Genomic DNA, 115,343 nt, shown 5'->3' with positions numbered 1-115,343 from the left:
ACTCTAGATGGTGTAAAAATTACTTGCACCCCCTACTTATGGCGTTAGTGTGCAATAACCTAATTTGGCTGAAACATTTTGACCATCTCAGCAAATCGATCTGAAGCAAAAGCAAATTCCTCAACAAGGGCAACTTCTAACGTTGATTTTCCATTAACAGCCCCTGCGGCAAATCCTGTTTTTTATAGAACTTACAGCAGAAAAACAACATCAGGCAGGGAAAGTTGGAGTGAGGTCAGCAAAAGAAACTTAGAAGGATTGTCATTGCTAGGTGGTCTTAGTGATGAAGAGCTCAAATTAATGGCAAAAATGCAAGAAGAGAAGAAGGCTCTTCCCTCAGGAAGATGGCTTTGGATTGGGGGAACTGAATGGATAAGCAAGCAAGAAAATTTCTCTGGCGCTTATAACTGCACTTCTACAAATTTGATTGACTGGGAAGCATTTGCTTTAATGATGGATCTTGCCATGATGGGCTGTGGAACTGGAGCGATAATTGAAGAACATCTTATTAATCAACTACCTTCAATCAAGAATAAAATCCACATTAAAGAGGTCTCTGAAATTGGATTAACTCCCTCAAATCTTAGAAGTGAACTTACAACTATTTCAAAAAATCTTGATAAAAATGAGGTTACTATTAAGGTGGGAGATAGTCGACAAGGCTGGGTAGAGAGCTATAAGAAATTACTGGAGCTTTGCAGTGACAACAGTTTTACCAATTCAAGCATAGACGTTTTTATTGATCTTAAAGATGTTAGACCTGCCGGAGAATCTCTTAAAGGGTTCGGTGGCATGGCTAATCCAGTAAAACTCAAAGATCTCTATGGGCGTGTATCAAAGCTACTTAACAAGGCTAATGGAAGAAAATTGACGTCTATAGAATGTTGCTTATTAATTGATGAAGCCGCTGTAACCATAGTCGCAGGGAATATTAGAAGGAGTGCAGGGATGCGTCAATTTTCCTCTGAAGACAATAATGCAGTAGGAGCTAAAGAAAATTTATGGCAACAAGACTCCAGTGGTAATTGGCGAATTGATCCTGAAAAAGACGCCTTAAGAATGGCTAATCATACTCTTGTTTACCATAAGAAACCAACTTTAGAGATAATACAAACAGCTGTTAAGAAACAATTTCAATCTGGAGAAGGTGCTATTCAATTCGCTCCAGAAGCAATAGCAAGATCAAATGCAGACCTCCTAACAACATTCGATCTGAAAAAAGAATTTCTAGATATTTACTGCAATCAAGGAAAGAAAGAAGCAGGAGTTTGGTTAAGTAATCGTTTTGGACCAATAAATCCCGATGAACTCAATCATCGACTTGGCAGATATGGATTAAACCCATGTGGTGAAATTCTTGGGGCCGATTTCCATTGCAATCTTGCTGAGGTTCACCTTAATCAAATTGACCCCTCGAACAAGGTCGAACAGGAACTAGCATTTAAAGCTGCTGCATTATCTGTAGCATGTCTACTTAATCATAGATTTGAAGTTGATCGCTATCGACAAAGTCGGGAATGGGACCCAATTGTTGGAGTTAGTTTTACAGGGCTATTTGACTTTTTTGTACATGCGTTTGGTACGAGCTGGTTAAAATGGTGGGAAAATGGAAGACCAAACACTGATGAAGGTAAAGAATTTAAGAAAAAAGAAGCAGAATACCTCAACAGCTGGAGGGTAATTGTTAATCAAACAGTTTGGGAATATTGCGATAAACATGATTTACGAAGACCTAGTCGTTGCACTACCGTTCAGCCTGCAGGTACAAAGAGCCTCTTAACAGGTGCTTCTCCTGGTTGGCATCCCCCAAAAGCGCAGCGTTTCATAAGACGGATTACTTTTAGAAAGGATGATCCAGTCGCTATGGCGTGCATGGATTATGGTTACACGGTTGTACCATCACAATCTGATAAAGATGAAAATGGTTGTCTTCTCGAGAATCCCTTTGATCCAAGATGCACTGAATGGCTAGTGGAAATTCCTACTGAAGTTAGTTGGGCTAATATCCCAGGGGCTGATCAAATTGACATAAATAATTTCTCTGCACTAGCTCAATTCGATTTTTATATGCAAGTACAGTCTCATTACACTGACCATAACACCTCAGCAACAATTGAGTTTCGTGAGCATGAGATTGCCCCCCTCTCAGAGGCTATCCACAAATCAATAGTCAATTATCAAGGTTATATTTCTGCTGCTTTATTAGCGAGATTTGATGCAAACGCTACCTTTCCTCGATTACCTTTTGAACCTATTAATGCAGTTGAATACGAAAGGCTCCAATCTGAAGTTTTAAACAGAAGGGTTAGTGATAATTTCTTTCATGCATTAACTAGATATGACCAGGGGGAGCTCACAGAGGCTGGACCTGCTGGGTGCGACTCAGACAAATGTTTACTTCCTCTCTCTGAACCAATTGAAAAAAAATAGCTTGAGGGATAGTTTAATTCCAAAAGATAAATTATAAAATTCATTAAATTGTCAATAGACATAAATAGCTTTAACAAAATATTGCCGAAGGGAAGTTCTTTTGGCTAATTGTAGAGGTAGGTTGAGGTTTATGTTTCTATGACCAGCATAAATGAGTCTCCAAAAATGTTCAATGAAATTGATAGGGATCACCTAATTGATCAACTCAGGGCTTGTAAATCGGTAAAGGAAATTCTTGATTTTGAAATCCTATTCAATTCTGAAGCTTCTGAAGGGCCTCTTTACAAGCTTATTTGCCAACTTCTAAGAAACAAATCCATATCAAGAAGCCTTGCAGCAAAATGGCTGTTTACCCTGTTAAAAGATAAAGAAACAAAAATACAAAATCTTAACTAATAAATTCAACAGATATGAGTTACTGAATATCTAAAAACTTCTAATTTAGTTTAGCCAAGGGGAAATGGCCCCCCTGAGCCTGAAGCTGCATTAAAACCTGAAAGCGCCCATACTCCAAAAGAAAGCAACCCACATCCCCCAAAAAACATTAGATGGGAAATGTAACGGATCCTTTCCTTTTCGGAGATATCTCCTTGCATAGGCAAGTCACCAAGAAACCTTGATTGTTCACTCTTAGAGGCGCTCATAGAAATAGCTCTCAATTGGTTCGTACTATGTCAAAAATTTACCATAAAATTTTTCATTGGTGCTTTTTCAATCTCTAATCTGGAAATTTCGTAAAACACTGAAAGGCATTGCTAGTATTGGTAACGGCAATTGATCTCATAAGAAGGTCATCTTAATGATTAGAGGTAACGGTTTAGATGGGTATAAACGCTTGTCCTAAGTGCAAAAAGAACTTCTTTGTAGAAGATGAAATTTGTAATGAATGTAAAGCTGAAATCCCCAGTTTAAAAAAAGGGTGCCTGAATCTTATAGAAGTAAGTTCATTTGTATTTGTCTTTCTTCTAGTACTGGTTTTTGTAACGTTCTGCCAAAGACAAGAGGAAACAACTCAAACTACTTTGAACACCTCACATAATTTTGTGATGGTTAAAACACTATTACAAAAATGATCCATTACTGATGCACAAATAAAATTTGACTTTTTACTTTGACCTTGCCTTACTCCACTGCGCCAAAGTTTGCCACTTATGGTTTTATGTGACTCAAAAAATTAGTCACGATTATAATAAAAATCACTGAGAATAAGAAAAAACTTTTGAAGTGAAACTCATTGAGGATTTTTCAAAACTTCTTCATAAGACAAAACTCCCCTCAGTTGAGAAGTGTTTTGTACTCGAAAAAGGAGATGAAGAATTCATCTCTGAATGGATTGAAGATGGCGAACTCAAGTGTGATATTGAATTTTTAATGAGTTGGTTAGAAAAGAAATTCGATCTTAAAAGTAAAAATCTCTCTATGGATGAAAAAAGAAGGAGCTTAGAAATAAGAAAAAGATTCCCTTTAGATCACTGGAGAATCATAAAATTATTCTGTGAGCATCAAAGAAAGTATCGTTATTACAAAAAAGCTGTTGAAGATGTCCAGATGAGAACTACACCAAATATGAGCAGCTCAACGATAAAGACGATATTTAGCCCAGGATGGGGTGTTAAAAATTAGCATCATTGTAGATATAGATATTTCCACTCATATGAAATACGCCCGCTGAGTGCTAGACCTGAATTACTCACTTCCAGGTGTTCGAATGGATAGTTCTGAATACTTTTGCGAAACAATCAATGAATCTAAACTCGAAGATGAAATCTCAAGCAAATGTGATGAATATGCGCAAGAAGGATGGAAATTAGTGTCTCATACAATCGCGGATGAAGATAATCATTTTTTAACCTTTGCCCGGCAACCTAATATCTGACAAAGCAAAGGACAATAATATGTATTCAATAAATTTCTCAGAGATTTAAATAAGTCCTAGTGAACCGGCTGTAAAGCCAACAATGCAAAAAAAAGCAAATTCTAATAAATCTCTGCTTGAAGGAGGAATTTGATTCAATACAACGGATAAACGTTGAGCCATTTGGACCTTGTACTCACAGGTTTGAAGACCCTAAAAAGAAAAAAACTTAAGTGTGAGTTCCCAACAGCTATTTACTTTTTTTCTTTATTTTTTAAACCACAAAGATTTTTTTCTGCTTCTGTATTAACGGATGTGCAAATAGACTACCTAAAATTTAAAATTTACTATGCAGATTACCCCTAGCTATCTCTGAGTGTTGTTCCTAGTCTAAGAGCTAAAACTCCAGCAAAAACAGCTAAAAGAAGAGATATGCCAGCAAGGTCAGGTCCTGATACCAGAAATCCTGAGGAAAAATCCACCTTAGAAAGATCAAAAGGCATTCTTTCAGCAAAAATTATTAGCATTTCCATGTGGAATAAAAGTCTTCAGAAATTCTACAGTCATATGACTGAACAATGAGAAAAAACTACGATTTGAAATGGTTTAGAGAAAAGTGACGATCCCAAAAAAGAAAATATACATGTCGCCATATAAATTTGACATAAGAGATTGAAAATAATTATCATATTAAAAACAATAAACAATTTAATCCAAGACAGTTATTTGTTGATTATAAAGCTCATATTTATCTCTAATTTTTTTAAGATATTTAGTAATATAATAACAAACAAATTTATATATTAAATAGAGTATTAAAAGTGAAAAAAGGTTTAAATATTCCCCTACAAACAAAATAAAATTATATATTGCAAGGGATATCGCGCTAATAAGCATATATACATATTAAAAATAATGCCAAATTCTTCCTATATTGGTTGAACCTGAAAACCTATCTTCCAATGTTGAGCAGAATATTCAAAAGAACATTGGCTCTTATCTGCCTAATTCCCTCCTTATTAATTGGTTGGACTAGCTTGTACGCTGAAAATGTTGGGGAAAATAGCGAGAATCCACTAAATATTATTATTGAACCTTCCATCGATAACCAAAATCCGGAAATAGAAAAAAAACTATCTACTTCTAAAAACCCCGAAAAAAACAACTACCCAGATCTAGGCGACGATCAGGTTTTTCCCTTCATAGCGGGGTTGGGTTCTAATTCTCATTTATGAACCAATAGATAATCAACGAAGGATACTAGAGAATTTCTGGATAAGATAATTTATTCAGAATTAAATTTAGCTTAAAATCTTATGATTAGAGCGGAACGATTAAAGACAAGCAGATTATTTTTTTTCATCAGAGAAGGGTGAAATCAGTAAAATCAAGACAATCGCAAAATATCATGTAGCAAAAATGGTATTGTTGGTAAAGTCGAGAATCAGATTTCTCGCATCAATAGCAGCAATACTATTGGTAAATATGGAGAGGTGGTCGAGTGGTTTAAGGCGTTGGTCTTGAAAACCAAAGAGGTGTCAAAGCCTCCGTGGGTTCGAATCCCACCCTCTCCGTTTAACTGCTCTCCTGCAAGGGATCTAAGCTATAGCTAAAGTTTTTGACGTGCTTGGTACAAAACCAGGTACATTTTTTTGACTATCATCAGTGCAAATTATCGATTGCGTCGATTGGCTTTGTATCAACGGGCAGGGACTTATGGCGTAAGGATTGTTGTTCCTAAATCTTTGAGGCCGGTTATTGGAAAGACAGAGCTAAAAAAATCTCTTGGAACGAAAGATTTGAATAGAGCGAAACTTCTGGGCCCCCAATAGAAGACAAATTCAGAGCAATAATTAATGCCGCAAAAGAGGGTGTAAAACTATCAACCCAAATTTCATCAGCTGAGGTAACACCTAACCAACTCAATTTAATAACAGGGAAGTTTTATAGAAGGCTTTTGCAGGAGTTTGAAGACTCTTATGACGGGAGGTATTTCAATGCTGGAGATGTTCTAGAAGCATATGGACTGCCTTGTAGTGACAATGGGAATGGAGTGCGACCTTACATAGAAGAAAGGTTTGATGCTATCGCCGAAGAAGAGACAAAATTGCATAAAGAAAAGATAGATATCTCTGAGCTTTCTTATCGGTTTGAGAAAGCTTTTGGAAGAGCAATCAAAACCCTTGAATCCAGGGCTCAAGGTCTTAAAGATCCAGAAGATCCTTACCCAATAGAAGAAGTATCTGACTTTGATTTGGTCAAAGCCTGGGAGTATTGGTCAAATGACCAGAAGAACTTAAAAACTCAGGACACTTTTAAGAGCACCGCTAAAGAGTGGTTAGCAGATACAGGCCTCTCAAGCTTGAGAAGCATTAGTAGAAAAGATGTCAAAGAATGGATTAGACAAAAATCTAATCAAGGACTGAAACCACGAACAATTAATAACAAGATTATCCATCTTCAGTCGATAGCTAATAGTGCTAGAAATGATGGTTTAATTGAGAACTGGGATAACCCTTTTAATAACCAAAATCTCACTATTAAAAGAAGCAAAGCAACTGATAGACGTCCATTTACCTCAAAAGAAGTAAAACAAATAGTGCTCAATTGCCTAGAAGAAGGGAAAAACCCTGCAGATAAATGGATCCCTTTGCTCATGATTTCTACTGGAGTAAGGAATGAGGAGGCGGCTTCTTTATTGGGAGGTGACTTCAAGAAAGATCAAAACGGTAAGTTGTATTTGCAAATTAATGACATCAATAAAGCTGCACCTAAAACAGAAAGTAGTCTTAGAGATGTACCTATCCCTAATTGTTTAATTGAACTTGGGTTAGAGGATTTTGTAAGAGAGGCTCAACTAGAAGAGAGGATTTTCAAAGATCTTAGAGAGGATAAATATGGAAAAGTAAGCTCCAAGTGGTCTGAACGATGGAGCAAAACAGTTCTTAGGGGAGAATTGCATATTGAAGATTTAACTGCAGTTCTATACTCATCAAGGCACTATCACGCAGATATTTTACGTGATCACTTTGGAAAGATTCCTGGATTAGATCAGACAGTTATGGATGCGATTCGAGGTCATAGAAGCCAAGAGGTTAGTAATACATATGGGAAAGGTTTTCGAATAGAGAAGTTAAATGAGATTGTTGCTTCAATAGATTTTCTATTAATTAATAAATAGGTTGTGGCCTTGGGCTTGTGTATAAATAAAATGACTACATAGAAGTACAGAGAAACGATTCAAAAGCAAATCTATATCTGATTTATAAAAGAGTTTTATCTAAAAAGTTGTAGTTCTTGTAGTCACCTTCTGGTGCATCGAAAGTCGAGTAGTCGAGATGTAGTTATTTGAATTAAATACTGTTTTTGTAGTCTCCTGTAGAAGGCTGCGCCTAATTTTAACCTCTATTTAATTAATCTTTCTATGTGGATTAAGTCATCTTATCCAATCTATTTTTTGCATATCTTCGTGCATCATCAATACCTTTTTTGGCTAGAAATGGAGCCGCAATAAACCCTGCTATATTTGCCAAGCCACCTAAAGCATCCTCATCCATCTCTGGATCTGCAATAGCAGCGATAATTCCAATTGAAAAACCGAGTATAAGTGAACCTAATAAGACGTTAAGAAAAGGAGTAATTGTCCGACGCGAGATTGAGTAATAGAGACCTACAAAAGGGATTGGATGTGCAAAAGCATATCCCCAACTTGTATCTCTCTGCCTTCGCTCAAAGGCTTTAATTAAGCCACTATCTCTAGAGTGAGATCTAGAGTTTGATTTATTACTATTGTTTCTTCTACTACGTTCTAAACCTGGATCATATACTCTTTTATTTGAATCTTTTTCCCATGATTTAATGATGGCTTCATCCCATTGATTGCTAATATTGTTGTACTCTTTAATTATTTGTAAAACCCTACTTATAGGTACCCTTGAAATAACTTTACCTTCTATATTGCAAAGAAGAATATTATTATTATTTTCGCCAGAGTTTCGCCTATCTATAATTTCAGGAGTTGTAATATCACCTCTTATTAATGCAGCTTTAACAGCTCCACAGAAAATCTCTTTCTTAGTTGGCGATGAAGGAGGTGGAGATTGAACGTTTTTTGCATAGGGGGTGGAAGGAGGCTTTTCATCTCTCTCTCTTCCTTCCTCAATTGAGCTGTCTGTAACACTCCTCTCTAGAGACGGGGGATCTGGCTCAGATTGACTCTCTTGCTCTGAAATGTTTTCTTCAGTCTCTACAGGCTCTGCAAGAGAGGTACCACATTTTCCACAAAATTTTGCAGACGCTTTGACTTCTACTCCGCATTCAGTACAAAACATCGGCTAAATCTTGATAATTTTCTTTCTGATTGAATTATATTCATCCTTTGAGATTAAATTTCTTTCAAACATATGTTTTAATTTTCCCAGCTTAGCTTCGATTACATCCATTTGATTCTCAAGGATCATAGAGGCTTTTGTCTTATTCTCTAATGATTCTTTAATTGCTTTAACTCTCATCTGCTTATATTCATCTTCTGGAAGCAAATCTTTTTGAAATATTGATTCTAATTTTTCTAGCTTTACCTCCATTATATCAATTTCATTTTCTAGAATTTTAGCTATTGACTCCTTTGTCTTTGTAGAAGCTTTTTTAAATAGAGCTTGAGCATCTTTCTTCCTTTCTTTAAGTGCTTCTATTAAATCTTTCTTCTGATAGCTAAATTTGTCTTTTAATTCATCTTGATTCCTAATTATACTTGGAAGGAAATGATTTTCTTCTTGAACTATATTATCTTCGTCTAAATAATTCTCATCAGACTCAAAAGTGATAATAGGTTCTTGGTCTTCATTTGATATTGGTTCTACTTCTTCAATAACTTCATTCGTTTCATCTTCTGTTGTTATTACATCATTACCAATTTGCTCTTCAATTTTTGCACCACATTGTGTGCAGAAGGTATTTCCTGATTCTAATTTAACTCCGCAATTAGTACAAAACATCTGCATAATGAAGAATTAATTGGTTAAGCTGAAATGCATCATTAGGAAAAAATATCCAAATAAAACTAGTCTTCAAAGAGTTTTCCTGGATCATGATAACAAGACATAGTAATTATCCAAAAACCAATTATATCTCTAATCCTTAAAGCCCAGCCGATAAATGGAGGGAGACCTATTCCGCTAGAAACTGATGATCTGTAGCGCACACTAATTACAGTTTGAGCTGGATCAGTATTGGCAAGCATAAGGATAATTATTATAGTGCCTAAAGAGGCATTCAAAAATACATTTCCCTGAGGCTTTATACGGAAAATCTTACGAAATAAATTGAATATGCAAACGTTAATAAAAGCAGTCGCCATGGCTCCGACTGGAAAAATAAAGAACATACCCCAGCTAAAAATTACGAAGTTAAATGATGAAGATAAACTCTGAATAATTATTCCAGTAAGTATTGTCGATCCAATCCAGAGAAAAGAAACTGGAAGTTGTGAGGACTTCTCACTGGCCTGATTGACCTTAATATCACTCTCAGAAAGACGTTTTTGAGGTGGTTGTGATTGTTGATCACGTCGTTTACGCTCTAATCTAGGGTCATAGCCTTTAGTAACTGCTTCTTTGGTATTTATTCCTCTGCTTCGAGCTAATCCAGGATAATATTGTTCATTATTCCTAACCGTAATAGAAGCACCGCATTTTCCGCAAAACCTTGCCCCTGAATTGAGTTTTGCCCCACATTCAGTGCAATGCATTCAAATATTATCTAGTAGATATAGATTAGCTATCTCAACTTAATTCTTGCTTAGTAGGAATATTCTTTTAACTCTTTAGTCAAAATTAGATTCAACTCTTTGTTTTGCTTGATAAAAGTTCCCGATTTCAAAGTAGTCAATATTCTTGCTATCAGCCCTTATCCAAGGCCTTACAGATTTTTGCCCTCCATGCCATCGGATCGTCCTAGGAGAAGGAATAGCTTTGAAACCCACTGCTCTCATGGCTTTCTTGATTTCCTTCTCCATTCGTTTATCGATATAGCCAAGAGTGAGATCAATGCATTCACGTATCTCGTCCATACAAACAGCGGTACGACCTTCTAGCAGTTCTGCTAAAGGCTCTTCGTACTGAGAGACCTCTAAATAATTAGCGTTTAGATCTTCCGATTGATTGCGTTCATCTTGAGTGAGCTCCAGTGAATAAGAACTTTCTTTGTGTCTCCTGTAAAGCCTTATTGCTCCTGCAATGATTGCTTCCCTTTCTTTCTTGAGTTGTTCTAGGTCTATTGCCTGACCTCTCTTTGAGTCGACTTCAACTGGTATGACGTGGAACCTTGTATTGCCAGTTAGATCAGTAAGGAATTCCTGCTTATTACAAGACCCCCAATAGCTACAACGGCGGGGATAGTCCTCTGCGTGACTCTTGTACTTCATCACGTAACTATCACTGGTCTCTGAGAGGAAAGATTTCAGAGCCCCTTCGACCACCCTTCCAGTGGTTTGCTCTAGCTCTTCAAAAAGGAGAACACTCTTGCTGTTGAAGGTCGTCAACAGATCTTTGTCTTTGAAGTTGGCAGTGCAACCAACTGAAGTGCTGTTGTTGTCTCCCGCCAGGATCTTGACGAACTGATCCTTGCCGATGTTTTGAGGACCTTGAACCACAAGCATTGTGCGGTTGTAGCAACCAGGCTCTAATTGACGTTTGACCCAATTAACAAGCCAAAGTTCAAGGTACTTGTCATAGATAGGCTTTTTAGTTTTGAAGTAACGAGTACTGAGGTTATTGATAGGGATCGGTTCAACTAAGCGTTCTGTTTCCAGAAGCTTCTCTTGAAAGGAATCAAAGCTGTTCTTCAGGGCCATTGCCTCAATGGCTAATCGTGTTTGCTTAGGAGGAAAGTTAATTCCGTGTTCTTTAGAAAGTCGCAAATGAAGTACTTCCATATCAGCCTCTGTTAGAAAATGATCTCCCCAAAGAACTCTCCTTTTAGCTTTGTCCCATCGAAAGGTTTCAGATGCTTGAAGTGCTTCAAGAACGTATATGAGATCTGTACTTCTAATGTTTGAGATCTTGGCATAGCCTAGATCTAAGACACGTTGATCATCAATATTTAGGACAAGAGAACCTGTGCTAGATACACGAAAATGACTCTCTTGCAATAAGAGATTAGTAGTCATAGAATTATAAAAATAGTAACAACAAACCTTGGCTAAATAGTCAGGGTTTTTGTTTTATTAATGGACAGCTTTTTCTTTCAATGCATAGCGTTCTAGAAGTTCATCAGGCAGTTGACTAAATAGATTCTCAGCAAGTTCTTGTAGTTGAATCTTGTGCTTGAAGGTGAAGTCTTCAATGCGATTAAACGTTTTATAAGAAACAGCAGAGTTCCAACGTCTTTTTGCAAGAGGTATAGTCTTCATAGATATCTAAGCTGATAAGAATTAACATTCCAATGATATTAATTATCGCATATATGTACGTATAAATCAATAAATAATCTAAGTAATTTTATTGTAAAATAAAAATTGTATCTATTATTTCTCGCAAATATCTAGATAGTAAAATTAATCAGGTTTTTATCTATTAAAGCAGAGTCCATAAGGCCAAGGGGGTATTTCTTTTTGTTACCTATACGAAGCAGGGCTTGAAAATCTGAGGTAAAAATTATCAAAAATACATTCATGGAATAATGAAGAGTATAAAAGGTCCTGCAATTGCAGAGATGATGAATATACTTTTCAAAAAATTACTTGTGGGGATGCCAAATGTTTTTTGAATTAATAGAGATATTTTATTTCGATTGGTTCCTATCAAAACAGCATTTAACATACTAATAACTGCCAAAAAATAACATAATAAATATATTTTGTCCATATAAGTTATATATGAAATCTGAGGGATCTCTGCTTGGAAGCCACTCTGCATGAAAATAAAAGTTAGGAGTATTGTGGGAGGAGTAGCAATACGTAGCTCATTATATTTAGGACTTAAATAATTATTCACAGTCAATATCAGAACTCCAAATAAAAGTGGAGAAATATATCTAAAAAAACTTGAGGAAATAGAGCGAGAAATTTTTCCTCTTATTACAATTGACGGACCAAAATCAAGCTTTTCATAAGCTTTCATGAACTCGTCGCTTAATTCCATACCCTCTTTGAATGAATCTCCCCATGTAAATAAAGGCTCTATTTCGTCATAAGCACAACTGAAAAGTTTTGGATTATCTTTAAGCTTTCCATTTTCATCTTTCTCATCCTCATAACATTCTTCTTCAATATAGTTGTAAGAATTTATCCGATATTGTGGATCTCTCATAATGCTATCCTTATCAATGTAAAGATAAATATCTGGTGCTGTTAAATTATGACTAAGACGTATTCTCAAGTAAGCTGAATCGAATGGAAATTTTCTCATATCTCTATCAATTCTGAATCGACCTTTAAATTTATATTTGGAATAATTACCATAAGATCCTTCAGGTGGATTTGGATCATTCGTAAGATTTACACGCTGAAAATATTGATCTTCAGCATTATAAAAATCAAGCTCTGCTTCTGATAGGACATCTAGCTTGGAGTTCTCATGAACTTTATTGCCACCATCATCTATATCGAACCTTTGGATTGCAGAGTTATTCCAAAAAGCTTCAATAGTTCCTGAAGCCAAGAATGAAGAAGTTAATTCATCAATATCATAAATTCTATTAACCCTGATTTTAATGCCAACTGGATCGGGAGTTTTGTATTCATCAAAATCTTCAAGTTTGATATAATCATATTCCTTTACGTATAATTTTCTATAATCTTCAACTTTTGCTTCTAGTTCTTCCTCATAAAAATTATAAGCATTTTCATAATGCTCTGCATAAATGGGGAGTTTTTTTATAGTATGTATATCGTGAATACCGAAAGCTATAATTAAAAGTACGAAAAAAGATATTAGAAATGAAAATCCAAATGATACCTTAAATATTTTCTTTTTTCTTAGGAGAGCATCGAAGAAAGAGAATCTTCTATTTGATTTATACTTTGTCATTAAAAATATTGTATATTTGAATTGTTTTCAATGATTAACTGGCAAGCTTTATCTATCAACATCTCTTTGGAAGTAGAAGAATGATCTTTAACTCTACTTAATTTGGAAAAAGCCAAGGCATATTTGGAGAATTCTTGATATTGCATACGACTGTAAAGAGCTCTCCTTCCAAGAGATGAAACTCTCCAGCTCCAGGGATAACGAGCAAGGAGTTGGTATATCGGATTGCTTAACTGCTTTATACTTGATAGATGGTTTTTTAATGAGGAAACTCTATTATCTTCTAATAAACGGAAGCTAAATCTAAATAAATAAGAAATGTCCTTGATCACAGCTAGACCAATTAATGAAATAAACAAAGCAATCGTTATAGATCTAGTTATTTCATATAAGAAGCCACCAAAATAATTTGGTATTACAGCTGCAAGATTATTTGCAAGATGTAGAAATATAGCCAGTGAAATAAATCCTAATAATTGAATAAACCTTGGTAAAAACTTCTTCTCTCCATGAACAAATAACCACAGTCCAACTCCAGACCATGAAGTCCAGAATAAGTGCATAAATCCGCTATATATGACCCTATATCTCAACTGATCATTCCAAGCCTCAATTGCATTATCAGTTGAATCAAGGGCAAAGGACATATAGCCTAGATTTTCTAAAAACTGAAAACCTATAGCAACAAAACAAGCGTATATAACAAAATCAGTTAAAGAGTCAAATTCTTTTCGGAAGCATCTATAGACAATTAATAAGCCTATTGCCTTTAATAGCTCTTCGTTTAATGGTGCATCAATAACAGTAGATAATGCTTCTTGCATTTCTTCTCCACCATTCAAAATCAACGCAAGTTGGTAGCCAATATCAAGGAAATATCCATAGCCACAGATAAATGCCACTCCTGTTCCAATAATTAGAGATATGAGAATGGGTTTGATTGGTTCTTTCTCAATAGCATCGATAAACCTTATTGAATATATGATTGAGTATGAGGCTAAACCTGCAATAAAAGGGCTTAAGACTATTAAGAAGCTTTCCATAAAGAACCTTGAATCAATAAATTTTAATCAATACCAATATCAAGTATTAGATTTGCAATAAAAGCGTTGCAATAGCTGTAGCTTGTAATTCTTTTATTTATTAAAAGAAAAAACTATTTCTCTTTACAACCACAATTAAAAAGAAACATATACAAATCTCTGAAACACTTTTAATTTGTGGTACAAAAGGTGGTACAAACAAGGCATCAAGAACCTAGTTATTACTAGCTTTTTTCGGCTTTAGGGAGTTTCCCACCCTCTCCGTTTATTTTTTGCGAAGCATACAGCAATAAAAATATAGTTTAAAATTATTCATTTAATTTTAAATTTTTAGTTTGGAATAATTTAAAGAAATACCGATTATCTAAAGTTATTACTTTGTTAAGATACACAATTATTAATTCAATCAATTTGTAGATGAATTGTCTTTAAAAGTACTAAGCTTAAGGTTAATCAGTTCAATATTATATTCAGCCATAGAAATAAATTCTTCGGCACCATGTTTTCCATCAACTGTAGTTGAGCCCTTTTCTAAAAAAGACTTATAAGCATTTATTTTCTCTATCCATTGTTGCTTTTTGGCGATCAATTGACTTTGATAATTTTTTCTCATGCCACGAATAGAAAATTTATTAGGAATGTAAGTCGGGAAAATTTAAATTTAATACATATGAAAGTATAAATAGAAATAGTTTAGCAAATGTTGTTTCTGAGTAAATATAAGCAGGTAACAAGTAAAAGTCAAATATTATAATTTCCTTAAAACTAGTTTATAATAAATGAACTTGAAAAAAATTACTCTACATATTAGTTAAATTTAGTTATAAATTAATAATCTTTAATATAATATTAAGTATAATCTGTCTAATAATATCAATTATTTTATAGAATCTTAAATTAAATTAAAGTAACGATCTCAAGAAAATTGATTATTTGACTGTATGAAATTTAGTTATATAAATTAAAGCGGTTGGATCAAAAAAAACTTTGTAGATTATCTACGGAAAACATTGTTCGCTTATTAATAGAGATTTACTATACTAAAATAACTAAAACCTATTAAAACCTAATTCCCAAGAAATGGCCAAAGACGATATTAGCTACAAAGATTTATCTAAAAATCAACTGGATGATCTTAAGGACCTATACATAGATGAGCGTGTAAAAACAATGACTCCTGAAGATCTCACAAAATTTGTAAGGACTATAATAACTGATCAAATTAAAGGAACTGTAGGGAATCAGGAAGAAAGAGAAGCCTGGCGAGAAATAAAAGATTTTTACAAGGATGACTTTGAAAGCAAAATAAAAGAAGTATTAAAAAACAGATCCTCGCGAGATGATACATTGCCACCTGAAAAAGAAGAACTTGAAAAAAGACTAGAATTACTCGAAAAAAGGAAGAAAGAAAAAAGCAATTCTAACGAGGATATGTGGTGAAAAATAACTATTTTTGAATCTTTGTAATTTTGATTAGTTATCACAAAATATTTTATTTAATAATTTTTCCTACTAAAAACCCCAATTGAGGTTATCTTTCACTTAATTGAAGAATTAATAAAAATGACCTTTTTCTTGATTGCATTTTCAGACATGGGTTTGACACCATCGATGATTACCTTAATTATTATTTTCGGTGGCTTCTTCCTTGTAAGTTTTGCAATTACAAGTCCAAACATGGATACGAAAGGACTATTAAGAGTTTTATATTCAAAACCAATAAGAAAAGAAGATGGCACAGTTGAGTACCCTGACAAAAATCAGTAGGTTTAATAAGATTTCATTATAAAAAAACAGATAATCAACGAATTAAATCAATTAAGTCAAGAGAAAGGACATTAGCAATTGTTCTTAAGGTTGATATTATTTCTAAAGTATCATTATCAGTAGTATTTAATTCTGCCTTTTTTAAGTATTCCTTAGCAATTTTTGGTTTAAATCTGTATAAATCAACAAATGCTTTTGCCAAATAAGCATATTGATTATTTTTATCTAATATGCATATTTCATAAAAGGTATCTGAGGCTTTATTAACTTTTCTTTGTAAAGTATAGGATAAAGCTAGAGTATATAAATTGATAATATCTTCTTGATTTTTATCAATTCTATATTCCATTATCTCTTGAGTATTTTTTAGATAAACTTGGTTTGGATCACTTTGATTTATTTGACCAACTGTAGAGAATAATTCTTCTAATTTACCTTCTTTAAGCATTTTCCCCATTTGTGACATCTTTTGTACTCGATTAGCCATAATATCTAAATTTTCTCCATATTCAACAACTGGGATATTGTGAGTTTTTTGTGTAATCTCTCTTTTTAAATTATCTAAAAGTTTAATTTTAAAGATAACATCCTCTTGTGTTTTTGATTTAGGGTAAAAGGAGTTTAATCGTTGAGTTATTTGATAACAATCATTTTCATTTATTGAGGGTAGTCTTAGCATTCCTTGACCAACAGATTGATCAATCTGAAATTCACCTAACTTACTTTTTGCATCAATAACTAAAAGTGAATTATTTAGTTGATTTACTTTACCCTCCAATATTAACTCAAAACCATTTGATATGTTTTTTATATTAATTATTGGTATATCTGATGAACATGAAATCTTCTTTGAATCAATACTTTTCGGATTCCTCTTGAATAAAAAAGCCTCACTTTTATCTGGAAGCTTCCAAGACTTCTCCTTTAGAAAAGATTTTGACTTGATAATCTCACGAGATAAAGTTTGTTCTCTATCTCCACTCATTACGCCTTGATTACCGGTTTTTAAAAGGAACCAATCATAATAATCTAGATCATTTGATAGTTCTGAAGATTGATAATAAGTTTGACGTGATGCAACCAAATTAGCCTGTCTAATACCCTCCGCATCTAAATTAAATGCATTTAAATACTTTGAATCTGTTAGTACTCCTAAAGTTGATTTTTGAGAGGGACTATTCACTCTTATGGTATTAATTATTTCTTCAATTGGCCAATTATCAATCCTATTAGGAACTCTTGGAATAGTACCATTAACGTTTATTCCTATGCCAAATTGACTCCATATAATACCTAATATCGACGTGATTATAATAAAAATTTTCCAAATATATGACCATTTTGAGGTAACAGAAGATATTATAAAAGCAAGTAAAATAAAAAGCTGTGGGGCAATAGGCAGAATAAATCTTATATCTTTAGTGCTCATTAAAATACAAATAAGCAAACCGCCGAGAGGAAAACTATTAAACCAAAGTGCTCTTTGAATATGTTTTTTCTGTTCAGATAAACTAAATTTATTCTTATTTTGAATAATAAAAAGTAAAGCGCCACTAAGAATTAGTCCCAAAACTAATGGGCCCGTAATTGAAGGAGTTTTTAATGGATAATAAAACCAGCTATCTAAGGAGCTTAGTTCATATCCATCTTGATATAAAATTCCCCAATTTCTAGCTTTATTGATCGAGGTTAATATTGTAAGCCAATTTAAGCTGATCCAATTCCAGGATATTAATATAGGCGTTATTAGAATTATTCCAATTTGAAAAGTGGTTTCAAATTTCCTATAAATAAAAGACTTTATAAATAAATAAAATAGAAAGAGAAAAGGTGCCCAAAAAAATACAATCCCAGTTGGCTTTGTCAGAAAAATTAATCCGAGAGTAATTCCGGATAAAATTGCCATAAACCATTGATTAAGACCTAAATTAAATTTCCATAAACTCAAAATCAGCCAGAATAATGTAATTGAAGAAGTTAGGCTAAGATCAATAAGATAATCTGTTCTTTGTAAAATAAAAATAGGGGATATTGCAAATAAAAATGATGCCCATAAACCAACGCTTCGAGACTTAATCAATCTTCCTAAAAAGAATATGCTTAAGATTAGTGATAAGTTAAAAATTTGATTAGATAAAATTGCTGATTTAAAGGAAGTACCAAAAATTTTAAAAAAAGGAATTGCTACTAAGTAAGTTGCTGGTCCCCTATAATCTGGTGCTTGCAACCAAAAATTATCCCACCAATTTAAACTTAAAAAATTCGTCTTTTCAAACAAATAATTAAACCCGTATGCTCTTGCTAGATGACTTGCCTGATCCCATGAAGGGGGTAATCCATTCGTTGAAACCCAATATAAATCTACTAAAAAAACCAGGCCGCTTAGAGCAAATAGGAGTAATAAATCTTGGTACCTAGTTAAAAAAGTCTGAAATCGTTGAAGCATTCAGAAATAATAAATCTAAACAAATTTATTATTAGCTGAAAAATTGCTTCTTATCAAAGGTAAATTTATTTGCTTGGCGCCAAATGAATGCCAGCAATAAGGATAGAGCTATCAATGGTAAGAGATTCTCTATAAGTGCCACGGAAATAAAAATCCCAATAATTGTGAGAACTAAGAACAAAGATCTATATGGATTATTCGCAACCTGGATTTTGATTTTAAAAGGCTGAAAATTTCTTTTTGGAAGAATTGCCATTGATATTCGATCTCACGATTTAAAGCTAGTTAATTTTTGCAAATTTGGATACAAGCTGGTAACGGAATGAACAATCATCAGTAACACTACCGGCATAAATTTGAAATTTTCTCCATTTACATCTCTTCAAAGACAAACTAACAGTCACTAATAAGACTCCCGTCTTCCCCTCAAAATCATGTGCCTATCACCAAGGAAAACAAAAGGAATCCAGGGGGCCACAAATATCTTTATACAATCTTCACTCAATCTATAGACAATCTTTACAGAACTCATATAATGAAAATACAAAGGGCATCTTATGGCCAAAAGTTGGGACAATATAAAAGAGTCCTGGTTAAGCCAGGCAGCCCTGAGCAAAGCTGTATCAAAATGGGTAGCAGAATCCTTTGATGAAGTTGCTGGTGTCATTAAAGAAATAGATATTCACAATGATTCAGATAAATCCAATCCAAAAAATATCCTTAAATTAGAGACTTCATTAAGGGAAACAAAAAACAATCTCAAAAGAGTTTTCTTAAAAAGAGAGAAAAATCTTGATGACATATCTCTAAACACTCCAAATTCATCAAAGTTACAGCTGTCCGTTCCATCAAATTTGAATTATCTCTTAAAAGCTTGGGCAGCTGCGGAGGGGAGGGATTTATCAAGTGTAGCTCTGCAGTGTTTAGAAAATGGATTAAGGTCTTTTAAAGGGATGGGAGCAATTCCCAGCGCAGCAATAAAAAGATATGACGTTGCTTGTGAAAAGCGAATAGCTCTGGCCGAAATAAATAATGCTTGGGAAGAATACGAAAATTCAATACTTGAAAAGGAATAAGGATCGATGAATAAAAAAAAGTCTGAAATTAGTAAAGATTACAAAGTTTCAAAAGTTATAAATATTGAAAAATATTTTTTTAACTCTACTAAAAAAGGATATTTATATACAGTCTATAGAGAAATAGATGAAAAAATTATAATTGGTTTTTCAGAGAACTACTCAATATCAAAAATATATAATAACCCAAATGGTTATAAAATACTTGCTCAAAAGCCAGGAACATTTAATGATTTAAAAAAATTAAAACAGGTACTTTTTGAATTAGGTTTTACGGCAAATATATCTAATGAAATGTTTAAATATTCACTCAACTTGATTAAGTTATTAGACTTGTTAGGTTGGCCTACAAATTCTAAAGCAACAATGAGAAATAAGGTTTATAAAAATCTTTGTTAATCACTACAACCCAATGATTCACGAGTACTTACCGAGGTTATTGGATTTATTCCCTCAGCTGTCTTACATAATTCATCAATTTCATTCTTACGAAATGGAACATTTGTAAAATCTGCCCCATTTATTTTTACATTATTAAATCTTGCATTAAAGGCAAATGCATCTACTAAAACAGCGTTGGTAAGGTCTGTACCTTCAAGAACAGCTGAATCCAGGGTTACGTCTCTAAGGTTTGCATTACTTAAATTAGCATTCTCTAATTTTGCCCCAAATAAACTTGCGCCTTCTAAATCACTCTCAGATAAATCAGCATTTTGAAGATCTGTAAGGTAAAAGGTTGCACCTCTAAGATCATTTTTTGAAAAATCAGCTCCTATTAATGATTGTTTACCATAATCTAGTGCAGCAAAAAGTGGACCTGGATGTAAAAAGAACAAAAACGTACTTATTAAAACTAAGATTTTTTTGATCATAATAAAACTAAAAATTCTGGAATAGGTGTTTTTAAAAGAAAAGTAGTTTTTTAATTTTGACCCAAAGCATGAGATACAAAAAAATTTTAACGAACTGCAAATCTTTTGTAGCACAAGATTTACCAACTAAAAAACTTTAGCTAAAAATAAAAATATAGGAAGATGAAACTATGGCATCAATTTCTTCAAGGCAAGAGATAGAGAAAATATTAAGAAAAATATCCAATGATCATCACGTTTCATTGGATGAAAGAATTTTAATAAATAGATGCGCCGAGGAAGATACACAGGTTTCGTGCCAATTAAAAAAAGCCAAATTTGCACAAAATAAACTAAAAACTAATCATCCTGTAGATAACTTGATAAATGACCTTGAGCTAGGCTCCCCTGATCCAGATACGGTATTTAATCCTGCCCAGCAAGATTTGGGTGATTGGTTCTTAGGGGCGCCTTCTTGGTTAAGTAGAAGTTAGTGAAATAAAATACCCTTTTCCTACACCAGGAACGTTCTAATGAAAATTTTATAGTGGACTTAAAACCTTTTGATGCAATCATTGTCGGCTCGGGAGCTAATGGTGGCGTCGCCGCACTGACACTTGCAAAAGCGGGAGTAAGGGTACTAATAATTGAGGCCGGACCAACTAGGAGTATTGATGAAACCTATGGTTCAGAGCCAGTAAACACTTTTAACAGATTTTTTGGAATAGTTGATGGAAAGCACAAAAAGCAATCACAACACCCTGGTTTTTGGAAAGCAAATCCTCTTTTGTATGCAGATGAAAGAGAGAACAATTATGAATATCCATCAAAAAAACCTTTTTTGTGGACACAGGGGAGGCAATTAGGAGGAAAAAGTCTTACTTGGGGCGGCATAACTCTGAGATTATCCGACCTTGATATGAAAGCACCCTTATATGACGGAATTGGTCCCTCTTGGCCAATTGAATATTCAGATCTATCAGATCATTACTCATCACTTGAAAATTTTTTGAGAGTTTATGGTCATAAAGACAATCTTGAGCATCTTCCAGATGGTGAATTTGTTGGATATCTGCCTTTTACTAAAAGTGAACAAATCTTCGCTGAAAAAGTTAAATTGAATTTTGGATACTCTGTAATACACTCAAGAGGATTTGAATCAAATTTCGAGCAAAAAGATAAATCCTACCCAAGATCTAGCAGCCTTGGCAGCACTTTAAAGATTGCTTTATCTACTGGAAATGTACAAATTTTAGATAATCATATTGCAGAAAGAATAATAATGAAACCAACAGAGGAAATTGCGAAAGGTCTTTTAGTTTTAAATAAAAAAGAAAACAAACGATTCATTCTTGAAAGTAATCTTATAGTTTTGAGCGCTTCGACAATTCAAACACTAAAATTACTACTAAACTCAGAGAAAAGTAATCAGGAGAATGGCTTTATAGATGAATCAAATACTCTTGGAAAGTATTTAATGGACCATATCTCTATTTGTCGTTTTTTTAATTATCCAAAATATAAAGAAATTAATAATCCTGTTAAGGATAAAAATCACAAATTACTCTCAGGAGCAGGAAGCTTCTTTATACCTTTCGGGAATAATTCAAGAAATTATAATCAAAAAAAATTTAAAAGAGGATATGGAATTTGGGGTGCAATCGATAGATTTGATCCGCCAAGCATTTTAAAAACCAATCCTCAAAAAACAATCGGTTTCTTAATTGCTCATGGAGAAGTATTGCCTAATGTAAACAATAAAGTCTCTTTATCAAATAAAAAAGATAAATGGGGGATAAATATTCCAAAAATAGAATTTGAATGGGGGAAAAATGAAAAAGAAATGGTTAAACATATGACTAAAACCATGGAGAATATAATAACCAGTACTGGCGGTGAAATTAAATCCCTCGATGAAATAATTAGATTGCCTTTTATCAAACAAATATTAAAAAATTCATTTGCAACTCAAGATTCTCCTCCACCGCCTGGTTATTACATTCATGAAGTGGGAGGAGCAGCTATGGGACTAAAAAAAGAAACTAGTGTGCTTGATAAGTGGAACAGATTATGGCGCTGCAAAAACGTTTTAGTAGTTGATGGATCTGCCTGGCCCACATCTTCTTGGCAAAGTCCTACCCTTACCATGATGGCATTATGCAGAAGAGCCTGCTTAAAAGCTATTGAACGGAGGTAACTGAAAACAAATCGCTTAAATATTTTTCGGTTACTGCTCTGTCAGAACAGCCATTTTGATATAGGAAATTGGCTAAGGCGGAGCTCATTACGCCATACTGATCAATGTGAGGATTGGAACCGATAAACTCCTTCATTCCCGTATATAAGGCTTCAGGTATTTCTGTCTCAAGGCTAACGGCACAAGATTCTTTAAAATTTATAGTTTTTGCAGATGGACCCATCTTTAAATTATTTTGACCTTGACCACTGTCATTGTTCATTGGGATATTCTTAACTAGTGAATAGCATCCTAAAAATCTTTAAAAGAGTCAAAGATAAAAAAAATATATATAGATTTTCCGAGACTGCTCAAGACTCACCTTTTAATAACTGTTTTGGGCTTTTTCTAATTAGGTTTAATTAAATTGTGAAACCTAAAGGAACTTTCACTTCAGGAATATATTCCAGTTCATAAACCACAACGAGCAGGACCAATTCGAGAAATTAAAAAAAAACAAGTGGAAAATTAAGAATAATCTGTGGAAACAGACTGTGGAAAATCATAAAAGTTTGATTGATAAGGCTTGCTTATGTGTAATGAGTCTTTTAAGTCGCAAGTAGAAAGAGACAGTTGATTCTAGTATTTATTACTATTTTCTTTATATTCTGAGGATAAATTACTGGCGAAGCGTGACAGGACCTAAAGGGTGGTCGCAATGCGGATATTTGTTGCGATGATTATGCTCATGTTTTTCCTCGATGAAGAATTTATCCTCGTTGGAAATTTTTTGGCAGGTACATTGATTATTGCTTCCACAAATTGTGCACTCTGAGAGTATGCCCTCTACATGATGATGATGACTCTGTTGCACAGTTCCTACCTCACTCTCAAATCCCAACAAATCAGATCTGTATTTACATAAAGAACAATTCATAGAATTATCTCCATTGAGAACCTCATCAATTCTCTCTTTAAAAGTTTCAACTACCAATTCATGACTAGCCATATAAGAAGCATTTATAAACTCAATTTCGGGAAATTCATCAGCAACTATTTTAGTAGAAGTTAAAATCCGACTAACTAGAATACCTGAGAATAGGAAGTAAGGAAAAATAATTATTCTCTTATAGCCAAGCCTTACAAAATGTCTTAATCCAGGCTCTACTAAGGGAAAAGTTACTCCAGTAAAAACTGTTTCCCCCCATCCCATTCCGAGTCCCTCAACAAGCATCCTTGTTATTTTGCAAACATTAGAGTTTGCATCAGGATCTGAGGAGCCTCGTCCAACAACAACAAGTAACGTTTCAGATGCTGGGTATTGCTTATTCGAGGTTATGGCTTCTTTAATCCTCGCTCCAGCTGCCCCGATCATAAAGCTGTTTATTCCAAGTTCTCTTCCGTATTCAATTGGGAGACCTGTTTCCTCAGTATAAGCCTTGAGTAGAGCGGGAATATCATTTTTCGCATGCCCCGCTGCGAATAACATCGCAGGAATTGCAATTACTTTTTTTACCGAGCGTTTTCTTAAACGCTCCAAACCATCTTTAATTATCGGTTGAGCAAACTCTAAAAAGCCATATTCAACGGGTATACCCTTTAGAGATTTTCTGATTTTTTCTATAAGTTCTCTAAATTCAATTATTGCAGAAGAATTACGACTACCATGGCCGCAAATAATTATTCCTAATTGCGACGACTCAACACACTTAAAATCCAAGGCCAAAACGATAATTCTCTCTATGCCTTATAAATATAAGGCTAATTTAAGAAAGTCCGCGCTAAAATTCCTTAAGAAAGCACCATGAAAAAAATCAATAATTATTTAAACGTTCAAAACAAGCTTGCTGCCGATAGCAAACCGATTGGCGTTATTAAGGAAATAGATCGAAGTTTTTTAAAACTAATGTCAGACAATAAAATTGTTCCTAAACCTTTACTGATATGTAGTGGTGGAACTTCTAGCAGATGCGTCGCTGAAAATCATTGGACTTTAGATTTGAGAGAAAAATATAAAAACATAAGATTCAATTCCTCTAATAATGAAATTGAGATTGGGGGAGGAGTTAATATGGGTATGTTGATAAATGAACTATCAAAATTCAAAAGAACATTTCCTGTAGGATTATCTACAAGTACAGGTTTAGGTTATATTCTTTCTGGTGGAGTAAGTCCAATAAGCAGAAGTAAAGGATTAGCAATTGATCAAATAAAAAAAATTAGTGGTGTATTTGGTAATGGAGAGCAATTCTGTTTAGATAAGCCAAGAATTCATTCAACTGCTAATGAAAAAAAATTATGGAGAGCTTTGTGCGGTTCTTCAGCTTTTTTAGCAATAATAACTGGTTTAACACTGAAGACATATGAAAGAACAATTCTCATGGTTTATGAAGGTGAAATAACTATTAAGGAGCTTGATGAAAGCATAATGTCTGCAGAATTATGGCCCAAAGAAATCTGTTTAAATTGGATTTGGAGAGATAAAATTAATGCATATATAGTAGTTTCTATTGATGAACTTAAGCAGCAAGATTTTTTTATAGATATAATTAAACGTTTATCATTTTTTAGTAAGCTAAAGTTAACAATATCAAATAATTTTAACGATGTGCCAATTTTTGGACTAACAAAAACAGTTAAAGAATCTCAGACAAGAACTCATAGTGAAGTTGTCGGATTGCTTGGACCAGCATGGGGAGAATACGCTAAAGAAAACCTTGAAAAAATTGAACGCCTCTTAAAAAAAAGACCTCATGAAGGTTGCTATGTCGCTGCACAGCAACTTGGAGAAGTGAGCAGCCAAGTCAACAAAAGTGAAAGTTCATTTATCCACCGCAATTCTGTTTGGAAACCGTGGATAAACGGTGAATGGAATGCAGGTGAATTGAAAATGAGAGAAAAAAGTCTTAGCTGGGTCGAAGAAGTATGGCAAAATCTTGAATCAACATGTCCAGGAGTTCATCTTGCTCAATTACACCCCCATCTCTCATGGCATCAAAAAGAATTAAAAAAAGCTTTTAATGGTTTTCTACCAGAATTGCAAAATTTGAAATTAAAATATGACCCATTGAGAATACTGCCTCCTCTTTGAGATACGGTCAACTAAAAGAAACGCACAAAAAATGCCCATACGATCGAATCAAAGCCTTGTAAAGCAATGGGTAGGTAACCCTAGCAAGGATGTTTTATCTGGATTAGTAGTAGCTTTTGCAATGATTCCTGAGGCAATCGCTTTCTCTGGCATAGCAGGAGTTGACCCTCAAGTTGGTTTATTTGGAGCGTTCTGTTTATCAATAACAATTGCCCTTGTGGGAGGCCGAATGGGAATGATTACCTCGGCTACTGGTTCAACTGCTCTACTAATGACAGGAATAGTTGCTACTGGAGTAGCAGCAGGCCAAGGACAAGGACTTGATCAAATAACATCACAAGCATTGGGGCTTTCATATCTACTTGCTGCGGGTCTGTTAACTGGTTTTTTTCAAATTCTCTGGGGATATCTAAGATTGGCCTATCAAATGCGTTTTGTGCCGCAAGGCGTTTTAAGTGGATTTGTCAATGCATTAGCTCTTTTGATTTTCCAAGCTCAATTTGAGCAATTAGGTTTTGATGATTTTTATGGCAAGTTTTTAGGTCCAACCAAAGAGCAAGCAACGATTGTTTGGATATTAGTTTTAATTGGCGTTGGTATTATTTATGGACTTCCAAGAATTACCAAATCAATTCCTTCACAGTTAATAGCGATTGTCATTCTTACAACCATAACAATAAGTTTTAATCTTGATATTCCAACAGTAAGCGATCTAGGAAAACTTCCTGATGGTTTACCAACAATTTCTATTCCATTTGGATCTTTTGAGAGTGGAAAAGTACCTTTTAATCTTGAAACTTTTAGTCTTGTTTTACCAACAGCATTGGCCATATCGCTAGTTGGTTTGATGGAAACATTTTTAACACAAGATATTCTTGACGATAAAACAGATACTAATTCAAACAAGAATAAAGAGGCTAGGGGTCAGGGAATAGCAAACATAGTCTCATCATTATTTGGTGGTATGGCTGGCTGTGCTCTTGTTGGCCAATCTGTAATGAATACAGATAATGGAGGAAGGACAAGATTATCCACATTTTCATCAGGAATTTGCTTATTGGGGATGATCTTGCTTTGCAAGCCTTGGTTAGAGCAAATACCAATGGCTGCTCTTGTTGCCGTGATGATAACAATTGCCATTAGCACCGCCGATACTAATGGCTTAAGGAATATAAGAAAAATCCCCCGAAGTGATACTGCTGTAATGCTTATGACTTTTTCGGTAACTATGCTTACAAAACCACATAATCTTGCTCTTGGGGTTATAGCTGGTGTTGCACTTGCAGGTATACTTTTTAGCAGGAAGGTAGCAAAGGTCATACAGGTAAATATTATTGAATCTTCTAATGAGAAAATTGTATATGAAGTTATTGGTCAGTTATTTTTTGTCAGTAAAATATACTTTAGTCAAGGATTTGATATGCACGAGCATCCCAAAAAGGTAATAATTAATATGTCAAAAGCCCATATTTGGGATCAAAGTGGCGTGGGTGCTCTTGATCAGGTAATAAGAAAAATAAGCTCACATGGTACTGAAGTTGAGATCATTGGTTTAAATGAAGAAAGTCTCAATCTATTTGAGCGATTAGGTGGTCAAGAGCAATCACATTAGGCAATAATTTTTTTAAAATTAAGTTTCTAATATAAAAAACTTCTGAATGTTAAATTAATTCGATAATTTGATTTCTTAATTCTTTTTGGTAACGAGTGCTTCCATTCTTTCTGACATAGAGGATGCATTATTAACAAATCACCATTAGCCAAATCATATCTATGAATTTCTTTTGTTGAAGAATTCTTTAGTAGAAATTCTCTAGTTTCACCAAGAGATAATGAAGCTATTGATGTTTTGCTATTAATAATATTTTCATTATCTGAGTGCCAAGAAATATAATCACTACCATTACGATAAAGATTTAGTAAGCAACCATTAAAATCCTGCTCGCAAGTATTAGAAACACTTGATAGGATTGGCAAAAACCAATCGGGCCAGCCGACAGCTACATTATTTATTCCAGAATATGAATAAATAATTCCCTCTGATCCAAGAAAACATGTTTTTCTTGGGATCCGATTTTTTTTACCAAAAATATTTATTTCAGGCTGATTCCATTCTATTTTCTGATAAATAATTTTTTTCCAATTAGTTGCTTGCTTTGAGGAAATCCACTGATTTTTATATTCCCAATAAATATTATCCACAAATTAATTTTTTTAATTCATATTGTTATTATCAAGTAAAAATTACGAATTAAAACTCACACGCTGATAACAAAACCAAAGCCATTGCTGAAAAAGAAGATTTCTATGTGATCTCCAGGAAGTCAATGCTTTAATTGGATCAAAATTCTCAGGGGGTGGGACATCACCTCTGGCTTTATCTCTTTCCATCTCTGATAAAAGGCGAGCAACGCTATACTCCGGATGTCCTAGATGCATTAATTGTCTCTGATCTGTAGTTTCAAAGATCGTATAACCAACTTTTTCTCCATAAGAAAGTAATCTAATTTTACCTTTACTCTCCGCTTCTTTCATTGCTGAATCTGGCAAACCTGCATAGCGACTTTGGGGACACAAAAACTCATCATCTTGATTACCCATTAATGGATGTCCAGGAACCAAACTCCTCATAGGGAATACACCAAAAAGCTTTTTTGAGAAATTTTCTTTTTCAACACCAGCTAGGTAGGCCAAAGCGAATCCAGCCCAACATAATCCAAGAGTACTTGCGCACTTTTGTCTTGCCTCATCAATCAAATTGATTAATTCTGGCCAATAACTCACACTCTCAAATGGCAAATGTTCGACTGGTGCGCCTGTAATTATCAAGCCATCAAGCGGATTTGGACTCATAGCCTCTTCCCAATTTATATATAAATTGTCTAGATGTGCCATATCCCATGTTTTGTAGGCATGAGATTTAAGTTTTATCCAAATTGGCTCAATTTGAAGCGGGGATAAACCTAGAGGATGCAAAAGATTAAATTCATATTGTTTCCCTAATGGCATTATGTTGAGAATACCAATCCTTAATGGTCGAATATCTTGTCTTTCAGCTAATTCAGGCTCGATCCATGAAATATGATTCTTCTCCACTGCAGAAATCTTGTGATAACTTCGTGGGAGAATTAATGCCATCTATAAATTTCTAATTAATTTAAAACATTTAATGCCTGTTCAAAATCAGACAAAATATCGTCAATATGTTCAATTCCAACAGATACTCTTACCATCGTAGGAGTTACTCCTGCAGACTTTTGTTCATCAGAAGTTAACTGTTGATGTGTTGTAGAGGCTGGATGAATAACCAATGTTTTGGCATCCCCAACATTTGCAAGATGACTAGATAATTTCAAAGCATCTATAAATGAAACAGCATCTTCATAACCGCCTTTGAGCGAGAACATAACCATACAACCAGATCCTCTATGAGTTGTGTATTTTTCTGCTTGCTGAAAATATGGGTCATTTTTTAAACCTGGGTAACTAACATTTTCAACTTTTGAATGAGAATTTAGCCAATTAGCCAAAGCCAGTGCATTTGAACAATGTCTTTCTATTCGGAGACTTAAGGTTTCCAAGCCTTGAAGAAGAAGGAAAGAGTTAGTAGGACTTATGGCAGGTCCCCAATCTCTTAAACACTCAACTCTTGCCCTGAGTGCAAAAGCTATGTTTTTGTCAATTGGCAAGCCAAGCATTCCACAAATATCACTACCAAATCCAAAGGCATCCCAATGTACTAAACCATGATAAGCATCACTTGGTTCTGTCATCAAAGGGAATTTTCCATTTCCCCAATTAAATGTTCCTGCATCAACAATTACACCGCCAAGACTTGTGCCGTGGCCACCAATCCACTTTGTTGCGCTCTGTACGACAACATCTGCACCATGCTCAATAGGCCTTATTAGTGCACCTGCAGCGCCAAGTGTATTGTCAACTATTAAAGGTATTCCATTATCTCTTGCGAGGGAAGATAAGCCATCAAAATCCGGAATATTAAACCTGGGATTCCCCATTGACTCTATATAAATAGCTTTAGTATTCGAATCAATTTGAGAGGAAAAACTAGTTATGTCATCACCATCGGCAAACTTAACGTTAATACCTAATCTTGGGAATTGAACTTTAAATTGGTTATAAGTTCCTCCGTACAAGAATGATGTTGATACAAAATTATCCCCCGCTTGCATGCAATTGGTAATTGCCAAAAATTGAGCGGCCTGTCCTGATGCAGTAGCAAGTGCTGCAACACCTCCCTCCAATGCTGCAACACGTTTTTCAAAAACATCAGTTGTGGGATTTTGAAGTCGCGTATAAATATTTCCAAATTCCTTCAATCCAAAGAGATTGGCTCCATGTTCAGCATTGTTAAATACGTAAGAGCTGGTTTGATAGACAGGAACAGCTCTAGAATTTGTTGATGGGTCAATAGTTTGCCCAGCATGCAATTGAAGAGTCTCGAAACGCTGTGAACTCAAAGGTCTTATATTAACTATCTTCCTTTTTAGCCACGGAATTGATTTTTGTACTCCATTCATCAGGAGGAGAAGGTTTATCTGTACTTTTCAGTGAGGGAAAATTCTCTCTGATAGCTGGCAAAATCTTAGATCTTGCATCTTTGCGAAATTTTTCGATGTATTCTGAAGAAATTAAAGGATATTGACTATCCTCATCAAGACTACCTTCACGAAGAGTTTTCCAACTTTTAGGACAATCATCCTGAGAGTTATTTATTATTGAATTGATTTTAAAATTTTCCATAGTCAAACTCGATTGATATTTTTCAAGAGAATCTTTTATCAATTTCTCTCTAACTGAATAAAGTAGCCTTGCTTTGAGAGTATCAGGCAAGCCGAGAACAGGTTCGTAGTAATCAAGAGTTCGTAACTCTTCTTCTATGAGAATGGGCCATAAGCCCCTCACTGTTTGGCTATTTTGAGCTAGTTCCTTTTCAAAATTATTCATTTGATTTAAGTTGAAAACCAACCATCTGTAGTAAGACTTTTCAACAATTGATTTCTTAACGGAATTCTTAGTTTTGGTTATTTCTGGCAGTGCTGCTTCGGCCTTTCTTAAAAATTGTCGGTCTTCTCTTTCAAGATTTATAGCTCCCCATCTTTGCCTGTAATCCCAAAGTTCCTCATATCTGTTTACATCGTCAGCAGACCACCCAAGACTTTTCAGTTCATCGGCCCTATGAGTCAATTCTTTAGTCACTCTTAAAAATATCGATTTAACAAAATCGTAGTCGCGACTGACAGCTATGGGAAGTTAATTAAGGGTGCAAACACGAAAATCAACGTAAATAAGTTTTTTCTCCTTTAGACAACACTAATTGAGTTCTAAAAAAAGAGTTGAATAATTAAGCTTGAAAATGAATATAGAATAATATATTTTTACAATAAGGATTCAATAATAGATATAGCCTGTTTATATTTAGAGTTATTTAAATTATTATTAAAATTGGTATATATTTCTTTTTTTGCATCTGATATATTATTAGTTATTGTTCTTACAATAAATGATATAGCCTCATCATCAGATAGATTATTGATGGCATTAAAATAGTTTCTACTTGTAGTTGGTCTTGGCGATTCTTGGCAAAAGCATGATAGTTCTCTTGAATCTGTAAGAACATTAAAAACAATTGACTTAATAGTTTCTTCTCCAAATACAGAGAAATAAAGTAAATTTATCATAGAACTTTCATGAAATTCAATAGAATAATTGTTCTTTATTTCTGGCCAAAAGGATAGAGATTTAAGGCCCTCAAGATCCCCTTTCCTTAATCCAAAGAGTTCACACCAATCAATAAATTCATCAATATTGTAAGGGCACCGACTATATTTTTTCATATTCTCAGCAAGTACCTGCCCAGCCTGAAAGTTTCTAGTAGGTTTTCCAGAAATAGGAGCCATCATACTACCTCGAACATCTGCAACCATGGCAGTCAATTGAGAAAATGTATGATCTCTTAGAATTGTTTTTTCATCATTAATTTTCACTGATGCTTCAATTTTTTCAACCCCATAACCCAATTCTGTTAAAGATAAAGATTGGGTTGATAAAGATTCTATTTTTTCTTTTCTAGAGATAGAAACTTTTGCGGCTTGAGATAAACATTGATCAAGCAATAAAGTTAGAATTGATGGCAGCAGTCCAGGATTTTCAATGTGATAGGTATGAGCAAATCCAGCGAAAATGGATGAAATATTCTTAGCAGCTTTAATATATTGTCCCTCTAAATTATGAATACCCGAAGAAACTTGAATATTTGGAGATAAAGAGTTCAAGATTTTTGCACCTATCATGGATATCAAGCTATCTGGATGGCAAAAATTCGCAGTAAAGCTATCAGTTGGATTTAATAAAGCTCCATGTCGATGAAAACCGGAAAAAAATGCAAGATTAGATTCTTTTTCACAAAGAACATAAGAACTATCTGTAATAGGATCATGGCAAAAAGAACCCACAAGACAAGCTATTAAAACCTGTTCTCTATTTAACTTAGTTCTAAGTGCAATAGTCTCATTTAAATCATTTTCTATATGATTACTATTCGAACTTAGGATTACAATATCACAATTAGATATTAAATACTCCAATGAATTTACATGTTCTTCTCCATTCTCATAATGAAAAGAAATGGCTTTTATTTTTGACAAGTATTTTTCTTCCATCTTATTCAAAGAAGATTTGCTAAACGCTCCAAAAAGTTCTCTCCCAGGTCTAGGAGCAAGAAGAAGATTTGTTAATTCTGTATGCAGAGCACAATTGTATGCAAGTGATACTGGGTACAGGCCAACGCTGTAGAAACCCACCTTGGAATGATCAAGTTCTTTAAGCCTTAAATTAAGATATTTTTCATCTGTAATTGAAGAGAAAAAACTATTATTCATGAGAACATATAAAAAATTGAAACCAAGTCAACCGTTTCTATCTAAATATTAATCGTACTTTAGTAAAAAAATCAAATCGGTAAAATATTAATATCAGCATAAAATCTTTACATGCTTGAATCAATATAAAAATAGGCACATATTAAAAAATGATAGTAATGTAATTTTATTAATTTTAAATACCTTTAAATCAGATGGGATTGATATGAAGAAAGAAAGTAACAGCTTTAATTATGGAGAAGATTTTAAAGATATTGTTAACTCTGAGCAATTGCTTATAATCCAAGATTTAGATGGAGTTTGCATTCCGCTTGTAAAAGATCCCCTCCAAAGAAAGATAGATTCAAATTACGTACAAGCTGTATCAAAGCTCAAGGAAGAATTTTATGTTCTTACATGTGGAGAGCATGAGGGAAGAAGAGGCGTTAATAGATTAATTGAAAAATCTCTTGGTTCAATTGGAGAAAAATTAGTTAAAGGAAAGTACTTACCAGGCTTAGCTGCTTGCGGAATAGAATATCAAGATAGATTTGGAAATATTTCTATCCTTGGTTTAAAAAATAGCGAAAAGAAATTTCTTCGAGATATTCCTGAGAAGATGAAAGACTTATTACTTGAGGAAATGAAAATTAAGTTTCCAAGAGAAAATATAAATTATCTTATGGACTTAGTAGAAGTAGCAGTTTGTGACACTAGATTTACTCCAACTCTAAACCTTAATGAGATCCTAAATCTAGCCAATGGCAAACTTGATCTCCAAAGAGATCTTCAATCAATGATGATGAAGATAATGAAAAACCTATTAGATCTTACGAAAAATACCGAGCTAGAAGATTCATTCTATTTACATATGATGCCAAATATTGGAATAAAAAATAACCAGGAAATAATGAAAATATCCCAAATTGATGATTATGGCACAACAGACATTCAATTCATTATCAAAGGGGCAATTAAAGAAGCTGGACTTCTTGTACTTATAAATAAGTATATTAAAAATAAGCATGGAATAGCTCCTTTTGGTAGCGACTTTAACGTCAGGAATGCTCCTAAAACGCAAGCAGATTTAATTGATCTTTGTAAAGAAAGAATACCAAAAAATATTATGCCCTTAATTGTTGGGGTTGGAGACACAGTAACTTCAGACTGGTCAAAAACAGAGCAAAAATGGCTTAGAGGAGGAAGTGATAGGGGCTTCCTATCTTTGATACAAATTTTGGGAGAAACTTTTGAGAAAAGAAATAAAATAGTTTTTGTTAATAGCAGCAATGATGAGGTGAAAAGACCTGTTATTTCTGATGAAAGTATGATAGGAATAAGCGACAAGGAAGATACTCTTAAATTTGATTTTCTAATGAAAAAGGGTCCAACAGAGTACATTGACTGGTTCATTAAACTAGCTAATATGCGTTCATTAAAAATGCATGATTCATAATTAGTTTAAAAATTATTAATTGGATAGTTAATATAACCTTAAATAATTGGCCTAGTATGAAAAACAAATTAAATTAAAAATAGTATTATCAAGGAACAATTAAAAACTCCTTTCCGGATATAAGTAGGGAGAATCTTAGGATTCTTCAAGTAAATATTGGTTATAAATGTAATCAAACATGTCAGCATTGCCATGTTAACGCTGGGCCTAATCGAACTGAAATGATGGATGAAAAAACAATTTCATTAATCCCAAAGGTAATAAAATCATTCAGAATTAAAACACTTGATATCACAGGGGGAGCACCAGAACTTCACCCTCAATTTAAAGAACTTGTTTCTCAAGTCAGTAAATTGAATATAGAAATAATTGATCGTTGTAATTTAACTATCCTCACAGAGCCTGGTTATGAATATCTTGCTGAATTCCTTGCTAAACATAAAGTACAAATAACGGCCTCTTTGCCATGTTATCTTGAAGAGAATGTTGATAAGCAACGAGGTGCTGGTGTTTTTAATAGGAGCATAAAAGGACTTAAATTATTAAATTCGATGGGGTATGGAATGAAAAATAGTGATTTAACCTTAAATCTTGTATTCAATCCAATAGGACCAAAGCTACCTCCTGACCAAAAAACTCTAGAAAAAGAATATAAAAGAGAATTATCAAAAAGATACCAAATTCAATTTTCAAACTTACTAGCCTTGGCAAATATGCCGATTAATAGATTCGCAAATTATCTAAAAGCAACTGGAGATTATGAAGATTATGAGAAACTTCTCATAGCTAATCACAACCCTGAGAATCTTAACTCTGTTATGTGCAAATCATCGATTAGTGTCGACTGGACAGGGGAATTATACGATTGCGATTTCAATCAACAACTTAAATTAAAAAGCAATGTTGGCCCAAAAAATTTACAGGAACTTTTAGAAACCAATTCGTCAATTAGTGGTAATAAAATATCTATCGGTTCTCATTGCTTTGGATGCACAGCTGGAAGTGGTTCCAGTTGCGGAGGTGCATTAACTTAAGAATCACTAAAAACAGCTAGGGCAAATCGCTCTTACATTTAATGTCGATTCGATTAACTTAAATCCAAATTTTTCTGATGCTATTCGACCAGCCTGGATAACCTGATTACTCTCAAACTCCTCAGTCCTTCCACACCTCACACAAATAAGGTGATGATGATCAGGGTGATCATGACTTTGTAATTCAAACCTATGACCACCTTCACTTAATTCCAATTCATTCAAAAAACCCATTTCTACAAGTAATCTCAAGGTTCTATATATCGTCGCAAGCGATACTTTTTTATTAGATTGCATTAATTCACCATGAACATCCTCAGCACTCAAGTGAATACCTGAACCAATTTTTTCGAACAAATCTAAAACAATTCTTCTTTGTGGGGTTAATCTTCTCCCGTCTTGATGCAAACCATTTGCTAATGGAGTAGATATGGATTGGTAAGTATTGTTTACGGTCAAATTAATCAACCATCTTAATTAAGGATACCCTTAAATTAGTAATAAGAAAACAGCTTTAGAAAAAGATTAAATTCCAATTTCTACTTTTGAAATAAATTTTTAACATTAGCCAGCATTTAATAAAAAAAGTTGAATTATCTATTTATCAATTCAACCTATCGCGGTTATGCTGAATAAAAGTTGAGGGAGCAAAGGCGTGGATTGGAATCTTATGAACGAATCCGATACAGTCTTGATAATATCAGACGTTCAGGAAAAATTAATCGCCGGAATTAAAAATAAAAATCAAATTTTATCTAATATAAAGAAATTGGTAGCTGCTAGTTCAATCCTAAATATACAGGTATTAGTGACTCAACAGAATCCTCAAAAATTAGGTTCAACCTTAAAAGAGATACTACCTGAGCAAGAACATTCATTTGATATTTTCGATAAATTAAGCTTTAGTAGTAGAAGATGTGAAAAAATTTCAAGTTTTTTAAAAAATTATCGACCTAAAAATGTTCTAATCTGTGGGGTTGAGACACATATCTGCGTTCAGCAAACTTGTTTGGATTTAACTGACGAAGGATACAAAACATTTATAGCGGTTGATGCAATAGGTAGTAGAAATTTAATTGATCATGATACCGCAATCAATAGACTTAGAGATCAAAAAACCATAATAACAACCACTGAGGCTGCAATATTTGAATGGTGTAAAACATCTGATAGAAAAGAATTTAAATCGATTAGCACTATAATAAAATCTTAAATAACTCCAAATTCAGCTGATTTATTATTTTAATATACTTTCAGATATTAATAATTGTTTGCTAAAAAAAATATCCTAGGCAAAGTGGGATTATGTTTTTAATAAAGCAATGAATTTTTACTACCCAGATCTTATTACTGCTGTTTGTATATTTTTCTTGGGTAGCCTTCTTACGCTTATATCATCTACTCTTGCAAAAAAAATATTGACCAAAATTGTACGCAAAACAAATAATAAAATTGATGATTTTATAGTTAATAATATAGTCGATAGTATTAAGCCCCTGGGTTTTTTAACAAGTGCATCAATTGGTTGGAGTATTCTAGAAATAAATAAAGATATTGATTATCTAGTACTTGGTCTTTTTAAACTCATATCTTTGATAATAATAGTAAGAGTAATAAATAAAATATTTCTAAAAATAATTCATCAATGGTCATTACAAGTAAATGATAAATCAATAAGTAGTATGCTCTTCTCATTAAGCCCAATGATTAGGGCAATTGCTTGGTGTATTGGAATAATTTTTTATCTTCAAAATATTGGTGTTCAAATGACTGCAATATGGGCCTTGTTGAGCGCAGGTGGAATTGGAGCTGGTCTTGCGCTTAAGGAGCCAGTACAAGAATTTTTTGAATACATAACTATTCTTCTAGATAAACCTTTTCAAAATGGACAATTCATTCAGATTGATAATATTTGGGCAAAAGTGGAGAGAGTAGGTGTTAGGTCAACAAGGTTAAGAAGCCTTAATGGAGAAATAATAGTAATGAGTAACAGTAGATTAACTAATGGTGTAATTTCCAATTATGCAGAAATGAATAAGAGAAGATTAGTTCATAAGTTAGGAGTTGTCTATTCCACTAGCTATGAAAGAATGAAAGTTATTCCAGAGTTTTTGAAAAAGATTGTTGATAGTACTGAAAATGCAATATTTGACAGATGTCATTTTACAGACTTTGGAGATTTTAGTCTCAATATTGAACTGGTTTATTTCATACCAACAAGTAATTATCTTGCAGCTATGAATGCGCAAGAAGAAATAAATCTTAAAATAATTAAAAAGTTCGAAGAAGAAGGCATTGATTTTGCTTTCCCTACACAAACTATTAATTTAAATAAATAAGATGTATTACTTAATTAATTATTGAATTAATCTTATTAATATCTGAACATAGTTTCCATAAGTTATTTGCCAAATCTATATCCGAAGCCTCCTTACTTATATCAGTTAAACCAAAAAGTTTTTTCTTATATCCAATAATTCTATTACTAAGGTAACTAAAATTATTATTAGCGAATTTATCTTTTGTGGAGATATCAAATAAAATCTTACCGGCATTGTTAACACTTTCAGTTATACCTAATATATCTCTTGCAAAAATAGCAAAAATTCTTTGACCTATCTCATTATTCTTACGACTATATCGAAAAAAACCGTCTTTTACTTTGGGTATTACTAATCCTGGGGCCCATGCTATTACTGAAATATCTTCACGAATTAGTTTCAGTTTCTTTAAAAGAATCTGGGCAAAAAGTAAATTACATAATTTAGAATCTTTATAAGCTTTATCAGCACTGAAAACATCAGATCCATCTATCATTTTGAAACCTTTACCTCTCTTTAATCCATCTAAATTCCCTAAATAAGCGGGTTTACCAACTCGACCACCTGGGCATTCTGGATTATGAACTTCTGATGACGTTATAACAACTCGAGGTGATTGTGACTTTAGGATTAATGAAATAATTTTTTGAGTCAAAAATTGATGCCCTAAATGATTAACTGCAAATGTAAGTTCAAAACCATCATCTGACCATTTTGGATCAATAGAACCAGTATATTGGAGCCCAGCATTTAAGACTAAGGTGTCAATATATGAGGTGCTTTCTAGAATTTTACTTGCTGAAATATCTATCTCTTTTAAATTGGATAGGTCAAAGATAGGAAGCGTTAATTGTTTACTTAAATTAATTTCTTGATTATTAGAAAGATCTTTTTTTAAATTATTATAAAATTGATTTGCTCTTATTTCACTTCTGCATGGGGCTATTATTTCATGGCCGGCTTTTAACATTTCTAATATAGCTGAATAACCAATTCCTGATGAAGAGCCTGTAATCAATATTTTTTTCTTGTAAGCCATATTTTATTTGTTTACTTTAATTTTTATTCTTGACTTTATATTACATACCTTTAGTTTTTGAATTAAAAAAATTCTTCTTTACTAATGAAATGAAGATAGTCTCATGACTCTTTCAAATTTTTTTGTCGAACCTTTTACTAAAAATACATCAAGTTACTAAAACCGAGTAATGCAACATTCAATGGTCACACCAGGTTAATCTTTAATTATCGAGAGGTCTCATCTATGATTGACTTAAGGAGGCAAAGTCATTCAAAGAATACTACTTTGAATTCTGCGTTTCCACCTACAAAAAAGTTGAGAATAATTTTGGGTAACCTAAGGAGATGCAATGACTGCTAATGCATGCATTGATGCATTAGTGCTTGGTTCAGGCCCTGGTGCATTATCAATAGCTGCAGCACTAATTAAAGAAGATTTAAAAGTCGAGGTGCTCTCAGAAACTGATCCTTGTAAACCTTGGCCTTACACCTATGGCATTTGGGGAGAGGAAGTTGATCAACTTGGTCTTGAGGATCTCCTTGAGTATCGCTGGAGCAAAACAGTTAGTTTTTTTGGGAAAGGTTCCAAAGATAAAGATCACATAGATAATCTACCAACAAATCACCATAGAGATTATGGACTTTTTGACAAAGTTAAATTGCAAAATTATTGGTTAGATCAGTGCGAAAGAGGGTCAATAAAATGGCACATTGGAAGGGCTATCGATCTGGAAATCGATCAGTCAATAAGTGTTGTAAAAACTTCAAGTGGTCAAACAATAACCTCAAGGATTGTTGTTGATGCAACTGGCTATAACCCTGTTTTCTCAAGATCACCTGATGAAGGACCAATTGCAGTTCAAACTTGTTATGGAATAGTTGGTGAATTTAGTGAACCCCCTGTCGAGGAAGGACAATTTGTATTAATGGATTACCGATCGGATCATTTAAGTCCAGAAGAACTAATGGATCCACCAACATTTCTTTATGCGATGCATTTTGGAGGTAATAAATTTTTCTTAGAGGAAACCTCTCTTGGACTTGCCCCACCCGTCTCACTTGAGGTGCTAAAGGCTCGTCTGAATAAACGTCTAGAACATAAGGGTATAAAACTTCAAAAGCTTGATTATGAGGAACTGGGTGTTTTCCTTCCAATGAATATGCCAATTCCCTATCTAGATCAACCTGTCTTAAGCTTTGGAGGTGCTGCAGGAATGGTACATCCAGCATCCGGTTATCTTGTTGGGAGTCTCCTAAGAAGAGCACCAATAGTGGCAAAAGCATTATCGAAAGCAATTAAAAATAAATCAAATTCTCCAAAAGAAATTGCCAATTTGGGATGGCAAGCACTCTGGCCTAGAGAATTAATTAGAAAAAAAGCTTTATATACTTTTGGACTAGAAAAATTAATGAGATTTCACGAAAATCAATTGCGGGATTTCTTTATTCAGTTTTTCCAATTACCCAATGAACAATGGTACGGATTCCTTACAAATACTTTAAGTTTAAAGCAATTGATTTACTCAATGTGGAATATGTATAAGAAAGCCCCGTGGACAGTGAAATGGGGCTTAATGGGCATGCAAGGTAGAGAATTAAAATTGCTATGGAAATTTTTTAAACCCCAAACATAAACTTGAGAACAGTATTAATAACCGGTTCTACAAAAGGAATTGGAAACAAAATTGCAAAACGTATTCTTAAAGATGGCCACAGGGTTAGCTTAGGAGCAAGAAACCCAAAAGATTTTGTGGGTACAGAACTCGATCCGGAGTTTTATGGAGATAAAAATATTCTTATAAATCAATATGATGCAAATGATAAAAATTCAATTACAGATTGGGTAAAAAATACCCGCGAAGAATTCGGTAGAATTGACACAGTTATTCATTCTGCTGGGATTTTTAAAGATACAGACCTTATTTTCGATGATAATCAATTTCAAGAAATTGAAGAACTTTGGAAAGTGAACGTACTAGGACCATGGTTGCTTACTAGAGCAATTTGGGAAGACTTGCAGATTAGTGGAAATGGAAGGATTCAAATAATGGTATCAATGAGTGGAAAAAGATCAAAAGGCAGACTTGCAGGATATTCAATGAGTAAATTTGCATTAATGGGCCTCTGTCAAACAATGCGAAACGAAGGATGGGAAAGTGGTATAAGAGTAACCGCCTTTTGCCCGGGATGGGTAAATACAGATATGGCTAAAAATATAAATTTAATAGATAAAAAAGATATGACTCAGCCTGAAAGTATCGCTGAAATTAGCTCTACTTTACTCAAATTACCAAATTCTGCAATTCCTTTTGAAATAGCAATAAATTGTATATTGGAAAAATAATAAATTATTGCATTATGTACGCAAACTATTTTTCAAATTATAGTTTATTTTAAATGTTTGAAATAATGATGCAACTGGATTCAAAAATATAACCTTTACAATTTTGTGGATGTATTTTTTATATAAAACTCCTAGAGTTCTACCAAAAATATACGTCCTATATATTGAACTAATTAAAATGTTAACTACCCAAAGAACTAGTATAAAAGAGATAAATATAGAGCCGAAAGAGTAAAAATCTATTATTTTATCTTTAAATGGGACCGCAAAATCGAACAAGCTTGTTAAATCCATAAATTTTTCGAATCCCATATATTGTATGTTGAACTTATTAAACCAATTCTTAAGCCAAAAGCAATAGGGAAAGTCATACTAAATAAAACTAAATTAAAGAAATGATAATTAGTTTTCAACCTTTAACCTAGGAGGTACCCAATTGAGACAAAGAAGAAAGCAAGTAAAAATGCTTTGCATCTATTTAAAAATGATGTAAACATAGGTAAGTCATCGTTGTCATAACCTCCAAAATTGCCTGTTATTAGTAAAAACCACATCGGTATTGAAGCCAAATAAAAGCTTAGCGCGAGACTATTAAAAAGAGCGAATCCAATTTTACTCGAAACAAATAAGAAAATAACAAAAAGCAATAATGACCCACTTAACCCTGTAGTGAACTCTGCTGCTATGGTTTGTTTTTCCAAAGACGTCGAATTGAGATAAGTTATACAATCTTTAACTTGCCTTTTTGTCAGTCTGAAATACTCAGTTTCCGGTATCCTGTTCCTTTTAAATTTTCTAAAAATCCTGGCTTGAGTAAAAGTGGGATTTTCCACTCTTATTGTTTTAAGGGTTTCATCAGGCTTAAGTAATCTCATTTTACCTTGAAGGTCATTCGTCTTCCCAATCATATAAAGATCACGATTTCTGATTAAATAAATAAATCCACTCATTGTTCTAACCTTAAATAATGGTCAAATAATGGAATGATCTGTTTTTTTATTTATCAAAACTATACATACTATATAAATTAACCTTAAAAGGAAAATTAGCAATAAAAATATTATTAATGTTATTTGCTTTAAGATATTTCTATTGGAAAGCTTTCAAGAACCCAAATGCAAGAAAATATTCTCTATAGCTTCAGACGTTGTCCTTATGCAATAAGAGCGCGATGGGCTTTGGTAAAAGCAAATATACCGATCACTATAAGGGAAATAGATCTAAAAAATAAACCAAATGAGCTTATTGATATCTCGCAAAAATCAACTGTTCCTGTTTTATTGCTTAAAAGTGGAAAAGTACTTGATGAGAGTATTGATATTATTAGATGGGCACTTGAAAATAGTAATATAAAAAATCCATTAAAGGAGTCTATTAATCAAAATTTTTCTGATGAAAATTTTAAAATAATTAACGAAAATGATGGTACCTTCAAATATAATTTAGACAGGTTTAAGTATGCCTCAAGATATAATATAAAAGATCCATCCAGCTACCAAAAAAAAGCCAAAGATATTTTGTTCAAATGGAATTTTAGGATTTTAGAAAACTCAAATAAAGATATTAATGGTTGGCTGAATAAAAAGTGCGAATCAATTCTAGATTGGTCTATTTGGCCATTTGTTAGACAATATTTAATAGCAGATCCCAATCTTTTTATTAATCATAATGAATTAGAGCCAATGCAAGAGTGGCTAAATTATTTCATTAATCAATCAACCTACAACGAAGTTATGAAAAAGCATAAAAAATGGGATCCCATTTAATAACGAAGATATAAATTGACTATAAATCAGTGTTATTCCATTGATCTACGTTTGTCAATTATTCTACCCAATTCTAAAAAATATCCAGCAGTGCAGTACTTACCAAGGTTTCTCTCTCTATTCCCAGTGTCGCTTCTCAATTCAGCTGTTTCTGCCATAATTAAATCAAGTTCATTTTGAGGGAGTTCATAAAGTTCTTTTAATTCCACTTCGCGATCAAGTAAATGGCTTTTAAACCATTTTTCTCTTGTTTCTTGTCCAGGTATATCATCTCCAGGATTCCAAATCATAAAATTTACTTAATTAGCTTTGAATTAACTCTAGACAAATCACATGAGGGAAACTGTTAAATCAATAATTAAATATTCTTTTGTACAGGGGTAATAAGACTATCCGAAAAAATAACTGTAACTGCTATGACGAATAAAATAACAACACCACATATTTCAGTCCAACCCAAAAGACCTATTCTCCTTATAACAAGTGGGGCCACAACTGTTATCAATCCACCAGAAAGTATCGGTTGTAAAAATAATTGTTTAATCGAGAATATTGGAAGAGTCTTTGTATTATCTCTTGGATCTGCCAATCTCAACAGAAGTAATCCGCTTGCGGCGACGCCAGTTGCATTGCCAAATTCTGTTAATGATCTCTCAAACCATTCTTCCTTAAAGTAAATCTTTGCAAGGAAAAACATGCCTGCAAGATTCCAACTAAGACCAATCACAGCAAGAATCGTCAAAGGCAACCAGTTCTCCAATAATAATGGGAGGTTTAAACCAGCCATAGCTGTAGTTATCAAAAGATCAGTTGAGAGAATACCTATTTCTCTTTGAATTAAAGAGGAGACAATATCAGCTTTTCCTATTTCTTCAAGAAAATACCTGAGAAAAAAAGAACCCAATAAAGCCAGAGGAAATACTGGAAAAACATTGATGACCTCAAAAAATGTACCTCCTACAAAACCACCAAATATTTTTAAAGCACTCAATAAAAACACTCCAAAAAGTACAGCAATTCCTGCCAGAGCAAGATTTAAAAGAAGTTCCTTAGATTGCAGGAAAAACCCTATTGAATTTCCTAGGTCGACTTTTTTTAATTCAGCTTCATTATTTTCATGAGCAATCCAGCCTTTTAATCTTGCAATAATTACAAGTAAGCTTCCAATAATTGTGGAAGACAACAATCCAACTGTTGCCATTGCTAAGCCTAAATCAAGTCCTCCAGGGAAGCCTAATTTTTCAAAACTTTCCCCCATGATTGCAGCAGCTCCGTGCCCACCCTCGAATCCAACCTCTATCAGACATCCCATCAATGGGTCGACATCCAAAAGAGGGCCGAGAAGAAACAGAACAGCTAGACCACCTACGAGGTATTGACCAAAGCCAAGTAAAAATCCCAATAGTGCTTGAGAGGCAACTGGCTGCCAAATACCACTTCCTCGAGGCAAAGACCTTCCAAGCATTAAAGTTGCAAAAACTAATGTTAAAAGAGGAGTAGGTAAACGAATCCAAACATCTGTAACTGACTCAGGTAAAACAGAAATAGGACCATAAGGTCCTATGAATAAGGCAAAAAGTCCAACTAAAAGTGCGGTAGGGATTCCAAATCTTTCCAATTTCATAACTGATTCGAGCCTTCTACCAAAACTCAATAAGACTCCAAAAAAGCCTAATAAACCAAAAGCAATAGCCAACGAGTAAGCTGCGGGTGTATCTAGCCCAACTTTTAGACCTTCAAAAACATCAACCATCAACTTTCTCGATAAATAGTAAATTCTCTGTAAAAAACTTTTATTTTCAATTGTCACTCTACATTATTCGCTGATTACTATTTATTTAATGTTTTAAGGATTAAAATAAATTTATTAAAGTCAAAAATAAAAACCCCCTAAAATTATCTAGGGGGTTTTTTGTTAATTGGTCAAGAATTAGACCAATCAATTATTTTAGTGTAACTGCTGCATTATCAATGTTACTTATTGCATTCGCTACACGCTTAAAGTCAAATCCCATCGCACGCAAAGCATGCCATAAGTGACCCTGAATGAAGAAGAATCCAAAATAATAGTGAACATTTGATAACCATGCTCGAGAAGTATGTGCTCCATCGGCAAGATCAACAGTATCTATCCAGTAAGGGGAAATGCCAAATTTAAGAGACAAAGTTTCTCCAAAGAAAGCTTCTGGATAAACTGTAGTGTTTGTTGCACACCAGAAAGCAGCAACAATTGCCATCCAACCAATTCCCGCCAATGAGAATGAAAGGACAGCTTCGGCTCCCAAGAGCCCAGCCCCTTTAAATTTGGTGTATTCGCCAACTTGTTTAGTGGCTATGTGAAAAGCACCACCAGATATCAAAAGGAAAGCCAAGAATGCATGGCCCCCCATAACATCCTCAAGACTGCTTATTGATAAAAAGTCGAATTGATGATTCCAAATAGCTGACAAGTTTAGGTTGTACTCAACTTGTCTAACAGCACCAAGAACAGGGTCATAGATACCATGAATCCTTGCCCATTCAACAAATTGGATGTTTGCCAGTCCAAAAAGAATCAAATGGTGGCCAAGAATGAAAGTCAAATTATCAGGGTTATCCCACTCAAGCTTGAATTTTCTGGCCTGACTAACATCAGACTGTTGCATATCACCCGCAAAAAGAAGTGAGTGAAGAAGTCCGCCAGCTCCATAAACCATAGAACCAACTAAGTGGACAACAGCAACCGCAATTACAGGGGTAGGGTTCCCCATCATGACACCAGCCTCGTCAAAACCTATACCAAGAGTGGCAAGGTGAGGTAAGGCAATTAAAGGTTGATGCCCCATCGGGATAGAGGGGTCATAGCGAGCTAATTCAAATAAGGTGAAGGCACCTGCCCAGAATGCAATCAGGCCGGTATGAGCGGCATGAGCAGCAATAAATTTGCCTGAGCGGTTGGTGACCCCAGAATTACCAGCCCACCACCCATAGGTGACGTCTGGATTTCCATAGGTCTGCATTAGAAGTTCAAGGCTGCGAAGCGCACCAAACTTACTTCAATTTCGGCTAAGACTCATGTGAAATAAAGAATTTGTATATTCTGTAAATACTTTGAGATTGCCGCGTCACCCCTTGGGGAACTGAAAACAGCAATTGAGACAAGGAATTTGACTGCCAATCAACACAACTTTTAAATTTTGATTTTCAGATTTATTGCTTAATGGAGAAAAAAAATGCACCCGATAACATGAAATTTTCCTAAATAAAGCGAAAAGCTTCCAAACTCGAAAACTTTGGGTCAGATCCTTTAAGAAAAAAAGAAAGCTTTATATTAATTCAATGGAAAACATATAATAAAAATCTATTTTTGGAGATCTAATGGACAGCATTGAAAAATTATTTGGATTATTGAAAGATCTACGAGTGCGTTTTGCTCTGGCAATGTTGGGAAATTTATTCATTCTTTGGTTTTTAGCAACTTACTTTAAGCAATTCATACCAAATTTACCCCCAGAGTTAAGCTAGTTTTTCTGATTTTTATGATTCACTTAAGTCAGTTAAACCTAACAATCTTCGAATGAAATGTTATTTAAATGTAAAAGAACATATTAGGTTTAAATAAAAGAATTAAACATTAAAGTATAAATTCAAAAAGAAGGTTTATGAAATGGAAGCTACAACCATAGGCGGTTCCAATCTTGGTCTTGAAATGGAAACAGTTGAAAGATATAGGAGAATGGCAGAGGGTTATAGATGCTCTGATGAATACAGCAAAATGATTAACCTTTATCCTGTTTTGCAAACATCAATAAATGATTGTAAGGATGAAAAACTAATTAATTAACTCAGACAAGGTTAAATTCAATTAATTATTTTAAGCGGCCTTATCAGAAATCACTGCGTCTTCTTTTTTCCAATATTCAATAATCTCCCTACACCATCGAACATGATAAATAACTTGTGGTGTCCAGGGATTATGAGATTCATAGGGAGAGCTTCGCCAGTGTGTGCCTGGCTTTAAATAACCAATCTCCCTCCACCCCCGCAGAGTTTCTGTCGACACGCCCAATTCAACGCAAGTCTCTTTCTCTGTCAACCAAGTTGAACTTTCCATTAGTTACACCTCTGCTAACCAGTGATACCGCAGATGTGTTTTAAAAGTAAGTGAGGCTTAATTAAATGAGTAAAAATACACCGAAACTCTTCAATTCAGAAACATTTATAAAATTCCTTCTGGTGTTTATCCTTTAAAATTTCTTTGACAAAAATTTATTTTTTTACCACTCCCGATTATGGCTTCGTTTAGTGGGAATTAATAAGGTCGAGTCATCAGATGGATGCAAACACCAATCTTGATCTTTGGAAATCTCCAATCTTTTCATGTCGATTAATTTATTTTGCGAAGAGCCCCTAGTTTGCTTTTTATTTAATTTAATCCAACCTGGAACCCACAATTTTCCTATTTTTATTTCCTCCCATTGAACTTTTAAACCAGTACCTCCATCAAGAACAGAGATAAAATTTATCCATTTTTCTTTACCACAACCCCCATAATTAATTGCCACAAAATAAAAAAATCCATCGAGAGGTTCAACCCTAGTCCAGGATTTTCGTGGTGGCCAACTATTCTCAATTTTGGAAGACATGTTTTTGAATTATAAAATTATGTATCTGAAAAAATGCAACCTAATTTAACTTTTACTGATTCTTTTATATTCTTTTCTAATATCTCTGAGAAGATTTTTTTTTCTATTCATTGAATCAAACCTTTGTTTTCTTGAATTAAAATTCCGTTGGTCATTACTCATCTTAAACCAGTCCATTATTGTAATACGTGCATATTTTTTATTTTGTAAATTTTTAAACTTTTTCCTAAATATAAATCCAAAAAAAATTACAAAAATTGATATGGAGATTTTTATAATCATAAATGTTTAATTTGTTGAGCCTAGCATATAAAAAAATCAGCTTGTCTGTTTGCGCAAGAAATTAATTGTTTGATTTAAATTGTCAAATGAACATTTTTGCTCAGTATCGTTTTTGCCTTTATCTCTCAGTTTCTTCAATAAGAAGCACTTTTCGCGTAATTCATCATCTCCTAAAGTAATAACCCAATTAGCTTTAGATTTATTGGCTCTTTTGAACTGTTTTGAAAAAGAACTACCTGAATAATCAATTTCTACTGAAAAGTTTTGTGACCTTAATTCTCTAGCAATCACTAGAGACTGAAGAGTAGATTTTTGTCCCTTGTTAACAATATATATATCTAATTTTTTTGAATAATCTTTATCATCGCTAATTAACATCATCAGTCTCTCAAGTCCGATAGCCCAACCTATAGCTGGTGTATCGGGCCCACCAAGTTGCTTTATCAAACCGTCATATCTACCACCACCACAAACTGTTGATTGTGCCCCTAATTTACTACTAGTAATCTCGAAAGCTGTATGACAATAATAATCCAAACCTCTAACAAGCTCATTATTTATTATAAATGGAATTTGCAATGAATTTAATGAGTCTTTTAAAGCTTCAAATCGAGTAATGCTCTCTTGACACAGCGAATCTTTTAATAAAGGTGCATTTAACAGTATCTTTTTGGTATTTGGATTTTTAGTGTCTAATATTCTTAAAGGATTTATTTTTAAACGATCTTGTGATTCCCTATCAAGAGAATCAAATCGATCCTCAAGCCAAGAGACCAAAATTTTCCGGTAATTCATTCTATCTTCAATAGTTCCAAGGGTATTAATTTGAAGAGATAAGTCATCAATCCCTAAGTCATATAGAAGATCCAAAGCCAGAGAAATTATCTCTGAATCACTCTCAACTGACGGTAATCCAAAGAATTCAACCCCTAGTTGATGAAATTGTCTTTGTCTTCCTGCTTGTGGACGTTCGTAACGAAACATTGGCCCGGAATACCACAAACGTTGAGAGCCCTGACTAATCAAACCTGAATGGCTAATTGCCCTGGCCACTGATGCTGTTCCCTCTGGTCTCAAAGTGCAAGATCTATCACCTTTATCTAAAAATGTGTACATCTCTTTACCTACGACATCAGTACCTTCACCAATGCCCCTTTCAAAAAGGTAAGTTGATTCGAGTATTGGAGTTCTTATCTCTTCAATAGCTGAATTTCTAAAATGATTCCTGGCAACTGACTCAACATATTGCCATTTACCAAGATTAGATGGCAGTAAATCAATCATGCCTCTAAGAGTTTGAAGATTCTTCAAAATATTTTTTATTAGGGGTTTTGCCTATATTTATAGGCAATTTTTTATGTATTTATTCTAGATACTCAAAAAAAAAAAACTATCACCTATCTCTTAACTATGTCAAATTACAGTTGTTTTTCATTAAAAGCCGATGGAGCTTTAGTAAATGTAGTTATCTATTGAATCAAATTTTCTCATTTGAATTATAAAGTTCTCATAACTTTTTCTGATGGGAACTTATTTGGTTATTGCAAAATGAATAAAACTTAATCGATATATGTTACCGGAAAATCAAGCCTGGATATCTGTTTTTCACTCAATCGCTTTGTCCAGGCCCCAGGAATCGGGTTGTTCCAGCTAAAACCAGCTTTTTTAGCAAGCCATCTATCCTCATAAGATACCTCAGCTCTTGTAAGCCTTCTTGGCTTAACTGCATCACACAATAATGCCTCAAGATCATCGCATCTTTTAAAGACTTCTGAAATATAAGTGCAATCGGTAAGAGCCCTGTGAGCCCCCCAAACAGGTACTTCATAAGCAAGAGCTAAATCTCTTACAGAAGGGCGATTTTTAAGCAACTTTTGGCTGGGCCATGTGATATCGTCCATGGAACAAATCCATTTTTTGTTAATAACTGGAAGCGGATATTTCCCAAACCATTGTTTATCAAAGGCTGCATTATGTGCCACTACGGCATCACAATGTTCAAGAATTAAACTGAAATATTCCAAACCCTTCTTCCAGGGTTGATTAATATTTGTTATCACTGCTGGAATTCTATTAACAAACTCTGCGTCATTATTTTCAACAGGTAGCAAAAACGATTGTTGAATAAGTACGGATCTTGACTTTACATCAAATAAAATTGCACCAACTTCTAAGCAAAAGTCATTTATGGGATCTAAGCCTGTTGTTTCTGTGTCAACAATCAAGAGAATTTCAGGGAAATTTTCAATTTCTTTCTCAGAAGAAACTCTGGAAAAATCTTTTTGTTGAATATTTTGTTCAGAGTCAGTCTCGGATATTTCTACTTCTTTTAAAAAGTCCATCTGCTCATCAAGTTCACTATATTTGGTGGTGTCTTTCAAACTTCTAATGGCAATATACATTTCATTCTCTCTCAAGAGGCAAGGGCAAGAAAGCATTCATTAATGGTTTTCAAATTTCAAAAATTAATTTGAACATGACTCACTGGAGATCAAGACAAAAAATTTGGTGTAGCTGGCCAGCAAAGCCAACGAGAATCATCGAATTTTTAGGCGGCAGTTATTTATCAACCAGCCCACATATTAGTTATCGCTATCTACTCGAATACTTAAGCGGGATGGATTATGCCATACACGCATGGACATATCTTCCCTCATTTGACCATCAATTTCAGGCTAATGAGGCTTGGAAGGCTTTTAGAGAATGTAAAAAAGATTTAGAGTCAAGAATTTCCTATCCAATAGAAGTAATTCGAGTCGGGCATAGCTTGGGTTCAAAATTACACCTACTCTCTCCAGATAATGGAAGAGGTTGTGTTGCTTCAGTTTCGATTAGCTTCAATAACTTTAATGCAAAAGAATCAATCCCATTACTTGGGAAGATATCTACAAAATTAAAATTTCAAACTGAATTCAGTCCCTCACCTAAAGAAACTTTAATGCATATCTGTGGGAATTATTGCCAGTTAAATAACCTAGTTATTAATTTTTCTAATGACAAAATCGATCAAAGTAAAGATTTAATCAACTCATTAGTCTATAGAAATGGTGATAACTCCAAAACCATGGAACTTAGTGGAGATCATCTATCACCAGTAAGTTCAGGTATTAGAAAAAAATTAAATTATCAAACTCCAAAAAAGTACAAAACTATTGAAAGTATCGCAAAAAGTATAGATAACTACAACAAGTCGCTAATTCCCTCTTAATTTATCAAGCACTGTTCTGTCTTCAAGTGTACTTGTATCCCCGCTGATCTCCTCTCCAGAGGCAAGCGCACGGAGAATTCGTCTCATAATTTTTCCACTTCGAGTCTTAGGTAAGGAATCAGTAAATATAATTTTTTCTGGTCTAGCTATCGAGCCTATCTCAGCAATAACTTGATTACACAAATCAAATTTCAATTCTTCTGAAGCTTCTCTACCAGTTTCTAAAGTCACAAAAGCAACAATGGATTCGCCTTTCAAATCATCTGGCTTACCAACTACAGCTGACTCAGAAACAGCACAATGGCTAACCAGTGCTGACTCGATTTCCATTGTTCCAAGCCTATGGCCTGAGACATTTATTACATCATCGACTCGTCCCATCACCCAAAAATAACCATCAGAATCTCGTCTTGCCCCATCCCCAGCAAAATAAATATGAGAATTATTTTTAGGTTGAATATATTCCCAATAACTTTGTTTATACCTTTCAGGATTCCCATGAATAGTTCTCATCATTCCTGGCCAAGGACGTCTAATAACTAAGTATCCACCTTCATTAAAATCTACAGACTCTCCTTGGGCGTCAACTACATCTGCTTCTATCCCAGGAAGTGGGAATGTGGCTGAACCTGGTTTTGTAGGAGTTGCTGATGGAAGTGGGCTAATCATTACACCACCAGTTTCTGTTTGCCACCAAGTATCAACAATTGGGCATGTTCCTTTTCCAATAACCTCTTTGTACCAAATCCAAGCTTCGGGATTTATGGGTTCACCCACAGTACCCAATAGCCTTAAGCTTTTGAGGCAATATTTATCTGGAACTGCGCGTCCTGCTTTCATAAAAGCTCTTATGGCTGTTGGAGCTGTGTAAAAAATTGAAATTCCATGCTTCTCAATTACTTCCCAAAATGCCCCGGGGTTGGAAGGTCTTGGTACCCCCTCATACATGACAGTTGTTGCGCCATTAGAAAGTGGACCATAAACGATATAGCTATGACCAGTTATCCAACCAACGTCGGCTGTGCACCAATAAACATCGTCTTCTTGAGCATCAAATATCCACTTAAAAGTTAAGTGTGACCAAAGGTTATAACCAGCTGTTGTATGCACAACTCCTTTAGGTTTACCCGTTGAGCCAGAGGTATACAGAACGAAAAGTCTATCCTCACTATCCATTTCAGCAGCAGGGCATTCTGTGCTTTGCTTTTGAACTAAATCATGCCACCAAATATCTCGTTCTGATTTAATACTCACAGGTTCATTTGTACGTTGAACCACAAGAACAGAATCAACACTTGGACAAGAGTTATTTACAAGTGCAGCATCAACAGCTGACTTTAGTTCAACAATTTTGTCTTTTCTATATCCCCCATCAGCAGTTATTACTAACTTAGCCTTTCCATCAACAAGTCTATCTCTTAAGGCCTCTGATGAAAATCCTCCAAATACTACTGAATGAGGGGCACCAATTCGAGCACACGCAAGCATTGCAATTGCTGCTTCAGGAATCATTGGCATATACAAAGCAACTAGATCGCCTTTAGTAATTCCTATCTCCAAGAGTGCATTTGCAGCTTTACTGACTTCAGAGAGGAGTTCTCTGTATGTAAACTTTCTTATGTCCCCAATCTCTCCCTCCCAAATTAAGGCAATCTTATCTGCATTTCCATTCAAGACATGTCTATCAAGACAGTTATATGACACGTTTGTTTTCCCACCCTCAAACCATTTAGCAAAAGGTGGGTCACTCCAATTGAGTACATTTGTAAATGGTGAGAACCAATGCAATTCTTTTTTGGCGGCGTCTCCCCAAAATTCATCTGGATCAGTTTCATATTGCCTGACCATTTTTTCGTAGTGGGCAAAGTCAGGTATTGAACTTTTATGCGATTTTGAATTTATTGGAGCAAAAATACGCTGTTCATGAAGTGTGGACTCTATTTTGGAATTCTTTTCTGATGACATATTTTTGAAAAGCAACAAGATTTTTTTCTTATTCAAGCCACATTGCTCAATATTCGCAAAGGCTTAAATATTTTTTAACCAACTTTTACCAATCAGTTATGGATCTTCCAAAAGCACTACTTTTCGACCTTGACGGAGTTCTTATCGACTCTGAACCTCTTCATGGGATTGCCTGGAAGCAAACAGCTTCTAACTTTGAGACAGAATTAAGTAGGGATCAACTAGATCAATTAAAAGGAAGAAGAAGAAAAGATTGCGCAAAAAAAGTCTGCGATTGGATTAAAAAACCCACTTCAATTGAGTCTATTTTAAAAATTCATGCCCCTATCTCATCTGAATTAATAAAAACAGCTAAAGCAATGCCAGGTGCAGAAAGAATTGTGGAATGGTGTTTTACAAACAAAATGCCAATTGCACTTGTGACGAGCAGCGCCTCAGCGTCGGTTTCGGCTAAAACATCTCCCCACCCATGGATAAATTATTTTTCAACAAAAGTATATGGCGATGATCCTTTTTTAAAACGGGGTAAACCATCACCAGACCCATATTTGTTGGCAGCAAAGAAACTAAAAGTTGATCCAAACTTTTGCTGGGCTATTGAGGACTCATTATCAGGAACAAAGTCTGCATTATCAGCAGGTTGTAAAGTTTGGGTTCTCGATAAAGCAACAAAGATGGGGCTTTCAAAAGAAAATATTAGTAATAATCCTTCTAAAATTAACCAATTAGATTTAGTACTACAGATACTTCAAGAAAATTGCTCCTGAATTTTAAAAAAGCCTACTCAAAACAAAATCGGGCAATTCTACTAAAGCGATTTTTGAAGGGGAATCAGGAAGCCAAGTAATGGCCTCTTTGGCCTCATTTGCAAATTTTTCAGCTAAATCCCTTGATCGCCTTATTGCGTCAGATTCCCTTACTAAATCTAGAGCTTTTTCTAAATCTCCCTCTTTAGAAAATTCTCCATTGATTAATTCAGAAAGTGTTGGTTTTTCCTCAAGGGCATATAGAGCAGGGGCTGTAAGGTAACCGCTAGCAAGGTCACTAGCAGCTGGTTTACCTAATTGTTTATCGTTACCCGTAAAATCAAGAATGTCATCAACAACTTGGAAAGCAAGTCCAAGCTTTTCACCATAAAGCTGCAGAAGTTTAAGATACCTATCATCAAGACCACTGAGCGAACCAGCTGCTCTTGAACTGTTGGCCATTAAGGACGCAGTTTTGCAATAACTTTTTTCAAGATATGACGAGAAAGTCTGTTCTGATTCATACCTGTTTAAGCCTTGCTTAATTTCGCCATCAGCAAGATCCATTATCACTCTACTTAGAAGTTTAACTACATCTAAATTTTCTAAATTCGCTAAATGCCAACTCGCTTGAGCAAATAAAAAGTCTCCAGCAAGAACAGCAACCCTGTGATTAAAACGACTGTGAACTGTATCCACCCCTCTTCGTATTGCTGCTTCATCAACAACATCGTCATGAACTAATGAGGCCGTATGAATCATTTCTGTTATTTCTGCCAGTCTTCTGTGTTTGGCGGAAAGTGAACCGTCCTTAGATATTGCTCTGGAAATTAAAAGAACTATTCCAGGCCTCAATCGTTTACCCCCCGCACTAAATAAATGTTCAGCAGCAGCTTGAAGGATGGGATGCCCTGCTCCAATAAGGCTGCGAAGATCTTTGAGGAGGATTTCAATATCCTCCTCGACTGGTTGAAGTATCTCCGTTACTGTTGTCATGAAGTGCCTCGGTTTAATGATATTAAGAGACGCAGGCCTTAGACCGCAGCGAAACCACCTCAACTTCAGGATATATTTTTAACCAATGCATGGCTCGTGAGGCAAATCCACTGGCATCAGCGGTTACACAAAATCTAGTGTTATCAAAAGTGCAATTATCTGTTGTTTGAGATTTGTTGATTTTCATACCCACCAATCTATCTAAATATTTAGCCATCCCGAGAGCTGGATCAATCAAGCGCACATTCTGTGGCAAGATTTTCATAAGAAGGGGTTTCAAAAAAGGATAGTGACTACAGCCCAAAATAATTTCTTCAACATTGGCCTCTAAAAGGGGATGTAAATACTCTTCTGCAAACATTTGAGACTCGCGACTATTAACTTGACAAGTTTCAATTAAAGGAACAAAAGCTGGACAAGCCTTTTCTAAAACAAAGATATCTGAATTTATTCTATTTATTCTTGTCGAATAGGTCATTGAGTTAGCAGTTGCTGGTGTGCACAAAACCCCTACTCTATTCTTCTCTATCATTTTGATACCAGCATCAATTAAATCAAAAACTGGTACTCGTGATTGTTCTTTAACAATATCTAGGGCCAATGAATTTGTCGTATTACAAGCGATAACAATTGAGGATATGTTTTGAAATTTCAACCAATTAACAACTTCATAGGCAATCTCTCGAATCTCATTTTTACTTTTGGATCCATAGGGGACTCTAGCGAGATCTCCCAAATAAACGCATGAAACATCTCCATGTCTCTCAACTATTTGCCTTAGGACTGTTAGTCCACCGACACCGCTGTCAAAGAGTCCAATACAAGAATTCAACCAGCCCCCTTTAAGTAATTCAGAATGCCCTTTGCAATCGCAAAAGCAATTTTCTGACGATGCTCTGCTTGTTTTAACTTTCGTGCGTCAATTCGTCCAGTAACGAATCCGATTTCTACAAGTGCAGCAGGCATATTTGTTTTTCTAATCACGAAAAACCTTGATCTTTTGACCCCCCTATCAGGGGTTCCGTAAGAAACTCTTTTTACCTCTTTGTGTATTTTTTTTGCCAATGTTAACCCTCTATAGCCAGCGTAATAAAAGGTCTCAATACCGTTTACATCTCTTCGATTACCTCGTGAAGCATTAGCGTGAATACTTACAAATACTGAAGATCTCGACTTATTTGCCAAAGCAACTCTTGGGGGTAGATCGAGATCAATCTCGGTTTTTCTTGTCATTTCAACAATGACACCTTTCGAGATTAAAAATTCAGAAACTTGTCTGGATACATCAAGTACAACATCCGTTTCTCTCAATCCACCAATACCAACTGCACCTGGATCGGGGCCGCCATGACCTGGATCCAACATAACTTTGTGAACTCCTCTGTTTACAACTGGCAAATTAGAAGAGTTAAATTTTGTATTTGTTTTTCTGCCATATTTGAGAAAAGACGGTTTTCTGTAGGCTCTTTTTACATCACCCTCTCCAATTCGAACTAATTTATCGGGTCTCAGTCCAACTAATTTAAGTTCCCATCTATTTGCAGATATTCCAACTAATTCAAGGTTCTGAGGTTTCAATTCAACTTGAGGATTGAACTCCACAACTAATCTTGTTGAACCTACAAACGGTTTTCCTAAACGGACTTCTTTTATGGGACCATTCCCCTTTATGCGTCTGGGTTTATTAAGCTCTCCTGGGAAATCAATCCAAACTCTATCTCCTTTACCACCACCCGCTGATTGAAAAAAAGCTTTCAACTTGGTCCCAGCTGAAGTACGTAACTCCAATGTTCCATCTTTCCTGATTGCCCAAGCAGCAAGTGCACTAGCAGCATTTGCAATGGTTCCATTGAAAGAGAAAAAAGCTAGCCACAGGCAAACCAAAAAGAAACCAAATTGGTTTTTTTTAGGCGATGCCATCTATGAGAAAAGTTCTTTTTTTCTATGTTTTAGACTTGGCATTTGCTCTCGGATTCTATCAACTCTTGCTTTATCAACAGGGGCGATTGCTGCTCCAGGAATAATTCCCGCATCTGATAAAACAGTTCCCCATGGGTCAATAATCATAGCGTGACCATGACTTTGCCTCCTCCCATAGTGAAGACCTGTCTGGGCAGGAGCGAGAACATATCCTGTGTTTTCTATTGCTCTAGCCTGAAGCAATACCTGCCAATGATCTTTACCTGTAAAGGCTGTAAAAGCAGCTGGAATCATGATTAATTCAGCTCCTCTGTCAATTAAAGATCGATATAGTTCTGGAAATCGAACGTCATAGCAAATCGAAAGACCTATTTTACAAAGTCCTGGGATGTCAACAACTGGAGGAGTCTGGTTACCAGAAAAAATAGTTGATGATTCTCTGTAAGTATTTCCCTCTGGCAGATCTACATCGAATAAATGAATCTTGTCATATCTTGCTAATAATTGTCCGTCTTTTCCAATAAGTTCAGCTCTGTTAAGTGTGTGACTATCATCTCCGGCGGGGACAGGGAATCCTCCACCCAATAAAAAAACTTGATATCTCCTTGCCATTGTTACTAAAAACTTACTGCAAGCTTCCGAAAGTTGTGCTGAAATATCCAATCTCTTTTGATCATCGCCAAGAAAAGCAAAGTTTTCAGGTAGGCCTACAAGCTCGACACCCCGCCTAGAGGCCAGTTCAATTTGTTCTTCAGCTGCTGAAAAGTTTGCTTCAACATTTGATGTACTTGTTAGCTGAATGGCAGCTGCCAGGAAATCCGACACTTAATTAAACCCAAAGAAGATTTTCATATGAATCAGCAAGCGCGAAGCACTCCTGGTTCATTTTGTAAGGGAACAATATTGAGCTTATCCAGTTCAGCACAACATGCAAAATCATTATCATGATTACCAATCCCAGCGAGTCTTTTACCATGGCTCGCCAGACGCAAAGCGCCCTCGAGATCATCTCTCCAAACTTCCCATAAACATAGGGCAGCATTGAGCTCGTCATTCTCTACTGTCACTGATAGATCTTTTTGACAGATAAGATAACTCGCTAAAGCCCCAGCGGCCAATGAATCCTCCAAAGAGTAAGTTCCCTCCCAACCGCTTCCAAGTATACAAATTTCCTTGAGGTTTTCCTTAAGAATTCTCTCTGCGACTGCTTTTCTATTGGGAAGAGCTAAGGTAAACAATTTTTTTACATTTATAAATCGATTCAATGCTCTTGTGCCATTCGTAGTACTCATAAAGAGTCTTTTGCCGGCTACCAACTCAGATTTAACTCCCAATGGGGAATTACCAAGATCAAAGCCTTCAAGAGTTTTTCCACCTCTTTCCCCTATAAGCAAGCGTTTATCGGATGGCCATTTATCAGCTTCACTTTTGAGTTGATCAATTTCGGTAAAGGCCTGAATCGACTCAGCTCCATTATTTAGTGCCCATGCAATTGTGGTTGTAGCACGTAATACATCGATAACAACTGCTGCTTCAGGGGTAAATAAATCTGGAACTTGATTTGCTACGTGGAAATAAAAAAGTTTCATTGCCCAAATGCTCTTGATTGAGTCACAGTAAGTAAATAGATCAACTTTTGGATAGTTTGCTGCTTCATGAAACTTTTTCGCAAAAAAGACTCCTTGAGAGACATGAGAGATTTTCTCGATCTACTTGAGGAGAAAAAACAGTTACAGAGAATAAAAGGCGAGGTAAATCCTGACTTAGAACTAGCAGGGATAACTGACCGAATAATGGGCTCTGGTGGACCAGCATTGTTATTTGAGAATGTTACAGGATCAAAAATGCCTGTCGCCATAAATCTCATGGGAACTTTAGAGAGAGTTGTTTGGAGTATGGGCCTCGAAAATGCAAATGAACTTGAAGCACTGGGAGAAAAATTAGCTCTTTTACAACAACCAAAACCACCAAAAAATTTATCTGATCTGAAAAAGTACGGGAATGTACTTTGGGATCTAATCATGGCACGTCCTGATTATGATCTAACCCCCCCTTGCCATCAAAAAATCGTCAAAGAAGAAAATTTAAATCTTTTTGATTTGCCAATGATTCGTCCATGGCCAGGCGATGCGGGAGGAATAGTAACTCTTGGGTTAGTAATCACTAAAGACCCCGAGACAAAAATACCAAATATTGGTGTTTATCGGCTTCAGAGACAATCAGCAAAAACTATGACTGTTCACTGGTTAAGTGTCAGAGGTGGAGCTGGTCATCTCAGAAAAGCTGCAGAAATGGGCAAAAAACTAGAGGTGGCTATAGCGATTGGGGTTCATCCTCTACTAGTCATGGCAGCCGCTACCCCCATCCCTGTCCAATTAAGCGAATGGCTTTTTGCGGGACTATACGCAGGGGAAGGTGTTCGTCTTACAAGATGCAAAACAGTTGATTTAAAAGTCCCTTCTCATAGTGAAATTGTTCTTGAAGGAACTATTACTCCTGGTGAAGTACTTGAAGATGGTCCATTTGGAGATCACATGGGATTTTATGGAGGAATTGAGGAATCGCCTTTAATAAGATTCCATTGCATGACTCACAAAAAAAAACCAATCTTCTTAACAACTTTCAGTGGTAGACCACCTAAAGAAGAGGCAATGCTCGCTATCGCGTTGAACAGAATTTATACGCCCGTCCTTCGACAACAAATACCAGAAATAAAAGATTTTTTTCTCCCAATGGAGGCTCTTAGTTACAAACTTGCAATTATCTCAATAAATAAAGCCTACCCTGGACAAGCCAGGAGAGCAGCTATGGCTTTTTGGAGCGCACTTCCTCAATTCACCTATACAAAATTCGTCATAGTAGTTGATTCAACTATCAATATCAGAGACCCAAGACAAGTTGTTTGGGTGATTTCAAGTCAAGTAGATCCACAAAGAGATTTATTCATTTTAAAAGACACCCCTTTTGACTCTCTTGATTTTGCAAGCGAGCAAATTGGTCTAGGCGGCCGCCTAGCTATTGATGCAACAAGAAAAATTGGTCCTGAAAAAAATCACGAGTGGGGTGAACCTCTGAGTAGAGAAAAAGATCTTGAAGAAAGAATAGACAATAAAATGAATGAACTTGGATTAGAAAACTTTCAAAAAGAGATACCAAGTCCAGAACTATTTGGTTATTTAATAGAGGAACTTTTAAGAAAAAAAAATAATGAATAATTCATAAATGACCAAGACAGCATATGTGCGAATAAAGTGGTTTAGAGCGACAATAACTCATTGACAGAATCTAACTGTCCAGATGAATCTCGACTCCTCAACCACGGGGGACATCTTTCTGGAATAGTAAAAGTACCTGGAGATAAATCAATCTCGCATAGAGCTCTTCTATTCGGAGCAATAGCTGAGGGAGAGACTACAATAGAGGGTCTCTTGCCAGCTGAAGATCCTCTAAATACAGCAAAATGTCTCACCCTCATGGGAGTTAACGTTACCAATATTAAAAAAGATACTCTCGTAAGGATTCAAGGTGTGGGGCTTGATGGACTTAAAGAGCCAAAACAAATACTTGATTGTGGAAATTCAGGAACAACAATGAGATTACTCCTTGGGATGCTTGTTGGTAGGGAAGATAGACATTTTGTTCTCACTGGAGATAACTCGCTTTCTCAAAGGCCGATGAGAAGAGTTAGTCAACCTTTGAAATTAATGGGTGGGATGATAAACGGTAGGGAGAATGGCGATTTAGCACCATTGTCCGTATCTGGTAAAAAGTTACATGGAGCTGTTATTGGCACTCCAGTTGCCAGCGCGCAAGTCAAGTCGGCCATCCTTCTTGCAGCACTAACAGCCGATGGCGGCACCTCAGTTATCGAACCTGCACGTTCTCGTGATCACAGCGAAAGAATGCTAAAAGCATTTGGAGCAAATATTGAGGTAGGAGGGGAAATGGGTAGACATATTAAAATATGGCCTAATCAAAAGTTACATGGACAAGACATAATAGTGCCTGGAGATATAAGTTCTGCTGCTTTTTGGCTTATCGCTGGATCTATTGTTAACGGTTCAGACATAATAATTAATAACGTTGGAATAAATCCAACCAGAACTGGAATTTTAGAAATAATGAGCCAAATGAATGCAAATTTCGAATTGCTCAATAAGAGAGATATTGCCGGAGAACCAGTTGCAGATATACAGGTGGTTTATAAAAATAAATTAAATGCTTTTTCTATTGGGCCAGAGATAATGCCACGATTAATTGACGAAATTCCCATACTCACCGTTGCGGCATGTTTCTGCGAGGGGACTAGTAAAATACGAGGAGCAAGTGAATTAAGAGTTAAGGAGACAGATAGACTTAATGTTATTGCGACACAACTCAATAAAATGGGAGCGAAAGTTATAGAGGAACCGGACGGATTGACCATTGAGGGAAATTGTACCTTAAGCGGTGCAGATCTTGATAGTGAAACTGATCATAGGATTGCGATGAGTCTTGCAATCGCTTCTCTTATGGCCCAAAAGGACTCGACCCTAAAACGAAGTGATGCAGCAGCCGTCTCGTATCCGAACTTCTGGGATGATCTTGAAAGACTTCATAAATAACTCTGATAGTGAATCCTCAATATTCGGAGATCTAATTCCCTTATCTACTCGTGATGGGAGTATTAGTTTTAAAAATAACTACTTTAATGAGAGCTACCATTCTAATAGTGGTGCATTAAAGGAAGCAACGGAAAAGTTTATTCGTCCTGCCAATCTCGAAAGTTTTCAAAGAAACCAACAAATCTCTATCCTAGATGTATGTTTTGGCTTGGGTTATAACACTGCATGCTTTTTTGAGAATAGCATCCCGTTGAACAATCAAATAAAATGGTGGGGTCTTGAGATAGATAAAAGGCCTCTCGAAATTGCGCTAAAAAACAATTCATTTAAAAAATTATGGTCTGCTCCTGTTTTAGAGATACTAGAAAACATTAACATGAGAAAAAAATGGACAAATAAAAATAATGAAGGAGAACTACTTTTAGGTAATGCGATATCAAAAATTGATGATATTCCTAAGACTATATTGTTTGATTTAATTTTTCACGATGCTTTTTCTCCTACAAAATGTCCTGGATTATGGACAGAGGAATTTTTAGGAAAATTAGCAAATAAATTAGCTCCCAATGGTCGACTCATAACATACTCATCCTCAGCTGCAATAAGAGGAACTTTAAGAAGAGCCGGATTAAAAATCTATTCAACAATACCCACTACAAAGAAAAGTAAAATGTGGAGTATCGGTACTACTGCGATATTTCAAGAAGAATCAGATTTATTGGATCAATCAATTGTTAAACCACTTTCAAAAATGGAAGAGGATCATCTTCTAACTAATGCAAGTATCCCTTTTAGAGATCCAGAAAGCAATGGAAACACAAAATCAATCCTAAAACGCCGTGAGGAAGAGCAAAAAAACAGTGTTTTAATTAGCACTGCATCATGGAGGAAATATTGGCATAAGCAATAGCAAAGACTAATGTAATGAGTAATCTGAATAATTAAATAAAAATGCTCGCTATTGCCGTTTTAGCCGCAGGTAAAGGGACAAGGATGAAAAGTAATGTCCCTAAAGTTTTACAAGAACTTGGTGGAATAAGTCTTATTGAGCGGATTTTACAGAACTGCAACAAGGTCAAACCCGATCGACAATTAGTCATAATTGGGCATCAAGCTGAAATAGTAAAAGATTCACTTCAACACTACAAAAATATTGAGTTTGTAAAACAAATGCCTCAAAAGGGTACGGGACATGCTGTTCAACAGCTTCTACCAATTTTAAATAATTTTGAGGGGGAATTACTCATTCTCAATGGAGACGTACCTCTACTTAAGAGCTCAACAATTAAAAAATTAATAAAATATCATAGACATAAAAAAGCTAACGTTACATTCTTAAGTACAAGAAAAAGCTCTCCGAAAGGCTATGGGAGAGTGTTCATAGATCAAGACGGCTATGTTTCTGAGATTATTGAAGAGAGTGATTGTACAACAGCACAAAAATTAAATACATTAATAAATGCTGGAATATACTGCTTTAATTGGAAAGAATTAGCAAAGATTTTAAAAAGTCTAGTTAATAATAATGCTCAAAATGAAATTTATTTGACTGATACAATATCTCATCTTACTCACGCATTACATCTTGAAGTAGATGATCCTAATGAAGTAAATGGAATCAATGATCGTATTCAGTTGGCAGAATGTGAAAGGATAATACAAACTAAACTCAAAGATTATTGGATGAATAATGGGGTATCGTTTATTGATCCAAGTAGTTGTAGTATTTCAGAAAGAAGTGTTTTCGGTATAGATGTTACTATCGAACCTCAAACTCATATTCGAGGTAAATGTATTATTGGAAATAATTGTTTATTAGGGCCTGGAACTTTAATTGAGAATTCAGAAATAGGAATGGATTCTTCAATTGTCTATTCAGTTGTTAGAAATTCGATGGTAGGAGAAAATGTAAAGATTGGTCCCTTTTCCCATATTAGACCAAAAGTTCAAATATCAGATGGATGCAAAGTAGGAAATTTCGTTGAGTTAAAAAACAGTTTAATTAGTAAAGGTACTAATATAAGTCACCTTAGTTATGTGGGTGATTCTACAATTGGTAAGTCAGTTAATATAGGTGCAGGAACAATAACGGCAAATTTTGATGGCACAAAAAAATCAAAATCTATAATAGGAGATAATGTAAAAACAGGGGCTAATTCTGTTCTTGTAGCACCTATTAAGATAGGCTCTAATGTTGTAATTGGCGCAGGTTCAACAATTACCAAAAATATTCCTGCAGGTTCACTTGCAGTAGAAAGAAGTAAAACTATTATTAAAGAAGATTGGGTTAAGAATTAAATGCTTTCTTGATTAGAGGTAGTAATCTTTCAAGATTGCAAGCCCTACTAGCCTTTAACAAAACAACATCACCCTTGATTAGCCACTTTTCCAGATAATGTATAGCATCATCTGGAGTTGAGACGATTTGGAAATAGGGAAGTTTATTTGCTAGTTTTATAAAATGTTTTGACTCAATTTTACGAGAAACAAAAATCAATCCATCGAGAGAAAGCTTTACTGCTAATCCAGCAACTTCATTATGTAGATTTGCACTAAAGGTTCCTAGCTCAAGCATTGAACCCAGTACGGCAAAATGCCGGCCCTTTTTCTTTACAAGCAAATCTAATGAGGCCATAACTGAATCTGGAGAGGAATTATATGTCTCATCTAAAATGGTTATTCCACCATATATATATTGATTATTTCGTCCATTCATTTGTTTTACCTCTATCTGTCGGATTTTCAGCAAATCTACATTTAATTCCTTTGCAACAGCAAGAGCAAGCATAAAGTTCAGCGCATTATGTTTGCCCTCAAGAGGTAAATGAAAAATAGAATTATTAAATTCTATTTGTTCTGATTCTTCATCATATCTACCTATTAAATCAATTTTGTCATCATTTGGACGTTGTCCTCCCTCTCGATTACCTAAAGTCTCGAGGCCAACTCTTACAACTCTTCCCTTCCAACAAGATTTTAGTGCTTCCTCAAGTAAATAATCGTTAGCCGGAATTATAACCACCGCATCTTTCTCGAGACCAGACACGATCTCACATTTTGCTTTAGCAATATTCCTACGGTTTCCAAGGCGACCAATGTGAGCAAAGCCAATTTTTGTAATTACAGCGATATTTGGTTTGGCACAGATAGACAATCTACGAATTTCACCAAAACCTCTCATCCCCATTTCTATAATCATTGCTGCATTTTCTGAATTTGCTTTGAGGATTGTCAAAGGTACTCCTACATCATTATTCTCATTATGATTTGTTGCATGAGCGACCCCCAGGGGAGAAAGTGCACCCTTTATCAACTCCCTAGTTGTCGTTTTACCAACAGATCCAGTAATAGCTATAACTGGAATATTCAAATAATTTCGATATAACAACGCTATTTGTTGGTAAGCTCTAAGAGTGTCCTCTACCAACCAATAAGCCAACTCAGAGGGGATTTTAGAGATATTATTATTTGACAAAATTGAAGCTTTGGCTCCCCTATTGAAAGCCTCAAGAAGGAAATGATGCCCATCAAATTTCTCTCCAATTAATGGAATAAATATTTCACCTTTCTTTATTGTTCTTGAATCAATAGAAACTCCCTCAAAATAAGATGTGGTAGAACAATTACCTTGGCTTACAGGGGGTCCAAAAAGTTCAATTAATTCATTGATAGTAAAAATTGATTTCACTCGTAATTGTCACCGATTGAAGTTGTTTCTTAAATCCGCTATCTCATTTTATATTCCTTGATGGATCGGCATCTTGCCCTACAGAAAACTTTTCAATTTCAGCCACATCTGGAGAGGGTTCTTTTATGCCACAAACATCTTTATACATCCTTTCGTACTCAATAGCCGATCTATCCCAACTAAACTCTTGTGTCATAGCCCTTATCTGAAGTTCTCTCCAAGTTTTTTGATGTCTAAATGCTTCCCAGGATCGAACTAAAGCAGTGTAAAAATCAATTGGCTCAAATCTATCAAAACAAAAACCTGTTCCCGATCCTTCGATGGGGTCATGGGGTGTAACCGTATCAACCAATCCACCAACTTTCCTTACTATTGGAATTGACCCATATCTCATAGCCAACAATTGACTAATACCACATGGTTCAAAGCGGCTGGGCATTAAAAAAGCATCTGTGCCCGCATATATCAATCTAGACAAAGCCTCATCATAAGTAAGAAAAACAGCAAATCTACCAGGAAATTCAGTAGCCAGCTGCCATAATCCAGATTCAAGGTTACGATCCCCCGTACCAAGTACAACTATTTGTGAGTCGGTATAAGCTAAAAATCGCTTAGCTACTTGAAGTAGCAAATCAACACCCTTTTGATCTACCAGTCTTCCTACCATTCCTACTAAATATCTACTGTTAGAGACATCAAGCCCCATTTGTTCCTGCAAAACTCTCTTATTTATTGATCTATTTTTAATTTCATTACAACTGAAATTCGCAGGCAAAGAATTATCCTTCAAAGGATTCCAATCATTCAGATCAATCCCATTAAGAATGCCTCTTAACTTTCCAGAAATATAGTTTAAAAGACCTTCAAGTCGCTCTCCATATTCTGAGGTTCTTATTTCTTTTGCATAAGTTGGTGAAACAGCATTGACCCGATCCGCGTAAAGCATTGCCGCAGCCATTGTGTGATCACCATGCATGTACCAGGGGCACCATGTAATCCGATCAAGTTTCCATCTCCAAGGTCCTTGATATTTAAGGTTATGTATTGTAAAAACTGTGCTTATCTCTGGGTCCTGGTGCATCCACACTGGGATCATCCCAGTGTGCCAATCATGACAGTGCAAAACTTGAGGTTTCCAGCAATTCCAAGCAAACTCAGCTGTTGCGCTAGCAAAAAAAGTAAATCTCCAATCCTCATCTTCCCCACCATATATTGATTCAGGATCAAATACGGGATGACCAACTAAATATATTTTTAATTTGTTAGTAGGGTGAGAGGTCTCATATATTGAGAAATCAGCCCCCATTGTGTGTGCTTGAAATATCGGTTCTTTTGGTATGTCAAGAAAACTCCAAAGCTTGCTATAGCCGGGGATGATGACTCTCACATCATGTCCAAGATTTGAGAGGGCAGGTGGCAACGACCCAACGACATCGCCCATTCCACCGACCTTAATCATCGGCGCACATTCAGCAGCAGCAAAAAGTATTTTCATTTTGTTTCCTCGTTAATTTAGATATTGCATTTAACGATTAAGAGTTTCTCACGGTAACCATCCATAATTGGAAAAATCTGGTTTTCTTTTTTTCAAAAAGGCATCTCTACCTTCTTTAGCTTCTTGTGATAAGTAAAAAAGATGAGTTGCTTGGCCTGCGAGCTCCTGAACTCCTGATAAACCATCCATCTCAGCATTGAAGGAAGCTTTAATACACCTTATTGCACTGGGACTATGTTGCAAAATTTCCTTTGCCCAAATAACTCCTTCTTTTTCGAGATTTTCAATCTTTGTAACCTTATTAACCAAGCCCATTTCTAAAGCTTCAGAAGCCCCATACTTTCGGCATAAAAACCAGATTTCTCTTGCTTTCCTCTGTCCAACTAACCTGGCGAGATAACCTGTTCCAAAGCCTCCATCAAAACTACCAACCTTTGGTCCTGTTTGTCCGAAAACAGCATTTTCAGCCGCCAAGCTTAAATCACACATCAAATGTAAAACTTGCCCACCACCAATCGCATATCCAGAAACTAAAGCAATAACAACCTTAGGGAGACTCCTTATGATCCGTTGTAAATCAAGAACATTTAATCTTGACAACCCCGATTCATCAACATACCCACCCTCTCCACGGACATTTTGATCGCCTCCGGAAGAAAATGAGTAAACCCCATCCTTAGACGGCCCCGCACCTGTAAACAAAACAACGCCTATTCGAACATCATCCCTTACTCGAGTGAAAGCATCACAAAGTTCATAAACAGTTTTGGGGGTAAAAGCATTCCTTTTCTCAGGTCGATTAATCGAAATCTTAGCAATCCCCTCTTTGCTTCTATCTAATAAAATCTCATCGTATTTGTACCATTGCTCCCATTTAATCTCAGTCTCTTTAATCCTGCTTTTATTTTCTTCCTCCGATTTAGAGGACTGAAATTTATTTAGCATTTTTAGATTTTGTGCTATTCACTTATTTTGACTGATCGCATGTAGGTATTTTTTTAATTCTTTGCAAATTTTTTTTCGGAGAAGGCTATCCGCTTTTGAATTTGTAGACACCCTTAATAAAACTGGTTTTTTTAATGATATGGCCCATTGAAAAGAAGTCTCCAAATCATCCAAACAAGATATTTGCCTATTAGGAATATTCATAGATGTTGCCATCATTAGTGTGTCAACTTGCTGAGGCATTGAAAAAAGTTTTTCTATGCCTTCTTTAAAATTAGTTGCCAAGTCAAATTGATGAAAAATTCCACCTCCATAGTTATCAATCAAAAAAACAATCAGGGGAGGAGTATTGACGTTTGCAAATAACCAACCGTTGGAATCATGCATTAATGATAAATCCCCTGTAATCAAGCAAAGTGGGCCTTGTATTTGTGCTAATCCCATTGCTAAAGAGAGCGTCCCATCTATTCCCGATGCACCTCTAAATCCAAAACACCTTTTCTTCAACCCTGCTAAACCAGAAAAACTAATCCAATCCCTTATCGGACTACTTGCAGAAAGCATTATGGAGAAATTATTTGGCAAAAGCTTTGGAAGAACTCTCGACAATCCAGGCTCTGTAATTGCTTTTTCTTTTTCAAGTTCACGGTCAAGCCAGTGAGAAATCTTAGAATCGAGATCTTCAAGAAAAGATAAAAATTTTAATGAATCAATTGGCGTGATAGTTTCTAAATTTTTAATTTGAGGGGCAATTGAACTAACCCAATTAGTTAATCCTCCTGAAAATTGTTTTGAAACCTTTAATGGATCAAGACTTCTAAGTTCCCCCTCAGTTATTAAAAGCTGATTCTTACCAATTAGGCTCAACCAGTTTTCAAGCACTTTGCTTGATGGCATTGGCCCAAGTCGTAATACATTGATTTCAATTTCTAATTTTTCAAAAGCTGTTTTTAATATCAGCTCCCAATTTTTTATCAAACCTGATTGATTATCTTCAATTCCAGAGAGGGGATCAGCAAAAACTGGCCAACCACTTAAAGCTTGCCATTTAGCAAGGGCCTCATTAAAAGATTGAAGATTTGAAGCTAATCCACGCCATGGGCCAACGATTATTACACCAGGCCTGGATTTAATCCAAAAATTATATTGTGAGTATGTGACTATTTTTTTATTTTTTAAATCTTTTGCAGGATTTCTGTCACTAACAAAATTAGAACTCTTAAAACCCGCCCAAACAATCTCTTGTTCTTGCAAAGAGGGATGTAAAGGTTCCTCAAATGGCAAGTTCCAATGGACTGGGCCAGGGAATTCATGAGCTTTTCTCCAAACTAAATTGGTTTTCTCATGGATTAGTTCATCTGAGGCCTGATGAAATCCATCCTCAAGAGAGTACTCAACATGTCTGCAAACAGACTTTAAAAATTCCTCTTGATTAACAGTTTGATTAGCCCCACAATTTTTCAGTCTTTTTGGTCTATCAGCACTTATAAAAATCAAAGGTTGACAAGAACGATCCGCCTCAACAGCTGCAGGAAGAAGTTCTGCCACTGCTGTACCAGATGTAGTAACAACAGCTGAGGCAAGCCCCCTAGCTGTCCCCATGCCAAGAGCCATAAATGCTGCTGACCTCTCATCAATTGATGTAAAAAGTTTAAGATGACCTTGATCTGCTAACCCTCCTGCCGCAATGGCCAGGGGCCCTGAACGACTCCCTGGGCAAAGGACTAAAGAACTCAGGCCGTTAACAATCAGGCCTCTTAAGAGCCTGATTGAAACGCTTAAATTTATATATGCCAGAGACTTAGTCAGTTGAAAAGAATCCAATCAGACCTTCATAATAAGGTTTTAAGTAATTAATAACTAAAAGAATTCCTTCTATCAATGACCTCAACTAACAAAAACAATCAAAAAAAACAATCCTGGAGGGGATTAATCTTATGGGCATTACTGGCACTTTTTCTAAGGTGGCAAATTGTTGAGCCTAGATGGATACCCTCAGGCTCAATGATCCCAACATTACAAATATACGACAAAATATTGGTTGAAAAAGTTCGCCCAAGAGCAAATCTCGCTTTAAAAAAACATCTTACAAAAAGCTCCCTAGTGATATTTAAACCACCAAAAGCACTAACTGAAGCCGGTTATGAGAAAAGCTCAGCGCTCATTAAAAGGGTTGTGGGTCTTCCAGGTGATGAAATTGAGATCTCTGATGGAAAACTCTTAATAAATCACAATTTAATTAACGAACCTTGGATATTAGAACCAATGAAATACACAATGAAACCAGTTGTTATTCCAGAGGGCACTATCTGGGTTTTGGGAGACAATCGTAATAACAGTCTTGATTCTCACCTGTGGGGACCACTCCCCGAGAGCAATGTTATAGGCACTGCAATTTTCAGATATTGGCCCTTAAGTAAATTTGGGCCCATTTAAGCACCTTTCACTTGTAAGATTAAACAAACGGCCGTATTACGATACGGTCAAACAAGTGATGGAGAGCACACTGGGATGTTCAACCCGGAGTTTCTAGCAACAGACAACAACGATGGTCAAGATACCAATGAATTAATTCAGTATCTTCAAGAGCAATCTCCAGATGTTCTCCAAAGAGTCGCGAAGTCGGCAAGCAATGACATTCAGGACATAATCAGACATAACGTTCAAGGTTTACTAGGCATGCTCCCAGGAGAACACTTTGAGGTGAAAGTGACTTCATCGAGAGATCATTTTGCCAGTCTTCTTGCATCTGCAATGATGACAGGGTACTTCCTCAGACAGATGGAACAAAGAAAAGAATTAGAAGAATCACTTATGACCGATGAGGGGATGTCAGTAGATTCAGAGGATATTAACTTTTAAATTTAGCTACTGGATCCTTAGGTACTACCCCAAACTCCAAGAGTTTGTTGTCAAGTGAGTTAAGAAACTCCCAATCATCTTTTTCTAAAAGCCAATTTGATTTTGAAATATCCTTAATAAGTTTATTAACATCCCATCTATTAAATTTAATTGGCGCAGAATAGTGTGAGGATATCAGCCATTTAATATCAGATTTTTCTGATATTTTATTTAGCCAGACAATAAATTCCTCTTTAGCTCTTGGGAATACTAGTCTTTTGATTACTGGCGCAACCTGAACTAAGGATGATTTATTTCCTATTAGTTTTGATGAAGAAACCTCCCAATTTTCATCCCATTTAAAAGGATAAAAACCAAAATGTGCCCTAGAGTTTCTTAATCCTGGTTTAAGGGAGTTTTGGAATATTTCTTTTATGGGGGGGATTTTCAACGCAGATGGTTTTAAGAATGAAGCGAATAAAACTAATCTCTTCCAACCTTTTACCCTCAAGGAATAATCATCATGAAGAGGGTCTGATCCTCGTTCTCTTGAGTGAAAAAGTAATGGTGTAGGGTCAATTTCGAACAATTCTGGCGGATTCTCATCAATTCCAACCAATGCATCAGTTACCAATAGAGATTTAGATTTTTTGTGATAACAAGTTATCTCCTGGAATCTTCCAAGCCCAATATTAATTGGACCAAGAGATTCCCATTCACATTCATCTTTATTTGGCAAGCCATCTTCAAAAAGTACCCTGGTGCGTTTTGATGAAATGCCGAGCCAACTTGATGGCAAGTTTAGAGGAAAGCTCCAAAGACCTGGACATACCCATAAATCAGCATTAGGGAAAGATCTCGATAAGGCTGGTAAAGAAATTTTGTGCTCCAAGCCTGATGCAGTTGGCAAAACAATATCTATGACTTTCCCAAATTTCTCCTCAAGTTGAGTTAACTTTTCACACAACTGTTTAGTGGGGGGTAGCGAATTAAAAATCATCAGGCCATTTTTTACTTTTAAAACTGTCATTCTTACAGGAACAGCAACATAATAAATACCCTGCAATTGTTCAAAACTCCAGACCTGATTGGGAATTATTTCCCGAAAAACTGTATGTTTTTTTCCGTAAGGATAAAGAGGGAAAAGTGGCCACCAAGGCCAGGTCAAATCAGAAATATTGGCTTTATCGCTTTCTATTGTGTATTTATTTTTCAAACTTATGGTGCAATTGAGGACTGAGATTTGAATATGCCATATCTTGGCGCAAATAAGAACGCAACTAAAAATATTACGGTTTGAACAAGCACAATTGAACCACCTGTTTCAATATCAGACCAGAAGCTTATATAAACTCCAACAATACTTGAAATCACACTACTAATTACCGCTAAAATTGTCATTCTGTCAAATCTATCTGTCAGGAGATAAGCTGTAGCGCCTGGTGTAATTAACATTGCAATAACAAGTATTATTCCGACAGTTTGTAAACCAACCACAGCAGCCAAGCTTAAAACTGATAGCAATAAATAGTGTAATAGACCCGTATTTATGCCAATAGAGCGAGCATGGGTGGGATCGAAGCAATACAGCATTAAGTCCTTTCGAAAAATTAAAAGCACTGCAACAACTATAAAAGAAATTATTAATGTTTGTTTAACATCAGAACTCGAAATACCTAATGGACTTCCAAAAAGAATATGCATTAAATCAATGTTACTTTTTATTTTTGAAACAAGAACCAAACCAAGTGCAAAAAAACCAGTAAAGACAAGACCTATTACGGTATCTTCTTTAATTCTAGATTTTTGATTTACAAAACCAATTAAGGCTACTGAACCAACTCCAAATACAAATGCACCTAGAGAGAAAGGTAAGCCCAAAGCATATGCAACTACAACTCCAGGCATGACTGCATGGGAGACAGCATCACCCATGAGAGCCCACCCTTTAAGAGTCATATAACAAGACAAAAGGCCACATACTGCTCCAACTAAGGCGCTCACCATGAGAGCTCTTCTCATAAATTCATAATCTAAAGGCTCAAGAAATAACTTGTACGGCTCAATAGCAAAGAAAATATCGTTCATATTAAATTTGATCTGATGAGGTTGAGCCAGATAGTGGATCAGGGGGTAAACCTCCAAAAGTCATACTTAAATTTTCTCTAGTAAAGACTTCTGATGTATCACCGTAGGCAAGAACAGTTTTATTTATCAAAACAACCAAATCACAAAAATCTCTTACATGGCTCAAATCATGAGTGGAGATAAGAATTGTTCTACCTTCTTGGCGAAATTGTAGGAACAATTCAGACATCAACTTTTCAGTTGGGACGTCAACACCTGTGAAGGGCTCATCAAGCAGCAGGACAGAGGCTCTTTGAGCAATCGCTCTTGCAAGAAAAGCTCTTTTACGCTGGCCACCAGAAAGGTTACTTATTGGCTTGTTTCTTAAGTCTATTAAATCAACCCTTTCCAGTGCATTCCAAACTGCCCTTCGATCAGATTCCCTAGGAATTCGAAGGAAATTCATTGATCCATATAATCCCATCATAACAACATCCCAAACGCTTACTGGAAATGAGCAGTCAATCCCTTCACTCTGAGGCACATATGCCACAGCTTGATCTCTTTGAGCTTGGCTTACTCCAATTCCATTTATTTTTATTCTGCCTCTAGATGGTCGAACAAATCCCATTAAAGCCTTAAAGAAAGTTGACTTTCCCGCCCCGTTCATACCTACTAATCCACAAATTGACCCACACTTAACTTTTAAGCTGGCATCGTAAAGAGCAACCGTACCGTTGTAATCAACACAAACCTGATCTGCCTCAATACGAAAGGCAGGGCTTTCAGAATGATTTTTTATTGAGGTCATATGTCCTTGTTAGTCTCATTTGTTAATCCTCTAATGATGAGGCGCACGTTGTGACGTTGCAACTCAAGCAAAGTGGGTGCAGGTCCATCACTTTCGGAGAGGGAGTCAACAAAAAAGTTACCACCAAATGATGCTCCACTAGATCTGGCCACCTCCTCCTGTGCCTTTGAATTGACAGTACTTTCACAAAAAATTGTCGGTATATTTTTATCTTTTACAGTTTTGATTAATCTAGCCATACGCCTTGGAGTAACCTGACTTTCTGAATTTACAGGCCAAAGGTAAGCCTCTTCCATACCATAATCCTTGGCAAGATAAGAAAAGGCCCCCTCACACGTAACCAGAAATCTTTTTTCTTTTGGGATTGATGAAATGTAATAAAGCAATTCTTTGTCCAATTCTCTGAGTTTTGTTTTGTAGTCTTGAGCATTTCTCGTAAAAATAGCCTTTCCATCTGGATCAATAGAGGTAAAAGCTTCAACTAATCTATCAACGTAATAAATAGTCCTTTTAGGCGACATCCAAGCATGGGGATTGGGTTTGCCAGCATATGCATCGCCCTCAATAAATATTGGGGTCATCCCCTCAGTGAGAATGAATCTGGGGACATTTCCTGCATTAGAGGTGAATTTACTTATCCATGCCTCAAGGCCAAATCCATTTTCAATAATGAGATCAGCATCTTTGGCCTTAATTAAGTCACTTGGTGTAAATTGGTATGTATGAATTTCAGCACCAGGTTTTGTAATAGACCTAACTACAAATCTTTCTCCGGCAACATTTTGAGCAATATCAGCAATAACCGTAAAGGTTGTTAGAACATTAAGAGTTTCATTTTCTTTATTTTTTCCAGATTGATTAACTGTTGAAGAACAAGAAATCAGAAAAAAAATTAATCCAAGCATTAAGAACTTGTATTTATTTACGGTTTGATTAGCCATAAACTTTTTCTATTAATGAACTTAATATCTATATATTTGGATAATTTAAACTGGAGAGATACTTTTTTTAATGTTTGATTCTTTCATTTGATCCTCAATCCAAGTCTTACCTTGATTAATAAAACCAATCCAATCAACTCGTTCCTGCTCTGCGGCTCTGGAAACTAATAGTGACGCCTGCTCATCAAGCAACTTTAGATCAGGCTCCATGACACCATTATTTAAAGCCATCCAATCTGCCATTGATCTGCCAACAACTCTTGTTAAATATGCAGCACTTAAGGCCTGCATTGAACCAGCTGCTAGCCAGGTCCCTCCGTGAAGTTTAGCTATGCCTAAGAGGGCTTGTGTACTCCATTCAACTATCCCTTGAGCAGCGGCTGCGCAAGCAAGTTTCTTAGCGACAGATTGCAATAATTCTGAATCAAATTTACATGACCAAATATCAGACATTTCTTGAATCATTAATCCATTAACAACCGCAACTGATAAGAGGTCGGTACTTGGTACAGGTGAAGTGAAAACTGCACCTGCAACAATCCATTGAGAACGATTTTGTATTGATTTGAACTTTTCCCTCCTAAGAACCTCCAACTCTGATTGCCATCTGGCATGAATCCTTGAAAGTAATCTTTGTTTTGTCCTCTCTAAATTTCTTTGAGGCTGGGCTAACAAGCGCCTTATGGGCAAGAGTGATACTTGATTTTCCTCAATAGATTTACTCCATCTAAGGATTTTTGAATGCCATCTATCAGGTAGCTGAGCTTGAAGATCTTTTAGAGTGTCAAACCAAGAATCTCTATCATCATCAAGAACCATTATCCAGGCGGGCTGATCAGCGGGCAACTGATTGATCCAAAGAAGATCAACTGCCTTCATAGGTACATTTAATGTGTAGACAATCAAATCTTTTTCAAACAAAGATTCTGGTAATGTCCAGTTCTCTGACCTAAGCGGCAATGGGGATTCCTGGTGAATATGAACTGATTCAATTTCGAAGAAGCTCTCTTTAAAATCGCATGAGGGTGAGTTTTCAATATTCTCAAGGCCAATAAAAGAAAGTTGCTGAGAGCTAGATCTTTCTAGGATTTTATCTAATGCAATTATTCTAGATTTTCTTTTATCAGCAAAATCATGAGAATTATCATTAAATTTTTCGAATTGTTCGTTTACTTCTTTACATCTGTTCAACCAACCCAATGTAGTTTTTGGAGAATTAAAACTTGGCTTGTCTAATTTGAGCAACCACCAAGACCCTCCTATTAAAGCGACAAGGCCAATTCCTCCTCCTGGGATGTGGACAATATCACTAAAGAACCACTGACTCAAGGATAAAGAGCCCAGGCACAAAGCCAGTTTTCCCGTAAGAGAAATGTTTGAAGCAAATGGTGATGAAATAAATGAAAAGTTTTTCACGAGATTCATAGACCTAACTTCTTCTTAGCTCAAATTAAGATTAAAGCAAATGATGCTTAAGCAAAATCCCCTCAATACAAGTTTTTACCAAACAAATTTTTCTCTATAACTTTGCCAACAATTTGTACAAAAGCTTCAGAAATGTTTATCTGCTAAAGGAAGGTATGAAAATAGCCCATAAAAGCTAAAAATAAGAGACACTTGCTTCAATTAAAAACGTAAGAAATGGGTGATTCTTATAACGACTCTCACAGAAGCGGTAGAAATTCCGAAACAAGAGGGTATAACCGCGGAAACTATCGGGGTGGAAGAACCCCTGGCAATCGAGATAATGGTGGATTTAGAATTCGACTTAGCGAGAATGAAATGCGTTGCGCAAGATTTCTTCAAGAAACCTTTAATCTTCGCTCAACTGTTGCAGTACTCGGTTTTGCTTTGAGAACTTTGGCAGAAATGATTGAGCAAGGGAAAATGGACGAATTTGTTAAGGAGTATCAGTCACAGAACTCAAAACCTACCAATTCTTCAAGGCCACTAAATGGGGATAGAGGCAATGAGGATAAAGTTGGTTCAAAATTTATCCAAAACGATCGGCCTAATCCTTTTGCTAGACCCTCCAAGCCCACTCAACCAAGTATTGAAAGGGCAGAAGAACTCAACTCGGAGGGAATCAACTCAACAAAAACAAATCCAACAAATTCAGAAAATTCTCAATCTGAGGTTATCTCAGATTCACAAGTTTCCAATCAAGATTTTCTAAATGAAGAAAAAAATTCTTAAAGAAAAATTATCTTCATTGAAATACTTTCAACTAACTTTTTGAAAAAATCCTATGCGAGTCCTTTCAGGAGTTCAACCGACTGGTGCAATTCACCTGGGTAATTGGTTGGGAGCTATAAAAAATTGGGTAAAGCTTCAGGAAGGTAATGAAACGTTCGTATGTGTTGTTGACCTTCATGCTATTACGGTACCTCATAATCCAAACAAACTTGAGGAAGATACCCTTTCCACAGCAGCTTTATACCTTGCTTGTGGAATGGATCCGGCAAAATCAACGATTTTCATCCAAAGCCAAATTCCTCAACATACTGAACTTTGTTGGATATTAAATTGCATAACTCCTTTGAATTGGATGGAGCGCATGATTCAATTCAAAGAAAAGGCACTTAAACAAGGAGAGAATGTCTCAATAGGCCTTCTTAATTATCCAGTACTCATGGCAGCAGACATACTTCTTTATGACGCAGATTTGGTGCCAGTGGGCGAAGATCAAAAACAACATTTAGAACTCGCACGCGACATTGCTCAGCAAAGAGTAAACGCCCGATTTGGTAGCGAAAGTCATCCTATATTGAAAGTTCCCAAAGCGCTTATCAACGAAAATGGAGCCAAAATAATGAGTCTTACAGACGGTAAAAATAAAATGAGTAAAAGTGACCCCAATGATGGCAGCCGAATTTCGTTATTAGACACACCTGAATTAATCGAAAAAAAAATAAAAAGGGCAAAAACTGATCAATATTTCGGAATAGAAATATCTAATCCGGAAAGGCCTGAAGCTGATAATCTTCTTAGGATATATTCTTTACTTAAAGATATTTCTTTAGAAGAAGCAAGTGAAGAATGCAGTAATTTAGGATGGGGTAAATTTAAGCCACTTCTTAGTGATTTAATAATTTCAAAACTAGCACCAATTAGGCTTAGACATACAGAACTAATGGAAAACAAATCAGAGCTCAATAAAATACTCTTAGATGGTAGAGAAAGAGCTTCATGTGTCGCTCAGAAAACTCTCGAAAGAGTAAAAACAAGCATGGGCTTCATAAGTAATTCAAACTAAATCATGCCTAAAATTAAATTGCCGGATGGAAGTATTAAGAAGTTCGACAAGCCAGTTACAACAATGGAAGTAGCTGAGTCAATTGGCGTTGGATTAGCTAAAGCAGCAATCGCTGGCAAAGCTAATGGTAATTTAATTGATACGTGTATTCCAATTACCTCTGACACTGATTTAGTGATCATCACCTCAAGGGACAAAGAGGGTGTAGAAATAATTAGACACTCATTCGCACATCTAATTGGCCACGCTATTAAACAATTATATCCAGATGCCAAAATGGCTATTGGTCCAGTTATCGAAAATGGTTTTTACTATGATATATCCTGTAAAAAAATATTCAATCTTGAAGATATAGAGAAAATTGAAGCGCGAATTAAAGAGCTAATAAAACAAAACTATGACATAAAAGTCGAAGCTGTTTCTCACCAAAAAGCACTTGAAACGTTCAAGTCTAGAAATGAGCCATTTAAAGAAGAAATAATAAAAAACATTCCAAGTAATGAGGAGATCAAACTATATAGACATCAAGAGTACATAGACATGTGTAGAGGACCACATGTCCCCAATACTAGTCATTTGAGATCATTTAAGTTATTAAAAGTTTCAGGAGCCTACTGGAGAGGGAATTCTGAGAATGAAATGCTTCAAAGAATATACGGAACTGCCTGGGCATCATCTAAGGAGCTTAAAGTATATCTTAATAAAATTGAAGAAGCTGAAAAAAGAGATCATAGGAAATTAGGAAAGAAATTTTCCTTTTTCCATACGCAAGAGGAATCACCCGGGATGATTTTTTGGCACCCAAGGGGGTGGTCTATTTATCAAGTATTAGAGCAATATATTAGATCTGTCGTTAGTAAAAATGGCTATCAAGAAATTAAAACCCCTCAAGCAGTTGATAGATCTTTGTGGGAAAAATCTGGACATTGGGAGAAATTTAAGGAAGATATGTTCACTACAAATTCAGAAAATAGAGAATATGCAATAAAGCCAATGAATTGTCCCTGCCATGTTCAAATATTTAATCAAGGTTTGAAGAGTTATAGAGATTTGCCCCTAAGACTTGCTGAGTTTGGATCATGTCATAGGAATGAACCTTCAGGTGCTTTACATGGTCTAATGCGAGTAAGAAATTTCGTTCAAGATGATGCTCATATTTTTTGTTCTGAGAAACAGATTCAAAAGGAGGTTACACAATTCATAGATCTAGTTTTTGAGGTTTATAAATCTTTTGGTTTTGACTCTATTCAAATAAAGTTATCAACAAGACCAGAAAAACGTGTAGGTAGTGATGATATTTGGGATAAGTCAGAAAAAGCACTTTCTGATGCTTTAAATTCAAAAAGAATTGATTGGACAGTTTTACCAGGTGAAGGTGCATTTTATGGGCCAAAAATAGAATTCTCTCTTAAGGATTGTCTCGATAGAGTTTGGCAATGTGGCACCATTCAAGTTGACTTTTCAATGCCCGAAAGATTAGGAGCCTTCTACATCAATGAGTCTGGTGAAAAAGATGTTCCCGTTATGTTACATAGAGCTATTCTTGGCTCTTTTGAGAGATTTATAGGAATATTAATAGAACATTATGCGGCTAAATTCCCAACCTGGCTTGCTCCTGTTCAAGTAATAGTTTTAAGCATTACTGATAGGGATAATTCCTATTGCTCAATTTTAAAAACTAAAATTCAAAATTTGGGAATTAGAGTTGAAACAGATCTGAGGAACGAAAAAATTGGTTTTAAAATAAGAGAGCAAACCCTTGAGAAGATTCCTTACCTAATCATAATCGGAGATAAGGAGCAAAGTGAAAATAAGATTTCAGTGAGAAAAAGAAATGGTGATGATCTTGGAGTTATGAGCTTAGATGATTTCGTCTCTATAATTAAAAAAGACATAGAATCCAAAGGTTTAAAAAAGAGTTGATTAATTAAAAATGAATTTCTTGGCTGGCGATATTGGGGGGACAAAAACATTGCTATCCCTGTGTACTTGGAACAATGGCTTAATAACTTTGAATAAGAGGAAGTATTTATCAAAGGATTGGAGCACATTTTATGACATATTAAATGACTTTTTAGAAAAAGTTCCTAAGAATCTAAGTAAACCTAGTTTTGGATGCATTGGCGTAGCAGGGCCGGTGAAAGATGGTATTTGTAAATTAACTAATTTAAATTGGATAATAAGTTCTAAAATTATCAGTCAGCAGGCAAGGATACCTTATTTTGAACTAATCAATGATTTTTCTGTCTTAATTTATGGATTAAAGTATTTCAAATCTGATCAATTCATAACTATCAAGCAAGGTAATCTTAAAAAAAATAATTTAGATAACGAATTAATAACTATCATTGGAGCTGGAACTGGATTGGGAATAGCTAGAGGTATTTCCAGCAATTCATTAAATATTGTATTACCCAGTGAAGGTGGTCACTCCGAATTCTCTCCGAGAACAGAAAAGGAGTGGGATCTAAAAGCTTGGTTGAAAAGCGATCTAAATCTTAAATATCTTCCGCGAGAATTAATAATTAGCGGCAGAGGATTAGGGAATATTGCACGTTGGAAATTGTTAAAAGAAAATGCAAAAAATCATCCGCTAAGATTATTAGCCGAAAATTTTCACAAAAATACTTCTACCCAACCAGATTTTTCTTCAATCGCCTATGGGAGTGCTAGAAGTGGAGATGAGCTTATGAAAGAAGTTTTGTCTATTTGGCTGAGTGCTTACGGATCTGCTGCTAGTGACATAGCTCTGCACGAGCTTTGTTATGGTGGTCTTTGGATAGGAGGAGGTACTTCAAAATTTTATGTGGACGATATCAACTCTCCAAACTTTTTGGACTCTTTTTACAACAAAGGTCCGTTTAACGAACTTTTAAAAAACATACCCTTGAAAGTCATAATTGACCCAGATGCCGGACTTTATAGTGCTGGATGTAGGGCACATATCATATCGAGGAATATGTCAAACAAATCCAGTTAGATAAAAAAATGCGTCCACCTCGCCTAGGCGAAAAAGTAGTTGTAGAGGTACCTTCTACAACAGCCAATTTGGGTCCTGGTTTCGATTGCCTTGGTGCAGCTCTTTCGCTGAAGAATGAATTCACAATCCAGAGAATCGAGGGGACATCAGAGAGATTTGAATTAATTATGGAAAGCACGGAGGGCAATCATCTGAGAGGCGGACCTGAAAATCTCTTTTATAGAGCTGCTCAGAGAGTTTGGAAAGCTGCTGAGATAGAACCTTTCGCACTTGAAGCGAGAGTAAAATTAGCAGTTCCCCCAGCAAGGGGACTTGGAAGCAGTGCTACTGCAATTGTCGCCGGATTAGTTGGAGCAAATGCTCTTATGGGGTTTCCTCTCCCAAAAGAAAAACTTTTAGAACTTGCGATAGATATTGAAGGTCATCCAGACAATGTTGTCCCTTCTTTGCTAGGGGGACTATGCTTAACAGCTAAAGCAGCCTCAGAAAGATGGCGAGTTATAAGATGTGATTGGGATAACTCAATTAGTGCTGTTGTTGCAATCCCTTCATTAAGATTGAGTACCAGTGAAGCAAGAAGGGTCATGCCTGCAAATATTCCAATTGGAGATGCTGTTATGAACCTTGGAGCACTCTCATTACTTCTACATGGGTTAAGAACAGGTAATGAGGAGCTCATAAAAGACGGAATGCATGACCGACTACATGAACCCTACAGATGGGGGCTGATTAAGGGGGGGCAAGAAGTTAAAGAAGCAGCTATTTCCTCGGGGGCATTGGGATGTGCCATTAGTGGAGCCGGTCCAAGTATTCTGGCTTTGTGCAAAGACTCAAGAGCTCGTATCGTGAGTCAATCAATGGTAAGAGCATGGGAATTAGCAGGGGTGGCAAGCAGGGCGCCAGTTTTGAACCTTCAAAAAACTGGCAGCGAATGCGTCAACAGGTCATGATGCGTAGTTATACTCACTAAAATGAAAATTGTTGCCCCTCGTCCCCATCAGTTCTGAAATAAAATATGAATCAACTTTTTGCATTTCAAACTAATTTCCCTTGGCTATCTTTAATAATACTTTTACCAGCCGCAGGGGCCCTATTAATGCCTCTTCTACCAAAAGAGGAGGGAGAAAAAACTCACATAGCAAGAAATATTTCAATAACTTTTCTCTCTGTAGATTTCATTCTCATTGTTGGCGTCTTTGCAAATCTATTTGATAAGAAATCATACGAATTACAATTAATTGAAAGATTAAGTTGGTTACCTTCAATTGGTCTGGAATGGTCCTTGGGTGTTGATGGAATATCTGCTCCTCTTGTTGTTCTAAGTGGTCTAATCACCCTTTTATCAGCCATAGCAAGTTGGAAAATTAAAAATAAGACAAGACTGTATTTTGCACTTTTACTTGTTCAAGCCTCTGCTCAAGCATTAGTTTTTCTCTCTCAAGATTTTCTTTTATTCTTCCTCGCTTGGGAATTAGAACTTGTACCTGTCTACCTGCTAATTGCAATTTGGGGAGGTAAAAGAAGATTATATGCTGCTACTAAATTCATCCTTTACACAGCATTAGCATCCTTATTAATATTAATAAGTGGATTGGCTCTGGCATTTTCAGGCGATTTCTTTACTTTTAATCTAAGCGAAATAGCCTCAAAATCATATTCAGGGGCATTTGCACTTCTTTGTTATTTGGGCTTCCTAATTGGCTTTGGAGTAAAACTTCCTATATTCCCATTACACACTTGGTTACCTGATGCACATGGTGAAGCTAATGCTCCTGTATCCATGCTTTTAGCTGGTGTTCTGTTAAAAATGGGCGGTTATGCACTCATAAGGTTCAATGTTCAAATATTACCTGAAGCTCATTTAAAATTAGCCCCTGCACTGATAATTATTGGCATAGTAAATATTATTTACGGTGCGTTAAATGCTTTTGCTCAAGATAATGTTAAACGTCGAATAGCATGTAGCTCGGTTAGTCATATGGGGTTTGTTCTTTTGGGCATTGGTACTATTAATGCTCTCGGAATAAGTGGAGCTATGTTACAAATGATAAGCCATGGATTGATTGCAGCAGCAATGTTTTTCGTTACTGGAAGCTTCTACGAAAGAACTAATACTCTATCAATTCCTAATATGGGTGGTCTAGCAAAGGTTTTGCCAATAACTTTTGCTTTATTCTTGATAAGTTCTTTAGCATCACTTGCTCTACCTGGAATGAGCGGATTTGTTAGTGAAATAACAGTATTCCTTGGTATCACAAGTCAAACCGGTTTTACATCTTTATTTAGAGCAATAACTATATTATTGGCCGCAATCGGACTTGTTCTAACTCCTATTTATTTACTATCAATGTGCCGTAGAGTGTTTTTCGGACCGAGAATTCCAGCCTTAGCATTTACTAAAGAAATGAATTCTCGTGAGTTAACAGTGGGGCTCAGTCTTCTTGTCCCAACTCTAGTAATTGGTTTTTGGCCACGAATAGCCATTGGATTGTATGAAAGTTCCACGAATGCTCTCGCAAATGAATTAATTAGCCATAATGTCATTTCCCTATCACAATCCCTTAATTAAAAATATGCATAACGAAAATCAAACAACTGCTCTTTTAAAAGGAAAAGGTCTTCCAAATTTCGAAGAGATAACACCATCAAGAGTAAGCATTGATATTCCAATTTTGTTAAAGCAGTTGAACCATAATCTCACAATACTTGAAACTAATCTTGAAAAAAAAATCGAGGGAAAAGATCCAATAAGCTGGGAGGATATAATGAATCCCTTAAAAGAAATAGGTGAGAGTTTAAGATGGAGTTGGGGCGCTATTAGCCATCTTAATGGTGTAAGAAATACTAAAGAACTAAGAACCGCATATTCAGATCAGCAGCCTGAGATTGTCCGTTTTGGTAACCGGATAGGACAAAGTAAAATCATATTTGAATCTCTTGAAAATTTAAAAAACAATAAATACTCAAACAACTTAAATACAACCCAACTAAGAATATTAGATGCAGAGTTATTGTCCATGAGAAATAGAGGCGTTGGACTCCCATCAGACAAGCAAAAGATTTTCAATGAAAAGAGTGAAAAACTTGCCCAATTATCAAATGCCTTCAGTAATAATGTTCTCGATAGCACAAACCAATGGAATATCACAATCACCAACAAAAAAGATCTAGAAGGTATACCTCCAAGGGTTTTGAATAACTTTGCATCAGCTGCAATTGACGCAGATACAAAACAAAGTGATCTCACAAATTCCACAGATGATGGGCCATGGAAGATTGGTTTAGATATGCCCAGTTTTATAGCTGTTTTAACCTACGCAAAAAATAGAAATTTAAGAGAAAAAATATATAAGGCTCATGTCAGTAGAGCTAGTGTTGGAGAAATTAGTAACAAGAAGATCATCGAAGAGATTCTTGAATTGAGAAAAGACTTATCCAATCTTCTAGGATATTCAAATTGGGCTGAATTAAGTCTCTCAAGCAAAATGGCAAAGACAACAGAGGAGGTAGAAAATCTTCTGGAGGAGTTAAGGTTCGCGGCAATACAATCAGCTCAACAAGAAATAGACAATCTTAAAATTTTCGCCGCAAAACAAGGGTCTGAAGAACCCCAAGACTTACAACCATGGGATATAGCTTTCTGGTCAGAATTATTAAAAAAGGAAATGTTCAGCCTTGATCAAGAATCTTTGAGGCCATGGTTTCCATTACCACAAGTCCTAAGTGGACTTTTTAATCTATGTGAAAAACTTTATGGGATAAATATTTGTCCAACTAAGAGAGAATTCTTCCCAAAATGGCATGAAGACGTTGATCTATTTGATGTTTTTGATAACGACGGTACGCAGATAGCATCCTTTTATCTGGATCCTTATTCAAGGCCATCAACAAAGAGGGGCGGGGCCTGGATGGACGAATGCCTAAACAAGGATACCCTTAAAGATGGCACGAGGGTTTTACCAGTAGCATACCTAGTTTGTAATCAAACACCACCCTCAGATAAAACGCCAAGCCTGATGAGCTTCGAAGAAGTAGAAACACTTTTTCATGAATTCGGCCATGGACTACAGCACATGCTCACGACTGTTGAATACCCTCAAGCTGCTGGAATAAATAACGTCGAATGGGATGCTGTTGAATTACCTAGCCAATTCATGGAAAACTGGTGCCTTGATCCCTCTGTAATAACAGGGATAGCAAAACATTGGCAGACCGGCGCTTCTCTACCCATTGAAGAATTTCAAAAGCTTAAAAATAGTCGTAACTTCAACTCAGGCCTTGCAACTTTAAGACAAGTTCATTTTGCATTAACCGATATGAAATTACATAGTCAATGGAATAAAGACGTTGGTCTAAGTCCAGATCAACTACGTAGGGACATAGCAAAAACAACAACAGTTATTGCTCCCATTCCAGAGGACCAGTTTCTTTGCGCTTTCAGTCACATTTTTGCTGGTGGATATGCCGCAGGCTACTACTCATACAAATGGGCTGAGGTTCTCAGTGCAGATGCTTTCTCTGCTTTCGAAGAGGTGGGCCTTAGCAATGATGAGATCATCAAAAAGACAGGTAGACGTTTCCGCGATACTGTCTTAAGCCAAGGTGGCAGTCGTCCTCCAGCGGAAGTCTTCCACGATTTTAGAGGTAGAGAGCCATCAACTGATGCACTAATAAGACATTCAGGGCTCAAAGTAAATTCTTAGTTAATTTGAATTCATTAATTATTTTTTTTATGGCGTTTTGATTGCTAATTAATTGTTTATGTGTGATCACATTAATCGGCTTGATGCGTCCAATTGGCAACACTGACCCCCAAGACGGTATGACCATTAAGTCGTACGGGCAATAAAAACTAGTACAATCTATGCCTTTTAGATAACTATAATCTTTATTGAGCTTATTAATGAATTTGCTATTCCTTTTCATTTGAGATATCCCTTTTAATAGCCATGATGGTATAAATTGAGCAACGAAGGTTCCTCTATGAGGAGTACCAATACTGATGAAACGGCGTGTTTTATTAGTCGTATCAAAATTTTTAATCCAATACTGTGCAATTAATCCCCCCATTGAAAAACCTACTAAATCAAATTCAGAATTATCATTAATTTTGCACTGTATGTAATTATTTAATAAATCAGATAATGATTCAATTGATACAGCCCCATAACTATGAGGTAAATGTGGAGCATGGACTTCGTAACCAAGATCCAATAGAGCTTGCTTAAGTTTTCTAAAAATTTTTGGATCATCCCAAAGGCCATGAATTAACAGGATAGTTTTTGAATTTCTATTCATAAATCAGATAAATCACCATTATTTCTCCATTTAATTATTTGCACATCTCCACAAAATCCATCAACAGGGGGCCTGCACTTTGTTAAGACGATTTTTACAGGCAATGGACCATAAATCTCATCAAGAAAGTCAAGTATTTTTTCACTAAATTTTTCAATAGTTTGGCATTGTGTTGAGAAAGCCAAATTCTGCAAACCTATAATTGCATGACTATAATCTGTAGTTAAATCAATATTATCGTGAAATGATGAATCAATTGTATTGACCCATAAAAAAATATCAAGCAAGAATTCCTGCCCAAGAATCCTTTCTTTTTTTAGAACACCTACATGAGCCCATAGATTAATATCCCTAACAAGAAGTAAGGATGTCATTTGTGATCTATTCATAGCAAGAGGTCGTTGTGCAAAAAGGTTTTTCTTCCGGAAGAAAAATCATCCGCCAAATGAGCATCACCTTTTAAGAAATACTTATAGGTGACCAATCCTTCCAATCCAACTGGCCCTCTAGGCGGCATTGTTTGTGTACTGATACCAACTTCGGCTCCAAAACCATATCTAAAACCATCGGCAAATCTTGTAGAACAATTCTGATAAACTCCAGAACTATCTACTTTTCTTAAAAATAAATCAGCAATTTCATTATTCTCTGTAACTATAGCGTCAGTATGTCTAGATCCATATCGTTGTATATGATCTAATGCCTCATCTAAATCTGAAACTATTTTTACGGATAAAATCAAATCTAAATATTCAGTTGACCAGTCAATTTCACTGGCAACATCGGGTATTCCAAGCATCCTACTCTTTTCGTCTCCACGAAGAGTCACACCAAGCTGTTGAAATTTAGGTATTAACAATTTAAGGTATTTCTCTGCAATTGAATTGTGAATTAATAGGGTTTCAATCGCGTTACATGCTGCTGGATAATGGGTCTTACTATCAATTGCAATTGAAATAGCAGAATCTATATTTGCGAAAGCATCAACATACAAATGACAAACGCCATCAGCATGGCCTAGGACTGGGATAGTAGTATTTTCTTTTATAAAACGAACTAGCTCATTACTTCCTCTGGGGATAATTAAATCAATCAAACCATCCAGCTTAAGCATCGACATACTCTCTTGACGAGATGTTAAAAGACATATTGAGTCTGGATCAATATCGGTTTTACCCAATCCCCTTTTTAAAGAGGAGACTATTTCCATATTTGTATTAATAGCTTCACTACCACCCTTTAAAATTGCCCCATTCCCGGATTTAATAGCTAAAGAAGAAATTTGTACAACCGCATCTGGCCTCGCCTCAAAAATCACACCTAAAACCCCCAATGGAACCGTTAGTCTTTTTAAGACTAAATCCTTCTCCAAGTCCCTATGAAGGTCACATTTACCAATGGGATCTGGCAATAAGGCAACTTTCCTAACCCCCTCAATGACACCACGCAATTTCTTTTGATCGAGTTTTAATCTTGACAACAACGCATCATTCAAACCATTTTTTCTAGCTTCCTCAATATCAGATAAATTAGCTTTAAGAATTTCATCAGAACTATGTTCCAAACTTTCAGCAATTGAAGTTAGAGCTGAATGTCTTTGTTGATCGGAAGAAATACAAAGATTTTTGGATGCTTGTCTAACTCCCTGCACTCTTTGAGTCAACTCACTTGTTGGACTAGAAATCAGATTGAAATTTTGCATCTTCAACAATTTGCTCTTATTATATTGCCTCATTAAGTTACGGTTGTTTGTTTTTTTCAGATTTAATTTGTTAATACCTTATGAATATTTCCAATTGACTTTGCCAATTACCATTCTGATCAAAAGATCCCTGCAGTCCAAAATTTTTATTCAACTGTAAATTGAGGTTACCTTGAGGTGGAATATCTTCCCGACTGGGTGTTGCCTGTACAGAAAAAGTAATTCTGTCTGTTAAATCGATCCCCATCTCAGTAACCCAAGCCTGCTGGGAGGTCAATTGTCCAGGATTATTCTCAGAATTAGTAGCAGATTCTTCATCAACTAACTCGCCCTCAACTGCAGTCGAATTTACATAAGCTGGGTATAAAGAAATTTGGAGTTTCTCGCTAAAAGATCCACTTATATTGCCAAGCACAGGACTGACAAAAGAGCGATTAATAACATCCGCAAAAACACGACCATCACCACCTTTAAACAAATTCGCAAGAGAATTTCCACCAATTAACCCCAATAATTCATTTTCAGGTATTGGTGGAGTACTTTTCAATTGATAGTTATCTTTAATACGATCTGCTGGTCCAGTTGCAATTACGTCAACCTTTACAAATCTGGATCCACCAATTCCAAAAGAGCCTGAGCCGTTAGTAACAAAATCACTTGATGAACTCAAATCACTTGGATCCCTAACCGTATCAGGAACTCGGCTAGTAAGTTTTACATCAATATATGGAATCAAACCCATTGACGGAACGAATACTGCGACATTAGGTTCTCTTCTATCAAGGAGGAATGTCGTTGTAAATAAATTAACTCTACCTTTTAATAGTCGTATTAGTCCACTAGCATTAATTGGTTGATCTTGCCCACCATTTAATATAAGAAATCCTGCTATATTGAAACTTGCTATTGGCTGAGAGGATACCTTTAGTTCAGGGCCAAGATTTAGACGTAGATTATTAAATTTAATTGGTGAAAATCCCTTAGGTATAGCTGAATTGACTAATTTTGTTGCAGTTGCATCATTATCTCTTATGAATAAAACGAGTGGCTCTTCTCTATTCCATTTTTGCTCTGGTAAAATTGATGTTTGTCTTGAACTTCCCTCCAGTTGATTATTAGCTTGAAAAGAAGCTGATTTTTTTTGTGATTGTCTCTTAGTGAAAATAGACCCTTCTTTAATATCTACACTTCCACCAATAATTGGTTTTAGTAAAGAGCCATCTAAAAATAACGATGAAGAAATTTTTGTTTCTGAGAATGAAGATTTTAACTGAAGATCGGTTATTTCAATGGATAGGGGATCTTTTTCAGCATTGTTTTTACTAAATAAAGCAATAGATCCATCACCTTTTATAGTTCCCTGATCTCCAAGTTTTGCACTCAATGAAAGGAATTCGACTCTATTAAAATCAAAGACAATAAGACTTTCAAGATTTTTTATGAGCTGCCCTTTGGTGAGAATTTCTCCATTTTTCACTACTAAAAAACCGTTTGCTTGTGGAGATTCAATTGTTCCCGTAATTAAAAGTCTTAGATCAGCGCTGCCCTTTTTCCACGTAAAAATATCCTCATATAAATTTTCAATAAAACTAATACCATCTCCATGACTTTCTATTCTTAGATCAATTGGTAAATTTGATTTGAATGGAATTTGTCCTACTAATGTCAACTCATTAGTAGATAATGAACTTTGGATAGCTAAATTAACATTCAAAAAATAATTTGAGTAAAAAAACTCTCCTTTCTTAAGATAAATACGTTCATTATTCAAGGCTACTTCATTAAAAATCAAATCCCCAGTTACCTCAGGATCATTCTTCCCAAGTCGATATTTACCGTTGACACCAAACATACCCGACAAACCAGAAGGTGATGGTACAAAAAGAGACAAAAGAGAGAGAGGTATATTTGATAAAGAAAATTCCCCGGGGCCAAATTGTAGAGGTCCTCTTAAACTAGCTGTAAATGGCTTGATTTGGTTGAGCTTAACATTCTCATTAGCTGGCCACAATTTGCCTTTAGCGAGGAGATCAATATTTAATTCGCTTAATTTTGAGCCATTGATATCGATAACAGCATCAATATTTCCTTTAACATCCTCAGGATTTATGAATTCCTTTTGTTGCGTAAATTCTTGATTTTTGGATAAATAAACAACAGAGCGAACCCACTGGTTTAGTTGAGATTCAATTGATGATTTTATTGTTTTTATTGAAAGTGATCCCAATTCATCAGCTTTGCCAGTTGGCAAAGGCAATTCGACATTCATTTTTGGTAGCTGAAGCGCACTTTGAATCAACCACGAGGGACTAATATCTTTTAATTTTGTCTGCGAAGATAATTCTCCATAAAGAGTTCCAGCTGCATCAACTGAAATCTGACCACTATCAAGAGGAAATAAGTCTCCTTTAAGAGAATACTTTTGATTTACATAATTCCCGCTAAATTGCGCTTTTTTAAGCTTTAATCCTAATAATCTTGGATAACCTAAATTAAGTTCTCCATCAAGCAAAACGGGATTCAATCTTACATTTCCTTTGCCAGAAAGCTTACCAAAAAGTCTTTTGAAGCTTTTTTCTGGTGGAATAGCTATTTCAAGTCTGTCAAGTCTGAAATCGTTGGCAACAAAATTAAATTTATCTGCATTCTTTTTAACTTTGATTTCACCACCTAATCTATTAATAGTGAGCTCCTTAAGAGACCAATTTTTAGCCAATTCTCCTTTCATTGAAGCAGGTAATGCTGCCCCATCTGCTCTCAAATCAAACTCACCCCCACCACCAGAGACTCCCATGAATTGACCTAGCCACTTTTCTTGAAGTCGAATATTAGAAAATTGGGGGTTCTCAAGAGTAAATAAAAAACTAGGCTTGAGAGAATTTAATTCTCCGGAAATATTTCCCCTTGCAGAAAATTTACCTGCAAGTTTTTGATCAATCAATAAGCCTATCGAATTAAGTGAATAAGATTCAACATCGAAATTTGAATTCAATTCACCTGGTAAAAAACTACCATTGTTAATAATGAATGGTAAAACTGCGTCAATATTAATTTCAGTATTTTTATTGTTGCTATGTCTTATATTTGTAGACATAGCAACATTTAATGAGTCGTTTTCCCCTAGAGGTATCCCACCTTTGGTTTTTCCGATCCAATTCCCATAGATAATTTTATTTGAAGAAAATTCCAAGAGATTATCTTTACAACTAATATTTGTTTTTTTTGAAATAAAGTTAGAATCCAGTCTTTTTGAGGAAACGTTCAAATCTGCTAATGCTATATTTCCAGAGCAATTTATATTCTCATCATTCACACCTACTTTAATATCGCCATTAAGTATTCCTTTTGTCTCTAATTTTGAATCAATCGGATAGAGTTTTTCCAATGCATCAAGCCTAAACCGCCCTAATTTAGCTTTTGCCTCAAAATGAACTCGATCCCAATTCGCTTTTCCTTTTAAATTAACTGTGCCTTGTTTAGGAAAGGCAAACTTCAAAGTTCCATTTAATGAGTTATCAAAAAATTTGATGTCTAGATATCCAGAAATCCTGGCTAAATTACTTTCTGAAGAGAAAGATATCGTAGAAGATTTGTCGATTTTTAATTTTAGTCCAAAATTTTGCGATCCATTCTCACCATTTGTTTTATTTCCTCCCCAGATTTTGCCATTTTTATCTCTTTGCAACTTAATATCTGATCCACTTAAAGTAACTACTCCTGTAAAGCGTCTATCAAGAAAGGTAGAGATTGGGGCGAACTGAACTTTTACACTAGAAAAATCTGCAGATGAGTCGTCTTCATATCCACTTAAAAGTTTTGAATTTCCAAGTACAATTCCCCAAGAAGTAATACCTCGATAAGGGCCCAGTAAAACTGGCCTTTTCAGTATCTCTGATAGTTTTTTCTCGATCTCAGGGCTGTATCGTGTAATCACCCTCTTCAAGCCCCAATTAATCGAGAACAAAGTGCTCCCAAAAGTTCCCACAAGAAAAATACCTATGAGACCAACTCTCAAGAATGTGAAGTATTTTCTCTTATCGCCCATAAAAGACTTTCTACCATTGGGGCAGCAAACAAAATATAAGGACAGTTAGTCATATTCACCAGCCGATGTCTATTTCTCAAATTCTTCAACAAGCAACTATTTGGTTTGGGTGGTTGGGTTTAGCTCTGTTAATTTTGACGATAATTTTCTTCATATTTAACTTGGGAGGAAAGTTTCGATTAGTTGGAGCGAGCATATTTACCTTTTTACTTTCTGCGAGTTCCTGGGCATTCACAGAGAGCTATAGGCCCCCTGTGGAGATTGAAGGTGCTCAGTACGCACCAATTGTTTACGACAATGGGTACGATTTAGTAGTTGCTCAGGCCCCAACCGATTTCAATGAGGAAAATACCAAGCCAACTCTCGAGCAAATAGCAGGTAATTTAAAAGGTGGTGGAAGAAATAGATCAAAAATCAACATCAGGATAAGAAAAATTGAACCAATCTCAGAGGGTGTAAGTATGCCTATCATTATTGGCGAAGCGATTAAAGATATATCTGAGGACAAAACCACTTTCACTATTTATTCTCAACAAGATTTAATTTTGCAGACTTCAGATGATAATGATGGAATAGATTCAGAAAATATTATTGAAAAATAAAATACAAGTTGAATAACTCCAATAGAATTGTAAAACTGACTCCAAATCTGAAAATTGAAGCAGAGATATTGCGTGAATTGAAATTTAATACATGGGAAAAATTAAGTGAAATTAACGACACTGAAATCAGCAATATTACAACAAGTTCTCTTGCCTCAAAAAGAAATCTTGAGAAAATCCGTTGTATGGCTATCCTAATCTGTGAACTTGATATTCCCGAGAGTGAGGCTGCACTTTTAATGCATTCAGGTATCTCATCCTTGCAAGCAATAAAGAAACTTACACCTGAAGAACTATACAAACGAACTTCTCGTCTTGAGAGAATTCTTAAGACAGGGAGAATTCCTATTTTTAATCTTGAAAAGGCAAATAAATTAATCAAGAAAGCTAAAAATAATGAACGAAATCACTAGTCATATTGAATTTCCCTACCAATTCAATCAAAAATCAAATAAAATGTTAAAAGGCAGAGTATTCAAATGATTTATTTCATTGGACTGATAGTTTCACTTTTGAGTCCTGGATTGCTAACTAAAGCTCAGTCTTCTCTTCTGGAGAGTGTTAAAAATAATCCATCTGAGGCTCAGGCTTTATGTTCAAAATTTAGGAAACTGAACTCTCAGGGGATTTCAGCAAGCTCTACCCAATCCATAAGCTCAATATCTTCACAACGTAATTTGAGCGAAATTGATGCCGAAATACTTTCCATGTATGTAAGAGGGATCCATTGCCCAGATGTTACGTAAGAAAAATTTGAAAAATTATAGTGAACTCCAAAAAAAAGATATTGAACTTCTTTTGAGTGACGGTGTAAAGCTCAAAGCAAGAGCATGGCACCCTTCATCGGGTGGACCATGGCCAGCAATATTAATGAGACAGCCCTATGGAAGAGAGATAGCTTCAACAATCACCTATCCACATCCAACTTGGTTTGCGAAAAATGGATTCTTGGTTGTTATGCAAGATGTGAGAGGCCAAGGGGACTCAGAAGGAGAATTTATGGGTTTTGATCAGGAAGCTGCCGATACATCAGAAACACATAATTGGGTTAGATCACTACCTGAATGCAATGGTCTTTTAGGTACTTATGGGTTTTCATATCAAGGTCTGACTCAGCTTGTCGCCAAAGAAGGGACTAGGCCACCGGAATGCCTGGCGCCAGCAATGACAGGAGTTAACGAAAATCACCATTGGGCTTGCGATGGTAATGCTTTCTGGTGGCATATAGGAATTTCCTGGGGATTACAATTAGCTGCACAAAAGGCAAAAAGAAGAAGTAGAGAACAAGCCTGGTTAGAGATTCGAAAAAGTCTTGAAAGTGGTAATTACCTTAGAGAAGGCATAACACTCTTAAATAAATATGATCCAAATGGGATGGCAATGAGATGGTTTAAGCAATCAAATTCATTATCAAAAGATTGGTCAGTTCATAAACCTCTTAAGAGTTGGCTCAAACAACCAATGCTTTTAATTGGTGGATGGTGGGATCCTCACCTGACAGGTGTATTGGATATCTATCGGCAATCAATTAATGCTGGTGGAAACCCAGCAATACATATAGGCCCAGCAACCCATCTGCAGTGGTGGGACGGCACTCATTCTTTGCTTTTAAAATTTTTTCAAAAACATCTAAAAGATATTTCGTCAGAAAAAACAACCCAAGCAGGTCATATGTTTTGGGATCTAACTAAAAAAAAATGGCACTCCCTTGAAATAAATAAACCAACCAGAGCGAAGATTAATTGGTATTTGTCCAGCAGTGATGGAGTGTCAAATTTTGACTCAAGTGATGGAAAGCTGGAATCCAATAATCCCTTAGACGCTGGTTACCTTAATTTAGTGCATGATCCATGGCGGCCTTTCCCCTCCATTGGAGGCCACTTAGATCCAATTCCAGGACAGGCCGATAGATCTACCTTGGATAAGAGGACTGACGTGGCTACTTTCACAACTTCCAGTTTTAAAAATTCTCTCCAAATATTTGGGAGACCAAAACTTAATATTGAAGCCTTCTCAGACAAGGATGGATTTGACTTATGTGTTGCACTATCAATAATTGATGAAGACAAAGGAACAGTTATCCAGCTCTCAACAGGATTTCTTCGAGTAGTGGGCCCAGAAAGTCGATTATCAGTTTTTAGAAAAGTAAATCTCCAACCAATTTTTGCTACTTTCCCAAAGGGAACCAAACTACGAATCTCAATTGCAGGAGCAGCTTGGCCTGCCATAGGAGTAAATCCAGGTAACAATAGGGAAATTTGTGGTCCCCCTCAAATGATCAGTACTATTACTACGATCTCAATGAATTTTCTTGGGGCAAAACTATACTTCTCATCACTTCTTGAATAACAAAGCTTCCCTGAGTGGCTCTGATAGCACTAAGGTAAGAGACTAATTATCCAGTCAATCATGGAAACAAGTGTTATCTGCGACTGGATGAACAGTGCAGGCCAGGAACTTGCAGATTGCAAGCATGACAGTCCCTTTTCAATCCTTGGTCCTCAATCTTTTGAGGAGGGGTGGGTAATACGTGCATGGATGCCTGAAGCGGAAAAAGTTGAATTGCTTCTAAATAATGAGCAATTAGAGATGAGCAATCCGAACCATCCCTGGATTTTTGAAAGAAGATTGGGAAATAACCCCAAAGAGAATTATCAACTAAAGGTAACCAGGTCAGGTAATGAGCATATCCAACATGACCCATGGTCTTTTAGAGAATCTTGGATGGGAGACGTTGATAGACACCTTTTTGCAGAGGGAAATCATCACCACATTTGGCGAAAGATGGGAGCTCATCTCACTTCTATGGCTGGAGTGGATGGGGTTATGTTTTGTCTTTGGGCTCCTCATGCCAGAAGTATCTCAATCATTGGAGATTTAAATTCATGGGATGGCAGACATCACCCTATGCAAAAACGGCTTGGTGGCATTTGGGAGATTTTTATTCCAAATTTTAAAGAAGGAGATCTTTATAAATATGAAATCAGATCAAGCGAAGGACATTGTTATCAAAAAGCTGATCCATATGGCTTTCATCATGAAATTCGTCCTGCAACAAGTTCTATTGTTTCAAAATTAAATTCATATGAATGGACTGATTTTGATTGGATATCAAAACGAGATACGAAAAATCCACTTAACCAACCAATATCTGTCTATGAGATGCATCTTGGAAGCTGGCTACATGCTTCCTCATCAGAACCTTTCATTGACATCAATGGAAAAGAAAGAGATCCTGTTCCTGCCGCTGAAATGAAGCCTGGAACAAGATTGCTAACTTATTCAGAACTAGCGGAAAAAGTTATTCCCTACATAAAAGAAAAGGGGTTTACTCATATTGAGTTGATGCCGATTTCTGAACATCCTTTTGATGGTTCTTGGGGCTATCAAGTTACAGGTTGGTACGCACCCACAAGTAGATATGGCTCACCAAATGAATTTAGAGAATTTGTAAATAAATGCCATGAAGCCGGAATTGGAGTCATACTGGACTGGGTCCCAGGGCATTTTCCAAAAGACGGACATGGACTTGCTTTTTTTGATGGCAGTCACCTCTACGAGCATGCAGATTCAAGAATTGGCGAGCACAAGGAATGGGGAACATTAATTTTTAATTACAGTAGGAATGAAGTAAGAAACTTTTTAGTCGCTAATCTTGTTTATTGGTTTGATCAATTTCATATTGATGGAATAAGAGTAGACGCTGTTGCCTCGATGCTTTATAGAGATTATTTAAGACCAGAGGGACAATGGATCCCAAATGAACATGGCGGAAACGAAAACCTCGAAGCAGTTAAATTTCTTCAACAAGCAAATCATGTTTTATTCCAACACTTTCCTGGAGCCTTATCCATAGCGGAGGAATCAACAACCTGGCCAGGGGTGACAAAACCTACAGACATAGGTGGTCTTGGATTCAATTTGAAATGGAATATGGGTTGGATGCACGATATGCTCGATTATTTTGAAATGGATCCTTGGTTTAGACAATTTCATCAAAACAATGTCACTTTTTCAATTTGCTATAACTTCACAGAAAATTTCATGCTAGCCCTCAGTCACGATGAAGTTGTTCATGGGAAAAGTAATCTTTTAAACAAAATGCCAGGAGATGATTGGAAAAAACACGCCAACACCAGAGCTCTCCTTGCTTATATGTGGACACACCCTGGAAAGAAAACAATTTTTATGGGAATGGAATTTGGACAACGGAAAGAGTGGAATGTTTGGGATGATTTGGAATGGGAATTAACTCAATATGAACCTCATCAAGGTTTGCAGAAATTAATTAAAGACCTAAATTTCTTGTACAAATCTCAGCCAGCATTATGGAGAGATGATTTTGATGAATATGGATTTCAGTGGATAGATTGCAATGATCATAAGAATTCTGTGATTAGTTTTATGAGAAGAGAGCGAAAGAATGGAGAATGGGTTGTTGTAATAGCCAATTTCACCCCAGAATCTCACTCCAATTACAGGGTTGGTGTTCCCATATGTGGTTTCTTTGATGAATTGTTGAACACAGATTCATCAAATTACGGAGGATCAAATACTGGGAATATGGGAGGCAAATTCACCGATGAATGGCATATCCACGGATATGACTATTCACTCGATTTATCTCTACCTCCACTAGGAGTGGTTGTTTTGAAACACAATCAACAAAAATCAATTGGAAAAGGTTCAAAGATTTGACAAAAAGATTCAACAAACTCAGGTCCCTAATATTTGAGTGTGTGAAGAAGCCTTTTATTAAAGTCTTCAATTTCTCCTTAAAGGTCCGCTCTTTAGTAAATTTTTGAATTGACGTATCAAATTAATGAGCGAATCATTACCATTATTACTTCGCGCCGCGAGAGGTGAGTCTGTAGAAAGGCCCCCCGTATGGATGATGCGCCAAGCAGGGCGATACATGAAGGTTTATAGAGACTTGCGAGATAAGCACCCTAATTTCAGAGATCGCTCAGAAAATCCTGATCTTTCTTATGAAATATCAATGCAGCCATTTAGAGCTTTTAAACCAGATGGAGTAATTCTTTTTTCCGACATTCTCACACCATTGCCGGGGATGGGAATTGACTTTGACATCATTGAAAGTAAAGGACCAATAATTAACAATCCCATTAGAGAAATTTCTCAAGTTAAAAATCTTAGACCTCTTGTTCCTGAAGAAAGCATGAATTTTGTTGGAGATGTCCTTGGTAGATTAAGAGAAAGTGTCAAGAACGAGGCTGCTGTTCTTGGATTTGTGGGGGCGCCATGGACATTGGCGGCTTATGTAGTAGAGGGTAAAAGCAGTAAAAATTATTCAATAATTAAGGCAATGGCTTTTCAGGAGCCCGAATTATTGCACAAACTTCTTAACCATTTTGCTAACTCGATAGCTAATTATTTACGTTATCAAATTAATTCTGGAGCTCAAGTAGTCCAGATGTTTGATTCATGGGCCGGACAATTAAGTCCTATTGATTACGATGAATTTGCGGCACCTTATCAGAAAAAAGTAATAGAGTTGGTTAAAGATACTCACCCAAAAACCCCTATAATTTTATATATTTCTGGAAGTGCCGGTGTATTAGAAAGAATGGCAACAACTGGTGTTGATATCATTTCCCTTGACTGGACTGTTGATATGGCTGATGGGTGTAAAAGAATCCCCTCAAGCATAGGAATTCAAGGTAACGTTGATCCAGGCCTTTTATTTGGGAGTCCAAAAGCAATAAAAGAGAGAGTGCTTGATACCGTTTCGAAAGCAAAAGGTCGGAAGCATATTTTAAATCTTGGTCACGGAATTCTTCCTGGTACGCCAGAAGATAATGCAAAAGTCTTCTTCGAGGCAGGTAAATCAGTAAATGAATTAATAACTTTTGATTCTTGAAAAAGTCTCGAATACTAATAACTGGTGCCAGCGGTTGTGTAGGGCAATACACAGCCGCATGGCTTTTTAAGAATACTCAAGCTGAACTTTATTTATGGCTCAGAGATCCAAGCAAACTCAAAGCAGTTGACTCGGAACATCCACGAATAAACTTAATAATTGGAGATTTACGCCAGCCAAGCATTTTTGCCGACGAATTATCAAAAATAACTAGAGTTATTCATACTGCTACTGCATGGGGAGATCCAAATCGTGCTTACGAAGTCAACGTAATAGCAATTGAAAAATTGTTAAACTTGCTAGACCCTGAATTACTTGAACAATTCATTTATTTCTCTACAGCAAGCATACTCAAGAAAAACTTATCACCTCTTCCTGAAGCGTTCAGATATGGAACAGAATACATTCAAACAAAAGCAAGATGTTTCAGGGAACTTCAAGATCATCCATTATCAGAAAAAATAATTGCTGTTTTTCCAACTTTAGTTTTTGGGGGAAAAGTTGATGGATCAGGAAATTTTCCTGTGAGCTATTTGACTCGCGGTTTAAATGACGCAGTTAAATGGCTTTGGCTGGCTAGATGGATAAGACTTGACTCAAATTTTCATTTCATTCATGCAGCAGATATTGCTTTTATTTGTGGCCACTTAGCAAGCACACCTCACAAAACTGGTCCTGAAAATGCAAAAAGTGGTATTAGGAAGCTTGTTCTCGGCCAACCAGCAATATCAATAAATGAGGCCATAAAAGTTTTGCTCGAGTGGAGGGGGATGAAAAAGACTCCCGGGATTCCATTAAGTGGATGGTTAATAGAACTTCTTATCAAAATCCTTCCCATTGAAATTAATAACTGGGACCGATTTAGTATCAAGCAAAAGAACTTTATTCATAACCCAGTCACCTCTCCTGAAAGCTTTGGTAGCAGAAGTTACGCAAAGACGCTTCATGAGGTATTACATTTTTCAGAATTATCAAAGAAAAAAAACCCCAAAGGAAGCTAAAATATGCGCAGAAATTAAGAATTGAATGTTTTCACTTTTTCGCAAACTTGCAACTGCTTGTTTTGCACTACTTCTTGTTGTAACTCTGGCAGTTCCTTCAGCTCAAGCCAAAACTGTTGAAGTCAAGCTAGGAACTGATGCTGGGATGCTTGCTTTCGAGCCCAGTACTGTAAATATCAGTGCTGGAGACACAGTTAAATTTGTAAACAATAAACTGGCACCTCATAATGCAGTTTTTGACGGTAACGAGGATCTCAGTCATCCAGATTTAGCTTTCGCTCCAGGCGAATCATGGGAAAGGACCTTCAGTGATTCTGGGACATACGATTTCTACTGCGAGCCTCATAGAGGTGCGGGAATGGTAGGAAAAGTTGTTGTTGAGTAAATTCGACGCACACATACACACAGAAAAACGAGTTTGATTAAATCAAACTCGTTTTTTTTTTTTTGAATTTTCACTAAAACTATAATGAAATAATAGGTATTGGGAATAGCTAAGGTCCATAAAACTGTTTAATTAAAATTTATTGCTGGTAATCCCCATATCAATAGAAAGTCGTAGATCGGTTTTCCTACTAAACAAATTAACCTTTTTCAAATAAATTTAAGAAAGAAATTATGATCTTATGCAGCCAAGAGCAGATCTTTTTACAGAGAAAGCGTGGTCTACAATTATAGCAGCTCAAGATATTGCCAAAGAAAATAATAGTCAAAAAATAGAATCCGAACACCTTTGTTTATCGCTTATTAAGGAAAATAATTTAATTAAAAATATTATAAAAAATGCTGATGGAAATTTGATTAAAATAAAAAATAGTCTCAATGAATTTATAGAGAATCAACCAAAATTAAAAAATAAACCTGATACATTATTCCTCTCCAAAGAGATAACTGATTCATTAGATCAAGCTGATAAAATCAAAGATTCCTACGGTGATTTATTTATCTCGGTTGAACATATATTTGTAGCACTTCAAAAAGATGATAGATGTTGTAAAAAAATTTTCACACTTGCTGGCCTTGAAACCAATAAATTGAATCAAGCTATTAAATCTATTAGAGGGAGTCAAAAAGTGACTGATCAAAATCCAGAAGCAAAATATGAATCACTTACTAAATATGGTATTGATCTCACGTCTTCAGCAAGAGAAGGCAAGCTTGACCCTGTTATTGGAAGAGATGAGGAAGTTAGACGAACTGTTCAGATTTTAAGTAGAAGAACAAAAAATAACCCTGTACTGATAGGGGAGCCTGGAGTTGGAAAAACAGCAATTGTTGAAGGGCTTGCTCAACGCATTATCAATGGAGACGTACCAACAGCTCTGCAGGATAGAAAATTAATTGCCTTAGACATGGGTGCTCTAATTGCAGGTGCAAAATATAGAGGTGAATTTGAAGAACGACTAAAGGCCGTCCTTAAAGAAGTAACTGAATCAGAAGGGCAAATAATACTTTTTATTGATGAAATTCATACGGTAGTGGGGGCAGGTGCAAGCGGAGGCGCAATGGATGCAAGTAATCTTCTCAAGCCGATGCTTGCAAGAGGTGAACTGAGGTGCATTGGTGCAACCACTCTTAATGAACACAAAAAACACATAGAAAAAGATCCCGCATTGGAAAGAAGATTCCAACAAGTAATAATTAACGAACCAAGTGTTGAAGATACAATATCAATTTTAAGAGGTTTAAAAGAGCGTTACGAAGTACATCATGGAGTTCGAATAGCTGACAATGCCCTAGTGGCAGCAGCAATTTTAAGCAACAGATACATCTCCGACAGATTTTTGCCTGACAAAGCAATTGATTTAATTGACGAATCTGCCTCAAAAATAAAAATGGACATAACCTCCAAGCCTCAAGAAATTGATGAAATAGACAGGAAGATAATTCAACTTCAAATGGAAAAACTTTCTCTTGAAAGGGAGTCTGATTTTGCAAGTAAAGAAAGACTAAATCTTATAGAGACTGAACTTAATAGTCTAACTGAAAAACAATTTTCTCTAAATAATCAGTGGAAAAGAGAGAAAGAATCAATTGACGAAGTATCAAATATTAAAGAAGAAATAGAGCGAGTTCAATTAAAAATTGATCAAGCTAAAAGAGACTATGATTTAAATCAAGCCGCTAAACTTGAATACGGGACACTTAATAACTTGCAGGAGAACTTAAAAGAAAAGGAATCAATTTTAGAAAAGGAAAACAATTCAAAAGAGAGCTCTCTTTTAAGAGAAGAAGTCAAAGAGAATGACATATCTGAAGTCATATCAAAGTGGACATCTATTCCATTGTCTAAACTTGTAGAATCTGAAATAACAAGGCTTCTCGGTTTAGAAGATTTCCTTAATCAAAAAGTTATTGGCCAGAGAGATGCAGTCAAATCCGTTTCAGAGGCCATTCAAAGATCACGAACAGGTTTAAGCGATCCAAATAGACCGATAGCGAGTTTTCTATTTTTGGGGCCAACTGGAGTAGGGAAAACTGAGCTTTCTAAGTCACTTTCTTCTCAACTTTTTGATAGCGAAAATGCGATGGTAAGGATTGACATGTCGGAATACATGGAAAAACATTCAGTGAGTCGTCTCATAGGAGCCCCTCCTGGATATGTAGGACATGAATCAGGTGGACAGCTAACTGAGACTGTTCGCAGAAAACCTTATTCTTTACTCTTATTTGATGAAATTGAAAAAGCTCATCCAGATATTTTCAATATCATGCTACAAATACTTGATGAAGGCCGTCTTACCGACGGGCAAGGGCGAACGGTTGACTTTAAAAATACAATAATTATATTGACTAGTAATTTAGGGAGCCAATCAATAATTGAGCTATCAGAATTAGAGGATGGAAAGGATCAAATAAATCAAAGAATAACCCTTCTTTTAAATAAAACATTTAAACCCGAATTTTTGAATAGACTAGATGAGTGGATTATTTTTAATAGTCTCAAAAAAGAAGATTTGTCTGGTATAGTTCTAATTCAAATTGAAAGATTAAAGAATAGACTCAAAGAAAAAAATTTAAAATTGATTATCGATCAAAAATCTATAAAATTAATAGCAGAAAATTCATATAACCCTAGCTTTGGAGCAAGGCCACTGAAAAGAGAAATTCAAACTAAGCTAGAGACACCTATTGCAAAAATGATACTTAAAGGAGTTTTCCAAAGCGGCGATACAATCCAGGTCAACTCTGAAGCAGATAGACTAATTTTCGAAAATATATCAGAAAATCATTCCAAAAGTAATTGTTAAACCAGCCCCTAAAATGAATCCAATCAATGTTTTTCTCTGTTTATAAAAGCGATTAAAACTGTAAATACCCGCTTTAATTAATAGTAATTGTGAGAAAAATAAACCTATGAAATATCCAAATAAAATTGTAGGTTCATTCCCAATTATTACGTTACCCAATGCAAAACCATGAAAGAATATAAGAGGTAATAAAACTAATATATTCATTTCGCCTATTGCTATAAAAGCTGATATAACAACACTTAAACTCAAGATTATTTCCAGACCAGGAAAAGAAGGAGAAGCTTGAGAAAGTACGGCTCCTAAAAAACCAGTAGCAAGGAAATATGGTAAAAATTTCTGAGCAACAAATTTACTCGCAAAACCAATAGAAATTAGAAAAAGAAGATGATCAACGCCAAGGACTGGGTGTGCGAGCCCACTTAACAGACTTGTTAGCAAATTGAGTTCACCCATTCCATCAAAGGGATGGTGAGCAAAAACTGGGTTTACTAAAATCACACACAATAAGAGGATGCCAATCAAGATAATCAGAGGGCGAAAACTTGATGATTCTGAAATTTTTGGAGAAGTATTCATAGACGACATTCAGTTATTGAGATTTAATATTTTACTATTTTGAATCTAAACGAGAAGAGCAAAAAAGTAATATTAAAATAATTAGACTAGTATCTACATTAATGAAACCAGTCGGGATTCGATTCATAAAAAGCTGAATTCTGATCATTCTCCCTAGCCTCTGCTCGCCAACAACAAGTTCGTCCCTTATCCTTTCTCTTTACAAGATCATTTGCCCATTCCCAGACTAGCTTTGCTGAAAATTCCATTCCAACATTTTCCATAACCCGAAGATCAAGAGCACCATCTTGATGAAGCTTTTCCCAAGTGGAGATAAGTGGGTCATCTTTATTTATCAAAAAAGTATGATCAAACTGATCTTTTAATTTTTGATGTAATTCTTTCAAATCAGAAAAATCTACTACAAATCCATTTACATCAAGTCGATTTGCACCAAACCAGAATCTGAAACTTCTACTATAACCATGAACAAATCGACAATGTCCTGGATGCTGCCATTGCCTATGGCAACAAGGAAAATCTGTGAATTTTTTGCTAGAAGTAAATTTAAAAGAATTCATAGACATCAGTCCAAAGATTTAACAAATTGGATTAGGCTTAGGAAAATTTTAAACTTTAGAAAGCAATATGAATTCAATAGGAGCATCAGTAATCGAAAAAATACATTTTGACGAAAAAGGTCTAGTGCCAGCAATAGCTCAAGATTGGCTCGATGGTGCTGTTTTAATGATGGCATGGATGAACAGAGAGGCGCTTGAAAAAACAATTAAAAATGGGAACGCTTATTACTGGAGTCGGTCAAGAAATGAAATCTGGCGCAAAGGAGAAACCAGCGGGAACACTCAAGAAATCAAAGCCATCCGTTATGATTGCGATTCGGACGTAATACTTTTAACTATCAAACAAAAAAATTCTATTTCTTGTCATAAAGGAGTAAGAAGTTGTTTTTTCAATGAAATAAACAATGAGGGGAATAAATCAGAGAGAAATGAACGCCCACCATCAAATGCATGTAATGAATTATTCAATACTATTGAAGATAGATTTTCTAAAGATGTAGAAGGTAGTTATACAAAGTCACTCATTGATGGAGGAGACAATCAAATTTTAAAGAAAATTGGCGAAGAATCCGCTGAATTCATAATGGCATGCAAAGATGAGAGCCAAAATTCAATAGCAAATGAAGCCGCTGATATTATTTTTCACTTACAAGTTGCTTTAAAATTTCACAATGTTTCTTGGGATCAAGTCCTTGAGATACTTGCCAGCAGGCGAGGAAAAAGAAGATTTACAAAGTCATAAAGCAATATTTTATTTTTTTATGACTTTGTATAAGTCTTAATAAGTCAATCCAACGCCTCTTGCCATCATTGTTGCAAAAAATGGAATAAGTGCGAAACCGCACAATTCAACATTGATTATTATTTTTAGGCGGTCAACTAAATTTGAGTCAACGTAAGGTAATTCCCCTTTTGACAAGGGAATAGCCCAAAGGATATACGTAATGGTGGGATAAAGTGAAAGTGCTCCTACAAAAAGAAAAACACCGACTTTTAACCAAAAGATAGGATTACTAAAGTAAAACTGGCTCCCCTGACCAAAATAATAAACTCTCGATATTCCAGTAATAAGCAATGCTAAAGCCGCTATCCCATAGACAACATCAGTGATGATCATCGAGATAGCATCAGATCTGTTTGGCGAAACTTTTACAATTTTACGCTCTAGGACTAAAGCTGCAAAGCAAAGCATAAAACTTAAATAATGAATATAGGCAATCGCTGCTTTATGTATGACAGCATTACCAAAAATTGATCCCAGGGGCATGGGTAAAAAAAATCAGCCCTCTGAGGCTAACTATATATTTAATAAATTTGTGAGATAAGTAACTTCACCTAATAAAAGATGAATAAATATAAAGTTGGAAAATAAGATTTCAATACTCATATGACAGAAAATCGTTATCAATTCCGAACTATTCATTACGCTAAATGAAAGTAAACATTTTCTCCCTAGATTAAATATAAATGAGGCAAACCTCTTGAGTTCTTTAAGCGACTTTCTTGGAGAAATCGGAAGACATCCCTTGCTTACACCCGAGCAAGAACTCACCATGGGCCGAAAAGTTCAAGCCATGGTTGCTCTTACACAAAGGTGTCAATTAGCAGGGGGTAAAGGGCCAGAATGTAAATATACAGAAGTTGAAAAAAGGGCTATTCGTATTGGAGAGAAGGCAAAGAATAAAATGATAGAGGCTAATCTCAGGCTTGTTGTAAATCTTGCAAAACGATACCAAGGGAAAGGACTTGAATTACTTGATCTAATTCAAGAAGGCACCTTAGGATTAACTCGTGCTGTTGAAAAATATGATCCCAAAAGAGGTCATCGCTTCTCAACCTATGCCTACTGGTGGATCCGCCAGGGGTTAAATAGGGCCTTATCGACTCAAAGTAGAACCATAAGAATACCTGTCAACATTAATGAAAAGTTGACAAAATTGAGGGCCGCAAAATCAAGACTAATGCAGGAGTACGGAGCTCCTCCTTCTAGCGAACAAATTTCAAAGAAGATGAATATCTCGCTAACAGAGGTAGAAGAGCTTCTTTCTTGTGAATTGAGAAGCATAACAGTTAGTCTCCAAGGAGTAATCAAATCAAAATCTGACCCTTCGGAACTTGTCGATGTATTACCCTCCGAGGAAATGCCTCCGATGGAGCTTGCTGAATTAGCCGAAAGAAGCGATTCGGCATGGTCTCTTTTGGATAAAGCCAACCTTACCCCTAAAGAAAGAACGATAGTCAGCCTGCGCTTTGGACTTGATGGTACAAATCAATGGCGAACTTTAGCTGAAGTTGCCAGGCATATGAATTGCAGCAGAGAATATTGTAGACAAGTTGTTCAAAGAGCTCTTAGGAAACTTAGAAAAGCTGGAGTAAATAGTGGGATTGCAGAGGGAATTACAATAGAAAATGAATAATCTGAAGTAAAAGCAACGTTAGTAATTCTCCTCAAACCTTTTAAATATGCCTCAAGATTCAAATCAAAAAAGTGATTTTTATGAAGCAGAGGTCATTGACAGCTCTGTTATTAATGAGGATGTTTTAAGAAATATTTTGCGCAAAGCTGGTCGTGCAATAGCCAAGCCTGCTTTAGAAGTATTTGAATTGATGATTGATCCAGGCACACCCACCCAGGCAAGAGTATCGATGATTGCTGCTCTTACTTATTTAATTATGCCTTTTGATTTGGTTCCAGACATAGTCCCAGTTGCGGGGTTTAGCGATGATCTTGTTGCTCTAACGGCAGTTATAAGTCTTTGGCAAAATCATATGACTCCGCAAATAAAGTTGAAAGCCAGAATAAGGCTTGATAGATGGTTCCCATCATAAAATGAATAAATGGTCCAAAGATACTGAGCAAAGTTTTACTGTGCTCATAAAAGATTGGTTAAAGAATAGGGAGAGGAGTCAATCTGATCTTCAAAAATCACTTAAAGCGAATTCTTCAAGAATGAATTCAATTATTGAAGTTATCGAAGAAGAATACGCTAGAGGGGGAGTAATAAGGGTCGCAGAAATTCTTTGCTCAATTGAGGATGAATGGTCAAAATCAGATCATTTAGGAATTAATTTGGATGTCAGCAATCAATCTGACCCGTTCAGTCAACTTGATCTCCTACTTGAAGAACTAAAAGAAGAAAGGAAAGATTAATTACAAATTTTTGAGAATCATCCTATATTCGCAATTTAATTTATGAACTTACTTAAAAAAGAATTTCTTAAATTAAGAGTTTTTTTTTACTATGCAACATTTTTTATTTTGATCCTTTTTATATCATGTTCACTTACAGCGAGACAAACATGGGCACAATCCAACTCAAATGGTGAAAAACTTTTTATTGAAAATTGCGCAGGATGTCATATAAAAGGTGGAAATATTATTAGAAGAAACAAAACCCTAAAACTTCAAGCTCTTAAACGTAACAAATTAGATAACCCAGAAGCTATTGCAAAAGTTGCTAGAGAAGGCATCGGTAATATGTCAGGTTATAAGAAAGTTTTAGGAGAAGAAGGCGATAAAATTGTCGCAAATTGGATATGGGAGCAAGCTCAGAAAGCTTGGGTCCAGGGATAAATATCAAACGAAGTCCATATACCTTCTCGCCAATAAACGTCTTCTTCAATCAATTCTCTTAATTTATGAAGACTAGATATTTGAAATATCCCAAAAACATAACTAGTACATTTTGTAGGTCCTAAGGTAATAAGAATCCCTTCTTCCTTAAGTTTAGAAAGCCTATCAAGATGCTCTTCACGAAATGGTGTTCGCTTTTGAATAGCATTTTCACAGTATTTACCCCAAAGTAAAAATTGATCCATCTGTTGGAAGATTAATTAATCTCTTAAAAATAACACTCTAATGTTGACACAATTGGCATACATTTTGCTATGTTAATTACGTAGATTCTTTTATTTCAGAATTATGCTCACAGGTAGCGACCTACTCACCAAAGTCAAAGAACTTGGTGATGTAAGCAAGTCAGATCTTGTAAAGGCTTGTGGATATATATCCACAAAGAAGGATGGTGGTGAAAGACTAAATTTCACAGCCTTTTACGAAGCACTTCTTGAAGCTAAAGGTGTAAGCCTTGGAGCTACTGGAGTTGCTGGAATTGGCAAAGGTGGAAGGAAACTTAGTTATGTAGCGACTGTTCAAGGCAATGGAAATCTTTTAATTGGCAAGGCATATACTGCTTTGTTAGATTTAAAAGCTGGTGATGAATTTGAAATCAAGCTTGGACGCAAGCAAATCAGACTTGTTCCTGCTGGCGCTGGTGACGATGACGAAGATTAAGAAAATTAATTTAATTATTAATTTGATTAATAGTAAAATATAAATTCATCAGAATAAAGGCTCTCACTAACTTGAGGGCTTTTTTTTATGCTGATCTATAATTAAAGAATCACAGTTTATGAGTAAACTAATTAGATTCTTCTCTTAATTTTTTTAAGAAATTTCCTGCCTCTTCTACTTCATTACCAGTCGCAGCATTTGCAATTTTTTTAACTAGGGCGCTGCCAACTATTGCTCCATCTGCACCCCAACTACGAACTTGTCGTATATGTTTAGGAGATGAAATGCCAAAACCAACAGCTATAGGACTTGAGACAGATTCTTTAAGATTTTTCACGAGAGTCTTAACTCGATCATCCATAACTGATCTCTCTCCAGTAACACCTGTAACACTTACTAGATAAGTAAATCCCTTGCTATTTTTAGCAATCCTTATCATTCGATCTTTAGGGGTTGTGGGTGCAACTAAGAGGATCAAATCTAAACCTCTAGCTGAGGCAATTGGTGAAAATTTTTCTGCTTCCTCTAACGGAAGATCAGGTATAACTAAACCTGATGCACCTACATCCGATGCATCGATACAGAACTTTTCAAACCCGATATTCAATACAGGATTGCAATAAGTGAAAAGGACAACAGGGACCTGCAATCTATCTCGTAAAGAGCTCAACATTTCAAATACACTTAATATTGAAGTTCCTGAAGAAAGAGCTCTTGATGCAGACAACTGAATAACAGGTCCATCCGCTAGTGGATCACTATATGGAATTCCAAGTTCAATAATATCTGCGCCATTTTCCTGTAACTTAAGCAAAATCTCTGATGTAGTTCTCAAGTTTGGATCGCCTGCCATTAAAAATGGCATAATGGCAATTTTTTTTTCTTGCTTAATCTTTTGGAAGATATTTTTGATACTTGATTTATTCAAGGTTAGAAAAGCTCGATCACTATTTTGTATAAGTTAAAAATCTCACATCTGTTAATTCAAAGCAACTTAAAAATGAAAGTATTAACGAAATTCATTTATTACTTGTCAAGTTCCTTCAATAATCTGATTTGCTCTTCTTCGGGTAATGAATCAAATTTAGCTTGTAATTTTTTTCTTGATAATTCTTCGTAGGCTTCTCTGTACCTTTTTCGCTGTTCGATAAAAGTCATATTTCCTGTAAAAACTCTATAAAAGTAAGAGCAAGTCCATATCAAAACAATAATCACTAAGAAAGCTTCTGAAATGATCCCAGAAGTGAGTCCATCAAATCCAGCCATTGAAAGGCCTAAATAACCAATTCCACCTAAAAGAAGAACAGCCAGGCCAAACTGAAATACTTTTGCTCTAGTCAAAACTTACTCCTCGTTTTGCCCTTCAAGACGAAGGTTTAAAAAAGGAGCAAATAAAATTAAACCAGGAAAGAATAAAAAAACCAACCCATAAATCACCAGTCTTTCTATTTTGCCCATAAAGTGCCATCTATTATTCATCCAGTAAAACAAAAACAGAGGAACTACTATTAAATATATGATCCCTAATCCTGCATAAGTACCCAAAACGAGAACTAAATTGTTGGAAATTTGATTTTCTAAAGCAAAAAAAGTCACTATGGAGGATACTGTTAAATGAAACCTAGATCCAGGTTAGGGGTAATCTAAGCCTTTTCTAGGGAGTATGGCGGAATTGGTAGACGCACCAGACTTAAAATCTGTTGGCCGCTTTAGGCCGTGGGGGTTCAAGTCCCCCTACTCCCATCAATAAACTAAGAATTACTACCAAAAGCACACCCCCCTTCCTCATTGGTCAAAAGGGTCCAACTAAGTTTTTCGCCTGCATGAAAAGGTATGATTTTTTCTTTTTGGTTAAACTCTCCAACATTAATAAATTTGGGAACCATTTGGATTTTTCTCACTAAAGTTATTTTCTTTGAATTCAATTTAAGCCCATAGAATTTTGCTCCAAATTCACTGCAGAAGGGCTCGAGATTCTCCATTTTATTCTCACTATCGAAAACTTCCGCATAACTCTCTAAAGCAAAAGGAGAATTAAAAATCCCTGCGCATGCACATGAATTCTCTTTCGCAGGTCGCAGATGAGGTGCAGAATCAGTTCCTAGGAAAAAGCATGGTTTTCCGCTAGTTGCAGCCTTTCTCAAGGCTAAGCGGTGGATTTCTCTCTTCACAACTGGAAGACAATAAAAATCTGAATTTAATCCTCCCGCAAAAAGTGCATTCCTATTTATGTGTAAATGATGAGGTGTGATAGTAGCAGCTATTTCATATCCGCTTGTTTGAACAAAATCTACTGCGTCTTTTGTTGTTATGTGCTCTAATACAACTCTTAATTTCGGATATTTCTTAAGAAGGGGTGACAGTCTTCTCTCAATAAATACAGCTTCTCTATCAAAAATATCAACCTCCTGATCAACCTCCTCGCCATGAATCAATAATGGCATTCCTAAACGTTCCATCGTCTCAAATAACAAGTCAATATTATTTAAATCACTAACACCCTCAGATGAATTTGTCGTTGAATTAGCGGGATAAAGCTTTGCGCCAATAAATAGTTTTTGTTCATAGCCTTTTATTAAAGTTTCCGGAGACATATCATCAGTCAGGTATGCGGTCATTAATGGTGTGAAACTTATGCCTCTAGGTATTGATTTTAAAATCCTATCTCTATAGCTATTCCCTAAATCAATCGTGGTTATGGGAGGAGATAGATTTGGCATTATTATTGCGCGCCTAAAGACCCTTGAGCTATGAGCCAAAAATGATCTCAGGAGATTTCCATCTCTTAAATGTAAGTGCCAATCATCAGGTTGTCTTAGGGTGATTTTGTCTAACAATTTAACTATCCAAATTTAATTTGAGACAAAAATGAAATATCTGCTCAAAAGGAAATATTTCAATTTAATCAGAAAATAACGAATTAAATCAACCCAGCCAAATAACATTAAAAGAAAAATCGAATTGTTATCAAAGAAATAACATAACCAAAGATGCTCAACACTCTCACAATATCGTTAATTGAACTAATTTTTGGGATAGGTCTCCTTTTTTGGGGTGGAGAGATATTTGTCCAAGGTGCAGTAAGTTTCGCCAAAATACTCAAAATACACCAGCTGATAATTGGTCTTACTGTAGTTTCACTTGGGACTAGTGCTCCTGAACTTTTTGTTAGCTTGAATTCAATATTCCAAGGTTCAGAGGAGCTTGCACTGAGCAATGTCGTAGGAAGTAATATTTTTAATATCCTGGTTGTTTTAGGTGGCAGTTCGATAATCCTTCCCTTAAAAGTCGAGAGTCGCTTGCTTAGAAGAGATGTTCCTCTCTTAATAGCTGTTTCAACATGTGTCTGGGGGATGGCCTCAGGTGGAAAATTTACATGGCAGGCAGGGATCGCGCTCCTCGTTGCACTTATCATTAATACAATTTGGGAAATTCGTACAGCCAGAGAGGATTCCAATACTTTTTCAATTAGTGAAAATAATTATGCAAAATCCGATTCAAAAAATTGGACAATTGCAACTGGGAAAATTTGCTTAGGAATCGCTCTACTAACATTTGGCTCAAAATTACTGGTTAGTGGAGCTAGTACCTTCGCTCTATTCTTTGGAATTAGCGAAACAATAGTTGGATTAACAATTGTTTCGGCTGGTACATCAATGCCAGAACTAGTAACATCATTAGTGGCAACTTTTAGAGGAAGAGTTGATTTAGCAATTGGAAATGTTATTGGAAGCAGCCTCTTAAATCAGTTACTTGTATTAGGATCATGTGCATTATTTTCTGGAAATAATGGATTATCTGTCGATCAATTACTTATAAAAAAAGATTTACCCATAATGGTAATTTCTACACTTGCCTGCATGCCAATTTTCTGGACTAAAGGTAAAATAAGTAGACTTGAAGGAAGCGGTTTATTAGGTCTATATATCTTATATCTTTTGGATCAAATAATTCCAATAACTTCTCCTGAATACCACAATATTTTTCGATCTGTGGTTATATTTATAATTTTACCGATGAGTCTACTAATAATTTTTTTCAAGTCAGCGGAATACTTTTATCTATCCAGAAAATCAAATTTTAATTAATAACTTTAGGTTAACCACTCATAGTTACGAATTCTTCTGAAACAGTTGGATGTAAAGCCATCGTTTTATCGAAATCACTTTTAGTCGCACCAATCGATAATGCAATAGATGCCATTTGAATAATTTCCGCAGAATGCTCGCCTAACATGTGGCAGCCTAATATTTTATCAGATTTTTTTGAAACGATTAATTTCATAAAACAGCTCTGGCGACTATAACTTAAAGTCTGAGACATGGGAATAAAGCTAGCACGAAAAACATTAATTCCCCCCTCTCCATATTTGATTACTGCCTCTTCTTCCGAAAGTCCTACGGATGCGAGCTCAGGTTGGCTAAATACCGCTTTGGGAATAAAATTATAATTTATAATTCGATTTTTATTCCCAAAAATATTATCAGAAAAAGATCTTCCTTCTTCAATCGCAACCGGTGTTAGATTAGCTCTATTGGTAACATCACCAATCGCATAAATATTAGAAATATTAGTTGCATTTTGACTTCCTACATAAATTTTATTTTGATCATATTTGATTCCTACTTTATCAAGGCCTAATCCATCAAGGGATGGTTTCCTTCCAACAGCAAATAACAATTCGTCACATTTAATTTCTCGCTTATCAGTAGTAACTTTTAGGTGATCATTCGTTTTTTCTAGTTCATTAACAGTTTCACCAAAATATACTTCAATATTATTGGCAATCATACTTTTTTTTAAATTTTCTGAAAGTTCGCAATCAAATCCTTTTAATAAATTATTACCCCTAACTAATTGAGTGACTTTTGTACCCAATCCAGTAAGTATGCAGGCAAACTCACAGGCGATAAAACCACCTCCCACAATAACCATGTGTTCAGGGTATTTTTTCATCAAAAACATATCATCGCTAATAAGTCCAACGGAGGATCCTTTTATTTTCGGCCTTGTAGCTCCTCCTCCAACAGCAATCAATATCATTTCTCCGCGAATTGTGTCGGTAATAGGAGCATCTTTAGATTCTTTTATTGCAATTGAATTTTTATTCAAAAATTCTGCCCATCCTTTAAATAATCTGACTCCTGCTCTCTTCAAAAAATCAATATGGAGGCAATTCAATCGATTTACCTCATTTCTGATATTGCTCAATAATATTTCTGTATTGAAACTAACTTCATTAAAATCAATTCCATATTTACTTCCGTTTTTTATGGATTCACCATAAGAGGAACCATAGACAAGCAATTTTTTGGGGACACAACCCCTTATTACACATGTACCGCCAACTCGATCACCCTCAATTATGGCAACTCTTGCACCGTGAGCTGCCGCTCTTTTGGCGGCCGCCAGACCACCAGAGCCTGCGCCAATTACGATCAAATCAAAATTGTTTTCCAAGCGAGTAACAATCAACTACTTTTCAATTCTCCATCAAAAATATGGATCAAGCCATAAATCCCTACTCATGGGACAAATTAAAAAGTTTTGCTGCTAGCGAAGACGACCGAATTAATGGTCCCAATAATTCGCACACAAGTCTTCGACTATTTGGTAATTCTGAATCAAGTATCAGAGTTACCCTTTTCAGAGATAGGCACGCATGGTGCCCATATTGTCAAAAAGTTTGGCTTTGGCTTGAGTTAAAGAGAATTCCCTACCGAATCGAAAAAATCAATATGCGCTGTTATGGCAAAAAAGAAGAATGGTTTTTGAAGAAAGTTCCATCTGGAATGTTGCCAGTTATAGAGTTAGACAAGAAAATCATTACTGAGAGCGATGAGATACTTTTATCTCTCGAGAAGTCCTTTGGGACATTGGGAAATTCTTTAATTCATCCTAGAAATATTAACTTAAGAAATCTCGAAAGAAAAATCTTTTTTAGCTGGTGCAATTGGCTTTGTAAACCAACATTATTTAAACGAGAAGAAAAAAAAAGAAAACAAAATTTTCTATTAGTTATGGAAGAGCTTGATCAACTTATCTCAAATCAAGAATCACTATGGCTTGATCCCATGATTTCTCAAGAAGGAATAACTCAACCTGGTAGCGGTGATGTTGTTTTTATACCCTACCTAGAGAGAATGAATGCATCTCTCGCCTATTACAAAGGATTCCTAGTCAGAAAAAAATTCCATTCCATCAATAATTGGTTTTGCAAGCTAGAAAATTTTGATTCATATCGTGGAACTCAAGGGGACTTTCACACCCATGCACATGATCTCCCTCCCCAAATGGGAGGATGTTTTAAAGATAAGAATGAGATCCAGCAAAGATTTGCTCAAGATATTGATAACGGTAATGGTTTAGGGGATCAAGAGATTTGTTCTTCGATTCTTTCAAAAAATAAACCTGCAGCAATTGCTCTTGCAAGAGTAATAAAACATAAAGAGGGCATAATGCATGCAAACCCACTCGACAGAGATGATTTTGAACAACCTTTGCAGGCCGCACTAACAAATATGCTTAAGGAAGAGAGTTGTCCACCTAATCCAGGTACTGCTATAGGACTTAGATATCTAAGAGATCGAATTTCAGTTCCTCGAGATATGCCTTTACTTGCAGCAAGAGAGTTTCGCCAAGCACTCGAAAAAACAGCTCAAATGGATGGGAGAGCATATGGCTACCCAATACCTTTAGTAAATCGTTTCGACCAAAATCCAAATAATTTTATTAACAGCTAAATACGTTAATTAGATTAATAAGATCTCACAAATTAATAAAATCTTTTTTTAGCGATGTTTTCTAGAATCTATCTGAAGAAGATCTTTAACTCGTTGGACTATACTTGCTGTCTCAGGGTTAGTTGATAATTTTTTTTCAATTTGCTCAATTGCATAAATAACAGTAGTGTGATCTTTTCCACCAAATGCTTCACCAATCCTAGGCAGACTTAAATCTGTTCCATAACGCATTAAATACATCCCTACTTGTCTCGCCTGACTTACAGGCCTACGTCTACTTGAGCTTTTCATCTCATCTGTTGTTACATCAAAAACCTCCGCAACTTTATCAATCACTTGTTTTGGGGTAACCTCAACACCTTTACTACTTGGATCAAGCATTGGTGCAACTGACTCAACATTCATAGGCAAACCAGTGATAGATGAAAAAGCAACAGCCCGAGTAAAAGCCCCCTCCAACTCCCTAATATTTGAAGTGAATCTACCGGCAATAAATTGAACCAAATCCCTTGGTAACCTCATGCGCTCTTGTTCGGCTTTCTTTTGCAAAATGGCCATTCTAGTTTCCAAATCTGGTGCTTGTATATCAGCAATTAATCCCATAGAGAATCTTGAAATCAAACGCTCCTGAAGGCGTGAAATTTGACTGGGTGGTCTATCACTAGTTAAAACTATTTGACGTCCCACCTCATGTAAAGCATTAAATGTATGAAAGAACTCTTCCTGAGTAAATTCCTTACCCTCAATAAATTGAATATCGTCTACAAGTATGAGATCTGCGGCCCGATATCTATTCCTAAATGATTCCATCTCTCCTTTTCGAATAGCGAGAATCAAATCATTTGTAAAAGTTTCGGTAGAAACATAAGTAACTTTTGCATGAGGATCAATTTCCAATCGATAATGACCAATTGCCTGCATCAAATGTGTTTTACCTAAACCGACGCCACCGCATATATACAAAGGGTTGAATTCGCGCCCAGGGGATTCTGCAACTGCCATCGCGGCAGCATGAGCCATCCGACTATTTGGACCAACAACAAATCTATTAAAAACATACTTGTGATTCAAAGAGGGTTTTTTATTATTTGTTCTCTTAACAGGGGTACTTTGATAATCAGATTGCTGAGTCTTAGTTCCCTTTTTGCTAGCTAAAGTTTTAGATTTTTCCTTATTTTCCGATTTGCTCTCAATTGATTGAAATTCAACTTTTAGGGGCTCGCCATATATCTTTAGAACTAGCTCTTCAATTGTATTGGCATAATTTTTCTTCAAATAATTGCTTGAGAATGGATTTGGAGCAATCAAAATCATTTTTCCCTGTTTCAGGGAATGAAATTTTGCTGGTCTAATCCAGGTCTCATAAGAGGGTTTGCTCAAATTCTTTTGAAGGGACCCTTGAACCTTGTCCCAAACTTCATCACCCGTTAGCAC

The 115,343-nt window shown here is 35.7% G+C and carries 114 protein-coding genes and 2 tRNA genes; 58 read left to right on the top strand and 58 right to left on the bottom strand.

Annotated features, from left to right (window positions below):
- Positions 1–84: 84 nt before the first annotated feature.
- Together nrdJ and AC6EJA_RS00575 are read left to right on the top strand one after the other, a co-directional pair.
- Positions 85–2,430 carry a ribonucleoside-triphosphate reductase, adenosylcobalamin-dependent gene (gene nrdJ, locus AC6EJA_RS00580; RefSeq protein WP_498503604.1) on the top strand — a complete coding sequence of 782 codons (2,346 nt, stop codon included), beginning with the start codon at positions 85–87 and terminating at the stop codon, positions 2,428–2,430.
- Positions 2,431–2,568: 138 nt separating this feature from the next.
- Positions 2,569–2,826 (top strand): RNA recognition motif-containing protein, encoded by a 258-nt coding sequence (locus AC6EJA_RS00575; RefSeq protein WP_498502593.1) that lies wholly within the window; start codon positions 2,569–2,571, stop codon positions 2,824–2,826.
- Positions 2,827–2,876: 50 nt separating this feature from the next.
- On the opposite strand, the gene AC6EJA_RS00570 is transcribed toward AC6EJA_RS00575, so the two are convergent.
- On the bottom strand, positions 2,877–3,074 hold the full coding sequence (locus AC6EJA_RS00570) for a hypothetical protein (RefSeq protein WP_498502592.1): 198 nt from the start codon (positions 3,072–3,074) through the stop codon (positions 2,877–2,879).
- Between the two features lie 580 nt (positions 3,075–3,654).
- Between AC6EJA_RS00570 and AC6EJA_RS00565 the strand changes: the two genes are divergently transcribed.
- Positions 3,655–4,053, top strand: coding sequence for a hypothetical protein (locus tag AC6EJA_RS00565; RefSeq protein WP_498502591.1), 399 nt, complete (start codon positions 3,655–3,657; stop codon positions 4,051–4,053).
- 49 nt (positions 4,054–4,102) lie between these two features.
- The gene (locus AC6EJA_RS00560; protein WP_498502590.1) at positions 4,103–4,306 is read left to right on the top strand and encodes a hypothetical protein; all 204 of its coding nucleotides are present in this window, start codon (positions 4,103–4,105) and stop codon (positions 4,304–4,306) included.
- A 341-nt stretch (positions 4,307–4,647) separates the two neighbouring features.
- Here AC6EJA_RS00560 and psaM read toward each other — a convergent pair whose 3' ends face one another.
- Positions 4,648–4,818, bottom strand: a complete 171-nt coding sequence (gene psaM, locus AC6EJA_RS00555) for a photosystem I reaction center subunit XII (RefSeq protein WP_498502589.1) — start codon at positions 4,816–4,818, stop codon at positions 4,648–4,650.
- A 429-nt stretch (positions 4,819–5,247) separates the two neighbouring features.
- Between psaM and AC6EJA_RS00550 the strand changes: the two genes are divergently transcribed.
- From AC6EJA_RS00550 to AC6EJA_RS00535, 4 genes are all read left to right on the top strand, one after another.
- Complete coding sequence (locus tag AC6EJA_RS00550; RefSeq protein WP_498502588.1) at positions 5,248–5,520, top strand: hypothetical protein; 273 nt, start codon at positions 5,248–5,250, stop codon at positions 5,518–5,520.
- A gap of 252 nt (positions 5,521–5,772) precedes the next feature.
- Positions 5,773–5,859, top strand: a tRNA-Ser gene (locus AC6EJA_RS00545).
- Between the two features lie 78 nt (positions 5,860–5,937).
- A complete protein-coding gene (locus AC6EJA_RS00540) occupies positions 5,938–6,117 on the top strand; it encodes a DUF6538 domain-containing protein (RefSeq protein ID WP_498502587.1) in 180 nt (59 codons plus the stop codon).
- Positions 6,118–6,242: 125 nt separating this feature from the next.
- On the top strand, positions 6,243–7,466 hold the full coding sequence (locus AC6EJA_RS00535; protein WP_498502586.1) for a site-specific integrase: 1,224 nt from the start codon (positions 6,243–6,245) through the stop codon (positions 7,464–7,466).
- 250 nt (positions 7,467–7,716) lie between these two features.
- On the opposite strand, the gene AC6EJA_RS00530 is transcribed toward AC6EJA_RS00535, so the two are convergent.
- The 8 genes from AC6EJA_RS00530 to AC6EJA_RS00495 all read right to left on the bottom strand — a co-directional run bounded on the left by AC6EJA_RS00530 (position 7,717) and on the right by AC6EJA_RS00495 (position 14,967).
- Positions 7,717–8,616 (bottom strand): zinc-ribbon domain-containing protein, encoded by a 900-nt coding sequence (locus AC6EJA_RS00530; RefSeq protein ID WP_498502585.1) that lies wholly within the window; start codon positions 8,614–8,616, stop codon positions 7,717–7,719.
- Between the two features lie 3 nt (positions 8,617–8,619).
- On the bottom strand, positions 8,620–9,279 hold the full coding sequence (locus tag AC6EJA_RS00525; RefSeq protein ID WP_498502584.1) for a zinc ribbon domain-containing protein: 660 nt from the start codon (positions 9,277–9,279) through the stop codon (positions 8,620–8,622).
- A 65-nt stretch (positions 9,280–9,344) separates the two neighbouring features.
- The gene (locus tag AC6EJA_RS00520) at positions 9,345–10,031 is read right to left on the bottom strand and encodes a zinc ribbon domain-containing protein (protein ID WP_498502583.1); all 687 of its coding nucleotides are present in this window, start codon (positions 10,029–10,031) and stop codon (positions 9,345–9,347) included.
- 75 nt (positions 10,032–10,106) lie between these two features.
- Positions 10,107–11,450 (bottom strand): VapE domain-containing protein, encoded by a 1,344-nt coding sequence (locus AC6EJA_RS00515; protein ID WP_498502582.1) that lies wholly within the window; start codon positions 11,448–11,450, stop codon positions 10,107–10,109.
- A gap of 57 nt (positions 11,451–11,507) precedes the next feature.
- Positions 11,508–11,693 (bottom strand): hypothetical protein, encoded by a 186-nt coding sequence (locus AC6EJA_RS00510; protein ID WP_498502581.1) that lies wholly within the window; start codon positions 11,691–11,693, stop codon positions 11,508–11,510.
- A gap of 259 nt (positions 11,694–11,952) precedes the next feature.
- Positions 11,953–13,311: a ligand-gated ion channel gene (locus AC6EJA_RS00505; protein ID WP_498502580.1), complete on the bottom strand. Its 1,359-nt coding sequence runs from the start codon at positions 13,309–13,311 to the stop codon at positions 11,953–11,955.
- The gene (locus tag AC6EJA_RS00500) at positions 13,311–14,354 is read right to left on the bottom strand and encodes a PrsW family intramembrane metalloprotease (protein ID WP_498502579.1); all 1,044 of its coding nucleotides are present in this window, start codon (positions 14,352–14,354) and stop codon (positions 13,311–13,313) included. Before AC6EJA_RS00500 ends, AC6EJA_RS00505 begins: the two co-directional genes overlap by 1 nt.
- 406 nt (positions 14,355–14,760) lie before the next feature.
- Complete coding sequence (locus AC6EJA_RS00495; RefSeq protein WP_498502578.1) at positions 14,761–14,967, bottom strand: hypothetical protein; 207 nt, start codon at positions 14,965–14,967, stop codon at positions 14,761–14,763.
- A 467-nt stretch (positions 14,968–15,434) separates the two neighbouring features.
- On the opposite strand from AC6EJA_RS00495, the gene AC6EJA_RS00490 reads away from it, so the two are divergent.
- Entirely contained in the window at positions 15,435–15,794 is a 360-nt protein-coding gene (locus AC6EJA_RS00490) for a DUF7326 family protein (RefSeq protein ID WP_498502577.1), read from the top strand.
- Between the two features lie 123 nt (positions 15,795–15,917).
- Positions 15,918–16,121, top strand: coding sequence for a hypothetical protein (locus AC6EJA_RS00485; RefSeq protein WP_498502576.1), 204 nt, complete (start codon positions 15,918–15,920; stop codon positions 16,119–16,121).
- A gap of 34 nt (positions 16,122–16,155) precedes the next feature.
- Here the strand turns inward: AC6EJA_RS00485 and AC6EJA_RS00480 are convergent, their stop codons facing one another.
- A complete protein-coding gene (locus tag AC6EJA_RS00480) occupies positions 16,156–18,567 on the bottom strand; it encodes an ArnT family glycosyltransferase (RefSeq protein WP_498502575.1) in 2,412 nt (803 codons plus the stop codon).
- Between the two features lie 83 nt (positions 18,568–18,650).
- Between AC6EJA_RS00480 and AC6EJA_RS00475 the strand changes: the two genes are divergently transcribed.
- The 3 genes from AC6EJA_RS00475 to AC6EJA_RS00465 all read left to right on the top strand — a co-directional run bounded on the left by AC6EJA_RS00475 (position 18,651) and on the right by AC6EJA_RS00465 (position 20,042).
- Entirely contained in the window at positions 18,651–18,797 is a 147-nt protein-coding gene (locus tag AC6EJA_RS00475; RefSeq protein ID WP_498502574.1) for a hypothetical protein, read from the top strand.
- Positions 18,798–19,124: 327 nt separating this feature from the next.
- Complete coding sequence (locus AC6EJA_RS00470) at positions 19,125–19,643, top strand: VHS domain-containing protein (protein WP_498502573.1); 519 nt, start codon at positions 19,125–19,127, stop codon at positions 19,641–19,643.
- Positions 19,644–19,649: 6 nt separating this feature from the next.
- Positions 19,650–20,042, top strand: a complete 393-nt coding sequence (locus tag AC6EJA_RS00465; RefSeq protein WP_498502572.1) for a hypothetical protein — start codon at positions 19,650–19,652, stop codon at positions 20,040–20,042.
- Here AC6EJA_RS00465 and AC6EJA_RS00460 read toward each other — a convergent pair.
- Positions 20,039–20,515 carry a pentapeptide repeat-containing protein gene (locus AC6EJA_RS00460; protein ID WP_498502571.1) on the bottom strand — a complete coding sequence of 159 codons (477 nt, stop codon included), beginning with the start codon at positions 20,513–20,515 and terminating at the stop codon, positions 20,039–20,041. The two genes, AC6EJA_RS00465 and AC6EJA_RS00460, sit on opposite strands and share 4 nt — an antisense overlap.
- Before the next feature lie 170 nt (positions 20,516–20,685).
- Between AC6EJA_RS00460 and AC6EJA_RS00455 the strand changes: the two genes are divergently transcribed.
- Positions 20,686–20,988, top strand: a complete 303-nt coding sequence (locus AC6EJA_RS00455; RefSeq protein ID WP_498502570.1) for a DUF8638 family protein — start codon at positions 20,686–20,688, stop codon at positions 20,986–20,988.
- A gap of 53 nt (positions 20,989–21,041) precedes the next feature.
- Positions 21,042–22,691, top strand: a complete 1,650-nt coding sequence (locus AC6EJA_RS00450; protein ID WP_498502569.1) for a GMC oxidoreductase — start codon at positions 21,042–21,044, stop codon at positions 22,689–22,691.
- On the opposite strand, the gene AC6EJA_RS00445 is transcribed toward AC6EJA_RS00450, so the two are convergent.
- Complete coding sequence (locus tag AC6EJA_RS00445; RefSeq protein WP_498503603.1) at positions 22,675–22,914, bottom strand: DUF2811 domain-containing protein; 240 nt, start codon at positions 22,912–22,914, stop codon at positions 22,675–22,677. The two genes, AC6EJA_RS00450 and AC6EJA_RS00445, sit on opposite strands and share 17 nt — an antisense overlap.
- Before the next feature lie 435 nt (positions 22,915–23,349).
- Positions 23,350–24,396 carry a sirohydrochlorin chelatase gene (locus AC6EJA_RS00440; protein WP_498502568.1) on the bottom strand — a complete coding sequence of 349 codons (1,047 nt, stop codon included), beginning with the start codon at positions 24,394–24,396 and terminating at the stop codon, positions 23,350–23,352.
- A 78-nt stretch (positions 24,397–24,474) separates the two neighbouring features.
- Here AC6EJA_RS00440 and AC6EJA_RS00435 point away from each other — a divergent pair, with 78 nt between their 5' ends.
- Together AC6EJA_RS00435 and AC6EJA_RS00430 are read left to right on the top strand one after the other, a co-directional pair.
- Positions 24,475–25,761, top strand: a complete 1,287-nt coding sequence (locus tag AC6EJA_RS00435) for an FAD-binding protein (RefSeq protein WP_498502567.1) — start codon at positions 24,475–24,477, stop codon at positions 25,759–25,761.
- Between the two features lie 31 nt (positions 25,762–25,792).
- On the top strand, positions 25,793–27,373 hold the full coding sequence (locus AC6EJA_RS00430; RefSeq protein ID WP_498502566.1) for a SulP family inorganic anion transporter: 1,581 nt from the start codon (positions 25,793–25,795) through the stop codon (positions 27,371–27,373).
- A 26-nt stretch (positions 27,374–27,399) separates the two neighbouring features.
- Here the strand turns inward: AC6EJA_RS00430 and AC6EJA_RS00425 are convergent, their stop codons facing one another.
- The 5 genes from AC6EJA_RS00425 to AC6EJA_RS00405 all read right to left on the bottom strand — a co-directional run bounded on the left by AC6EJA_RS00425 (position 27,400) and on the right by AC6EJA_RS00405 (position 32,663).
- Positions 27,400–27,963, bottom strand: a complete 564-nt coding sequence (locus AC6EJA_RS00425) for an alpha-ketoglutarate-dependent dioxygenase AlkB family protein (protein WP_498502565.1) — start codon at positions 27,961–27,963, stop codon at positions 27,400–27,402.
- Between the two features lie 42 nt (positions 27,964–28,005).
- A complete protein-coding gene (locus AC6EJA_RS00420) occupies positions 28,006–28,899 on the bottom strand; it encodes a homoserine O-succinyltransferase (RefSeq protein WP_498502564.1) in 894 nt (297 codons plus the stop codon).
- A 14-nt stretch (positions 28,900–28,913) separates the two neighbouring features.
- A complete protein-coding gene (locus tag AC6EJA_RS00415; RefSeq protein WP_498502563.1) occupies positions 28,914–30,242 on the bottom strand; it encodes an O-acetylhomoserine aminocarboxypropyltransferase/cysteine synthase family protein in 1,329 nt (442 codons plus the stop codon).
- Positions 30,243–30,252: 10 nt separating this feature from the next.
- The gene (locus AC6EJA_RS00410; protein WP_498502562.1) at positions 30,253–30,981 is read right to left on the bottom strand and encodes a hypothetical protein; all 729 of its coding nucleotides are present in this window, start codon (positions 30,979–30,981) and stop codon (positions 30,253–30,255) included.
- Between the two features lie 179 nt (positions 30,982–31,160).
- Positions 31,161–32,663, bottom strand: a complete 1,503-nt coding sequence (locus AC6EJA_RS00405) for a DUF8648 domain-containing protein (RefSeq protein WP_498502561.1) — start codon at positions 32,661–32,663, stop codon at positions 31,161–31,163.
- 205 nt (positions 32,664–32,868) lie between these two features.
- Between AC6EJA_RS00405 and stpA the strand changes: the two genes are divergently transcribed.
- Together stpA and arsS are read left to right on the top strand one after the other, a co-directional pair.
- Complete coding sequence (stpA, locus tag AC6EJA_RS00400) at positions 32,869–34,098, top strand: glucosylglycerol 3-phosphatase (RefSeq protein ID WP_498502560.1); 1,230 nt, start codon at positions 32,869–32,871, stop codon at positions 34,096–34,098.
- A gap of 98 nt (positions 34,099–34,196) precedes the next feature.
- Entirely contained in the window at positions 34,197–35,132 is a 936-nt protein-coding gene (gene arsS, locus AC6EJA_RS00395; protein WP_498503602.1) for an arsenosugar biosynthesis radical SAM (seleno)protein ArsS, read from the top strand.
- Positions 35,133–35,138: 6 nt separating this feature from the next.
- Here arsS and AC6EJA_RS00390 read toward each other — a convergent pair whose 3' ends face one another.
- Positions 35,139–35,591 (bottom strand): Fur family transcriptional regulator, encoded by a 453-nt coding sequence (locus AC6EJA_RS00390; protein WP_498502559.1) that lies wholly within the window; start codon positions 35,589–35,591, stop codon positions 35,139–35,141.
- A 196-nt stretch (positions 35,592–35,787) separates the two neighbouring features.
- Between AC6EJA_RS00390 and AC6EJA_RS00385 the strand changes: the two genes are divergently transcribed.
- Positions 35,788–36,345 carry an isochorismatase family protein gene (locus AC6EJA_RS00385; protein WP_498502558.1) on the top strand — a complete coding sequence of 186 codons (558 nt, stop codon included), beginning with the start codon at positions 35,788–35,790 and terminating at the stop codon, positions 36,343–36,345.
- A gap of 109 nt (positions 36,346–36,454) precedes the next feature.
- Complete coding sequence (locus tag AC6EJA_RS00380; RefSeq protein ID WP_498502557.1) at positions 36,455–37,471, top strand: mechanosensitive ion channel family protein; 1,017 nt, start codon at positions 36,455–36,457, stop codon at positions 37,469–37,471.
- Positions 37,472–37,481: 10 nt separating this feature from the next.
- On the opposite strand, the gene AC6EJA_RS00375 is transcribed toward AC6EJA_RS00380, so the two are convergent.
- Complete coding sequence (locus AC6EJA_RS00375) at positions 37,482–38,492, bottom strand: SDR family NAD(P)-dependent oxidoreductase (RefSeq protein WP_498502556.1); 1,011 nt, start codon at positions 38,490–38,492, stop codon at positions 37,482–37,484.
- Between the two features lie 331 nt (positions 38,493–38,823).
- On the opposite strand from AC6EJA_RS00375, the gene crtL reads away from it, so the two are divergent.
- Positions 38,824–40,107: a lycopene beta cyclase gene (crtL, locus tag AC6EJA_RS00370; RefSeq protein WP_498502555.1), complete on the top strand. Its 1,284-nt coding sequence runs from the start codon at positions 38,824–38,826 to the stop codon at positions 40,105–40,107.
- A 2-nt stretch (positions 40,108–40,109) separates the two neighbouring features.
- Entirely contained in the window at positions 40,110–40,817 is a 708-nt protein-coding gene (locus tag AC6EJA_RS00365; RefSeq protein ID WP_498502554.1) for an SDR family NAD(P)-dependent oxidoreductase, read from the top strand.
- A gap of 416 nt (positions 40,818–41,233) precedes the next feature.
- Here AC6EJA_RS00365 and AC6EJA_RS00360 read toward each other — a convergent pair whose 3' ends face one another.
- Positions 41,234–41,767 (bottom strand): GIY-YIG nuclease family protein, encoded by a 534-nt coding sequence (locus AC6EJA_RS00360; protein ID WP_498502553.1) that lies wholly within the window; start codon positions 41,765–41,767, stop codon positions 41,234–41,236.
- Between the two features lie 165 nt (positions 41,768–41,932).
- Between AC6EJA_RS00360 and AC6EJA_RS00355 the strand changes: the two genes are divergently transcribed.
- Positions 41,933–42,583: a glutathione S-transferase N-terminal domain-containing protein gene (locus AC6EJA_RS00355; RefSeq protein WP_498502552.1), complete on the top strand. Its 651-nt coding sequence runs from the start codon at positions 41,933–41,935 to the stop codon at positions 42,581–42,583.
- Positions 42,584–42,615: 32 nt separating this feature from the next.
- On the opposite strand, the gene AC6EJA_RS00350 is transcribed toward AC6EJA_RS00355, so the two are convergent.
- The 3 genes from AC6EJA_RS00350 to AC6EJA_RS00340 form a co-directional block, all read right to left on the bottom strand.
- Positions 42,616–42,873 (bottom strand): hypothetical protein, encoded by a 258-nt coding sequence (locus tag AC6EJA_RS00350; RefSeq protein WP_498502551.1) that lies wholly within the window; start codon positions 42,871–42,873, stop codon positions 42,616–42,618.
- A 68-nt stretch (positions 42,874–42,941) separates the two neighbouring features.
- Positions 42,942–44,336: a sodium/glutamate symporter gene (locus tag AC6EJA_RS00345; protein ID WP_498502550.1), complete on the bottom strand. Its 1,395-nt coding sequence runs from the start codon at positions 44,334–44,336 to the stop codon at positions 42,942–42,944.
- 190 nt (positions 44,337–44,526) lie between these two features.
- On the bottom strand, positions 44,527–45,582 hold the full coding sequence (locus tag AC6EJA_RS00340) for a chlorophyll a/b binding light-harvesting protein (protein WP_498502549.1): 1,056 nt from the start codon (positions 45,580–45,582) through the stop codon (positions 44,527–44,529).
- A 647-nt stretch (positions 45,583–46,229) separates the two neighbouring features.
- On the opposite strand from AC6EJA_RS00340, the gene AC6EJA_RS00335 reads away from it, so the two are divergent.
- Positions 46,230–46,406, top strand: a complete 177-nt coding sequence (locus AC6EJA_RS00335) for a hypothetical protein (RefSeq protein WP_498502548.1) — start codon at positions 46,230–46,232, stop codon at positions 46,404–46,406.
- A gap of 30 nt (positions 46,407–46,436) precedes the next feature.
- On the opposite strand, the gene AC6EJA_RS00330 is transcribed toward AC6EJA_RS00335, so the two are convergent.
- The 4 genes from AC6EJA_RS00330 to AC6EJA_RS00315 form a co-directional block, all read right to left on the bottom strand.
- On the bottom strand, positions 46,437–46,676 hold the full coding sequence (locus AC6EJA_RS00330; protein ID WP_498502547.1) for a helix-turn-helix domain-containing protein: 240 nt from the start codon (positions 46,674–46,676) through the stop codon (positions 46,437–46,439).
- Positions 46,677–46,839: 163 nt separating this feature from the next.
- On the bottom strand, positions 46,840–47,208 hold the full coding sequence (locus AC6EJA_RS00325) for a TIGR02450 family Trp-rich protein (protein WP_498502546.1): 369 nt from the start codon (positions 47,206–47,208) through the stop codon (positions 46,840–46,842).
- A 318-nt stretch (positions 47,209–47,526) separates the two neighbouring features.
- The gene (gene hisS / locus AC6EJA_RS00320) at positions 47,527–48,801 is read right to left on the bottom strand and encodes a histidine--tRNA ligase (protein ID WP_498502545.1); all 1,275 of its coding nucleotides are present in this window, start codon (positions 48,799–48,801) and stop codon (positions 47,527–47,529) included.
- A gap of 248 nt (positions 48,802–49,049) precedes the next feature.
- Complete coding sequence (locus AC6EJA_RS00315) at positions 49,050–49,892, bottom strand: 3'-5' exonuclease (RefSeq protein WP_498502544.1); 843 nt, start codon at positions 49,890–49,892, stop codon at positions 49,050–49,052.
- A gap of 74 nt (positions 49,893–49,966) precedes the next feature.
- On the opposite strand from AC6EJA_RS00315, the gene AC6EJA_RS00310 reads away from it, so the two are divergent.
- Positions 49,967–50,698: a DUF1350 family protein gene (locus AC6EJA_RS00310; protein ID WP_498502543.1), complete on the top strand. Its 732-nt coding sequence runs from the start codon at positions 49,967–49,969 to the stop codon at positions 50,696–50,698.
- Here the strand turns inward: AC6EJA_RS00310 and acs are convergent.
- Complete coding sequence (gene acs / locus AC6EJA_RS00305; protein WP_498503601.1) at positions 50,684–52,663, bottom strand: acetate--CoA ligase; 1,980 nt, start codon at positions 52,661–52,663, stop codon at positions 50,684–50,686. The genes AC6EJA_RS00310 and acs overlap by 15 nt on opposite strands.
- A gap of 98 nt (positions 52,664–52,761) precedes the next feature.
- Here acs and AC6EJA_RS00300 point away from each other — a divergent pair, with 98 nt between their 5' ends.
- Entirely contained in the window at positions 52,762–53,430 is a 669-nt protein-coding gene (locus AC6EJA_RS00300; RefSeq protein ID WP_498502542.1) for an HAD family hydrolase, read from the top strand.
- Between the two features lie 3 nt (positions 53,431–53,433).
- Here AC6EJA_RS00300 and sds read toward each other — a convergent pair whose 3' ends face one another.
- The 5 genes from sds to AC6EJA_RS00275 are packed head-to-tail and all read right to left on the bottom strand — an operon-like array spanning position 53,434 to position 57,914.
- Entirely contained in the window at positions 53,434–54,405 is a 972-nt protein-coding gene (sds, locus tag AC6EJA_RS00295; protein ID WP_498502541.1) for a solanesyl diphosphate synthase, read from the bottom strand.
- A gap of 22 nt (positions 54,406–54,427) precedes the next feature.
- On the bottom strand, positions 54,428–55,237 hold the full coding sequence (gene murI / locus AC6EJA_RS00290; protein ID WP_498502540.1) for a glutamate racemase: 810 nt from the start codon (positions 55,235–55,237) through the stop codon (positions 54,428–54,430).
- Complete coding sequence (locus AC6EJA_RS00285) at positions 55,234–56,325, bottom strand: N-acetylmuramoyl-L-alanine amidase (RefSeq protein ID WP_498502539.1); 1,092 nt, start codon at positions 56,323–56,325, stop codon at positions 55,234–55,236. The genes murI and AC6EJA_RS00285 overlap by 4 nt, the downstream gene beginning before the upstream one ends.
- Positions 56,326–57,150: a carbon-nitrogen hydrolase family protein gene (locus AC6EJA_RS00280; protein WP_498502538.1), complete on the bottom strand. Its 825-nt coding sequence runs from the start codon at positions 57,148–57,150 to the stop codon at positions 56,326–56,328.
- Positions 57,151–57,182: 32 nt separating this feature from the next.
- A complete protein-coding gene (locus AC6EJA_RS00275) occupies positions 57,183–57,914 on the bottom strand; it encodes a 2-phosphosulfolactate phosphatase family protein (protein ID WP_498502537.1) in 732 nt (243 codons plus the stop codon).
- Positions 57,915–57,980: 66 nt separating this feature from the next.
- Here AC6EJA_RS00275 and AC6EJA_RS00270 point away from each other — a divergent pair, with 66 nt between their 5' ends.
- From AC6EJA_RS00270 to glmU, 4 genes are read left to right on the top strand one after another with little or no spacing between them, the layout of a single operon-like run.
- Complete coding sequence (locus AC6EJA_RS00270) at positions 57,981–59,540, top strand: UbiD family decarboxylase (protein WP_498502536.1); 1,560 nt, start codon at positions 57,981–57,983, stop codon at positions 59,538–59,540.
- A 60-nt stretch (positions 59,541–59,600) separates the two neighbouring features.
- A complete protein-coding gene (gene aroA / locus AC6EJA_RS00265; protein WP_498502535.1) occupies positions 59,601–60,929 on the top strand; it encodes a 3-phosphoshikimate 1-carboxyvinyltransferase in 1,329 nt (442 codons plus the stop codon).
- Entirely contained in the window at positions 60,871–61,839 is a 969-nt protein-coding gene (locus AC6EJA_RS00260) for a tRNA (5-methylaminomethyl-2-thiouridine)(34)-methyltransferase MnmD (RefSeq protein ID WP_498502534.1), read from the top strand. Before aroA ends, AC6EJA_RS00260 begins: the two co-directional genes overlap by 59 nt.
- Positions 61,840–61,880: 41 nt before the next feature.
- Positions 61,881–63,227 (top strand): bifunctional UDP-N-acetylglucosamine diphosphorylase/glucosamine-1-phosphate N-acetyltransferase GlmU, encoded by a 1,347-nt coding sequence (glmU, locus tag AC6EJA_RS00255; protein WP_498502533.1) that lies wholly within the window; start codon positions 61,881–61,883, stop codon positions 63,225–63,227.
- On the opposite strand, the gene AC6EJA_RS00250 is transcribed toward glmU, so the two are convergent.
- From AC6EJA_RS00250 to menD, 4 genes are read right to left on the bottom strand one after another with little or no spacing between them, the layout of a single operon-like run.
- The gene (locus AC6EJA_RS00250) at positions 63,217–64,617 is read right to left on the bottom strand and encodes a UDP-N-acetylmuramoyl-tripeptide--D-alanyl-D-alanine ligase (protein ID WP_498502532.1); all 1,401 of its coding nucleotides are present in this window, start codon (positions 64,615–64,617) and stop codon (positions 63,217–63,219) included. The genes glmU and AC6EJA_RS00250 overlap by 11 nt on opposite strands.
- A gap of 43 nt (positions 64,618–64,660) precedes the next feature.
- The gene (gene glgA, locus AC6EJA_RS00245) at positions 64,661–66,112 is read right to left on the bottom strand and encodes a glycogen synthase GlgA (RefSeq protein ID WP_498502531.1); all 1,452 of its coding nucleotides are present in this window, start codon (positions 66,110–66,112) and stop codon (positions 64,661–64,663) included.
- Positions 66,113–66,160: 48 nt separating this feature from the next.
- Positions 66,161–67,057 carry a 1,4-dihydroxy-2-naphthoyl-CoA synthase gene (gene menB, locus AC6EJA_RS00240; protein WP_498502530.1) on the bottom strand — a complete coding sequence of 299 codons (897 nt, stop codon included), beginning with the start codon at positions 67,055–67,057 and terminating at the stop codon, positions 66,161–66,163.
- A gap of 18 nt (positions 67,058–67,075) precedes the next feature.
- Positions 67,076–68,866 (bottom strand): 2-succinyl-5-enolpyruvyl-6-hydroxy-3-cyclohexene-1-carboxylic-acid synthase, encoded by a 1,791-nt coding sequence (gene menD / locus AC6EJA_RS00235; RefSeq protein WP_498503600.1) that lies wholly within the window; start codon positions 68,864–68,866, stop codon positions 67,076–67,078.
- A gap of 72 nt (positions 68,867–68,938) precedes the next feature.
- On the opposite strand from menD, the gene lepB reads away from it, so the two are divergent.
- Together lepB and AC6EJA_RS00225 are read left to right on the top strand one after the other, a co-directional pair.
- Entirely contained in the window at positions 68,939–69,493 is a 555-nt protein-coding gene (gene lepB, locus AC6EJA_RS00230; protein ID WP_498502529.1) for a signal peptidase I, read from the top strand.
- Positions 69,494–69,568: 75 nt separating this feature from the next.
- On the top strand, positions 69,569–69,919 hold the full coding sequence (locus AC6EJA_RS00225; RefSeq protein WP_498502528.1) for a DUF760 domain-containing protein: 351 nt from the start codon (positions 69,569–69,571) through the stop codon (positions 69,917–69,919).
- Here the strand turns inward: AC6EJA_RS00225 and AC6EJA_RS00220 are convergent.
- The 5 genes from AC6EJA_RS00220 to AC6EJA_RS00200 are packed head-to-tail and all read right to left on the bottom strand — an operon-like array spanning position 69,909 to position 75,142.
- On the bottom strand, positions 69,909–71,114 hold the full coding sequence (locus AC6EJA_RS00220) for a DUF4336 domain-containing protein (RefSeq protein WP_498502527.1): 1,206 nt from the start codon (positions 71,112–71,114) through the stop codon (positions 69,909–69,911). The two genes, AC6EJA_RS00225 and AC6EJA_RS00220, sit on opposite strands and share 11 nt — an antisense overlap.
- Before the next feature lie 2 nt (positions 71,115–71,116).
- Positions 71,117–71,986: a metal ABC transporter permease gene (locus AC6EJA_RS00215; protein WP_498502526.1), complete on the bottom strand. Its 870-nt coding sequence runs from the start codon at positions 71,984–71,986 to the stop codon at positions 71,117–71,119.
- Position 71,987: 1 nt separating this feature from the next.
- Entirely contained in the window at positions 71,988–72,776 is a 789-nt protein-coding gene (locus tag AC6EJA_RS00210; protein ID WP_498502525.1) for a metal ABC transporter ATP-binding protein, read from the bottom strand.
- A complete protein-coding gene (locus AC6EJA_RS00205; RefSeq protein ID WP_498502524.1) occupies positions 72,773–73,717 on the bottom strand; it encodes a metal ABC transporter substrate-binding protein in 945 nt (314 codons plus the stop codon). Before AC6EJA_RS00205 ends, AC6EJA_RS00210 begins: the two co-directional genes overlap by 4 nt.
- A 45-nt stretch (positions 73,718–73,762) precedes the next feature.
- Positions 73,763–75,142, bottom strand: coding sequence for a YcjF family protein (locus tag AC6EJA_RS00200; protein ID WP_498502523.1), 1,380 nt, complete (start codon positions 75,140–75,142; stop codon positions 73,763–73,765).
- A gap of 216 nt (positions 75,143–75,358) precedes the next feature.
- Here AC6EJA_RS00200 and AC6EJA_RS00195 point away from each other — a divergent pair, with 216 nt between their 5' ends.
- The 7 genes from AC6EJA_RS00195 to AC6EJA_RS00165 all read left to right on the top strand — a co-directional run bounded on the left by AC6EJA_RS00195 (position 75,359) and on the right by AC6EJA_RS00165 (position 84,656).
- Positions 75,359–75,913: a DUF8668 family protein gene (locus AC6EJA_RS00195; RefSeq protein WP_498502522.1), complete on the top strand. Its 555-nt coding sequence runs from the start codon at positions 75,359–75,361 to the stop codon at positions 75,911–75,913.
- A gap of 52 nt (positions 75,914–75,965) precedes the next feature.
- Positions 75,966–76,973 carry a tryptophan--tRNA ligase gene (gene trpS, locus AC6EJA_RS00190; RefSeq protein WP_498502521.1) on the top strand — a complete coding sequence of 336 codons (1,008 nt, stop codon included), beginning with the start codon at positions 75,966–75,968 and terminating at the stop codon, positions 76,971–76,973.
- A 3-nt stretch (positions 76,974–76,976) separates the two neighbouring features.
- Positions 76,977–78,896, top strand: coding sequence for a threonine--tRNA ligase (gene thrS, locus AC6EJA_RS00185; protein ID WP_498502520.1), 1,920 nt, complete (start codon positions 76,977–76,979; stop codon positions 78,894–78,896).
- A gap of 10 nt (positions 78,897–78,906) precedes the next feature.
- The gene (locus AC6EJA_RS00180) at positions 78,907–79,953 is read left to right on the top strand and encodes a glucokinase (protein WP_498502519.1); all 1,047 of its coding nucleotides are present in this window, start codon (positions 78,907–78,909) and stop codon (positions 79,951–79,953) included.
- Positions 79,954–79,961: 8 nt separating this feature from the next.
- The gene (gene thrB, locus AC6EJA_RS00175; protein ID WP_498502518.1) at positions 79,962–80,903 is read left to right on the top strand and encodes a homoserine kinase; all 942 of its coding nucleotides are present in this window, start codon (positions 79,962–79,964) and stop codon (positions 80,901–80,903) included.
- Between the two features lie 65 nt (positions 80,904–80,968).
- The gene (locus AC6EJA_RS00170) at positions 80,969–82,522 is read left to right on the top strand and encodes an NAD(P)H-quinone oxidoreductase subunit 4 (RefSeq protein WP_498502517.1); all 1,554 of its coding nucleotides are present in this window, start codon (positions 80,969–80,971) and stop codon (positions 82,520–82,522) included.
- 4 nt (positions 82,523–82,526) lie between these two features.
- On the top strand, positions 82,527–84,656 hold the full coding sequence (locus tag AC6EJA_RS00165; protein WP_498502516.1) for a M3 family metallopeptidase: 2,130 nt from the start codon (positions 82,527–82,529) through the stop codon (positions 84,654–84,656).
- Here AC6EJA_RS00165 and AC6EJA_RS00160 read toward each other — a convergent pair.
- The 4 genes from AC6EJA_RS00160 to AC6EJA_RS00145 form a co-directional block, all read right to left on the bottom strand.
- On the bottom strand, positions 84,640–85,251 hold the full coding sequence (locus tag AC6EJA_RS00160) for a lipase family alpha/beta hydrolase (protein WP_498502515.1): 612 nt from the start codon (positions 85,249–85,251) through the stop codon (positions 84,640–84,642). The two genes, AC6EJA_RS00165 and AC6EJA_RS00160, sit on opposite strands and share 17 nt — an antisense overlap.
- Entirely contained in the window at positions 85,248–85,640 is a 393-nt protein-coding gene (locus AC6EJA_RS00155) for a dihydroneopterin aldolase (protein WP_498502514.1), read from the bottom strand. Before AC6EJA_RS00155 ends, AC6EJA_RS00160 begins: the two co-directional genes overlap by 4 nt.
- Positions 85,637–86,953: a glutamate-5-semialdehyde dehydrogenase gene (locus tag AC6EJA_RS00150; RefSeq protein ID WP_498502513.1), complete on the bottom strand. Its 1,317-nt coding sequence runs from the start codon at positions 86,951–86,953 to the stop codon at positions 85,637–85,639. The genes AC6EJA_RS00155 and AC6EJA_RS00150 overlap by 4 nt, the downstream gene beginning before the upstream one ends.
- A gap of 70 nt (positions 86,954–87,023) precedes the next feature.
- Positions 87,024–90,887 carry a translocation/assembly module TamB domain-containing protein gene (locus AC6EJA_RS00145; RefSeq protein ID WP_498502512.1) on the bottom strand — a complete coding sequence of 1,288 codons (3,864 nt, stop codon included), beginning with the start codon at positions 90,885–90,887 and terminating at the stop codon, positions 87,024–87,026.
- Positions 90,888–91,063: 176 nt separating this feature from the next.
- Here AC6EJA_RS00145 and AC6EJA_RS00140 point away from each other — a divergent pair, with 176 nt between their 5' ends.
- The 9 genes from AC6EJA_RS00140 (at position 91,064) to clpB (ending at position 101,733) form a co-directional block, all read left to right on the top strand.
- Complete coding sequence (locus tag AC6EJA_RS00140) at positions 91,064–91,600, top strand: Ycf51 family protein (RefSeq protein WP_498502511.1); 537 nt, start codon at positions 91,064–91,066, stop codon at positions 91,598–91,600.
- A gap of 8 nt (positions 91,601–91,608) precedes the next feature.
- The gene (locus AC6EJA_RS00135; RefSeq protein WP_498502510.1) at positions 91,609–92,013 is read left to right on the top strand and encodes a DUF4332 domain-containing protein; all 405 of its coding nucleotides are present in this window, start codon (positions 91,609–91,611) and stop codon (positions 92,011–92,013) included.
- A 66-nt stretch (positions 92,014–92,079) separates the two neighbouring features.
- Positions 92,080–92,346, top strand: a complete 267-nt coding sequence (locus tag AC6EJA_RS00130; RefSeq protein ID WP_498502509.1) for a DUF8664 family protein — start codon at positions 92,080–92,082, stop codon at positions 92,344–92,346.
- On the top strand, positions 92,336–93,949 hold the full coding sequence (locus AC6EJA_RS00125) for a CocE/NonD family hydrolase (RefSeq protein ID WP_498502508.1): 1,614 nt from the start codon (positions 92,336–92,338) through the stop codon (positions 93,947–93,949). The genes AC6EJA_RS00130 and AC6EJA_RS00125 overlap by 11 nt, the downstream gene beginning before the upstream one ends.
- Before the next feature lie 60 nt (positions 93,950–94,009).
- Complete coding sequence (glgB, locus tag AC6EJA_RS00120; RefSeq protein ID WP_498502507.1) at positions 94,010–96,298, top strand: 1,4-alpha-glucan branching protein GlgB; 2,289 nt, start codon at positions 94,010–94,012, stop codon at positions 96,296–96,298.
- 124 nt (positions 96,299–96,422) lie between these two features.
- The gene (gene hemE, locus AC6EJA_RS00115; RefSeq protein WP_498502506.1) at positions 96,423–97,481 is read left to right on the top strand and encodes a uroporphyrinogen decarboxylase; all 1,059 of its coding nucleotides are present in this window, start codon (positions 96,423–96,425) and stop codon (positions 97,479–97,481) included.
- On the top strand, positions 97,478–98,482 hold the full coding sequence (locus tag AC6EJA_RS00110; RefSeq protein WP_498502505.1) for an NAD-dependent epimerase/dehydratase family protein: 1,005 nt from the start codon (positions 97,478–97,480) through the stop codon (positions 98,480–98,482). Before hemE ends, AC6EJA_RS00110 begins: the two co-directional genes overlap by 4 nt.
- A gap of 25 nt (positions 98,483–98,507) precedes the next feature.
- On the top strand, positions 98,508–98,867 hold the full coding sequence (gene petE / locus AC6EJA_RS00105; protein ID WP_498502504.1) for a plastocyanin: 360 nt from the start codon (positions 98,508–98,510) through the stop codon (positions 98,865–98,867).
- 241 nt (positions 98,868–99,108) lie between these two features.
- A complete protein-coding gene (clpB, locus tag AC6EJA_RS00100; RefSeq protein ID WP_498502503.1) occupies positions 99,109–101,733 on the top strand; it encodes an ATP-dependent chaperone ClpB in 2,625 nt (874 codons plus the stop codon).
- Here clpB and AC6EJA_RS00095 read toward each other — a convergent pair.
- Both AC6EJA_RS00095 and AC6EJA_RS00090 read right to left on the bottom strand, forming a co-directional pair.
- Positions 101,704–102,312 carry a HupE/UreJ family protein gene (locus tag AC6EJA_RS00095; protein WP_498502502.1) on the bottom strand — a complete coding sequence of 203 codons (609 nt, stop codon included), beginning with the start codon at positions 102,310–102,312 and terminating at the stop codon, positions 101,704–101,706. The genes clpB and AC6EJA_RS00095 overlap by 30 nt on opposite strands.
- Before the next feature lie 98 nt (positions 102,313–102,410).
- Entirely contained in the window at positions 102,411–102,878 is a 468-nt protein-coding gene (locus AC6EJA_RS00090; protein WP_498502501.1) for a 6-carboxytetrahydropterin synthase, read from the bottom strand.
- Between the two features lie 61 nt (positions 102,879–102,939).
- Between AC6EJA_RS00090 and hisIE the strand changes: the two genes are divergently transcribed.
- The gene (hisIE, locus tag AC6EJA_RS00085; protein WP_498502500.1) at positions 102,940–103,614 is read left to right on the top strand and encodes a bifunctional phosphoribosyl-AMP cyclohydrolase/phosphoribosyl-ATP diphosphatase HisIE; all 675 of its coding nucleotides are present in this window, start codon (positions 102,940–102,942) and stop codon (positions 103,612–103,614) included.
- A gap of 36 nt (positions 103,615–103,650) precedes the next feature.
- Here the strand turns inward: hisIE and AC6EJA_RS00080 are convergent, their stop codons facing one another.
- On the bottom strand, positions 103,651–104,139 hold the full coding sequence (locus tag AC6EJA_RS00080) for a DUF2214 family protein (RefSeq protein WP_498502499.1): 489 nt from the start codon (positions 104,137–104,139) through the stop codon (positions 103,651–103,653).
- Between the two features lie 214 nt (positions 104,140–104,353).
- Here AC6EJA_RS00080 and AC6EJA_RS00075 point away from each other — a divergent pair, with 214 nt between their 5' ends.
- Genes AC6EJA_RS00075 through AC6EJA_RS00060 form a run of 4 tightly spaced genes read left to right on the top strand, consistent with a single transcriptional unit; the run spans position 104,354 to position 106,446 of the window.
- Entirely contained in the window at positions 104,354–105,289 is a 936-nt protein-coding gene (locus AC6EJA_RS00075) for a sigma-70 family RNA polymerase sigma factor (RefSeq protein ID WP_498502498.1), read from the top strand.
- A 46-nt stretch (positions 105,290–105,335) separates the two neighbouring features.
- Positions 105,336–105,701 (top strand): YkvA family protein, encoded by a 366-nt coding sequence (locus AC6EJA_RS00070; RefSeq protein WP_498502497.1) that lies wholly within the window; start codon positions 105,336–105,338, stop codon positions 105,699–105,701.
- A gap of 1 nt (position 105,702) precedes the next feature.
- Positions 105,703–106,023 carry a hypothetical protein gene (locus AC6EJA_RS00065; RefSeq protein ID WP_498502496.1) on the top strand — a complete coding sequence of 107 codons (321 nt, stop codon included), beginning with the start codon at positions 105,703–105,705 and terminating at the stop codon, positions 106,021–106,023.
- 42 nt (positions 106,024–106,065) lie between these two features.
- Positions 106,066–106,446 carry a c-type cytochrome gene (locus tag AC6EJA_RS00060; RefSeq protein ID WP_498502495.1) on the top strand — a complete coding sequence of 127 codons (381 nt, stop codon included), beginning with the start codon at positions 106,066–106,068 and terminating at the stop codon, positions 106,444–106,446.
- On the opposite strand, the gene AC6EJA_RS00055 is transcribed toward AC6EJA_RS00060, so the two are convergent.
- Positions 106,422–106,691: a YciI family protein gene (locus AC6EJA_RS00055; protein WP_498502494.1), complete on the bottom strand. Its 270-nt coding sequence runs from the start codon at positions 106,689–106,691 to the stop codon at positions 106,422–106,424. The genes AC6EJA_RS00060 and AC6EJA_RS00055 overlap by 25 nt on opposite strands.
- Positions 106,692–106,794: 103 nt before the next feature.
- Here AC6EJA_RS00055 and AC6EJA_RS00050 point away from each other — a divergent pair, with 103 nt between their 5' ends.
- Positions 106,795–107,166 (top strand): AbrB family transcriptional regulator, encoded by a 372-nt coding sequence (locus AC6EJA_RS00050; RefSeq protein WP_498502493.1) that lies wholly within the window; start codon positions 106,795–106,797, stop codon positions 107,164–107,166.
- Positions 107,167–107,293: 127 nt separating this feature from the next.
- Here AC6EJA_RS00050 and trpA read toward each other — a convergent pair whose 3' ends face one another.
- From trpA to AC6EJA_RS00035, 3 genes are all read right to left on the bottom strand, one after another.
- A complete protein-coding gene (gene trpA, locus AC6EJA_RS00045) occupies positions 107,294–108,094 on the bottom strand; it encodes a tryptophan synthase subunit alpha (protein ID WP_498502492.1) in 801 nt (266 codons plus the stop codon).
- 98 nt (positions 108,095–108,192) lie between these two features.
- Positions 108,193–108,507: a DUF3007 family protein gene (locus tag AC6EJA_RS00040; RefSeq protein WP_498502491.1), complete on the bottom strand. Its 315-nt coding sequence runs from the start codon at positions 108,505–108,507 to the stop codon at positions 108,193–108,195.
- A gap of 3 nt (positions 108,508–108,510) precedes the next feature.
- Complete coding sequence (locus AC6EJA_RS00035) at positions 108,511–108,762, bottom strand: NAD(P)H-quinone oxidoreductase subunit L (protein ID WP_498502490.1); 252 nt, start codon at positions 108,760–108,762, stop codon at positions 108,511–108,513.
- 61 nt (positions 108,763–108,823) lie between these two features.
- Between AC6EJA_RS00035 and AC6EJA_RS00030 the strand changes: the two genes are divergently transcribed.
- A tRNA-Leu gene (locus tag AC6EJA_RS00030) sits at positions 108,824–108,909 on the top strand.
- 8 nt (positions 108,910–108,917) lie between these two features.
- On the opposite strand, the gene pyrC is transcribed toward AC6EJA_RS00030, so the two are convergent.
- Complete coding sequence (gene pyrC / locus AC6EJA_RS00025; RefSeq protein WP_498503599.1) at positions 108,918–110,012, bottom strand: dihydroorotase; 1,095 nt, start codon at positions 110,010–110,012, stop codon at positions 108,918–108,920.
- Between the two features lie 144 nt (positions 110,013–110,156).
- Here pyrC and AC6EJA_RS00020 point away from each other — a divergent pair, with 144 nt between their 5' ends.
- A complete protein-coding gene (locus AC6EJA_RS00020; protein WP_498502489.1) occupies positions 110,157–111,254 on the top strand; it encodes a calcium/sodium antiporter in 1,098 nt (365 codons plus the stop codon).
- A 10-nt stretch (positions 111,255–111,264) separates the two neighbouring features.
- Here AC6EJA_RS00020 and gorA read toward each other — a convergent pair whose 3' ends face one another.
- Positions 111,265–112,641 (bottom strand): glutathione-disulfide reductase, encoded by a 1,377-nt coding sequence (gorA, locus tag AC6EJA_RS00015; RefSeq protein WP_498502488.1) that lies wholly within the window; start codon positions 112,639–112,641, stop codon positions 111,265–111,267.
- 26 nt (positions 112,642–112,667) lie between these two features.
- Here gorA and AC6EJA_RS00010 point away from each other — a divergent pair, with 26 nt between their 5' ends.
- Positions 112,668–113,909: a glutathione S-transferase N-terminal domain-containing protein gene (locus tag AC6EJA_RS00010; protein WP_498502487.1), complete on the top strand. Its 1,242-nt coding sequence runs from the start codon at positions 112,668–112,670 to the stop codon at positions 113,907–113,909.
- 48 nt (positions 113,910–113,957) lie between these two features.
- On the opposite strand, the gene dnaA is transcribed toward AC6EJA_RS00010, so the two are convergent.
- Complete coding sequence (gene dnaA, locus AC6EJA_RS00005; protein ID WP_498502486.1) at positions 113,958–115,343, bottom strand: chromosomal replication initiator protein DnaA; 1,386 nt, start codon at positions 115,341–115,343, stop codon at positions 113,958–113,960.

It is taken from the genome of Prochlorococcus sp. MIT2309 (genome assembly GCF_059772305.1).
This window is presented reverse-complemented; position numbering and strand designations above follow the sequence as displayed.

Excerpts from the sequence above, each read along its gene's own strand:
- stpA (WP_498502560.1), top strand. The coding sequence starts at position 32,869 with ATGAAGAAAGAAAGTAACAGCTTTAATTATGGAGAAGATTTTAAAGAT.
- AC6EJA_RS00510 (WP_498502581.1), bottom strand. The coding sequence starts at position 11,693 with ATGAAGACTATACCTCTTGCAAAAAGACGTTGGAACTCTGCTGTTTCT.
- AC6EJA_RS00285 (WP_498502539.1), bottom strand. The coding sequence starts at position 56,325 with ATGGCATCGCCTAAAAAAAACCAATTTGGTTTCTTTTTGGTTTGCCTG.
- petE (WP_498502504.1), top strand. The coding sequence starts at position 98,508 with ATGTTTTCACTTTTTCGCAAACTTGCAACTGCTTGTTTTGCACTACTT.
- hisIE (WP_498502500.1), top strand. The coding sequence starts at position 102,940 with ATGAATTCAATAGGAGCATCAGTAATCGAAAAAATACATTTTGACGAA.
- AC6EJA_RS00330 (WP_498502547.1), bottom strand. The coding sequence starts at position 46,676 with ATGGAAAGTTCAACTTGGTTGACAGAGAAAGAGACTTGCGTTGAATTG.
- AC6EJA_RS00470 (WP_498502573.1), top strand. The coding sequence starts at position 19,125 with ATGGCCAAAAGTTGGGACAATATAAAAGAGTCCTGGTTAAGCCAGGCA.
- AC6EJA_RS00260 (WP_498502534.1), top strand. The coding sequence starts at position 60,871 with ATGCAGCAGCCGTCTCGTATCCGAACTTCTGGGATGATCTTGAAAGAC.
- AC6EJA_RS00130 (WP_498502509.1), top strand. The coding sequence starts at position 92,080 with ATGATTTATTTCATTGGACTGATAGTTTCACTTTTGAGTCCTGGATTG.
- AC6EJA_RS00495 (WP_498502578.1), bottom strand. The coding sequence starts at position 14,967 with ATGAGAAAAAATTATCAAAGTCAATTGATCGCCAAAAAGCAACAATGG.
- AC6EJA_RS00490 (WP_498502577.1), top strand. The coding sequence starts at position 15,435 with ATGGCCAAAGACGATATTAGCTACAAAGATTTATCTAAAAATCAACTG.
- AC6EJA_RS00500 (WP_498502579.1), bottom strand. The coding sequence starts at position 14,354 with ATGGAAAGCTTCTTAATAGTCTTAAGCCCTTTTATTGCAGGTTTAGCC.
- AC6EJA_RS00080 (WP_498502499.1), bottom strand. The coding sequence starts at position 104,139 with ATGCCCCTGGGATCAATTTTTGGTAATGCTGTCATACATAAAGCAGCG.
- lepB (WP_498502529.1), top strand. The coding sequence starts at position 68,939 with ATGACCTCAACTAACAAAAACAATCAAAAAAAACAATCCTGGAGGGGA.
- AC6EJA_RS00485 (WP_498502576.1), top strand. The coding sequence starts at position 15,918 with ATGACCTTTTTCTTGATTGCATTTTCAGACATGGGTTTGACACCATCG.
- AC6EJA_RS00140 (WP_498502511.1), top strand. The coding sequence starts at position 91,064 with ATGTCTATTTCTCAAATTCTTCAACAAGCAACTATTTGGTTTGGGTGG.
- AC6EJA_RS00020 (WP_498502489.1), top strand. The coding sequence starts at position 110,157 with ATGCTCAACACTCTCACAATATCGTTAATTGAACTAATTTTTGGGATA.
- AC6EJA_RS00180 (WP_498502519.1), top strand. The coding sequence starts at position 78,907 with ATGAATTTCTTGGCTGGCGATATTGGGGGGACAAAAACATTGCTATCC.
- AC6EJA_RS00530 (WP_498502585.1), bottom strand. The coding sequence starts at position 8,616 with ATGTTTTGTACTGAATGCGGAGTAGAAGTCAAAGCGTCTGCAAAATTT.
- hemE (WP_498502506.1), top strand. The coding sequence starts at position 96,423 with ATGAGCGAATCATTACCATTATTACTTCGCGCCGCGAGAGGTGAGTCT.
- AC6EJA_RS00125 (WP_498502508.1), top strand. The coding sequence starts at position 92,336 with ATGTTACGTAAGAAAAATTTGAAAAATTATAGTGAACTCCAAAAAAAA.
- AC6EJA_RS00055 (WP_498502494.1), bottom strand. The coding sequence starts at position 106,691 with ATGGATCAATTTTTACTTTGGGGTAAATACTGTGAAAATGCTATTCAA.
- AC6EJA_RS00520 (WP_498502583.1), bottom strand. The coding sequence starts at position 10,031 with ATGCATTGCACTGAATGTGGGGCAAAACTCAATTCAGGGGCAAGGTTT.
- AC6EJA_RS00070 (WP_498502497.1), top strand. The coding sequence starts at position 105,336 with ATGCCTCAAGATTCAAATCAAAAAAGTGATTTTTATGAAGCAGAGGTC.
- AC6EJA_RS00340 (WP_498502549.1), bottom strand. The coding sequence starts at position 45,582 with ATGCAGACCTATGGAAATCCAGACGTCACCTATGGGTGGTGGGCTGGT.
- AC6EJA_RS00345 (WP_498502550.1), bottom strand. The coding sequence starts at position 44,336 with ATGGTTGATGTTTTTGAAGGTCTAAAAGTTGGGCTAGATACACCCGCA.
- glmU (WP_498502533.1), top strand. The coding sequence starts at position 61,881 with ATGCTCGCTATTGCCGTTTTAGCCGCAGGTAAAGGGACAAGGATGAAA.
- AC6EJA_RS00430 (WP_498502566.1), top strand. The coding sequence starts at position 25,793 with ATGCCCATACGATCGAATCAAAGCCTTGTAAAGCAATGGGTAGGTAAC.
- AC6EJA_RS00210 (WP_498502525.1), bottom strand. The coding sequence starts at position 72,776 with ATGACCTCAATAAAAAATCATTCTGAAAGCCCTGCCTTTCGTATTGAG.
- AC6EJA_RS00050 (WP_498502493.1), top strand. The coding sequence starts at position 106,795 with ATGCTCACAGGTAGCGACCTACTCACCAAAGTCAAAGAACTTGGTGAT.
- clpB (WP_498502503.1), top strand. The coding sequence starts at position 99,109 with ATGCAGCCAAGAGCAGATCTTTTTACAGAGAAAGCGTGGTCTACAATT.
- AC6EJA_RS00195 (WP_498502522.1), top strand. The coding sequence starts at position 75,359 with ATGGGTGATTCTTATAACGACTCTCACAGAAGCGGTAGAAATTCCGAA.
- AC6EJA_RS00575 (WP_498502593.1), top strand. The coding sequence starts at position 2,569 with ATGACCAGCATAAATGAGTCTCCAAAAATGTTCAATGAAATTGATAGG.
- AC6EJA_RS00270 (WP_498502536.1), top strand. The coding sequence starts at position 57,981 with ATGAAACTTTTTCGCAAAAAAGACTCCTTGAGAGACATGAGAGATTTT.
- AC6EJA_RS00515 (WP_498502582.1), bottom strand. The coding sequence starts at position 11,450 with ATGACTACTAATCTCTTATTGCAAGAGAGTCATTTTCGTGTATCTAGC.
- AC6EJA_RS00060 (WP_498502495.1), top strand. The coding sequence starts at position 106,066 with ATGAACTTACTTAAAAAAGAATTTCTTAAATTAAGAGTTTTTTTTTAC.
- thrS (WP_498502520.1), top strand. The coding sequence starts at position 76,977 with ATGCCTAAAATTAAATTGCCGGATGGAAGTATTAAGAAGTTCGACAAG.
- AC6EJA_RS00505 (WP_498502580.1), bottom strand. The coding sequence starts at position 13,311 with ATGACAAAGTATAAATCAAATAGAAGATTCTCTTTCTTCGATGCTCTC.
- AC6EJA_RS00350 (WP_498502551.1), bottom strand. The coding sequence starts at position 42,873 with ATGATTTGGAATCCTGGAGATGATATACCTGGACAAGAAACAAGAGAA.
- AC6EJA_RS00325 (WP_498502546.1), bottom strand. The coding sequence starts at position 47,208 with ATGTCTTCCAAAATTGAGAATAGTTGGCCACCACGAAAATCCTGGACT.
- AC6EJA_RS00150 (WP_498502513.1), bottom strand. The coding sequence starts at position 86,953 with ATGCAAAATTTCAATCTGATTTCTAGTCCAACAAGTGAGTTGACTCAA.
- AC6EJA_RS00480 (WP_498502575.1), bottom strand. The coding sequence starts at position 18,567 with ATGCTTCAACGATTTCAGACTTTTTTAACTAGGTACCAAGATTTATTA.
- AC6EJA_RS00215 (WP_498502526.1), bottom strand. The coding sequence starts at position 71,986 with ATGAACGATATTTTCTTTGCTATTGAGCCGTACAAGTTATTTCTTGAG.
- AC6EJA_RS00550 (WP_498502588.1), top strand. The coding sequence starts at position 5,248 with ATGTTGAGCAGAATATTCAAAAGAACATTGGCTCTTATCTGCCTAATT.
- AC6EJA_RS00165 (WP_498502516.1), top strand. The coding sequence starts at position 82,527 with ATGCATAACGAAAATCAAACAACTGCTCTTTTAAAAGGAAAAGGTCTT.
- AC6EJA_RS00525 (WP_498502584.1), bottom strand. The coding sequence starts at position 9,279 with ATGTTTTGTACTAATTGCGGAGTTAAATTAGAATCAGGAAATACCTTC.
- AC6EJA_RS00010 (WP_498502487.1), top strand. The coding sequence starts at position 112,668 with ATGGATCAAGCCATAAATCCCTACTCATGGGACAAATTAAAAAGTTTT.
- AC6EJA_RS00300 (WP_498502542.1), top strand. The coding sequence starts at position 52,762 with ATGGATCTTCCAAAAGCACTACTTTTCGACCTTGACGGAGTTCTTATC.
- AC6EJA_RS00445 (WP_498503603.1), bottom strand. The coding sequence starts at position 22,914 with ATGGGTCCATCTGCAAAAACTATAAATTTTAAAGAATCTTGTGCCGTT.
- glgA (WP_498502531.1), bottom strand. The coding sequence starts at position 66,112 with ATGAAAATACTTTTTGCTGCTGCTGAATGTGCGCCGATGATTAAGGTC.
- trpS (WP_498502521.1), top strand. The coding sequence starts at position 75,966 with ATGCGAGTCCTTTCAGGAGTTCAACCGACTGGTGCAATTCACCTGGGT.
- AC6EJA_RS00275 (WP_498502537.1), bottom strand. The coding sequence starts at position 57,914 with ATGAAACTTTTTTATTTCCACGTAGCAAATCAAGTTCCAGATTTATTT.
- thrB (WP_498502518.1), top strand. The coding sequence starts at position 79,962 with ATGCGTCCACCTCGCCTAGGCGAAAAAGTAGTTGTAGAGGTACCTTCT.
- AC6EJA_RS00155 (WP_498502514.1), bottom strand. The coding sequence starts at position 85,640 with ATGAATAGATCACAAATGACATCCTTACTTCTTGTTAGGGATATTAAT.
- AC6EJA_RS00315 (WP_498502544.1), bottom strand. The coding sequence starts at position 49,892 with ATGTATATTGCCATTAGAAGTTTGAAAGACACCACCAAATATAGTGAA.
- menB (WP_498502530.1), bottom strand. The coding sequence starts at position 67,057 with ATGCTAAATAAATTTCAGTCCTCTAAATCGGAGGAAGAAAATAAAAGC.
- AC6EJA_RS00355 (WP_498502552.1), top strand. The coding sequence starts at position 41,933 with ATGCAAGAAAATATTCTCTATAGCTTCAGACGTTGTCCTTATGCAATA.
- AC6EJA_RS00205 (WP_498502524.1), bottom strand. The coding sequence starts at position 73,717 with ATGGCTAATCAAACCGTAAATAAATACAAGTTCTTAATGCTTGGATTA.
- AC6EJA_RS00095 (WP_498502502.1), bottom strand. The coding sequence starts at position 102,312 with ATGAATACTTCTCCAAAAATTTCAGAATCATCAAGTTTTCGCCCTCTG.
- AC6EJA_RS00310 (WP_498502543.1), top strand. The coding sequence starts at position 49,967 with ATGACTCACTGGAGATCAAGACAAAAAATTTGGTGTAGCTGGCCAGCA.
- AC6EJA_RS00170 (WP_498502517.1), top strand. The coding sequence starts at position 80,969 with ATGAATCAACTTTTTGCATTTCAAACTAATTTCCCTTGGCTATCTTTA.
- AC6EJA_RS00570 (WP_498502592.1), bottom strand. The coding sequence starts at position 3,074 with ATGAGCGCCTCTAAGAGTGAACAATCAAGGTTTCTTGGTGACTTGCCT.
- AC6EJA_RS00465 (WP_498502572.1), top strand. The coding sequence starts at position 19,650 with ATGAATAAAAAAAAGTCTGAAATTAGTAAAGATTACAAAGTTTCAAAA.
- acs (WP_498503601.1), bottom strand. The coding sequence starts at position 52,663 with ATGTCATCAGAAAAGAATTCCAAAATAGAGTCCACACTTCATGAACAG.
- glgB (WP_498502507.1), top strand. The coding sequence starts at position 94,010 with ATGGAAACAAGTGTTATCTGCGACTGGATGAACAGTGCAGGCCAGGAA.
- AC6EJA_RS00160 (WP_498502515.1), bottom strand. The coding sequence starts at position 85,251 with ATGAATAGAAATTCAAAAACTATCCTGTTAATTCATGGCCTTTGGGAT.
- AC6EJA_RS00225 (WP_498502528.1), top strand. The coding sequence starts at position 69,569 with ATGTTCAACCCGGAGTTTCTAGCAACAGACAACAACGATGGTCAAGAT.
- AC6EJA_RS00435 (WP_498502567.1), top strand. The coding sequence starts at position 24,475 with ATGAAAAAAATCAATAATTATTTAAACGTTCAAAACAAGCTTGCTGCC.
- AC6EJA_RS00455 (WP_498502570.1), top strand. The coding sequence starts at position 20,686 with ATGGCATCAATTTCTTCAAGGCAAGAGATAGAGAAAATATTAAGAAAA.
- AC6EJA_RS00405 (WP_498502561.1), bottom strand. The coding sequence starts at position 32,663 with ATGAATAATAGTTTTTTCTCTTCAATTACAGATGAAAAATATCTTAAT.
- AC6EJA_RS00460 (WP_498502571.1), bottom strand. The coding sequence starts at position 20,515 with ATGATCAAAAAAATCTTAGTTTTAATAAGTACGTTTTTGTTCTTTTTA.
- AC6EJA_RS00200 (WP_498502523.1), bottom strand. The coding sequence starts at position 75,142 with ATGAATCTCGTGAAAAACTTTTCATTTATTTCATCACCATTTGCTTCA.
- AC6EJA_RS00380 (WP_498502557.1), top strand. The coding sequence starts at position 36,455 with ATGAATTTTTACTACCCAGATCTTATTACTGCTGTTTGTATATTTTTC.
- AC6EJA_RS00420 (WP_498502564.1), bottom strand. The coding sequence starts at position 28,899 with ATGGCATTAATTCTCCCACGAAGTTATCACAAGATTTCTGCAGTGGAG.
- AC6EJA_RS00090 (WP_498502501.1), bottom strand. The coding sequence starts at position 102,878 with ATGTCTATGAATTCTTTTAAATTTACTTCTAGCAAAAAATTCACAGAT.
- AC6EJA_RS00375 (WP_498502556.1), bottom strand. The coding sequence starts at position 38,492 with ATGGCTTACAAGAAAAAAATATTGATTACAGGCTCTTCATCAGGAATT.
- AC6EJA_RS00335 (WP_498502548.1), top strand. The coding sequence starts at position 46,230 with ATGGAAGCTACAACCATAGGCGGTTCCAATCTTGGTCTTGAAATGGAA.
- crtL (WP_498502555.1), top strand. The coding sequence starts at position 38,824 with ATGACTGCTAATGCATGCATTGATGCATTAGTGCTTGGTTCAGGCCCT.
- sds (WP_498502541.1), bottom strand. The coding sequence starts at position 54,405 with ATGACAACAGTAACGGAGATACTTCAACCAGTCGAGGAGGATATTGAA.
- psaM (WP_498502589.1), bottom strand. The coding sequence starts at position 4,818 with ATGGAAATGCTAATAATTTTTGCTGAAAGAATGCCTTTTGATCTTTCT.
- AC6EJA_RS00475 (WP_498502574.1), top strand. The coding sequence starts at position 18,651 with ATGAATGCCAGCAATAAGGATAGAGCTATCAATGGTAAGAGATTCTCT.
- AC6EJA_RS00360 (WP_498502553.1), bottom strand. The coding sequence starts at position 41,767 with ATGAGTGGATTTATTTATTTAATCAGAAATCGTGATCTTTATATGATT.
- AC6EJA_RS00065 (WP_498502496.1), top strand. The coding sequence starts at position 105,703 with ATGAATAAATGGTCCAAAGATACTGAGCAAAGTTTTACTGTGCTCATA.